At 46.9% G+C, this 115343-nt stretch carries 101 protein-coding genes and 6 pseudogenes (1 of these 107 running past the window's edge); 93 read left to right on the forward strand and 14 right to left on the reverse strand.

Going from position 1 to position 115343, the window contains the following annotated elements:
• The coding region (locus tag BMX45_RS19085; RefSeq protein WP_139212467.1) for an IS3 family transposase at positions 1–288 on the forward strand (288 nt) is incomplete at its 5' end.
• A gap of 266 nt (positions 289–554) precedes the next feature.
• Here BMX45_RS19085 and BMX45_RS19090 read toward each other — a convergent pair.
• Positions 555–1160, reverse strand: a complete 606-nt coding sequence (locus BMX45_RS19090) for a TetR family transcriptional regulator (protein ID WP_090911045.1) — start codon at positions 1158–1160, stop codon at positions 555–557.
• 168 nt (positions 1161–1328) lie between these two features.
• Between BMX45_RS19090 and BMX45_RS19095 the strand changes: the two genes are divergently transcribed.
• Both BMX45_RS19095 and BMX45_RS19100 read left to right on the forward strand, forming a co-directional pair.
• Entirely contained in the window at positions 1329–2165 is an 837-nt protein-coding gene (locus BMX45_RS19095) for an SDR family NAD(P)-dependent oxidoreductase (protein WP_302847924.1), read from the forward strand.
• Between the two features lie 426 nt (positions 2166–2591).
• Positions 2592–4013, forward strand: coding sequence for a hypothetical protein (locus BMX45_RS19100; RefSeq protein ID WP_090911046.1), 1422 nt, complete (start codon positions 2592–2594; stop codon positions 4011–4013).
• Here the strand turns inward: BMX45_RS19100 and BMX45_RS19105 are convergent.
• Positions 4003–4377, reverse strand: coding sequence for a winged helix-turn-helix transcriptional regulator (locus BMX45_RS19105; RefSeq protein ID WP_090911047.1), 375 nt, complete (start codon positions 4375–4377; stop codon positions 4003–4005). The two genes, BMX45_RS19100 and BMX45_RS19105, sit on opposite strands and share 11 nt — an antisense overlap.
• A gap of 121 nt (positions 4378–4498) precedes the next feature.
• Here BMX45_RS19105 and BMX45_RS19110 point away from each other — a divergent pair, with 121 nt between their 5' ends.
• From BMX45_RS19110 to BMX45_RS19125, 4 genes are all read left to right on the forward strand, one after another.
• A complete protein-coding gene (locus BMX45_RS19110; RefSeq protein WP_090911048.1) occupies positions 4499–6127 on the forward strand; it encodes an extracellular solute-binding protein in 1629 nt (542 codons plus the stop codon).
• Entirely contained in the window at positions 6124–7032 is a 909-nt protein-coding gene (locus BMX45_RS19115; protein ID WP_090911049.1) for an ABC transporter permease, read from the forward strand. The genes BMX45_RS19110 and BMX45_RS19115 overlap by 4 nt, the downstream gene beginning before the upstream one ends.
• Positions 7033–7044: 12 nt before the next feature.
• Entirely contained in the window at positions 7045–7914 is an 870-nt protein-coding gene (locus BMX45_RS19120) for a carbohydrate ABC transporter permease (protein ID WP_090911050.1), read from the forward strand.
• A 228-nt stretch (positions 7915–8142) separates the two neighbouring features.
• Positions 8143–9477: an O-acetylhomoserine aminocarboxypropyltransferase/cysteine synthase family protein gene (locus tag BMX45_RS19125; protein ID WP_217648129.1), complete on the forward strand. Its 1335-nt coding sequence runs from the start codon at positions 8143–8145 to the stop codon at positions 9475–9477.
• 256 nt (positions 9478–9733) lie between these two features.
• On the opposite strand, the gene BMX45_RS19130 is transcribed toward BMX45_RS19125, so the two are convergent.
• Positions 9734–11089 carry an LLM class flavin-dependent oxidoreductase gene (locus BMX45_RS19130; protein WP_090911052.1) on the reverse strand — a complete coding sequence of 452 codons (1356 nt, stop codon included), beginning with the start codon at positions 11087–11089 and terminating at the stop codon, positions 9734–9736.
• Positions 11090–11476: 387 nt separating this feature from the next.
• Between BMX45_RS19130 and BMX45_RS19135 the strand changes: the two genes are divergently transcribed.
• The 8 genes from BMX45_RS19135 to BMX45_RS19170 are packed head-to-tail and all read left to right on the forward strand — an operon-like array spanning position 11477 to position 19976.
• Positions 11477–13195: a CocE/NonD family hydrolase gene (locus BMX45_RS19135; RefSeq protein WP_090911053.1), complete on the forward strand. Its 1719-nt coding sequence runs from the start codon at positions 11477–11479 to the stop codon at positions 13193–13195.
• A gap of 19 nt (positions 13196–13214) precedes the next feature.
• Positions 13215–13928 carry an HAD family hydrolase gene (locus BMX45_RS19140; RefSeq protein WP_090911054.1) on the forward strand — a complete coding sequence of 238 codons (714 nt, stop codon included), beginning with the start codon at positions 13215–13217 and terminating at the stop codon, positions 13926–13928.
• Between the two features lie 24 nt (positions 13929–13952).
• Positions 13953–15578, forward strand: a complete 1626-nt coding sequence (locus tag BMX45_RS19145) for an ABC transporter substrate-binding protein (RefSeq protein WP_090911055.1) — start codon at positions 13953–13955, stop codon at positions 15576–15578.
• 18 nt (positions 15579–15596) lie between these two features.
• Positions 15597–16538 carry an ABC transporter permease gene (locus tag BMX45_RS19150; protein WP_090911056.1) on the forward strand — a complete coding sequence of 314 codons (942 nt, stop codon included), beginning with the start codon at positions 15597–15599 and terminating at the stop codon, positions 16536–16538.
• Positions 16539–16551: 13 nt separating this feature from the next.
• Positions 16552–17361 carry an ABC transporter permease gene (locus BMX45_RS19155; RefSeq protein WP_041622187.1) on the forward strand — a complete coding sequence of 270 codons (810 nt, stop codon included), beginning with the start codon at positions 16552–16554 and terminating at the stop codon, positions 17359–17361.
• 11 nt (positions 17362–17372) lie between these two features.
• Positions 17373–18386 carry an ABC transporter ATP-binding protein gene (locus tag BMX45_RS19160; RefSeq protein WP_090911285.1) on the forward strand — a complete coding sequence of 338 codons (1014 nt, stop codon included), beginning with the start codon at positions 17373–17375 and terminating at the stop codon, positions 18384–18386.
• Positions 18373–19386 carry an ABC transporter ATP-binding protein gene (locus BMX45_RS19165; protein WP_090911057.1) on the forward strand — a complete coding sequence of 338 codons (1014 nt, stop codon included), beginning with the start codon at positions 18373–18375 and terminating at the stop codon, positions 19384–19386. Before BMX45_RS19160 ends, BMX45_RS19165 begins: the two co-directional genes overlap by 14 nt.
• Positions 19383–19976, forward strand: a complete 594-nt coding sequence (locus BMX45_RS19170; RefSeq protein ID WP_368087170.1) for a GNAT family N-acetyltransferase — start codon at positions 19383–19385, stop codon at positions 19974–19976. Before BMX45_RS19165 ends, BMX45_RS19170 begins: the two co-directional genes overlap by 4 nt.
• Positions 19977–20182: 206 nt before the next feature.
• Here BMX45_RS19170 and BMX45_RS19180 read toward each other — a convergent pair whose 3' ends face one another.
• Positions 20183–20725: a GNAT family N-acetyltransferase gene (locus tag BMX45_RS19180; RefSeq protein ID WP_090911059.1), complete on the reverse strand. Its 543-nt coding sequence runs from the start codon at positions 20723–20725 to the stop codon at positions 20183–20185.
• A gap of 268 nt (positions 20726–20993) precedes the next feature.
• Here BMX45_RS19180 and BMX45_RS19185 point away from each other — a divergent pair, with 268 nt between their 5' ends.
• From BMX45_RS19185 to BMX45_RS19305, 26 genes and pseudogenes are all read left to right on the forward strand, one after another.
• The gene (locus BMX45_RS19185; RefSeq protein WP_090911060.1) at positions 20994–21872 is read left to right on the forward strand and encodes a LysR family transcriptional regulator; all 879 of its coding nucleotides are present in this window, start codon (positions 20994–20996) and stop codon (positions 21870–21872) included.
• A gap of 139 nt (positions 21873–22011) precedes the next feature.
• Positions 22012–22848: a transporter substrate-binding domain-containing protein gene (locus tag BMX45_RS19190; protein ID WP_090911061.1), complete on the forward strand. Its 837-nt coding sequence runs from the start codon at positions 22012–22014 to the stop codon at positions 22846–22848.
• A 33-nt stretch (positions 22849–22881) separates the two neighbouring features.
• Positions 22882–23667, forward strand: a complete 786-nt coding sequence (locus tag BMX45_RS19195) for an amino acid ABC transporter permease (RefSeq protein ID WP_090911062.1) — start codon at positions 22882–22884, stop codon at positions 23665–23667.
• Entirely contained in the window at positions 23664–24374 is a 711-nt protein-coding gene (locus tag BMX45_RS19200; protein WP_090911063.1) for an amino acid ABC transporter permease, read from the forward strand. The genes BMX45_RS19195 and BMX45_RS19200 overlap by 4 nt, the downstream gene beginning before the upstream one ends.
• Positions 24371–25123 carry an amino acid ABC transporter ATP-binding protein gene (locus BMX45_RS19205; protein ID WP_090911064.1) on the forward strand — a complete coding sequence of 251 codons (753 nt, stop codon included), beginning with the start codon at positions 24371–24373 and terminating at the stop codon, positions 25121–25123. Before BMX45_RS19200 ends, BMX45_RS19205 begins: the two co-directional genes overlap by 4 nt.
• A 12-nt stretch (positions 25124–25135) precedes the next feature.
• On the forward strand, positions 25136–26152 hold the full coding sequence (locus BMX45_RS19210) for an LLM class flavin-dependent oxidoreductase (protein ID WP_090911065.1): 1017 nt from the start codon (positions 25136–25138) through the stop codon (positions 26150–26152).
• 43 nt (positions 26153–26195) lie between these two features.
• On the forward strand, positions 26196–27371 hold the full coding sequence (locus BMX45_RS19215; RefSeq protein ID WP_090911066.1) for a M20 peptidase aminoacylase family protein: 1176 nt from the start codon (positions 26196–26198) through the stop codon (positions 27369–27371).
• A gap of 159 nt (positions 27372–27530) precedes the next feature.
• Positions 27531–27998, forward strand: a complete 468-nt coding sequence (locus BMX45_RS19220) for a DinB family protein (RefSeq protein ID WP_090911067.1) — start codon at positions 27531–27533, stop codon at positions 27996–27998.
• Positions 27999–28034: 36 nt separating this feature from the next.
• Positions 28035–29372 (forward strand): LLM class flavin-dependent oxidoreductase, encoded by a 1338-nt coding sequence (locus tag BMX45_RS19225; RefSeq protein ID WP_090911068.1) that lies wholly within the window; start codon positions 28035–28037, stop codon positions 29370–29372.
• A 3-nt stretch (positions 29373–29375) separates the two neighbouring features.
• The gene (locus BMX45_RS31385; RefSeq protein ID WP_175495147.1) at positions 29376–29789 is read left to right on the forward strand and encodes a hypothetical protein; all 414 of its coding nucleotides are present in this window, start codon (positions 29376–29378) and stop codon (positions 29787–29789) included.
• Positions 29790–29875: 86 nt separating this feature from the next.
• Positions 29876–29977, forward strand: a pseudogene (locus BMX45_RS32260) (hypothetical protein); the annotation flags it as partial.
• A 91-nt stretch (positions 29978–30068) separates the two neighbouring features.
• Positions 30069–30638, forward strand: coding sequence for an NADPH-dependent FMN reductase (gene ssuE, locus BMX45_RS19235; protein WP_090911069.1), 570 nt, complete (start codon positions 30069–30071; stop codon positions 30636–30638).
• Positions 30639–30914: 276 nt separating this feature from the next.
• The gene (locus BMX45_RS19240) at positions 30915–32255 is read left to right on the forward strand and encodes an LLM class flavin-dependent oxidoreductase (protein ID WP_090911070.1); all 1341 of its coding nucleotides are present in this window, start codon (positions 30915–30917) and stop codon (positions 32253–32255) included.
• A gap of 101 nt (positions 32256–32356) precedes the next feature.
• The gene (locus tag BMX45_RS19245; protein ID WP_090911071.1) at positions 32357–34009 is read left to right on the forward strand and encodes an ABC transporter substrate-binding protein; all 1653 of its coding nucleotides are present in this window, start codon (positions 32357–32359) and stop codon (positions 34007–34009) included.
• A gap of 22 nt (positions 34010–34031) precedes the next feature.
• The gene (locus BMX45_RS19250) at positions 34032–34958 is read left to right on the forward strand and encodes an ABC transporter permease (RefSeq protein WP_090911072.1); all 927 of its coding nucleotides are present in this window, start codon (positions 34032–34034) and stop codon (positions 34956–34958) included.
• A 16-nt stretch (positions 34959–34974) separates the two neighbouring features.
• A complete protein-coding gene (locus BMX45_RS19255) occupies positions 34975–35871 on the forward strand; it encodes an ABC transporter permease (RefSeq protein ID WP_090911073.1) in 897 nt (298 codons plus the stop codon).
• 10 nt (positions 35872–35881) lie between these two features.
• Positions 35882–37975: an ABC transporter ATP-binding protein gene (locus BMX45_RS19260; RefSeq protein WP_090911074.1), complete on the forward strand. Its 2094-nt coding sequence runs from the start codon at positions 35882–35884 to the stop codon at positions 37973–37975.
• Positions 37976–38012: 37 nt separating this feature from the next.
• Positions 38013–38195 carry a hypothetical protein gene (locus tag BMX45_RS19265; RefSeq protein ID WP_090911075.1) on the forward strand — a complete coding sequence of 61 codons (183 nt, stop codon included), beginning with the start codon at positions 38013–38015 and terminating at the stop codon, positions 38193–38195.
• A 576-nt stretch (positions 38196–38771) separates the two neighbouring features.
• Positions 38772–39740, forward strand: coding sequence for a LacI family DNA-binding transcriptional regulator (locus BMX45_RS19270; protein WP_090911076.1), 969 nt, complete (start codon positions 38772–38774; stop codon positions 39738–39740).
• A gap of 177 nt (positions 39741–39917) precedes the next feature.
• Positions 39918–40874: an ABC transporter permease gene (locus tag BMX45_RS19275; RefSeq protein WP_090911077.1), complete on the forward strand. Its 957-nt coding sequence runs from the start codon at positions 39918–39920 to the stop codon at positions 40872–40874.
• A 13-nt stretch (positions 40875–40887) separates the two neighbouring features.
• Positions 40888–41784 (forward strand): carbohydrate ABC transporter permease, encoded by an 897-nt coding sequence (locus BMX45_RS19280; RefSeq protein ID WP_090911078.1) that lies wholly within the window; start codon positions 40888–40890, stop codon positions 41782–41784.
• A 126-nt stretch (positions 41785–41910) separates the two neighbouring features.
• Positions 41911–43527, forward strand: coding sequence for an ABC transporter substrate-binding protein (locus BMX45_RS19285; protein ID WP_090911079.1), 1617 nt, complete (start codon positions 41911–41913; stop codon positions 43525–43527).
• Between the two features lie 28 nt (positions 43528–43555).
• The gene (locus tag BMX45_RS19290; RefSeq protein WP_090911080.1) at positions 43556–46021 is read left to right on the forward strand and encodes a PfkB family carbohydrate kinase; all 2466 of its coding nucleotides are present in this window, start codon (positions 43556–43558) and stop codon (positions 46019–46021) included.
• Positions 46018–48297, forward strand: a complete 2280-nt coding sequence (locus tag BMX45_RS19295) for a GH32 C-terminal domain-containing protein (protein ID WP_090911081.1) — start codon at positions 46018–46020, stop codon at positions 48295–48297. The genes BMX45_RS19290 and BMX45_RS19295 overlap by 4 nt, the downstream gene beginning before the upstream one ends.
• Positions 48298–48314: 17 nt before the next feature.
• Positions 48315–49970 carry a glycoside hydrolase family 172 protein gene (locus BMX45_RS19300; protein WP_090911082.1) on the forward strand — a complete coding sequence of 552 codons (1656 nt, stop codon included), beginning with the start codon at positions 48315–48317 and terminating at the stop codon, positions 49968–49970.
• A 2-nt stretch (positions 49971–49972) separates the two neighbouring features.
• On the forward strand, positions 49973–51397 hold the full coding sequence (locus BMX45_RS19305) for a glycoside hydrolase family 32 protein (protein WP_090911083.1): 1425 nt from the start codon (positions 49973–49975) through the stop codon (positions 51395–51397).
• Positions 51398–51971: 574 nt separating this feature from the next.
• On the opposite strand, the gene BMX45_RS19310 is transcribed toward BMX45_RS19305, so the two are convergent.
• Positions 51972–53333: a DJ-1/PfpI family protein gene (locus tag BMX45_RS19310; RefSeq protein WP_090911084.1), complete on the reverse strand. Its 1362-nt coding sequence runs from the start codon at positions 53331–53333 to the stop codon at positions 51972–51974.
• Positions 53334–53710: 377 nt separating this feature from the next.
• On the opposite strand from BMX45_RS19310, the gene BMX45_RS19315 reads away from it, so the two are divergent.
• From BMX45_RS19315 to BMX45_RS19330, 4 genes are all read left to right on the forward strand, one after another.
• Positions 53711–54646 (forward strand): LytTR family transcriptional regulator DNA-binding domain-containing protein, encoded by a 936-nt coding sequence (locus BMX45_RS19315; protein ID WP_090911085.1) that lies wholly within the window; start codon positions 53711–53713, stop codon positions 54644–54646.
• A 179-nt stretch (positions 54647–54825) separates the two neighbouring features.
• Complete coding sequence (locus BMX45_RS19320) at positions 54826–55671, forward strand: ABC transporter ATP-binding protein (protein WP_090911086.1); 846 nt, start codon at positions 54826–54828, stop codon at positions 55669–55671.
• Entirely contained in the window at positions 55668–56378 is a 711-nt protein-coding gene (locus BMX45_RS19325) for an ABC transporter permease (protein WP_090911087.1), read from the forward strand. The genes BMX45_RS19320 and BMX45_RS19325 overlap by 4 nt, the downstream gene beginning before the upstream one ends.
• A gap of 14 nt (positions 56379–56392) precedes the next feature.
• The gene (locus tag BMX45_RS19330; protein WP_090911088.1) at positions 56393–58687 is read left to right on the forward strand and encodes a preprotein translocase subunit SecA; all 2295 of its coding nucleotides are present in this window, start codon (positions 56393–56395) and stop codon (positions 58685–58687) included.
• 79 nt (positions 58688–58766) lie between these two features.
• On the opposite strand, the pseudogene BMX45_RS31865 reads toward BMX45_RS19330, so the two are convergent.
• A pseudogene (locus tag BMX45_RS31865) lies at positions 58767–58883 on the reverse strand (aldo/keto reductase); the annotation flags it as partial.
• A gap of 1256 nt (positions 58884–60139) precedes the next feature.
• Between BMX45_RS31865 and BMX45_RS19345 the strand changes: the two are divergent.
• From BMX45_RS19345 to BMX45_RS19400, 11 genes and pseudogenes are all read left to right on the forward strand, one after another.
• Positions 60140–60529 carry a VOC family protein gene (locus BMX45_RS19345; protein WP_090911286.1) on the forward strand — a complete coding sequence of 130 codons (390 nt, stop codon included), beginning with the start codon at positions 60140–60142 and terminating at the stop codon, positions 60527–60529.
• A gap of 288 nt (positions 60530–60817) precedes the next feature.
• Positions 60818–61061, forward strand: a pseudogene (locus tag BMX45_RS32265) (IS3 family transposase); the annotation flags it as partial.
• A 537-nt stretch (positions 61062–61598) separates the two neighbouring features.
• Entirely contained in the window at positions 61599–62579 is a 981-nt protein-coding gene (locus tag BMX45_RS19360; RefSeq protein ID WP_090911092.1) for an SDR family oxidoreductase, read from the forward strand.
• A gap of 695 nt (positions 62580–63274) precedes the next feature.
• Positions 63275–64051: an HAD family hydrolase gene (locus BMX45_RS19365; protein WP_090911093.1), complete on the forward strand. Its 777-nt coding sequence runs from the start codon at positions 63275–63277 to the stop codon at positions 64049–64051.
• 246 nt (positions 64052–64297) lie between these two features.
• Positions 64298–64867 (forward strand): GNAT family N-acetyltransferase, encoded by a 570-nt coding sequence (locus tag BMX45_RS19370; protein WP_090911094.1) that lies wholly within the window; start codon positions 64298–64300, stop codon positions 64865–64867.
• A gap of 169 nt (positions 64868–65036) precedes the next feature.
• A complete protein-coding gene (locus BMX45_RS19375; RefSeq protein ID WP_090911095.1) occupies positions 65037–65804 on the forward strand; it encodes a nucleotidyltransferase domain-containing protein in 768 nt (255 codons plus the stop codon).
• Positions 65805–66100: 296 nt separating this feature from the next.
• Positions 66101–66532 carry an NUDIX hydrolase gene (locus BMX45_RS19380; RefSeq protein WP_090911096.1) on the forward strand — a complete coding sequence of 144 codons (432 nt, stop codon included), beginning with the start codon at positions 66101–66103 and terminating at the stop codon, positions 66530–66532.
• A gap of 298 nt (positions 66533–66830) precedes the next feature.
• Positions 66831–67127 (forward strand): hypothetical protein, encoded by a 297-nt coding sequence (locus BMX45_RS19385; RefSeq protein WP_090911097.1) that lies wholly within the window; start codon positions 66831–66833, stop codon positions 67125–67127.
• A gap of 197 nt (positions 67128–67324) precedes the next feature.
• On the forward strand, positions 67325–67591 hold the full coding sequence (locus BMX45_RS19390) for a hypothetical protein (RefSeq protein ID WP_217648125.1): 267 nt from the start codon (positions 67325–67327) through the stop codon (positions 67589–67591).
• Positions 67592–67751: 160 nt separating this feature from the next.
• Complete coding sequence (locus tag BMX45_RS19395) at positions 67752–67928, forward strand: AAA family ATPase (protein WP_302847927.1); 177 nt, start codon at positions 67752–67754, stop codon at positions 67926–67928.
• Positions 67929–67955: 27 nt separating this feature from the next.
• On the forward strand, positions 67956–68297 hold the full coding sequence (locus BMX45_RS19400; RefSeq protein ID WP_090911099.1) for an MmcQ/YjbR family DNA-binding protein: 342 nt from the start codon (positions 67956–67958) through the stop codon (positions 68295–68297).
• A gap of 525 nt (positions 68298–68822) precedes the next feature.
• Here BMX45_RS19400 and BMX45_RS19405 read toward each other — a convergent pair.
• Positions 68823–69866, reverse strand: a complete 1044-nt coding sequence (locus BMX45_RS19405; protein WP_175495151.1) for a LacI family DNA-binding transcriptional regulator — start codon at positions 69864–69866, stop codon at positions 68823–68825.
• 121 nt (positions 69867–69987) lie between these two features.
• Between BMX45_RS19405 and BMX45_RS19410 the strand changes: the two genes are divergently transcribed.
• Positions 69988–71343 (forward strand): FAD-dependent oxidoreductase, encoded by a 1356-nt coding sequence (locus BMX45_RS19410; RefSeq protein WP_090911101.1) that lies wholly within the window; start codon positions 69988–69990, stop codon positions 71341–71343.
• 209 nt (positions 71344–71552) lie between these two features.
• Here BMX45_RS19410 and BMX45_RS19415 read toward each other — a convergent pair whose 3' ends face one another.
• Both BMX45_RS19415 and BMX45_RS19420 read right to left on the reverse strand, forming a co-directional pair.
• On the reverse strand, positions 71553–72431 hold the full coding sequence (locus tag BMX45_RS19415) for a carbohydrate ABC transporter permease (protein ID WP_090911102.1): 879 nt from the start codon (positions 72429–72431) through the stop codon (positions 71553–71555).
• 31 nt (positions 72432–72462) lie between these two features.
• Positions 72463–73350 carry an ABC transporter permease gene (locus BMX45_RS19420; protein ID WP_254778155.1) on the reverse strand — a complete coding sequence of 296 codons (888 nt, stop codon included), beginning with the start codon at positions 73348–73350 and terminating at the stop codon, positions 72463–72465.
• Between the two features lie 158 nt (positions 73351–73508).
• Here BMX45_RS19420 and BMX45_RS19425 point away from each other — a divergent pair, with 158 nt between their 5' ends.
• The 17 genes and pseudogenes from BMX45_RS19425 (at position 73509) to BMX45_RS19495 (ending at position 96827) form a co-directional block, all read left to right on the forward strand.
• A complete protein-coding gene (locus BMX45_RS19425) occupies positions 73509–75251 on the forward strand; it encodes a sensor histidine kinase (RefSeq protein WP_090911104.1) in 1743 nt (580 codons plus the stop codon).
• Positions 75248–75580 (forward strand): annotated as a pseudogene (locus BMX45_RS32270) (response regulator); the annotation flags it as partial. The gene BMX45_RS19425 and the pseudogene BMX45_RS32270, both read left to right, overlap by 4 nt.
• Positions 75581–76873 carry a helix-turn-helix transcriptional regulator gene (locus BMX45_RS19430; RefSeq protein WP_254778138.1) on the forward strand — a complete coding sequence of 431 codons (1293 nt, stop codon included), beginning with the start codon at positions 75581–75583 and terminating at the stop codon, positions 76871–76873.
• A gap of 105 nt (positions 76874–76978) precedes the next feature.
• Positions 76979–78658 carry a type 2 periplasmic-binding domain-containing protein gene (locus tag BMX45_RS19435; protein ID WP_090911106.1) on the forward strand — a complete coding sequence of 560 codons (1680 nt, stop codon included), beginning with the start codon at positions 76979–76981 and terminating at the stop codon, positions 78656–78658.
• A gap of 167 nt (positions 78659–78825) precedes the next feature.
• Complete coding sequence (locus BMX45_RS19440) at positions 78826–79908, forward strand: SurA N-terminal domain-containing protein (protein ID WP_090911107.1); 1083 nt, start codon at positions 78826–78828, stop codon at positions 79906–79908.
• A gap of 97 nt (positions 79909–80005) precedes the next feature.
• The gene (locus BMX45_RS19445; RefSeq protein ID WP_090911108.1) at positions 80006–82657 is read left to right on the forward strand and encodes a beta-xylosidase family glycoside hydrolase; all 2652 of its coding nucleotides are present in this window, start codon (positions 80006–80008) and stop codon (positions 82655–82657) included.
• Between the two features lie 399 nt (positions 82658–83056).
• Positions 83057–84814 (forward strand): cache domain-containing sensor histidine kinase, encoded by a 1758-nt coding sequence (locus BMX45_RS19450; RefSeq protein WP_175495153.1) that lies wholly within the window; start codon positions 83057–83059, stop codon positions 84812–84814.
• Positions 84802–86274 carry a response regulator transcription factor gene (locus BMX45_RS31395; RefSeq protein ID WP_175495154.1) on the forward strand — a complete coding sequence of 491 codons (1473 nt, stop codon included), beginning with the start codon at positions 84802–84804 and terminating at the stop codon, positions 86272–86274. Before BMX45_RS19450 ends, BMX45_RS31395 begins: the two co-directional genes overlap by 13 nt.
• Positions 86275–86425: 151 nt before the next feature.
• Positions 86426–87382: an ABC transporter permease gene (locus BMX45_RS19460; RefSeq protein ID WP_090911287.1), complete on the forward strand. Its 957-nt coding sequence runs from the start codon at positions 86426–86428 to the stop codon at positions 87380–87382.
• Positions 87376–88236: a carbohydrate ABC transporter permease gene (locus BMX45_RS19465; RefSeq protein WP_090911110.1), complete on the forward strand. Its 861-nt coding sequence runs from the start codon at positions 87376–87378 to the stop codon at positions 88234–88236. The genes BMX45_RS19460 and BMX45_RS19465 overlap by 7 nt, the downstream gene beginning before the upstream one ends.
• Positions 88237–88284: 48 nt before the next feature.
• Complete coding sequence (locus tag BMX45_RS19470; RefSeq protein ID WP_090911111.1) at positions 88285–89793, forward strand: extracellular solute-binding protein; 1509 nt, start codon at positions 88285–88287, stop codon at positions 89791–89793.
• Positions 89794–89835: 42 nt separating this feature from the next.
• Positions 89836–91653 carry an FAD-dependent oxidoreductase gene (locus BMX45_RS19475; RefSeq protein WP_302847928.1) on the forward strand — a complete coding sequence of 606 codons (1818 nt, stop codon included), beginning with the start codon at positions 89836–89838 and terminating at the stop codon, positions 91651–91653.
• A gap of 9 nt (positions 91654–91662) precedes the next feature.
• On the forward strand, positions 91663–93723 hold the full coding sequence (locus BMX45_RS19480; RefSeq protein ID WP_090911113.1) for a beta-galactosidase: 2061 nt from the start codon (positions 91663–91665) through the stop codon (positions 93721–93723).
• Positions 93724–93736: 13 nt separating this feature from the next.
• Positions 93737–93988: a hypothetical protein gene (locus BMX45_RS19485; RefSeq protein ID WP_090911114.1), complete on the forward strand. Its 252-nt coding sequence runs from the start codon at positions 93737–93739 to the stop codon at positions 93986–93988.
• Between the two features lie 365 nt (positions 93989–94353).
• Positions 94354–94692 carry an MFS transporter gene (locus BMX45_RS31050; RefSeq protein ID WP_139212469.1) on the forward strand — a complete coding sequence of 113 codons (339 nt, stop codon included), beginning with the start codon at positions 94354–94356 and terminating at the stop codon, positions 94690–94692.
• A gap of 304 nt (positions 94693–94996) precedes the next feature.
• Positions 94997–96013: a zinc-dependent alcohol dehydrogenase family protein gene (locus BMX45_RS19490; RefSeq protein WP_090911115.1), complete on the forward strand. Its 1017-nt coding sequence runs from the start codon at positions 94997–94999 to the stop codon at positions 96011–96013.
• Between the two features lie 340 nt (positions 96014–96353).
• The gene (locus BMX45_RS19495) at positions 96354–96827 is read left to right on the forward strand and encodes a nucleotidyltransferase domain-containing protein (RefSeq protein WP_090911116.1); all 474 of its coding nucleotides are present in this window, start codon (positions 96354–96356) and stop codon (positions 96825–96827) included.
• 289 nt (positions 96828–97116) lie between these two features.
• Here BMX45_RS19495 and BMX45_RS19500 read toward each other — a convergent pair whose 3' ends face one another.
• Positions 97117–97872, reverse strand: coding sequence for a class I SAM-dependent methyltransferase (locus tag BMX45_RS19500; RefSeq protein ID WP_175495155.1), 756 nt, complete (start codon positions 97870–97872; stop codon positions 97117–97119).
• Between the two features lie 151 nt (positions 97873–98023).
• Here BMX45_RS19500 and BMX45_RS19505 point away from each other — a divergent pair, with 151 nt between their 5' ends.
• The 5 genes from BMX45_RS19505 to BMX45_RS19525 are packed head-to-tail and all read left to right on the forward strand — an operon-like array spanning position 98024 to position 102933.
• Positions 98024–99619, forward strand: a complete 1596-nt coding sequence (locus BMX45_RS19505; protein ID WP_090911118.1) for an ABC transporter substrate-binding protein — start codon at positions 98024–98026, stop codon at positions 99617–99619.
• An 11-nt stretch (positions 99620–99630) separates the two neighbouring features.
• Positions 99631–100566, forward strand: coding sequence for an ABC transporter permease (locus BMX45_RS19510; RefSeq protein ID WP_175495156.1), 936 nt, complete (start codon positions 99631–99633; stop codon positions 100564–100566).
• Complete coding sequence (locus BMX45_RS19515; RefSeq protein WP_090911120.1) at positions 100563–101366, forward strand: ABC transporter permease; 804 nt, start codon at positions 100563–100565, stop codon at positions 101364–101366. The genes BMX45_RS19510 and BMX45_RS19515 overlap by 4 nt, the downstream gene beginning before the upstream one ends.
• Positions 101367–102170: an ABC transporter ATP-binding protein gene (locus BMX45_RS19520; RefSeq protein ID WP_090911121.1), complete on the forward strand. Its 804-nt coding sequence runs from the start codon at positions 101367–101369 to the stop codon at positions 102168–102170.
• The gene (locus BMX45_RS19525; protein WP_175495157.1) at positions 102163–102933 is read left to right on the forward strand and encodes an ABC transporter ATP-binding protein; all 771 of its coding nucleotides are present in this window, start codon (positions 102163–102165) and stop codon (positions 102931–102933) included. Before BMX45_RS19520 ends, BMX45_RS19525 begins: the two co-directional genes overlap by 8 nt.
• 366 nt (positions 102934–103299) lie before the next feature.
• Here BMX45_RS19525 and BMX45_RS19535 read toward each other — a convergent pair whose 3' ends face one another.
• Both BMX45_RS19535 and BMX45_RS31870 read right to left on the reverse strand, forming a co-directional pair.
• A complete protein-coding gene (locus BMX45_RS19535) occupies positions 103300–103782 on the reverse strand; it encodes an SRPBCC family protein (protein ID WP_090911124.1) in 483 nt (160 codons plus the stop codon).
• Positions 103783–103950: 168 nt separating this feature from the next.
• Positions 103951–104112: an ArsR/SmtB family transcription factor gene (locus BMX45_RS31870; protein WP_368087174.1), complete on the reverse strand. Its 162-nt coding sequence runs from the start codon at positions 104110–104112 to the stop codon at positions 103951–103953.
• Positions 104113–104275: 163 nt separating this feature from the next.
• Between BMX45_RS31870 and BMX45_RS31875 the strand changes: the two are divergent.
• A pseudogene (locus BMX45_RS31875) lies at positions 104276–104413 on the forward strand (recombinase family protein); the annotation flags it as partial.
• Between the two features lie 102 nt (positions 104414–104515).
• Here the strand turns inward: BMX45_RS31875 and BMX45_RS19550 are convergent.
• Positions 104516–104869, reverse strand: a complete 354-nt coding sequence (locus tag BMX45_RS19550; protein ID WP_090911125.1) for a winged helix-turn-helix transcriptional regulator — start codon at positions 104867–104869, stop codon at positions 104516–104518.
• Between the two features lie 248 nt (positions 104870–105117).
• Here BMX45_RS19550 and BMX45_RS31055 point away from each other — a divergent pair, with 248 nt between their 5' ends.
• The 13 genes and pseudogenes from BMX45_RS31055 (at position 105118) to BMX45_RS19615 (ending at position 114982) form a co-directional block, all read left to right on the forward strand.
• The gene (locus BMX45_RS31055) at positions 105118–105426 is read left to right on the forward strand and encodes a hypothetical protein (protein ID WP_175495158.1); all 309 of its coding nucleotides are present in this window, start codon (positions 105118–105120) and stop codon (positions 105424–105426) included.
• The gene (nfsA, locus tag BMX45_RS19560) at positions 105423–106163 is read left to right on the forward strand and encodes an oxygen-insensitive NADPH nitroreductase (protein WP_090911127.1); all 741 of its coding nucleotides are present in this window, start codon (positions 105423–105425) and stop codon (positions 106161–106163) included. The genes BMX45_RS31055 and nfsA overlap by 4 nt, the downstream gene beginning before the upstream one ends.
• 107 nt (positions 106164–106270) lie before the next feature.
• A complete protein-coding gene (locus BMX45_RS19565; protein WP_090911128.1) occupies positions 106271–106696 on the forward strand; it encodes a MarR family winged helix-turn-helix transcriptional regulator in 426 nt (141 codons plus the stop codon).
• Positions 106697–106876: 180 nt separating this feature from the next.
• The gene (locus BMX45_RS19570) at positions 106877–107608 is read left to right on the forward strand and encodes an NADPH-dependent F420 reductase (RefSeq protein ID WP_090911129.1); all 732 of its coding nucleotides are present in this window, start codon (positions 106877–106879) and stop codon (positions 107606–107608) included.
• A gap of 352 nt (positions 107609–107960) precedes the next feature.
• Positions 107961–108632: an SDR family NAD(P)-dependent oxidoreductase gene (locus BMX45_RS19575; protein ID WP_090911130.1), complete on the forward strand. Its 672-nt coding sequence runs from the start codon at positions 107961–107963 to the stop codon at positions 108630–108632.
• Positions 108633–109029: 397 nt separating this feature from the next.
• On the forward strand, positions 109030–109353 hold the full coding sequence (locus tag BMX45_RS19580) for an ArsR/SmtB family transcription factor (protein WP_090911131.1): 324 nt from the start codon (positions 109030–109032) through the stop codon (positions 109351–109353).
• Between the two features lie 96 nt (positions 109354–109449).
• Complete coding sequence (locus BMX45_RS19585; protein ID WP_090911132.1) at positions 109450–110451, forward strand: NADP-dependent oxidoreductase; 1002 nt, start codon at positions 109450–109452, stop codon at positions 110449–110451.
• A gap of 417 nt (positions 110452–110868) precedes the next feature.
• Positions 110869–111321, forward strand: a complete 453-nt coding sequence (locus BMX45_RS19590) for a hypothetical protein (RefSeq protein WP_090911133.1) — start codon at positions 110869–110871, stop codon at positions 111319–111321.
• Between the two features lie 891 nt (positions 111322–112212).
• Positions 112213–113172, forward strand: a complete 960-nt coding sequence (locus tag BMX45_RS19595) for an aldo/keto reductase (protein WP_090911134.1) — start codon at positions 112213–112215, stop codon at positions 113170–113172.
• A 147-nt stretch (positions 113173–113319) separates the two neighbouring features.
• Complete coding sequence (locus BMX45_RS19600; RefSeq protein WP_090911135.1) at positions 113320–113727, forward strand: MerR family transcriptional regulator; 408 nt, start codon at positions 113320–113322, stop codon at positions 113725–113727.
• 17 nt (positions 113728–113744) lie between these two features.
• Positions 113745–113861: a DUF6366 family protein gene (locus BMX45_RS31880; protein ID WP_254778157.1), complete on the forward strand. Its 117-nt coding sequence runs from the start codon at positions 113745–113747 to the stop codon at positions 113859–113861.
• A 553-nt stretch (positions 113862–114414) separates the two neighbouring features.
• Positions 114415–114566, forward strand: a pseudogene (locus BMX45_RS31885) (DNA modification methylase); the annotation flags it as partial.
• 206 nt (positions 114567–114772) lie between these two features.
• On the forward strand, positions 114773–114982 hold the full coding sequence (locus tag BMX45_RS19615) for a DUF6366 family protein (protein WP_090911137.1): 210 nt from the start codon (positions 114773–114775) through the stop codon (positions 114980–114982).
• A gap of 280 nt (positions 114983–115262) precedes the next feature.
• On the opposite strand, the gene BMX45_RS19620 is transcribed toward BMX45_RS19615, so the two are convergent.
• Positions 115263–115343, reverse strand: the 3' portion of a protein-coding gene (locus tag BMX45_RS19620; RefSeq protein ID WP_090911138.1) for an MFS transporter. It continues 1308 nt past the right edge of the window; 81 of the gene's 1389 nt are visible here — the last part of the coding sequence; its start codon lies off the right edge, out of view — the gene reads right to left on this strand; its stop codon occupies positions 115263–115265.

Below are 115343 nucleotides of genomic sequence, written 5' to 3' on the forward strand. Positions count from 1 at the left end.
CTCCACAGCGACCAAGGCTTCCAGTATACCCACAAGGAGTACCATGCCTTGTTGAAGCGCAAGAAAATGAAAGTGAGTATGTCGCGTAAGGGAAACTGTTGGGATAACGCCTGTATCGAGAGCTTCTTTGGACACCTGAAGTCGGAATGTTTTCGACTCGCCACGTTCTCGACCGAGGAAGAGCTTATTATGGCAATTGAACAATATATCCATTTTTACAACCACGAACGTTTTCAACAAAAACTAAACAACCTTAGTCCAATTGAGTACCGAACTAAGGTTGCTTAAGGCTGCTTTTTAAGGTTGTCTACTTGACAGGGTTAAGTTCAAAATAGCGGCTTTTTTGTTTTATCGGCACAAATTCTTGCCCCGATTCGAGGACAAGAACTTGTACCGATTGCCGAAAAGGACAAGAACATGAGCCGATTACCGATTAGATAAGTATCTAACTATGTTTCCATGCAAGCAGTTTAGTTGAAGATTAGTCACGGAGAACCATACCATACGCGCCGGCAAAAAATAGGGGTGTGGATAGACTTAAATATCCTTTTGGATTACCCCGATTCCTCTTGTGAGCCTTGCAGATTAAGCGTACGCAAGTTCGACATCAGGAAGGGCAGCACATGCTCGATGAATTGTTCCGCCGGCTCTTCCTGCCGTTGACTCCACTTCACAACCACCCCATAAATTGACCAACTGATCATCGTCGCGACCCATTCCATTCTTCGCTGCTCTTCCGCCGGGAGGTCTTTGACATGCGCCATGCAAGAGATGATGACATTGTACAGTTGTTGCTTGGCATTGTCCTCCATCGCCCGCGAAAGGGTTCGCCGTGCATTTAGCAGCTTCGTCGTTTCAATCTGCCACTCACAGACTGCCAGCATTAGATTGCGCAACAGCTCTGTACCCTGCATTTGCGTACCGGGAGGAATCCGTGTTGATAGAATCTCCGTAAATGCGCTGGTCATGGTTAACTCAAGCAATTCATATTTATCTTGATAATGGTTATAAAAGGTGGCTCGGTTCAGTTCAGCACGATCCATAATATCCTGAATCGAGAGGTCTTCGAAGTCCATTTCTACAAGCAAATCCGTAAATGCTTTCTGAATATATTTCCTCGTTCGCTTTGCGCGAGGATCATTCGGGTTCGCTAAACCCATCCCACACCATCTCCTTGTCTCGTGATCCGTAGCCGGGAAGGATACAATTTGGATCTATTGTTGTCTACACAACAGATCTGCTCTTTTGCTGATTGATTCGCATTGGAGATTACTATTAATATGGTAATTGACAACTGTTGTCTAGTCAACATTTATAGCTTAATTCATATGTGGGAGAGTGGGAAGGTGAAGGACTTATTCGTAGCAGGAGGTACTTCCGGGATGGGCAAAGGGATCGCCATTTATTATTTACGCCAGGGCAGCAGAGTGACGGTGACAGGCAGCAACCGTCTCCGGGGTAAGGAATTTCTAGACGAGGCTGCAAGACTTGGCGCCGCAGACCGGGCATCCTTTATTCAAGCTGATCTATTATCATTGTCTGAGAACCGCCGCGTCATTCAAGAAGTTCAACAACACCATATGTCGCTTGACGGACTGGTGCTTACAGCGATGCAACAATTTCCTAAACGGAAATTGACTCCAGATGGTTTTGAAAGCACTTTTGCGCTCTATTATGTCAGCCGATTTATTCTGAGTTATGGTTTAACGGAATTGTTGGAGAGGGGGACCAATCCGGTCATTGTAAGCATCGGAGGCACTGGAATGACGAAGGGAGTCGTTCACTACGATGACCTTACACTTCAACAGGGGTATGGTCTGTTGAAGGCGACTCTGCAGGGAGGACGGGCGAATGATTTGCTGGGGGTTGCGTATGCTGAGAACCACAAGACCGGGAAAACACGTTTCATACTAAACCATCCCGGATATACCCATAGCGGTACGAATCATTTGGCCCAGCCTTTCAAGGGAATATTGCGCGTAATGGGCAAGCTCTTCGCACAGCCGGTGGAGAGGAGTATTCAACCGATCATTAAGCTGATGGATAATCCTCCATCCCAGCCCCTCATTGCCTGGGACCGAACCAAGCCCGTTGATCTCGATCTCCCGACGCTTAGCAAGAAGGACGCACTAAAATTATATCAGTTGACCAAGCATATTCTTTAACATTTGGCCGAAATTGATGTTGGATAGGCCGCGATAGATATCTATTTGAAATACAAAGAATGAATGATGAATTGACAGGTGAATAATTGCAACAGTCAGACCTTGCATATTAGATCTGACTGTTTTTTGTCTGTGTAAAGTGAATAGCCGAAAAAGGTAATAATCCGAATGTCGAAGGACAAGAACATAGTCCGATTACCGATTAGATAAATATCTTATCGTTTTGCAATTATAGGATGGAATGATGATTGGCTTGTAAACCCGTGCACCCTAATTTATGGGTATCTTCTATCCTAATGTTAACTACGGTTTCCTTCATGAAACTAAGTCACTTCATTGAAATTGACATACCCAAAAGTGCGTACTTTTCAAGTATGTCAATTGAATTTATACTGAGTCAGAAATAACGAAAGGGGGAGAGATTAATTGGAATATCGGATCAAAATAGAGGATAGCAGTCTGCGACTTGGGTCGCGAATTGATATCGAGACTACGATGTTTCGTTCTGTAGACTCTAAAGAGAAATCGCATTGGGAACTCCCTGCTGGAGTGTACCGCGCAAAAGATATCGTCCGCGAAACAAGTGCATTACTCGAGGCGGTTTGCTTACAGCTTGGGGACTATGCTGCCGCTGAGTCGCTCTTAAGGAATCTCCAATCCAGCTTAGGAGTTTCCGGAAGAGAAGCCGTGCTGCCGTTGGCCTTAGTCGCCTCGGGAGATGAAACGAAACGCCCGTTCCTCGATCAGGCTCAAAAAATCGGAAACACGTTGTCTAGCTGGGCTCGAGAATATTATTTAGAGAAGTGGGCTTGGCTGATATACGGAGAGAAAGGCTTGCTCCAGCTTGTTCATCGAAGCCAGTGTGACAATCATCGATGGACGCCACAGGTGGTGAGCATTTTAATGGGGCCGAAGGGCAGCCCCGAAATCATGCAGTTGTTTAATGAGTATCTGCACCAACTTATCCTCCTGAGAGATGCGTTGATGCCTTTTGAGAACTGGGAGGAAGTTCCTATTATGATCGTGGAGGGGGATCAATCGAAGGGACTTCGTTTTATCGAGCCGGCGCGGAATCGTTTCCTCACAGAACTGATGGTCAAACAAATGCCTCACAGAGAGGTTGTACGCTTCGCGCAAAGTTTCCTAAGCCCTGAACTCTCCATGGTTGGATACGGATTTCAATATCGTCTCGGAATGGTGCTGCCTGCGGCAATTGGAAAACCGATTACGGCCGCAAAAAACTTACTCTGCTGGCATCCCGCTCATCTATTGCCGTATCAGAAGGACGGGCCGACAGACTCCGTTGTCTTCGATTATGCTGAGGGCGATTACTACGCAGCCACCCGCAGTTGGATCGGTTCCCGTACATCAGAGCAACAGAATAACAATGAAGCAAGTTTCCAAAACGAAATAGATATCGTACCCGAAGCAAAAGAACAAGGACGGGTTATATTAAATCTGAAATTGTCAGATGGAAATTACGAGTATCGTGTGGATGTTGGGCAAGCTATGCGAGGACACCGATATATGTATCGTCCTGAGCATATCCACGTATCCGCAGATCGTACAACCTGGCCGGAACGTTCTGAATGGATTGAACACACTGCTTCGGATATATTGGGGGTGACAGGACTCGCGGCGTTTGATGAAGATGGCGTTCACTACATTTCGGTTGGAGGCAATCCGCTCGTGGTGTGGGCACTGCTTGGCAAACTGTTTCCGCTAAACGTGGTTGTGATTATTGACGAACAAGCCGATGAGGTGGGGGCGCCGCATCTGGCAGGTAGTAAATTAAGAGGGTTAATTCTGTTGAATGGAAGCTATTCTCATCAAGTTGCTAACCGTTAACCTCATGTTCTTGTGTTGTGGATGGCAGTTCGTCGTCCGGAAATAACCGCATATAATCTGTCCCAAAGTCGCGAAGCTGGATTAATATAACCATGAGCGCCTCCCCCAATTGGGTTAGCGAATATTCGACCTTTGGCGGAACTACCGCATACACTTTCCGGGCGATTAATCCGTCGTTTTCCAAGTCTCTTAACTGCATCGTCAGCATTTTTTGCGTAGCTCCGGGCATCAACTTCTGAAGTTCGTTGAACCGGTAGGTTTGTTTCGATAAATGACTTAAAATCAAAGGCTTCCATTTTCCGCTTATTAATCCGAGAGTGATTTCAGAGGTACAAAGAAAAACGCTATTGCGGTATTCGATCATATTCAATACCCCTCTTTTTTTGTTATTAAAATCGACTAATCGTCCCTGTTTAATATGAATATTATCAAACCGAGCTCATCGTTTCAAGTATGAAACCCGTGCTCAAAAGGAGTAACCAAATATGTTGACCATTAAAAAAGTTGCCATTCTGCCGCTTGTGCTGGTGATATTGATCCTTATCTCGGCTTGCTCGGGACATAATGAAGTCTCCGATCAAATCACCGGATCGGCAAGCAGTTCTTCGAACGTTGAAACGGTAGACGGGCAGGCTGTCTACCCAATCCAAAATGGGTCCGAACTGACGTACTGGCTGCAAAGCCAGACGACGCTCAAACCGAGCGTTAACGATATTCCTTTTTATCAGGAATGGCAGCAACGGATCGGGGTACCGATTCGGTTTTCTGAGGTGTCTGCAACACAGGCAAAGGAATCGTTCAGCGTAATGCTTGCTTCAGGAAATTTACCCGACATTATCGAATATAATTGGCTGGATGGTGTGTCAGGTGGGCCTGAAAAGGCCTTGAAAGACGGATATATTTTAAAACTGAACGAACTCATCGACCGGCATGCGCCGAACTTGAAAAAGTATTTACAGGAGCATCCCGATATCGACAAATTGGTGAAAACGGACAACGGAGACTATTATGCATTTCCGTTTCTTAAAGAAGGCGGCATGACCACACAGTGGGCAGGTCCGGTGCTGCGCAAGGATTGGCTTCAGGAACTAAATTTGGATGTCCCCACAACGATCGACGAATGGCACCAAGTGTTGATCGCGTTCAAGGAGCGAAAAGGCGTACGTGCACCATTGACGTTTAGCAGCCAAACCCATGCGCTGCAAGGTTTTCTGGATGGAGCTTTTATCGGGGCATTCGGCGTGATCCGTGATTTTTATCACGAAGACGGGAAAGTGCTGTATGGTCCGCTGCAGCCCGGATATATGCAGTTTTTGAAAACAATGAATCAATGGTACGAAGAAGGATTGCTCGACCCGAACTTTACGCAGAACGACCGAAAAACGCAGGATGCGAATATGATGACAGGGGCTTCGGGAGCAACCGTCTCCTCGGGTGCCAATATCGACAAATGGGAGGCTGCTCTTAGGGATGGAGACCCGCAAGCGACTTTCGTGTTCGCGCCTTATCCCGTGCTGCAAAAAGGGGAAACTCCGAAGTTTGGACAGGAAGCGTGGATGTACGGGGCGGAAGCGTCTGCTGCGATATCCGCCAGCAGCAAGCATCCAGAGCTTGCCGTTCAAGTGCTTGATTATGCCTACGGAGAAGAGGGCTACCTGCTTTTCAATTATGGAATCGAAGGACAGTCATTCCATTGGAAAGACGGCAAACCGGAGCTGGCAGAATTAATCACGAGTAACCCAGACAAACTGTCCTACCTAGAAGCATTGACCCTCTACACCCATACCGTAAATCCAGGTCCGTACGTAGAATCTAAGGAGCTGATCGGTAAATTGGCCGTGACGAATGAGGATCACAATTACGACAACTGGAAAACGGACAACCTTAAGCACGTACTTCCGCCCGTGTCGATCACATCTGAGGAATCGAACGAATTTGCGCGCATTATGTCTGATGTCGACACGCTAGTCAACGAGATCACACTAAAGGTCATTCTGGGATCAGAACCGGCGGATGAAGCTTTTCGTGAGCTTACGGAAAAGCTGGAGTCTCTTGGTATCAGACGCGCGCTAGAAATTCAACAGGCTGCTTACGACCGTTTCCTGAACCGATGATCAGAAGAGTCGCCAAAGATTTCAAGCGTAACAAATGGCTCTATGTGCTCGCTATTCCAATCGTCGCTTATTATGTTTTATTTCAGTATTTGCCTATGTTCGGCGCGGTTATCGCATTTAAAGATTATTCACCGATTCAAGGGATTTGGGGAAGCGAATGGGTCGGATTGGAACATTTCAGATCTTTTATCGACAGCCACTATTTCTGGCGCTTGTTTCGGAACACCGTGCTGCTAAGTCTTTACTCCCTGGTATTCGATTTTACAGCTCCGATTGTATTGGCGCTTTTGATTCATGAAGTTCGCTCGCGATATGTCAAATCATTCGTACAGACGGTTTCGTTCATGCCTTATTTTATCTCGCTGATCGTCGTTTGCGGCTTGGTCAAGGATCTAACCCAGAGCGGCGGCATCGCGAATCTCGCCTTTACGTTTTTGACGGGGGGCGATGGACATGATTTGCTGCAGCAGCCAGGGCTGTTCCGCGGCATATACGTGATGTCCGAAATCTGGCAACGGGTCGGTTGGGAGTCGATTATTTATGCAGCAGCGCTATCGACGATCCCGCAGGCACAATACGAGGCAGCGCGTATAGATGGCGCAAGTCGCTTGCGGCAAATTCGAAGCATAACGCTGCCAGGGCTTCTACCGACGATTACAATCATGTTTATTTTGCGGATAGGTCATTTGATGGATGTAGGGTACGAAAAAATATTATTGCTTTATAATCCCGTGATCTATGAATCGGCGGATGTTATTTCCACGTTCGTCTATCGTAAAGGCTTACTCGACAATGACTGGAGTTTCAGTTCGGCCATTGGATTGTTTAACTCTGCAATCAATCTCCTGATGCTTGTTATCGCCAATGCGCTAACCCGAAAAACAAACCAAAACAGTTTGTGGTAAGGAGGGGAACCCATGCGTTTATCCGACCGTATACTTGACATTGCCGTGTACTTTCTGCTGACCACGCTGGTTGCTGTTACGCTTTATCCATTGATCTACGTCTTGTTCGCTTCGTTCAGCGATGGGGACCTGCTTATGGCTAGAAAGGGACTGCTGTGGAAACCAGCCGGTTTTAGTACACGGGCTTACGAGAGAGCGCTTGGCAATCCGGCGGTTTGGTCGGGCTACTGGAACACGCTTCGACTGGCTGGCGGAGGTCTCATTCTACATGTAACGATGGCGATTTTGGCGGCATACGTGCTATCGCGCCGCAATTTCATATGGAACAAGTTCCTAATGTTGTTTATTGTCGTAACCATGTTCTTTAATGCTGGGCTCATACCGTTCTATCTTGTAGTGAAAGATATGGGTATCATGAACACCATGTGGGCTCTGCTCCTTCCGTTTGCGGTAAATACGTTTCACCTGATTATTTTGCGAACCGCCTTTTTGTCGTTGCCTGTTGAACTTGAGGAGTCGGCCCAGATCGACGGTGCCAATCACTTGACCGTGCTTCTAAAAATAGTGATCCCGTTGTCCATGCCAGTCATTAGCGTAATTATGTTATACACGGCGGCAGACAAATGGAACATGTGGTTTATTCCATCGCTATTCATACAAGATCGTACATTGTATCCGCTACAATTGGTGTTGCGCGAGATTTTGATCAACAACGGGACGGATAACATTTCTTTTGGAGCAGGTGTAGGAGAAGCTCGAAACATCGGAGAAACGATCAAATATGCTACAATCGTGATTGCGACTATGCCCATTCTGTGTATTTATCCGTTTCTCCAGAAGTATTTTGTGAAGAGTGCTTTCTTAGGAGCGGTCAAGGGATAAGGATCATACTAAGAATGCCATGATAATCGATTAAGGATCCGCTGAACGCATCACATTGACACGTTGTACGGTTGGAAGTACAATATAACTACTATATAAGTAGGAATAATTGGATATAAGTGCTGTATACGGAGTTGACCAGAAATACTGGAGACTGAAGGGGTTCCCAAGGGACGATGCCTTCAGTCTCCTTTTGGTTTGTATAGGAGAAAAAGGAGATGAACCATGATGACAGATCAGCAGAACCTTTCAAAAAAATGGAGATTCGATACGTTGCAAGTGCACGCTGGGCAAGAGGCGGATCCGGTGACGGGCGCAAGAGCGGTACCTATTTACCAAAGCTCTTCCTTTGTATTCAAGAATACGGAGCACGCTCGTGCTGTGCTGAATTTTGAAGAGCCGGGGAACACCTATACCCGAATCAGCAATCCGACGAATGAGGTGCTGGAGCAGCGAATAGCTGCCTTGGAGGGTGGCTCTGGCGCGCTCGCTGTGGCCTCGGGTTCGACGGCCGTCACGTATTCCATATTTAATATTGCAGGGGCCGGCGATGAGATTGTAGCCGCGAACACCCTTTATGGCGGAACCTACAACTTGCTTGCCGTCACGCTGCCCAAGCTTGGCATCCGGACGACGTTTGTCAGCCCGGATGATCCCGAGAATTTCCGGCACGCCATCAACGAGCATACAAAAGCCCTTTTCATTGAATCGATTGGAAATCCGGGGCTCAACGTACCGGACCTCAGGCGCATTGCGGATATAGCCCATGAACATGGAATCCCGTTAATCGTAGACAACACCTTCGGAACACCGTATCTGATCAGACCGATTGAGCATGGCGCCGATATCGTTGTCCATTCGGCGACGAAATATATCGGGGGCCATGGCACCACCATCGGCGGCCTGATTGTGGACGGCGGCAGGTTTGATTGGGAGAGCGGCAAATTCCCGGGGCTTACGGAGCCTGATCCAAGCTATAACGGGATCCGGTACCTGGAGAAATTCGGCGAGACCGCTTATATTACGAAGCTGCGCGTTCAATTTCTGCGTGACATCGGGGCAGCCATCAGCCCGTTCAACTCCTTCTTGCTGCTGCAAGGACTCGAGACGCTGTCGCTGCGGCTGGAGAAGCATTTGTCCAATACGAATCGCATCGTGCAGTATCTGAACGAGCATCCCGAAGTGGCCTGGGTCAATTACCCGGGACTTGCATCAAGCCCTTACTATGAACTGGGTCAAATCTACTTCCCGAAAGGCGCAGGTTCTATCTTTACTTTCGGCTTAAAAGGCGGGTTTGAGGCAGCCAATCGATTTATTGACAGCCTGGAGCTGTTCTCCCATCTGGCCAATGTCGCGGATGCCAAGTCGTTGGTCATTCACCCTGCCAGTACGACCCATGCCCAGCTATCGCCGGAGCAGCAGCTCTCCGGCGGCATAACGCCGGATCTGATCCGACTGTCCGTTGGCATCGAGGATCCGCTGGATCTTATTGACGATTTGGAGCAGGCCTTGCAGAAAGCCGGAAGTTTAGCCGGGAAACCGGCAGGAACGCTGCAAGCATAAGAAGCTGATCGAGCCAGTCCGTAAGCTGACTGGCTTCTTTTTCACGAAGATGAAATTGGAACGTCAGAGGGGGCCGGTGTAGTCCGGCTATTCTGACGGAGTAGATGAAACGACCAACGATATCATCACGTTGGCCTGATACAAAGAAGCACCTCCCGTTTCACTACGGGTGGGCGCTTTAGCATGCGGGGCGATGACTCCTCCAACGTTCGGGGCATGGAGGTTATCTGTCGGTCCTATCGATCAACGCTAGCGCTTAACGCGTGGCAGCCTGCGCCTCAGACGCTGTACGGAAGCGGTTGGGAGGGATCGGCAGACCGAAATGCTCCCGTAACGTGCTTCCGGTATATTCCCGCCGGAACAGTCCCCGTTCCTGGAGGAGCGGGACAACCCCGTCCACAAAATCCTCGAGCCCATCGGGAAGGCCGGGAGCCATGAGCATGAAGCCATCCGCGGCGCCTTCCTTGAACCAATGTTCCAGCGTATTCGCGATTTTCTCCGGCGTACCGACCAAGTGGTCCCCGCTGAAGGAGCCGATAATGAGCGAATAGATTTCGCGCAGTGTAGGATTCTCCCTTGCGATGACGGGCTGATGTTTGGGATAGTCCGGATTCCTCGCCTGCAGGATGTCCAGTCCGGCTTCCTGAGCGGTGGTTTCAGGCGTGAAGCCGGTAAAATCGACATCCTTAAAATAATCCGCCAAAAAATCCAGAATCGTCTCATCCGTAAGCAGCTCCTCAAACTGCTTGCGCTTGCGCAGCGCATCGTCCTCTGTCGCGCCGATGACCGGCGAGATCCCAAGGACAATGGATACATCATCCGGATTTCTGCCGGAAGCCGCAATCTTCTGTTTGAAGGCTTGATAGTATTCCCGTGCATCTTCGAAATTGTATTTAATTGCAAAAATCACTTCGCCCACGTTTGCGGCAAACTGCTGACCGGCAGCGGAGTTGCCGGCTTGGACCAGAACCGGCTGCCCCTGCGGGGAGCGTGCGATGTTAAGCGGCCCCTCCACGGAGAAGAATTCGCCCCGATGTTGAAGGCGATGAAGCTTATCTGGCTCGAAGAAGCGTCCGGAAGACTTGTCGAAGACAAAGGCATCATCCTCCCACGAATCCCAGAGGCCGCGAACGACATCTACGAACTCGGCAGCTCTAAGGTAGCGATGCTCCAGCTCATAATGCTCTGCAGCGCCGAAGTTCCGTGCCGTATTGCCGGATAAGTCCCGGGTCGTGACGATGTTCCAGCCTACCCGCCCCTTGCTGATATGGTCTGCGGACATCAGCTGGCGCGCCAGGTTGAAGGGCTCCACATAAGAGGTGGAAGCCGTGGCGACCAGCCCGATGCGGGAGGTCGCGCCCGCCAGGGCGGAGATCAGTGTGATAGGCTCGAACCGGTTCAGGATGTTAGGATGGGACTCTTCGTTAATGGCCAGACTGTCGGCCAGAAACACCATGTCGAATTTGCCACGTTCCGCAGTTTGGGCAAGCGTTCGGTAATAATCGATGTTGATGCTTGCCCCGGGCATAGCATCGTCGCGCCGCCAAGAAGAGGCGTGCATGCCGGTGCCTACAAGGTAAGCCGATAATTTGATTTCTTTCTTCCGGGTCACGGTCTTCACTCCTTATGGATGAATAAAAAAAGACACTTTCCTCCAAAGGATCGGGGAAAAGTGTCTCCAGTTGACTGGTAGACTTAATCTTACATTATCAAGATCGGAATAATGGACTATATAAGCTTAACTGAATGTTAATAAGCAATGCCGCCGTTGTCAACCCGTAACTTACTCATTATATGAATCGCTGACTTGAGGAAACACGCCAGCGAAAATAGGTTATTGACGAGACGTACAAACTGCGATACGATATCACACAAATCCAATTGTCATTGTCGGAATAATGCCATTTACCAGTCAACTGGAGATGTCTGCTGCTAATCGGAAGATTAGCGCGGCATCTCTTTTTTTATCCTTATTTTCTGTCGGAAAGGTGAAATATCGATGTCCATTCAAGATTCAATCCGAACGGAACGGGGCATTCCCGTACCGATGCGGGACGGCGTCCGCCTGTATGCGGATGTTTACCGGCCGAATGATGACCAATCTTATCCAGTGCTGCTGCTGCGAACTCCGTACAACAGGCAGGATGCGCAGACGATGAATTACGCGCATCCGAGCTGGTATGCCCGGCACGGGTATGTAGTGGTCGTGCAGGATGCCAGAGGCCGATGGTCCTCGGAGGGAGCGTTTCATCCATACATTCATGAGGCCGAGGACGGCTATGACACCATTGAGTGGGCAGCCTCACTTCCGTACGCCATACCGAAGGTCGGCATGTACGGATTCTCGTACGCGGGTGCCATGCAGTGGCTGGCGGCCACCAGCAGACCGCCTCATCTGGCCTGCATCGCACCTGCCATGATCGGCTCCGACTCCTATCAGGGCAAAGCCTACCGAAACGGTGCCCTGAGCCTGGCCTTGCAGCAATCGTGGATGTTGTTCGCGGCCCAGGACACCGCGCTTCGCCGCGGACGCGGGGACTGGGCAGCCGAGCTGTCGGCGTTATACGGGGACGTGTTTTCCTTTTACAAGCGATTGCCGCTGAACGATCCGCCCGAGTCGGTTAAGGAGCTCGCACCTTACTATCTGGAATGGCTGAGGCATCCGTCCCGTGACGAGTATTGGCATGCTACTTCCTTGAAAGAAAAGTATGAATCGGTCGAGGTGCCTGCGCTTCATATTGGCGGGTGGTACGACATTTTTATTGACGGGACGATCGAGAACTTCACCGGGATCCGTAAGCGGGGGGCCACGGAGAACGCAAAGGCACACCAGTATTTGTACATAGAGCCGTGGTTTCACATGCCGTGGTCGAGATATGTCGGGGAGTTGGATTTCGGACCGGAAGCGGCCAACCGGGTAGATCAACTGCAGCTCCGGTTGTTTGACCGTTGGCTGAAAGGGAAGGAGCCGCTTCATGAACTGGCCCCGGTCACCTATTTTCGAATGGGAAGCAATACCTGGCACGAAGCGGAGCAGTGGCCACCAGCCGAAGCACAGGATACGGCTTACTATCTTCACAGCGCGTCGAGAGCGAACTCGATCCATGGTGACGGAACGCTGACCACGAGCGCGCCGGTTGAGGAGTATCCCGACACGTATGTGTACCATCCTTCGATCCCAGTGCCCGCACTCGGCGGCCGTTCCGGCGCCGTGCCCGATTTAACGCCGATGGGTCCTCGCAATCAGATACCGAATGAGGTTCGGAATGATGTGCTGGTCTATTCGACGGAGCCTCTCCAGGAGGAGCTGGTTCTTAGCGGGGAGGTGACGGTTGAGCTGTATGCATCCACTTCGGCCGAGGATACGGATTTTGTCGCAAAGCTTGTCGATGCGTACCCGGACGGGCGTTCCTATAATATCGCGGAGGGCATCGTGAGAGCGAGCTACCGACATGGTTTATCGGCTCCCGAGGCGGTTGTGCCGGGTGAAGTGCACCGATACGAAATATCGCTTGGGCCGACGGCAGCCGTGTTCCGCCCAGGCCACCGCATCCGCCTTCATGTCACAAGCTCGCTGTTTCCGACCTTTGACCGTAATCCGAACCGGGTGATGAATCCGGGGGAAGCGACGGAGGCCGACTTCGTGACGGCGACTCAGACGATATACCATGATGAGCTGCATCCATCGAAGCTTTGGCTGCCGATCATCCATGAATAAGACAGGGAGGTAAAGGAATTTGGCGATCAACTTCATTTGGTTTGATCTGGGATACACATTAGTGTATCAGGACAGGGAACAGGTTTACGTCCGCTACCTGGCGGAGCAAGGGGTGAGCATTCCGCAGGAGCGGATCGAAGAGGCGTACCATCTGGCGGATAAACATTTCATGAGGGATTACCCGGGGGTGCTGGCCAAGGAACGCGATACCTTTTTTCCATGGTACTTGGGCGTGCTCAATCATTCGCTGGGCTTGCATTTTGATCTGACGAAGCAATACCGGCGGATTTTGGAGGTTCAGCTGGAGCTGGAATGCGTCGGCTGGCGTTCGTTTCCATTCACCCGCCCCGTTCTGGAGAACTTGAAAGAACACTCCTACGGGGTGGGCCTTATCAGCAATTGGGATCATACCGCAAGGGATGTATTGGAGAGAAATGGCTTGCTGCCGCTCCTTGATGAGATCGTGATCTCTTCAGAAGTGGGAATCGAGAAGCCGGATCGGGCGATATTTCAGTTAGCGCTGGAGCGCGCCGGGATATCCCCCGAGGAAAGCCTGTACGTCGGTGATAACTATTACGATGACGTCATCGGGAGTGAGCGGGCGGGCATGCAGAGCTACCTGATCAACCGGTTCGGTACGCTGGGGATCGAGGAGCTGGATTCGGTCCAGCTGATTTCATCGATACAAGAGCTTCCGCAGCGATTATCCGTTTCATCCAAAATCATCTCTTAAATAAGAAAAGGAGGGGGCATACCTATGAGAAAAAATCGCAGATTGCGTCATGGCATGAGTATTTTAACGATGGCTTTATTGATTCTGTTTACGGCCGCTTGCGGCAATAACAACGCTGCTGCTCCAACCGGCAGTCCAGAGGGGGGAACCAATGGAGGCGGCGACGGCGTTGCCAATACGTCATCTGCGCCGGCACCGGAAATCAAGACGGAGCAATCCGCCGGAGCCAAGGTGCAGGGCGGCGACGTTGTCGTCATTATTTTGCAGGATCTTGACTTCCTCGATCCTCACCTGGCGGTGGCAGCCGGCACGAATGAAGTGCTGTTCAATGTGTTCGAGGGGCTGTTGAAGCCAAACGAGGAGGGCGAGCTTAATCCGGCTATTGCGGAATCTTACGAAGTTTCGGATGACGGTCTGATCTATACGTTCAAGCTGCGAAGCGGGGTGAAATTCCATAATGGGAACCCGGTAACCGCAGAGGATGTGGCGTATTCTTATTCCCGCTTGGCTGGGCTGGATACGGGAAAACCGCTGCAGTCGGCTTTCGAGGACGTTCAGTCGGTTGAGGCCAAGGACGATTCCACGATTGAGATCCAATTGAAGCAGAACAGCTCCTCCTTTTTGACGGCATTGACCTCTGCGGTCATTCCGAAGGGGTATGAAGACAGCAATAAGAACCCGATTGGCACAGGACCGTTCAAGTTTAAGGAATACTTGCCCGGGCAGCGGCTCGTTGTCGAGAAGTTCCCGGATTATTATGTGAAGGATGTGCCTTCGCTCGACAAGGTCGAATTCCGGATCATTACGGATGCGGAAGCAGGACTGCTGGCTTTGAAATCCGGAGAGGTGGATGTATTCCCGCGGATCGGGACGGAGCGGCTGGAGGAGATAGCCAACGACTATACCACCCTGAGCGCGCCGCAAAATCTGGTGCAGCTGGTTGCCTTCAATAACGCCAAGAAACCGTTCAGCGACATTAAAGTTCGCCAAGCCCTGAATTTCGCCATCAATAAGGATGAAATCATTCAAGGGGTTGCGCTCGGTTACGGTACGAAGATCGGTTCGAACCTGAGCCCCGTGCTTGCAAAATATTATCAGGAAGGTCTCGAAAATCAATATGACACCGATCTGGAGAAAGCCAAGTCTTTGCTTGCCGAAGCGGGTTATCCGAACGGGTTTGAGACGACGCTCTCCGTGCCTTCCAACTACCAGTTCCATGTGGATACGGCCCAAGTCGTTGCTGCGCAACTGGAGCAGATCGGCGTGAAAGTCAAAATCGAACCGGTGGAGTGGGCCGTATGGCTCGAACGGATCTATAAGGGCCGCGATTATGAGCTGACGATCATTGGCCTTGACGGCAAGCTGGATCCGTATCAGATTTTGAACAAATATATTTCCGATGCATCCAACAATTTCTTCAATTATAACAACCCTGAATTTGATACTGTCCTCAGTTCGGCGGTAACCGAAGTGGATGATGCGAAACGGGTGGAGCTGTATAAGAAAGCCCAACAAATTCTAGCCGAAGATGCTGCTGCGATTTACATCATGGACCCGAACTCCAATGTGGCGCTCAATAAGAAACTTGCGGGTTACAAGCAGTATCCGCTCTATGTCCAAGATCTGTCGAGTGTCTACTTCACGGAATAGGGGGCTGGAGGTGCCCGGATGAACTACTATGCAAGACGAACGCTCACGCTGCTGCTGACGATGCTGTTTATTGTGGTGCTGACATTCTCCGTGTTCCGCATCATTCCCGGCAATCCGGCGCTTACCATTCTTGGCGTAGAGGCCACGGATGAGCAAATTGCGATGCTGGAGGCGAAGCTCGGCACGGATCGCCCGCTTGGCGAGCAATTTATCGACTGGATTCAGGGCATTGCGATATTGGACTTCGGGGAATCCTTAAGGTTCTCCGAGCCGGTTCTGGATTTAATCGCAGCCCGTCTGCCGGTCACGTTTTCCCTGGCTGTGCTGGCTATGGCAATTACGGTATGCGTAGCCATACCGCTGGGCATACTGGCAGCCCGGACCAAGGGAAAGCTCGTGGATATGGTTGTATCGATAGGTACCCAGATCGGTCTAGCCGTTCCTTCGTTCTGGATGGGTATCATTCTGATTTTGGTCTTCGGCCTTACCCTCAAATGGGTGTCGGTCAGCACGTACGTCGGATGGTCGGAGAGTCCGCTATTCGCCCTGCGATCCTTGCTGCTTCCCGCCATCGCGCTCGCGATTCCGCAGATTGCTATCGTGGTGCGGTACTTGCGGACGACGATGCTGGAGCAGCTGAACCTGGATTATGTAAGGACTGCTCGAAGCAAAGGGCTGCCTGAGAAAGACGTTCATTACCGGCATGTGCTGAAGAATGCGCTGCTGCCCGTCATTACGATTATCGGCATTCATTTTGGCGAGCTGCTCGCCGGCAGCCTGGTCATTGAGCAGGTATTTACACTCCCGGGCTTCGGCAGCCTGCTCATAACGGCCATTGGAAACCGCGACTATCCGCTGGTGCAAGGGTTGGTACTGATCATAGCCTTTACCGTCATTACGATTAATTTCTTGGTTGATCTGTCCTACCGCTGGCTGGATCCGCAAATCCGATTAAAGTAGGAGCTAAGCTATGATGAATAGAAAATACAGCTTAAGTTTGGTGCTGGGGATGACGTTTGTATCGTTGCTGCTTGCAATCATGCTGATCAGCCTGTTTTATACCCCGCACGCCGTCAACGTCATGAAGATTGCGGATCGGCTGCAAGGGCCGAGCTGGAATCATTGGCTGGGAACCGACAACTTCGGAAGAGACGTGCTTAGCCGCGTCATGGTCGGAGCTCAGACCGCGTTTATGGTTGGAGCCGTATCCGTCGGAATCGGGTTGACCGGAGGATTGATCATCGGAACCTTGGCCGGTTACGCGGGCAAATGGCTGGATGAGCTCCTCATGAGGGGGACCGATGCATTGCTAGCATTCCCCGGCATACTCATCGCTTTGCTACTCGTCACGATTTACCAGCCCAGCATGTTCCAGACGATGCTGGCCATCGGAATATTATCCATTCCGTCGTTTGCGCGGGTCATTCGCAGCGGGGTGCTGCAGCATCGCGAAGCGGAATATGTGAAGGCTGCAAGAGGCATCGGCGCAGGTCACATGAACATTATTTTCATTCAGATTCTTCCCAATATAGCGTCCTCTATCGTCACTACGGCAGCTTTAAGCTTCTCGACCGCGATTCTGGTGGAGGCTGCGCTCAGTTATTTGGGACTAGGCGTGCAGCCGCCGGACCCAAGCTGGGGAAGAATGCTGAACGAATCGCAGAGCTTTCTGGGCAAGGCCCCATGGTTTACCCTCGCACCGGGGCTGGTAATCACGCTGACCGTGCTCGGTTTTAATCTCCTAAGCGACGGGGTCCGCGATGTCCGGGATAAGAGAGGATAGAGGTGATTGGCATGGAACTGGGAACCAAACAGGACGAACAGGTTCTTGATATCCGCAATTTGAGGATCGAATTGCAAACGTCCCGCAGGACGGCCGTGAATGTGCTGGAGGATGTGTCCCTTCAGATCGGAAAAGGAGAGATCGTGGGCGTTGTCGGCGAATCGGGCTGCGGCAAAAGCATACTGTCGCTTTCCGTGCTGGGTTTACTTCCTCCGGCCATGCGGATCAGCGGGGGTGAACTGTGGTACAAGGATGAGCTGCCGCTTCACGCCTATGACAACCGCAGGCTGCAAAGGGTTCGAGGGAAGGAAATATCGATGGTATTCCAGGACCCGATGAGTTCCTTAAACCATGGCTTGACGGTCGGTTTTCAGGTGACGGAGAGCCTGAGACTCCATCTGGGCTGTTCCAAGAGCGAGGCACGGGAGCGCGCAATTATGCTGTTTCGCAAGGTGGGACTTCCCCGGCCGGAGAAACTGCTGCACGAATATCCGTATCAGCTGTCGGGTGGCATGCGGCAGCGTGTCATGATCGCGATCGCCATTTCCTGCAACCCGGGTCTCTTGATTGCGGATGAGCCGACGACAGCGCTGGATGTTACAATCCAGGCCCAGATTCTTGACTTGATGCGCAGCATCCGCGAGGATGACGGTACGGCGATTCTGCTCATTTCCCATGATCTCGGCATGATCGCCGATATGTGCGATCGCATTATCGTCATGTACGCCGGCAAAGTGGTGGAGCATGGAACGGCATCGGAGATTTTTGATCACCCCCGCCATCCGTATACGATAGGGCTGCTCAACTCCATTCCGACTCCCGCGAAAAAGGGCAATCGACTGTACTCCATACCCGGCACCGTCCCGGCCCTCCATGAAAGAGGAGCCGGCTGCCGGTTCGCTTCCCGGTGCGAATACGCAGCCGACCGCTGCCGGCAGGAGCAGCCTCCGCTTATCCAAGTCGGGAAGCAGCATACGGCTGCTTGTTTCCTGCTCGAGGAGGTGAACGCTAATGCTGTCGTATGAAGCTCCGCTGTTAGAGCTTAGAAACATAGAGAAGTCCTACTCGCAGCAGTCCTGGCCCGGCAGCAAGAAGTTCCGGGCGGTTCGCGGAGTCTCGCTGTCCATCAGGAGGGGAGAGACGCTTGGACTTGTCGGCGAGAGCGGCTGCGGCAAGTCCACCGTTGGACGGATGACAGCACGCCTTCTTGAGCCGAGTGCCGGAGAGCTTCACTATAAAGGAAGTGATATCACAGATGCGGGGGGAAGGACACTACGACAGCTACGTCAGGAAATCCAGTATGTGTTTCAGGATCCGTACACTTCGCTGAATCCGAGATTTACCGTTGGGCGCTTATTGGAGGAGCCGCTGAAGTACAATCGGCTGGGCAACCGCTTGAAGCGTAAGCGCGATGTGCTGGAAATGCTGGACCGGATTGGCCTGAACGCCTCGTATAGGAACCGGTATCCCCATGAACTAAGCGGCGGCCAGCGTCAGAGGGTTGGCATTGCGCGAGCCCTCATGATGAATCCGGAATTTGTTGTGCTGGATGAGCCCGTGTCCGCCCTGGACGTTTCCGTTCAGGCTCAAATTTTGAATCTGCTGAAATCCCTTCAGCATGAATTGTCCTTAACCTACCTGTTTATTTCCCATGATCTGAACGTGGTTCATTATGTCAGTGACCGAGTCGCCGTGATGTATCTGGGGAACATTGTCGAGATTGCGGATGTGCACGATCTGTATGACAGGCCGCTCCATCCTTACACGCAAGCGCTGGTATCGTCAATCCCGGCGGAACGGGGCGCTGCCAAGCGGGAGCAGATCATTCTTAGCGGAGACTTGCCGGATCCAACGGCTCATATCAGCGGGTGCCCGTTCCGGTCGCGGTGCCTGCATGCTTTCGAACGCTGCGAGTCTGAAATGCCGGGGTGGTCCAGCGTCGGGGAAGGTCACGCCGTACGATGCCATTTGTGGGAGGGCAAATACGCAAGCCCGGAAGCCGCTCCTGTCGAAATATTATCATGAAAGAATGGAAGGGTGTATTTTCGATGAGCGATACCATACGGTTGGCAGCTGCGGAAGATGCTGCGACGGTAAGGGATATCCTTTTCCGTGCCTATGAACCGATTCGGAAGTTGGAACTGAAATGGCCTGCCGCCAACGCCACGGCGGAACTCGTTGCGTCCAATATCCAGCGCAATGAATGTTATGTCTTGGAGCAGGACGGTGAAATCGCGGCGACGCTCACCTATTCGCTGGAAGGAGAGGTCCGGGACGTGACGGCCCTGCCTTTTATAAAATGGTTTGCGGTAGATCCCTTGCTCCAAGCGAGGGGACTTGGGTCGAAGTTAATGGATTGGGTTGAACGGTCCGTCCTTCTCGGACAACATCGAGCACCTGCGGTAACTTTAGCGACAGCCGCGCGTCATCCCTGGCTGGCTGACATGTATCGGCGCAACGGTTATGCTTCAATACTGGACTTCGACCCCAAGAACGGCGACGGCGTAATGCATCTTATGCGAAAAATACTGGATCCCGCACTGTATGAGGTATACATCATGGAACATCCCGAGGATCTTGCTTCCATTCATGATCGAACCCGCCCGGTTTCTTGAGGGCGGGTCTTCTTATAAGCAAGGGATTAAAGAGTTTTCAGGGCTTTGAAGTAGGCATAATGAAGTCGTCACGAATTGGCCAAACTTTCGAGAAGGGTCTCAGGACGACTTCATACTTGGATAAGGGCGTTGCTGCACAACTATATATAATACAGATGAAGAATCTCATTTTACATAAGGAAGCAGAATATTAGGGCCTCTATTTTTCATAAGGCGCTTTGTAGCAGCAAGGATCCGGGAAGTTCGATCCGGTATCCTTTGACAAGTGTTTCATTGTTGATGATATCCGTGTCATACGCCCGCTCAAAGCCCAGCCGCTCATATAACTTCACCGCAGAGGCCATCATGTCGGAAGTATGGAGATTCAGCGTGGTTGCGCCAAGCTGGATCGATCTGCGGGCAGCCTCTTGAATCAGCAGCGTGGCGATCCCGCGTCCCCGGGAACCCGGAGATACGGCAAGAAGGCGGATAATAGGCGAGTGAATTCCCATCTCCGGTTTTCCGTAAGCGGCCTCGGAGGAGAGGAAGAGTTGGACGCTGCCAACGATTCCCCCGCAAAACTCGGCGACGATCCGGGCATAAGGCGCTTGGCTGTACGCCGAACTCCTAATGGAATTCCGATATTCCTCCCATCGCTCAGCAGACAGATCGAAGGCATACTGCTGATAGGATTCCAGCATCACAGCCGCAACAGCCTCGCGTTCCCACTCATGTGCATCCCGTACGATCACTTCTTGGATTGAATTCAACGCTACCACTCCTTTTTTCGGTCATTTAAACTTCAGAGGATACGGTCATATCCTGATAAGGTGAGATTAGTATAACAGTTTATTCCAATTAAACACATTGGAAAACAAATATATCAATGCTTTTATTAAAAAAATCTATAAGCATATTTGGATTGACAATAATTTTCCAACTGCCTAAGATAAGGATAATTTATAAGGAAACTGCGGTCTTAAAACCATCTATATTAATTGGAATAGTATGTATAATGATGATCCTGGAGGTGTTAGCTTGAACATCGAAAATATCGAGGCTTTTGTCTACATCAACCACTACGGCAGCTTCAACAAGGCGGCAGACGTTCTGTTTCTATCCCAGCCGACGGTGACTGCACGCATCCAGTCGCTCGAGAGGGAGCTCGACTGCAGGCTGTTTGACCGTTTGGGCAAACAGATTCATCTGACTGACAAAGGCAAACAATTCCTTCCCTATGCCCAGCAGATCCTCCAAACCTTCCAAAAAGGGAAACACCATCTTCAATCCAAACCGTCCATGCCCAATGAGCTCAGAATCGGAAGCACGGTTTCGGTGTCCAATTACTTAATGCCCTATCTACTTATGGTGCTCAACCGACGGTTTCCAGCGATGAACTTCAAGCTGACGACAGGCCCCACGGAAGAGCTGGCCGGCAAGCTCTCGTCCAAGGACATCGATCTGGCCTTCGTCCGCAAGCTGATGAATCCGGCGTTTCAATCCTATCCGTTCTTTGAAGACCCTATCCGCCTCTATGTATATAAGGATCATCCGCTTGCTGCTGCCGGGAGAGCCTCCATTCGGGATATCCGGCATGAGACACTGGTCTTCTTCGAATGTGGTTCGCTGGATTGGCTGAGGATTCACCGGGTATTCGAGAGTCTGGAACAGCCGCCTAATATCGTGTTTCAGGTCGATAATTCCGAGACGGCGAAGAAGCTTGTGCTGGGGCGGGCGGGCATCTGCTTTCTTCCGGGTCTATGCGCTCAGCAGGAGGTAGCCGATGGAAGCCTGATTCCCGTAGATATTGCCGAGACGGCAGGCATTTCCCTGCAGACCCATCTCATCTCCTTGAACGGGCACAACAATGAGTTTCTGGATTCCTTGCTGGAGCTCGGCCGTGAATTGTCCTATTGATGAATTGCATGGATGAATAGAAAAACTCTATTAGACGCGTTTCCCAAATCGCGGTAAAGTTAGTGACAACATAATTCTTACTAAAACTATAGGAATTATTAAATTACGAATCGGGACAAGATCGAAAGGGGATGAGGTCGTGAAGAAATCAATCGTGGCAGCCGTTGTAATCGCGTTGGCAGGGGTGATCGCCGGATGCGGAACAGGCACGAAGAGTGGAGAGGCGCAAAAAGATAGCACGGCGAACGCTGCAGAAGGAAAAGTAACGAAGATTGTTGTCGGCACGGGCACGGCCTTTCCTAGAATCTGCTTTATTGACGAGAACGGAAAGCTGACCGGCTTTGACGTTGAACTGGTACGGGAGATTGATCAACGATTGCCGGAGTATGAGTTCGAGCTGCAGACCCAGGAGTTTTCCAATCTGCTGCTTAGCCTGGAAACGAAGAAAATTGATTTTGTGGCCCACCAGATGGAGAAGAATCCGGAGCGGACGGAAAAGTACCTGTTCAATAAAGAGCCTTACGCCTACTGGCGGAATAAGATCATCGTCGCCAAGGAGAACGACTCCATTCAATCGTTAAATGATTTAAAGGGCAAAAAGGTACTCACCGGTGCAACCAGTGCGGCTGCTCAGATTCTGGAGAACTACAATAAGGACAATAACGATGCGATCAACATTGTCTATCAGAACGGCGCGGCGAATGATACCGTGAGCCAGATTACGACGGGCCGGGTGGATGCAACCGTCGGGGCGGACTTTACGCTGCCGCTGATCGACCCGCAAGGAAAGCTGAAAACAACGGGCGACCACCTGTCGGAGGCCGACATCCTGTTCGTATTCCGCAAGGATGACCCGGACAGCCAGAAGCTGTCGGATGCGGTTGACGATGCGATCAAGGAGCTGAAATCGGATGGAACGCTGACCAAGCTGAGCAAGGAATGGCTGGGCGACGACTTCACATCGTCGAATCCATGATGAGATAAACCTAGTAGAAGGGAGAAGGGGTCCATGGGTGCACCGTTCGATTACTCGTATATATTTAGCTTTCTGCCCAAGCTCTTGTCGACGTTAGGCGTCACGATGCTGATCGTGGCAGGCTCTCTGCTGGTGGGAATCGTCGTTGGATTTCTGGTTGCCCTTCCCCGCCTCTACCGGATCCCGGTGCTGAACGCGTTCTCCAAGGTGTACATTTCGTTCTTCAGGGGAACGCCGATTCTGATCCAGCTCTTCTTGTTCTATTATGGTCTGCCGGAGATGCTGAAATTGGTTCATATCGACCTGTCCCGGGCGCCTGTCATGGTATTCGTGATCCTGACTTACGGGCTTCATACCGGTGCCTTCATGTCGGAGATGATCCGGGCTTCGGTAACGGCGGTGGACAGAGGCCAGGTAGAAGCGGCGTACGCCATGGGGATGAAGGGACATCAAGCCTTCCTTCGGATCGTCCTCCCTCAAGCGCTCGCGATCGCGGTTCCGGTATTTTCGAATATGGTGATTGCCCTGCTGAAGGATACTTCCTTGGCGTTTACCCTCGGGCTCATGGAGATGACGGGAAAAGCGCAAACCCTGGGCAATATCACCCAGCATTTTATCGAAGCTTATCTGGCGCTGGCTTTCATCTATCTTGTCATCAGCTTTACGCTTGAGAAACTGCTGTTGCATGCGGAACGGCGCCTGATGCGCCATGAGGCTCCGGAGTCGGCGAAACGTGAAAGATTCCGTATGCAAAAGAAATGGTCCTACCGCCGTATCATCGCCGGAATGCGACCAGAAAAAGGAGGCGCGGAGCTGTGAAAATCGATCCATCCTTCATATGGACGGCGTTTGTAAACTTGCTGTCCGCGATCCCTACAACGCTGTTGATCACCGCGGTATCGGTCACGGCCGGATTTCTGATCGGGCTGGCCGCAGCGTTTGCCCGGATCTATAAAGTTCCGCTGCTCAGCCAGATTGCCACTGCCTACGTGACCTTTATCCGGGGCACTCCCATGCTGACGCATCTGCTGCTGATCTATTTCGGCCTGCCGGTGCTGGTGGATGCGCTGTCCGCCCAGATGGGCTGGGGCATTAAGTCATCCTCCATCCCGATGATCTGGTTTGCGTTCATATCATTCTCGATTACGGCAGGCGCGTATATGTCCGAAGTGATCCGTTCCGGCCTGCTCGCGGTCAACCGGGGGCAGCTGGAGGCAGCCTATTCGATCGGCATGACGACGTGGCAGGCGCTGCGCCGGATCGTGTTTCCCCAAGCCTTGGCGGTCAGCCTGCCGAACCTCTCGAATTCGGTGATCGGCATGCTTCATGGCTCGACCTTGGCATTTACCGTATCGGTTGTGGACATTAACGCGCAGGCGCAGATCGTGGCATCGACCAACTGGAAATTCTTCGAATCGTACTTGGCGGCGGCAGCTATTTTCTGGGGGCTTACGCTACTCATCGAGAGACTGACCGCGATCATCGAGAAACGGATCAATCTTTACAATCGGGGGGGCGTCGCATGATTCAACTGACCGATATTTCAAAGTCATATGGCAAGAACGCGGTGCTGAAATCCATTGATCTGACGGTAAACAAAGGGGAAGTGGTGGTCATCCTGGGGCCGAGCGGTTCCGGCAAAACCACGCTGCTGCGCTGCGTGAATTATCTCGAGAAGCCGAATGGCGGCGAGATTGCTATCGGCGATTACCGTGTCCAGTGCAAGCGCGCCACCAAGAAGGAGATTCATGAACTACGTCAGAGATCGGCCATGGTGTTTCAGCAGTACAATCTGTTCAAGCATAAGACGGCGATCGAGAACGTGATGGAAGGCCTGGTCGTCGTCAAAAAATTGCCGAAGGCCGAGGCAAGGCAGAAGAGCATCGCCTTGCTCGAAAAGGTGGGTCTGGCCGATAAGCTGGATGCCTACCCGAGTCAGCTCTCGGGCGGACAGCAGCAGCGGGTGGGCATTGCCAGGGCGCTCGCCCTGGAGCCGGAGGTGATCCTGTTCGATGAGCCGACGTCGGCGCTTGACCCGGAGCTTGTGGGCGAGGTGCTGGCGGTCATTCGCAAAATCGCGAAGGAAGGGATCACCATGATTGTGGTAACGCATGAGATGGGCTTTGCGAGGGATGTGGCGAACCACGTCGTGTTCATGGACGAAGGCGTGATCGTGGAGCAGGCCCCCCCGTCCGAGCTCTTCCACAATCCGCGGGAAGAACGGACCAAGCAGTTCCTGAAGCGGATCACGCCTGAGCTTAACTATAGCATTTAGGAGGCCAACCATATGGGGATTACGATAAGCGTGCTTGACCAAAGTCCAATATATCCCGGGGAAACGGCAGCGGAGGCGTTCGCGCACACCGTGCTGCTTGCCCAAAAGTCGGAGGAGCTCGGCTTCCGGCGCTTCTGGGTATCCGAGCATCACGATTCGGACCATGTGGCGGGGTCTTCGCCAGAGGTGCTCATCTCTTACCTGTTAGCCAAAACCCAAACCATCCGCGTGGGGTCCGGCGGCGTCATGCTTCAACATTACAGTCCTTACAAGGTGGCGGAGAATTTCAACGTGCTGGCCGCGCTCGCGCCGGGACGTGTGGATCTGGGAATCGGGCGCGCCCCGGGCGGTTTGCCGCGCAGTACGCAGGCGCTGCAGCGGGGCGTGCAGGAGGACGCGTCGTTAACGGATAAAATCGTCGAGCTCCGCCAATTTGTTCATAACACGCTGGAGGAGGATCATCCGCTCGCCGGGCTTCGCGCTGCTCCGCTGCCGGAGACCGCGCCTGAGCTGTACGTGCTGGGTGCTAGCGCAGGCAGCGCGGAAATTGCGGCCGGACTCGGACTGCCCTATGTGTTTTCCCTCTTCATCAACGGGGATGAATCCGCAGCGCTGGAGGCCATTCGCGTTTACCGGAGCACGTTTGACTACTCCCATGGCAGGGAGCCGGAGATTCTTGTCGCCCTGTCCGTGATCGTGGCCGATTCGGAAGAGGAAGCGGCGGAGCTGGCAGGATCGCTGAAGCTGGTGAAGATTCATCTGGCCAGCGGCCGGACGTTGACGCTGGGGACGAGGGAACAGGCCGAAGAATTCGGTCGCCAGGCAGGCGAGCCGTACACGATTGAGGAACAGGAGCCGTTCATCACCAAAGGGACGAAGGAAACCGTGCGTGAGCAGCTGCTCCGGCTTCAGCAGGCTTCGGGCGTCGACGAGATTATCGTCACCAGCAATATCCAGCCCTTTGCCAAGCGAATTCACTCATTCGAGCTGCTGAACGAGGCGTTGGCTGAGGTTCCTGCCGAGGCGTAATCGAGACGGCCATAGATCCGTGACTATTTAGGAGGTTTTACGAATGCCAGGCCAAGTCCTATCCACGAATATCGACATCCATCGATTTATTGAGATTCGGCGCCATCTGCACCGGTACCCGGAGCTGTCGAACGAGGAGTTCGAGACGACGCAGCTGATCAGGCGCTGGCTTGAGGAAGCCGGGATACGGGTCACGGAGTATCCGCTTGCGACAGGCGTAATCGCCGAAGTCGGCGGATTTCAAGAGGGGCCGATCATAGCGCTGCGAGCGGACATCGACGCTCTGCCGGTCCAGGAAGAGACGGGACTCCCGTACGCCTCGACGATTCCCGGCAAAATGCATGCCTGCGGGCATGATTTCCACACCGCTGCCCTGATCGGGACGGCCTATGCCCTGAAGCTGCGGGAGCAGGAGCTGAGAGGCACCGTCCGGTTGATCTTTCAGCCGGCCGAAGAGAAGGCCAAGGGCGCGAAGCAGGTGATCGACAGCGGGGCGCTCGAAGGCGTGGAGGCAATCTTCGGCATGCATAACAAGCCGGACCTGCCTGTCGGGACCATTGGCATTAAGGAAGGTCCACTGATGGCCGCCGCCGACGGCTTCGTGGTTGAAGTGGCGGGGAAGGGATCCCATGCGGCCGTGCCCGAAGCGGGCCTTGACCCAATCGTGACCGCGTCGCATATCATTACGGCCCTCCAGTCCATTGTAAGCCGGAATGTGAGCCCCTTGAAGAGTGCCGTCATCAGCGTGACGAAGCTGCATAGCGGAACCGCGTGGAACGTGATTCCGGATAAAGCGCTGCTGGAAGGAACCATCCGCATCTTTGACGACGACGTCAGGCATCAGGTGCTCGAACGATTTGGCCAAGTCGTCCAAGGCGTGGCGGCAGCTTTCGGAGCGAAGGCTGCCGTGCGCTGGATCGAAGGACCGCCGCCGGTCCATAACGACCGCAAGCTGGCGGAGCTCGGTTATGCCGCTGCTGACGAAGCAGGATATGAGGCGGTGATACCGGTTCCCTCGCCTGCCGGGGAGGATTTTGCGGTGTACCAGCGCGAGGTTCCCGGGTTGTTTGTCTTCATGGGAACGGCGGGCACGCAGGAGTGGCACCATCCGGCTTTTGATCTGGATGATCGGGCGATTCCGGTCAGCATCGATTTCTTCACGAGGCTGGCGGAGCTGGCGCTCCGGCATTACCATGCCGGCGGGGAGTCTTCGCGATAAGGGGTTCTTTTGTTACTGTTGATCGAATGGAAGCCTTGCTCCTGTTTCATGCTTCGCCATGAATAGGCCCTGAACACGGACCGTAGTGTTATGCGAAGGGCAGTTCCTTGTTATTTCTATCGGGCAGGTCATTATCGAGTTTGTATTGGAGGAGATCGAATGAGCAAATTCCCTATTGAAGCCTTTGTTAATACGCATGAACAACTGCTGGCCGCCGTCGCCGGCCTTAGCGAGGATCAGCTCCAATGGAAGCAGGCACCGCACATATGGAGCGTACAGGAGGTGCTCTCCCATCTGGTGGATCACAGCATCGTGATCTCGTTCCGAATCCGGGACATTCTGGCCGGGACGACGGCCCAGCTGCCCGCGTTTAATCAGGATGCCTGGGTCAGCGGCCAATATTCGAACGAAGGCAGAGCCGAGGATATTTTGGAAGCATTCCGGGCGCTGCTGCACTATAACAGCTTGTTGCTTCGTCGTTTGAGCGCGGCCGATGCGGCCAAAATTGGCATCAATTTCAAAGGGGAGACCGTCAGCGTCTCGGATATCGTCAACGGTTTTACCCGTCACGTACAGAATCATCTCGGGCAGATCGAACGCATTAAACTGGCTGCCGCTCCCGTGTAAGACGATGGCGCTAAGATCGATAAGGAGGAATGGAATATGGCAAAGCAAAGACAATTGAAATTGGGGGCGCTCCTGCACGGTGTGGGCGGAGGAACCTCCATGTGGCGGCATCCGGATGCGCAGCCCGACGCAAGCGTTAATTTTGATCTGTATAAGCAGTGGGTTCAGAAAGCCGAAGAGGGCAAGTTCGACCTGATCTTCATCGCGGACGGCTTGTATATCAACGAAAAATCGATACCGCATTTTCTGAACCGCTTTGAGCCGATCACCATTCTGAGCGCCCTGGCCGCCGTCAGCACCAACATCGGTCTTGTCGGTACGTTGTCCACCTCGTACAGCGAGCCGTTCACCGTGGCCCGGCAGTTCGCGTCGCTTGACAAGATCAGCGGCGGACGCGCAGGCTGGAATATCGTTACCTCTCCGCTGGAGGGTTCTGCCTTGAATTACGGCAAGAAGGAGCATCCGGAGCACGATAAGCGATACCGGATCGCAACGGAGTATTTGGAGGTTGCCCGGGGTCTGTGGGATTCATGGGAGGACGATGCCTTCGTGCGGAACAAGGAGACTGGCGTATTCTTCGATCCGGAGAAAATGCACGCGCTGAATCACGAAGGCGAGTTCTTCTCCGTGAAGGGGCCGCTGAACATCGCTCGTTCCAAGCAGGGGCAGCCGGTCATCTTTCAGGCGGGCTCGTCCGAGGTCGGCAAGAACTATGCCTCCAAGGAAGCCGACGCAGTATTCACCGGACATGAGTTTGTGGAGGATGCGGCAGCCTTTTATCAGGACGTGAAGGCGCGGGCGGCGGAATTCGGCCGGAATCCGGATGATGTGCTGATCTTTCCCGGCATCAGCCCGATCATCGGCAGCACGCCGGAGGAGGCCGAGCGCAAATATGAGGAGGTGGCCAGCCTGGTGACCATCGAGAATGCCCTGGATTATCTCGGCCGATTCTTCGAGCATCACGATTTCTCCCAGTATCCGCTGGATGAGCCGTTCCCTGAGCTGGGCGACCTGGGCAAGAACAGCTTCCAGAGCGGTACCGACAAAATCAAAAGGGATGCCAAGGAGAAGGGGCTTACTCTTCGGCAAGTGGCGCTGCAGTCGGCCACGCCGCGCGGCGGGTTTATCGGTACGCCGGAGCAGGTGGCAGACAAGATCCAGGCTTGGTTCAAAGCAGGGGCAGCCGACGGCTTCATAATTACCGCAGCAGTGCCGAACGGGCTGGAGGATTTTGTGGATCATGTCGTGCCGATTCTTCAGGAGAGAGGCATTTACAGAACCGAGTACGAGAGCGACACGCTGCGCGGCAATTTGGGATTGCCCGTGCCCGAGAACCGGTACAGCAAGGCTCAGACAGTCGCTGTCCGTTCCTAACAGATGACGCGAATGAAGGCTGCTGTAGAGCATGAAGAGATGATGGTTTTTGCGGGGGAGCTTCGGGTAGAGCTCTCCAGGATACGGAGAGACCTTCATCAGTATCCCCAGTTATTTTACGATGTCTTCCGCACCTCGAAGCTGGTTGCAGATCTCTTGGAGTCGTGGGGGATTGAGGTCAGGCGGCGGAATGTGGGCAGACATTTCGGGATGGGGGTGGTCGGCACGCTTCATGCAGGTAGCGCCATCAATGTCATCGCTGCTCACAGCGAGCTCACGGGAACCTTCCGGGCGTATCGGAAGGATATCGTGGCGACGATTACGGAAGGCCTAAGGCGTCTGGCCGCATCCATTGCGGACCAAGTAGGCGGCAGCTATAAGCTGGAGCTTCGAGAAGGGGATGGCTGTGGTCAATGACGGAGCCGCGCTGCGTCGTATGACGCAAGCCGAAGGTGCTGGGTGAGGAGCAAGTGCAGGGGCTCCATCCACCAAGCTTGGCGGGCGTGGATTTCGGTTGGTACCTGGATCAGCAGGTCCCTGGTGCCTTTGGATTCATCGGCTGCGGGAATCCGGATCGGGGAATCGTGCATGCGAAACACCAGCCCCGATTCGATCTGGATGAGGATGTCCTGGTGCATGGGATGCGAATATGGGTACGCTTAGCTGTAATGACGTTTACGAATAAGGAGGAAGACCATGACAAAAATTGCATTTATAGCAGGAAGCCCGAATCAAGGGTCCCGTTTGTTCGGACTGACGCAATACTTAGAGGACCGCCTGATCATTGCCGGCTACGAGATCGAATTCGTCTCGGCAGCGGATCTCCCGGCTGAGGATTTGCTGCGAGCCGATTTTAACAGTCCGGCCATCAAGCAGGCTATCGCAGCTGTTGAAGGAGCAGCTGCCGTAATCATTGCTAGCCCGGTGTATAAAGCTTCCTACTCGGGAGCGTTGAAGACGATTCTGGATCTCCTTCCCCAAAAAGGCCTGCAGGGCAAGGTAGTGCTCCCCCTCTTTATCGGAGGCTCGATCGCGCATTTGCTTGCCGTGGATTATGCCCTGAAGCCGGTGGTATCCGCACTCGGAGGGACCAACATTCTCAGCGGGGTGTTTGCCGTAGATCAGTGGGTCACCCGCCTAGAACTCGGCGGTTACGACATAACGGAACAGCTCAGAGAGCGCTTGGATGACGCGCTGAACGAACTGCAGGCAGAGCTGGCCCGATATTCGGCTGCACCGGCAGAGCGGCAGGGGCAGGTTGTCTGACGCATTGGCCCCCAAGAAACGTGATCTTGAAATGAGCCGCCACGATTCGAATCCGTGGATCGTGGTTTTTGCGCTGCCATGATCACCGCGGATTAAGGGCTCTAATAGAGAATCAAGAAGCGAGGATAGAACTTCTCTATATGATCTTGTAGGTGGGACAGCAGGATGATAGAGTTATCAACAACTTAATTCCGACTATATTCATTGGAAAAATGAATTCAGGGCATGGCCGGGGATCTTCCCGTCACGAAATCAACGCTAAAGGTGGAGTGGAATATGGGCAGGGATAGAAAGCTTCGATTGGGCGCTTCCATTCATGGAGTGGGCAGCAGCCACACCGCATGGAGGCATCCGCGGATTCCTTCGGACGCCAGCGTCAGTATTCCCTTTTATACGGGGCAGGCGCGGAAGGCCGAAGAAGGCAAGTTAGATTTTGTGTTTGTGGCAGACGGTCTGTATATCAACGAGAAATCCATACCGCATTTTCTGAACCGCTTCGAGCCGATTACGATCTTGTCCGCACTCGCCGCGGTCACTTCGAAGATTGGGCTTGTTGGAACCCTGTCGACCTCATATAGCGAGCCTTTCACAGTCGCCCGTCAGTTCGCCTCGATCGATCACATCAGCGGAGGAAGGGCCGGATGGAACGTGGTAACCTCGCCGCTGGAAGGAACCGCACTGAATTTCGGGCGCCTTGAGCATCCTTCGCACCCTGAGCGTTACCGGATTGCCGAAGAATACCTGGAAGTGGCGAAGGGGCTGTGGGATTCATGGGAGGACGATGCCTTTATCCGCGATAAGGAGAGCGGCGTATTCTTCGATCCCGCCAAGCTGCATCGGCTGAATCATGAAGGCGAATATTTCTCCGTGCAGGGACCGCTAAACATTGCGAGATCCAGGCAAGGTCAGCCGGTCGTTTTCCAAGCCGGATCATCCGACAGCGGACGAACGCTCGCAGCCAAAACGGCGGATGCCATCTTTACCGGTCCCGAATCGATCGAAGAGGCGAAGTCCTTCTACAAGGACGTGAAGTGGCGCGCCGCGGAATACGGCCGTTCCCCGGACGATATTCTGATCTTTCCGGGGATTGGGCCGATTGTGGGCGACACCGAGGAAGAGGCCGAGCGTAAATACCGCGAGATCGCCGAGCTGGTTACGCCGGAGAAGGCGCTGGAATACTTGGGGCGTTACTTTGAACACCATGATTTCTCCCAGTATCCGCTTGATGAGCCATTCCCGGAACTGGGCGACTTCGGTTCTAACAGCTTCCGCAGCACCACGGACCGCATCAAGCAGCGGGCAAAGGAGCAGAACCTTACGCTGCGCCAGGTGGCACTGCAAGAAGCTACGCCAAGAACCGCGTTCATCGGCACGCCGGAGAAGGTGGCGGATCTTCTGCAGCAGTGGTTCGAAGAGGAAGCGGCTGACGGGTTCATCGTCGGCGCAAGCGTACCGGGAGGCTTGGATGATTTTGTAGACCTGGTCGTGCCGATTCTGCGGGAACGCGGGTTGTTCCGATCCGAATACGAAGCGGATACGCTGCGGGGAAATCTCGGCATTCCCGTACCAGTCAATCGTTATACCCGGGTAAGGGAGAAAGCGGAGGCTCTGAAATAACGACGGGCTAGATGATATTGGCATTGTACGCAACAAATAAGAATCGCAAAGCTAGATATCATTCCCAAAATAAATCGGATTTGAAGGGGAGTGGGTTTTGAATGAGAAGCCATGCTCGAAAACAAAGAAAGTCGGTTGCCACTGCCGCTTTGGTTTTGATGCTGCTGCTGTCCGCATGCGGAGGGCAGCAAGCCTCCTCAGGGAGCACGACGGCCGCTGGGACGCTCGCCGCACAAGGCGTGACCGCTCAGGGAGGAGAACTCAGCTTTGCCCTTGCGACATCGCCTGACACACTGGATCCGCACCGCAGCGGGTTGGCGGTATCCGTTCGCGTCATTCGCACGATCCACGACAGCCTGGTGGTTCAGCTGCCTGACCATACGATCAAGCCATGGCTGGCAACGGAGTGGGAGATTTCGGAGGATGGACTCAGCTATACGTTCAAGCTGCGGGAGGATGTGAAGTTCCACGACGGTACTCCGTTTAATGCAGAAGCGGTGAAATATAACTTTGACCGGATTTTGGATCCCGCCACGAAAGCGTCCAACGCAGCAGCATTGCTGCAGCCGTATCGGTCTTCGGAAGTTCTGGATGAGTATACGGTCAAGCTGAATCTGGCCACGCCGTCCCGAGCTTTTCTCGGCAATCTGAGCCAGGCATTGCTGGGCATTGTGTCTCCGGCCGCCGCACAGAAATACGGCGATCAGCTGGGGCAGCATCCGGTCGGCACCGGGCCGTTCAAGTTCGTGAAATGGGAGGAGAACGCAGGGATTCAGGTAGAACGCAATCCCGACTACAAGTGGGCGCCGGAGCTGGTGACCAATCAGGGAGCGCCTTATTTGGACGGCATTGATTTCCGAATCGTGCCGGAGGAGGCCACGCGGATCGGAAGCGTTCAGAGCAAGCAAGTGCTTGCCGCCGAGACGGTGCCGCCCCAGCATATTTTGACGCTGGAGAAGGACCCGAACTTCCAGCTGCTCCAGACGAACACCGTCGGGTTGCCATACACGCTCTTTTTCAATAAGGATCGCGAACCGTGGAATGAATTGAAAGCCCGGCAGGCCGTACAGCTCGCGGTGGATGTGGATACGATCGTCAAGACGCTGTATTTAGGCACCTATGAGCGTGCCTGGTCTCCGCTAACGCCGGGAACATTCGGTTATGACGCATCGCTTGAGCAGTCGATCAAGCCGGATATCCCGAAGGCCAATCAGCTGCTGGATGAGCTGGGATGGGTGAGAGGCGAAGACGGAATTCGGACCAAGGACGGCAAGAAGCTTACGCTTCGTTATGTAGACGGCACCCCGAACCGGGAAAAGCGCAACGATATTGCGGTGATGATTCAGCAGCAACTGAAGCAGATCGGCATCGCCGTTGAGGTCGAGATCACAAAGGATATCCGCACGGTGGTGTATACCAACGGCGACTATGATTTGTATGGAAACAGCCAGGTGAACTCGGACCCGAACGCACTCTATTCGTTCTATCACTCCTATGATCCGAAAGGCCAGGCCAGCTTGTCCAGGCTGAACGATCCGGATGTAGATCAATGGCTTGAACAGGGGCGCGTGGAGAAGGACGACTCGAAACGTGCGGAGCTGTATAAGCAGGTCCAGCATTATATCATCGATCATGCCATCATCCTCCCAATTTATGTGTTTCCGTACACGGTGGCAGCATCGAATTCGGTTCAAGGCGTGCTGTTCGATTCGCTCGGCTACCCGTTATTCAATGATGTGTCTCTGCAAAAATAGAAGAAAGGGGGCCTGAAGGCGTATGGTTAGAACGTTGACCTGGCGAGTGTTGACCTCTTTGCTCGTCATCGTCGGTTCGCTTGTCCTGGTATTCTCCATTCTCTATGTCCTTCCGGGGGACCCGACGGATAATATGGTGGATCCCTCCATGGCAACGCCTGAAGTGATCGCGAATCTGCGGCACGAGCTTGGGGTTGACCAACCCTTTCATATTCAGTTCCTTCGTTATTTCGGCAGCATTCTTCAAGGCGATTTCGGCACATCGCTTATCAATTCCGATCCGGTGCTGCCGAAGATCGTGGAGAGTTTCCCGGCAACGCTCGCGCTGACGGCGGCTAGCTCGCTGGTCTCGATCATCGTTGGCATTCTCCTTGGGGTATTGTCCGCGATCCACCGGAACAAGGCAATTGACATCATCGCCCGTATTGTCGGTTTATTCGGCATATCGATGCCCACCTTCTGGTCGGGTATTCTGCTGATCTTGATCTTCTCCATCACGCTGGGCTGGTTCCCGGCCATGGGCTCGGATGGCTGGAAGACGCTGGTGCTGCCGGCACTGGCGCTTGGAACGGTGGGAGCAGGCTTCATTGTGCGCATGGTCCGTAACAGCATGCTCGATGTGATCAGTGAGCAGTTCATCGTGACCTTGCGTTCCAAAGGCCTTGCGGAGCGGGCGGTGATGTACCGCCATGCGCTGCGCAATGCGCTGATACCGGCCGTGACCATGATCGGGATGCTCGTCGGCGAGATGCTGGCGGGCACGGTGGTCATTGAGACCGTATTTTCCCGGCAAGGGATTGGCAGGATTATTGCGGACGCCATCATGGCCAAGGATCTGCCGGTCGTTCAAGGCGTGATTCTTTTTTCCGCCATCATCTACGTCATCGTGAACCTAATCGTGGATATTTCCTATGCACTGATTGATCCGCGCGTCAGACGTTCGGCTTAAAGAGGAGGGATTTCATATGAGAGAGGCGGTCTCCGCCAAAACGGTTTGGCGTCAAAGAAGGCTGACGTCCCCGGCCGCGCGCCGGAGCGGCCGGTTCTCGGCGAATGATTGGTTTTTGTACGCCGCTGGCTTGGTCGTGCTATTCATTGTGGTATGCGCCATCGTGCCGCAGTGGATCGCGCCTTATGCCCCGACGGATATGCTGACGGACCGTATCATGCAGGCACCGAGTGCGGCCCATCTATTCGGTACCGATTATTTTGGCAGGGATATTTTCAGCGTGGTCGTTCATGGCAGCCGGGATTCGCTCTTTATCGGCTTTGCCTCCGTCCTTGTAGGGGGGCTGATCGGCGGCGCGGTCGGAGCGATGTCCGGGTATGCAGGAGGCTGGGTGGATACTGTCCTGATGCGATTGAACGACATTCTGATGACCATACCGGGCATCCTGCTCGCACTGGCGATTGCCGGAGCCCTCGGACCGAGCCTGTCGAATGTCGTGCTTGCGGTGGCGGTTTCCGCTATACCGGGGTATGCCCGCGTGATGAGAGCCCAGATTATGAGCATCAAGAACCGGACGTTCGTCAAAGCGGCCGGATCCATCGGCGCTTCGCCGCTGCGTGTTTTTTGGAACCATGTGCTGCCGAACAGCCTGTCCCCCCTGCTGGTTATGGCAACCATCGGCATCGGAACTTCCATTCTGACGGGGTCGGGGCTGAGCTTTCTCGGCCTTGGCGTGCTCCGCGAAGTGCCGGATTGGGGGACGCTGCTCTCTCAAGGCAGAGGATACCTGACCGTCGCATGGTGGATGTGCACCTTTCCCGGTCTTGCCATTACGGCATTCGTGCTGTCCGTCAATATCATCGGCGACCGGCTGAGAGATCATCTCGATCCGAAGAAAATCACGCAGCGATAGGAGGACATGGATGAGTACTTTACTGGATATTCAGCAGCTGTCCGTTGATTTTAGGACCCAGCGGGGAACGATTCATGCGATCCGGGACGTGACGCTTTCGATAGGGGCAGGGGAAACGGTATGTCTGGTGGGCGAATCCGGGAGTGGCAAAACGGTGACGTCCAAAGCCATCATGCGCCTGATCGATCATGAGAACGGTCGGATCACGGGCGGAAGCCTGAGGCTTGGCGGGACGGATCTTGCCGGCTTGACGGAGACCGAACTAAGACGTTATCGCGGAAAAAAAATGGCGATGGTCTTCCAGGAGCCCATGGCTGCCTTCGATCCCGTCTTTACCATTGGGCGGCAGATCGAGGAAACAATTCTGCAGCATGAACGAGTATCCAAGCGGGAGGCGAGAGACCGCGCCGCCAGCCTGCTTGCGCGGGTTGGCATTCCCGAACCGGAGCTGCGCTTAAAGCAGTACCCGGGGGAATTGTCCGGTGGGATGCTGCAAAGGGCAATGATCGCCATGGCCTTATCCTGCGGGCCGGATCTTCTGATCGCTGACGAACCGACAACCGCGCTGGATGTTACGATACAAGCGCAGATTCTGCGCCTGCTGAAGGATCTGCAGCAGGAATTCGGCATGTCCATCCTGTTGATTACGCATGATCTGGGCATCGCCGCTGATATGGCGGACCGGATCGTGGTGATGTATGCGGGCGAGATTGTTGAAGAGGCACCGGCTGCAGAGCTATTTACACTTCCCCACCACCCTTATACGCGGGGGCTGCTTCGTTCCGTAGCCACGCTGGATACGGTTCGAGGGTCCAAGCTTCATTCGATAGAAGGGTCTATTCCGAATCTGGCTGCACTGCCGGACGGCTGCCGTTTTCATCCACGGTGCCCTTTTGTTAGCGAGCGCTGCAGGCAGGAGACGCCTTCCATGTCGGGAGATGAAAGCCGGAGAACGGCCTGCTGGCATTCGGAGGAGCTTGTGCAGAGAAAGGACTGGCTGGCGGAAGCCACCGAGGTTGATTCTGAGGTTGTTTCCGAGGCCATTCCAAGGGGGGCAATGGAAGCATTAGGGGCTGACGAAGGTATTGGCGTGGAAATGGATACGAATTTGAATCGCAGCGATAACTCGCCCGATCAGGAACCCGACGTGTTGTTTACTGTTGAGAATCTCCGGAAGTATTATCCTGTGCAGGGGGGAGGGTTCGGCGGGAAGAAGCTGATCCGGGCCGTGGATGACGTAACCTTCACGATTCGCAGAAAAGAAACATTCGGTTTGGTCGGTGAATCCGGTAGCGGGAAATCCACGCTGGGCCGCGTGCTGCTGCAGCTGGAGCGGGCAACGGAGGGAAGGGTTTTGTTCGAAGGTGAGGATCTGACGAAGCTCGGAGGCACAGCACTGCGCCGGGCACGACGCCATATGCAGACGATATTCCAGGATCCCTATGGGTCGCTTGATCCTCGCTGGAAGATCGGGGACAGCATTGCAGAACCGCTCTTGGTACACCGTCATCTGCCTGCATCGGCCGTGCAGGAGCGCGTTCATGAGCTGCTTGGCCTGGTCGGGCTTGACCCTTCGTGGGCGGAGCGGTATCCCCATGAATTCTCCGGGGGGCAGCGGCAGCGCATCGGCATTGCCAGGGCCATCGCGTTGAACCCGCGGTTTATCCTGGCGGATGAAGCGGTATCCGCCCTGGATGTATCGGTTCAGGCGCAGATTATGAATCTGCTGCAGGACTTGCAGCAGAAGCTTGGGCTTACCTATCTGTTCATTGCCCACGGCTTGCAGGTCGTTCGTCATCTATCCGATCGGATCGGCGTGATGTATCTAGGGAAGCTGGTGGAAATAGCGCCGAGCGAATCCCTGTTTCTGAGGCCGGCCCATCCCTATACGCGCGCGCTGATTGATTCCATACCACGGGGAGCCCCTGGGGGGAGCCAGCCGACAGGCGGTATAGAAGGAGAGATCCCGTCTCCGTCGAATCCGCCTTCCGGCTGTCGATTTCATACACGTTGCCCGCTGGCGACCTCACGATGCCGCGAAGAGGAGCCACAGCTGCTAATTCTGGAGAGCGGCCATTATGCAGCCTGTCATCATCCACTGTGAGAATTATGGCGGCACTCCTCCAATGGGAGGTTAAGACATGCTGTTAGATTTCTTCAAAGAAAAGAGTGAATGGAAATGGAACCGGTGCATACATGTGTCGAGGGAAAAGAAGATGCTCCCTTTGAAAGTCGCAATTAGCGGCTTTTTTGTTTTATTGGTACAAGTTCTTGTCTCGATTGCCGATAAGGACAAGAACATGAGCCGATTACCGATTAGATAAATATCTAACTAAGTTTCCATGCAATTTCATTAAACTAACGGGCAAAGGTGGAATAGACGCCACAGTTGTTGGAACAAAAGCCGGATAGCAATGTCATCCGGATTCCAGTGGAAGATTCATATTAATCTGAGTAGTAACCTACCTAACGCATGTAAAAATCGGACTTAACAAAAATAAAAGTACAGCAGCGTTACATCTTTTGAATAGGGCACGATAGTGTGAACACTCAACGGAGATGTTAATCCTGATAATATTACAATTACAGCTAAAAAACCATATATTTCATGCTGACCAAGCAATTCTGACTAGGAGTTTTCGGAAGATAGCAGGTAAGCCAAATATCAACTCTGTCGGGAGAACTTCTTCGACGGGATCGAGGGTTGCATCCAGATTCAGTCCCGTAATCAAATCATTGACAGGCTAGGCAACTCGGAGACGGTGGGTATACATCTACACTACCCGGTTGCTTGGTTTCGGTGACATTTTATTAAAAAAGCGATTTCAAAAAAATATTGAAACGTTTCCAATTTGGTGTTATGATGATTTCCATAAAAGAGAGAATAAGTGGGGGGTTAGATGTCTAGTATCAAAGATGTTGCCAATTTGGCTGGCGTAGCTGTGGGAACTGTGTCCCGCGTCATTAACAATTCGGGCGCCGTCAAACCCGCAACGCGTAGAAAAGTCGAGCAGGCCATACAAGAGTTGAATTATATTCCTAATGAAATTGCTCGTAATTTTAAAATGCGGAAGTCCAAGATGGTAGCCTTGTTGCTGCCGAGTATCTGGCATCCCTTTTTCTCCGAGCTTGCTTATTATATTGAAGATGAGTTGGATCGGGAAGGTTTTAAGCTCATGCTTTGCAATAGCGGCGGCAAACCCGAAAAGGAATTGTATTACCTTGATATGCTTCAGCAAAACAAAGTGGCAGGTATTGTCGGCATTACTTATAACGATATCGAAAATGACGTGAGTAATGACATCCCGATTGTCAGTATCGACAGGCACTTCAACAAGAAAATTACATGCGTTACTTCGGATAATTATGAAGGAGGGCGCCTGGCATTAAGGGAGCTTGTCAAGGCGGGTGCCCGTAAACCGGCTTTTATGGGAAGCGTCACTTCCGTTTTCAGTGAAACTATGAACCGGAGAGAAGGTTTTATTCATGAAGCCAAAGCCATGGGGGTCGACTATGTTATTTACGAAAAGCCAGACCCGGTTGTAGATGATGATGCCTATTATGGTGAGTTTCTTAATGAGTATCGGGACGTTGACGGCATTTTTGCCATTACGGATATGTTTGCTGCCAAGTATATCGAAAGAGCAGGTAGGCTGGGCATTCGTGTTCCGGAGGATGTAAAGGTCATCGGATATGACGGGATTCAGGATCATCCGTATTTCCATCCGATATTGTCAACGATCAGACAGCCTGTAGAAGAGATGGCACGTACGACGATCAGGCTGCTCTTCAAAAAGATCGATGGTGTAACATTGGACCGGGAAGTTTATCGTCTTCCGGTCATGTTCAGACAAGGTGAAACGACGTGATTGTTCGACAGAATTAAAAGCTGTACCCATTAATTTAGTATTGGAAAAACATCAACTGCCACGGCTGTTTTACCGGTGGATTCATCGGGTGACGTTTTTCTTATGTAAAATTGGAAACGTTTCAATTAAATTGGAAACGTTTCAATAGCATAAAATCATTTTACGAAAAAGGGGAGTATGACGGTGATTTCACGAGATTCCGGGGGGCAACAACCCCTCATCAAAGAAAATCGTAAAACTTGGAGTCGAGTCAAACGCAACTATGAGCTGTATCTGTTCCTGCTGCCGATTATTCTGGTTTATCTCCTTTTCAAGTACTATCCGATGTACGGGGTACAAATTGCATTTAAGGATTTTTCACCGAGCCAGGGTATTTGGGGCAGCGAATGGGTGGGTTTCCAGCACTTTATAGATTTTTTTAATTCTTATAACTTCTGGACCATCATGAAAAATACGCTAACACTCAGTTTTCTATCGCTTGTATTTAGTTTCCCTGCTCCGATTATTATCGCGATCATGCTGAATCAGATGCTGGGCAAACGATACAAGAAATTTATCCAGACCGTCATTTATGCGCCGCACTTTATTTCTACCGTTGTACTCGTCGGTATGCTCCATGTTTTTTTATCGCCAAACAGCGGACTCGTGAATCTCATCATTACCTGGTTCGGTGGTGAGCCCATTCTATTCATGGCTGACGAAGGATGGTTCCGTCCATTGTACATTTTGTCAGGCATATGGCAAGAGACTGGTTTTGCCACGATTATATACCTGGCTGCGCTCGCTGGGGTCAATCCCGAACTGCATGAAGCAGCGATTATGGATGGAGCAAGTAAATGGAAGCGGATATGGTACGTAGACATTCCGTCCATCTTGCCAACCATTGTTATTCTGTTAATTCTCGCGCTGGGGAACGTCATGAGCATCGGTTTCGAGAAAGCATTTCTTATGCAAAGCGATCTGAACTATGCGACTTCGAATATTATTCCGACCTATGTATATGAATTGGGGATTCAGAAGGCGCAGTACAGCTTTTCCACGGCCGTCGGGCTATTTAACTCCGTCATCAATATCATTCTAATTGTCACCGTCAACCGGATCGCCAAAAAATTAACGGAAACCAGTCTTTGGTAGGGGGGGATTCACTTTGAACCAGTTATTGAAGAGAAAAAGCAGAGGAGATGCATGGTTCGACGCCATCAACTATTTCTTCTTAACCGTAGTTATGCTGATCGTTTTATTTCCGCTGTATTTTGTGCTGATTGCCTCATTCAGTGATCCCAATCTTATCTATTCGGGGGAAGTATGGTTATTTCCGAAGGGCTTCACGCTTGATGGCTATGAACGAATATTCAACGACTCCTCCATTTGGATCGGGTATGCCAACTCCTTGTTATACGCGGGTGTTGGAACCTTGATCGGAGTAGCGGTTACCGTGTTTGCTGCGTATCCGTTAGCCCGTAAGGATCTGGTTGGAAGACCTGTTATCATGTGGTTTTTATTGATCACCATGTTTTTTAGCGGCGGGTTGATCCCTACGTACTTGCTAATCAAGGATCTTCACATGCTGAACACGATCTGGGCACTTGTGATCCCAGGTGCCGGCGGCATCATGAATGTCATAATCGTAAGGACCTTCTTCCAGTCATCCATTCCGGATGAAATGTGGGAAGCTGCTTCGATCGACGGTTGTTCCAACACCCGATTTTTCTGGAGCATTGTATTGCCTTTATCCAAGTCCATAATAGCCGTCATGGTGCTGTATCATGTCGTCGGTTTCTGGAACGGTTTCTTTGACGCTCTAATCTATTTAAATGACGAAAGTAAATATCCGCTGCAACTCGTCCTGCGCAACATTCTCGTTCAGAATCAGGTGAACTCCGGCATGATGGTGGACGTGGAGTCCTATGCCGCGAAGATGCGAGTTACGGAGCTGATTAAATACGGTGTCATCATCGTATCCAGTCTGCCGCTGCTGATTCTCTATCCTTTCTTGCAGAAGTACTTTGTCAAAGGCGTAATGATCGGCTCGATCAAGGGATGATGTGATCATGGTACTTGAAAGGGGGGATGTGCAGCAGAATCGATTAATCTGCATCCAGACCACTCCAGTAGAAGAACAAAGAAAGTTATCTAGTTTGTGTCACGATCTAAAGGGAGGTTATGTACGATGAAATCTATATTTAAAAAAGCGGGAATTCTTATGCTGGCCGGAGCGTTTGTGCTGAGTGGATGTTCAGGCGGCAGCAAAGACCAGTCAGAAAATCCCGATCAGGCTGCGAATTTCAACAAAACGGGTCTTCCCATTGTGAATGAACCGGTATCGTTAAGGATGGTATCCCCGAAAGCCGCATTGGCGCCGGAGTATTCGGAAATGGAAATTTTCAAGCGATTGGAAGCGGAAACGAATGTCAAGATCAAGTGGGAGAACATTCCGGACACCGACTTTGCAGAGAAGAAAAATTTGCTGCTGGCCAGCGGAAACTTACCGGATGCTTTTTACGGAGCTGGATTTTCCGATTACGAGCTGGTTAATTACGGTGAAGATGGTACCATCCTCCCACTGGAAGATTTAATTGATCAATATGCGCCTAATCTGAAAGCGCTCTTAGATCGCCGGCCTGACATCAAGTCCTCGATCACGGCACCGGACGGGCATATTTACGGGCTGCCTTCGTGGGAAGAGAACAACCTTGGAACGAATCCCTTCTTTCACGTTATCAATAAAAAGTGGCTCGACAACCTGGGGCTGAAAATGCCGCAGACGCTGGATGAATATACGGAAGCACTAGTTGCCTTTAAAACGCAGGATCCAAACGGCAACGGCAAGGCCGACGAAATTCCGTTGAGCTTTATGCACATGCAGTGGTGTATGGATATTGCTGGCATATTCGGAGCTTTTGGACTTCCGGATAACATGGAACATCGAATCGTGCGCGACGGAAAAGTGATCTTTACCGCTACGCAGCCTGAATACAAGGAAGCGTTAAAATATTTTCATGAAAAATGGTATAAGCAGGGCTTGATTGATCCTGAATCTTTCACCCAGGACGCGGCTCAGTATCTGGCCAAAGGGAAAACTACTGTCGAAACGCTCGGCTCCTATATCTGGTGGGAAGTGGATGAGGTGGTCGGACCGGAGCGAAGTGAGGATTATGCTTTGCTGTCTCCGCTTAAAGGACCGAACGGCGATCAATTAATCGGTCGCGGCAACGGTGGCGGTCCAGGACGCGGCGCTTTCGTGATTACAAAAGAGAACAAGAATCCGGAGATTACAATGCGTTGGATCGATCAGCAGTATGAGCCATACATGGCTGCTCAAATTCACTGGGGTCCGCTGGATATCGTATTTGAGAAAGACGAGAATGGGAAACTGGTGAATTTGCCGCTTCCTGAGGGTACTTCCGCAGGCGAATTCCGTCAAAAAGTGGCTCCGGGCGCAGGTGGACCTGGCGTCATTACGATCGAAGATTTGGGAAAAGTAGTTGATCTGGAGCCTAGAGCCCAGCAGCGCGTAAAAGACTTGGAGAAATATTATGATCCTTATATGGAAAAGGAAAACTATCCGAGTATCTTTTTTGAGCCGGAGGAACTGGACAAAATCAATAGAATTGAGCCCGAATTGATTAAATATGTCAATACCCAACGTGGAAAATTCATTGTTGATGGCGGCGTAGATGAACAGTGGGACAGCTATGTAAAGACGCTGGAGAAAATGGGTTTGAACGAATTGATGGAGATCTATCAAAATGGGCTGGATCGTTATTACGCAAATCTAAATAGATAAATAATCAAACGACAGGTGGGGAGAAACTGTGCTTGATGTAATAGCCATTGGGGAACTATTGATAGACTTTACTCCGGCAGGGCGTTCAGACGGTGGTAACGAGCAGTTAGAATGCAATCCCGGAGGGGCTCCAGCTAACGTCGCAGCCGCACTAGCCCGTTTAGGAGCCAAATCTGCTTTAATCAGCAAGGTTGGTAAGGATCACTTCGGTTCGTTGCTGCAAGGCGCGTTGCTCAGCTGCGGGGTCGACGTGAGTGCGCTTTCGTTTACGGATGAAGCCAAAACAACGCTGGCATTTGTCCATTTGGATGACAGCGGAGACCGATCGTTCAGCTTCTACAGGCAGCCGGGAGCGGATACTTTGTTGCGCTCGGAGGATGTCCCGTTTGACAGGATTAGGAACTGCCAGGTGCTGCACTATGGTTCATTGTCGATGACCCATGAGCCGGCACGCACAGCAACAAGAGCGGCAGTCGTTATGGCTCAGGAGGCTGGAGTTCTGCTTTCATTCGATCCAAACATCCGGTTTGCGTTATGGGAGAGTAAGGAGGAAGCGAAGCAGAATATCCTGTGGGGCATGAAGCATGCAGACATTTTGAAAATATCAGAAGAAGAGCTTTGCTTTATTACGGGTATAACCGATGTTGAAAAGGGATCACTCATGTTACAGCAACAATTCGGCATCGCCTTCATTGTCGTTACGATAGGTGAACAAGGCTGCTATTACCGGTTGGCTGCTCATGAAGGTTATGTCCCGGGTTTCCAAGTGAATACCGTCGATACGACGGGGGCCGGTGACGCTTTTCTAGGCTGTTTGCTATATAAAATACTTGAATTCGATATTTCTTTAAATAAACTAGAAAAACAGCAAATCATCAGCATGCTGACTTTTGCCAATGCTGGCGGAGCATTAGTGACAACACGGAAAGGGGCTCTTCAATCAATGCCGACGATAGATGAAATCAATAAGATCATGGAGTCACATAAACAGATGGATGAGAGATTTAGACCGGGATTTCATTTTTCGCCTCCTTCCCATTGGATGAACGATCCGAACGGATTAGTCTATTACGAGGGAGAATATCATCTGTTTTATCAGCACCATCCCTTTAGTAATCAATGGGGGCCGATGCACTGGGGCCATGCCATAAGCCAGGATCTGATTCACTGGCAGCATGAGCCTATCGCTCTGTTCCCGGACGAGCACGGAGCCATATTCTCCGGCTGCTGTGTAGTTGACTGGAATAACAGCAGTGGACTTTTCGCGGGCACCCATGGATTGATTGCGATTTTTACTCATGCGGACACATGTCCAGAGACCGGACAGCCCCGCCAGCGGCAAAGCTTGGCTTACAGCAGCGATAAAGGCAGAACCTGGAACAAGTATGAGGGAAACCCGGTTCTTGCTGATCCTGATTTGGTGGACTTCCGGGACCCGAAAGTGTTCTGGCATGCACAAAGTGAGCGGTGGGTAATGACCATTGTCGCCGGGGACCATGTTCGGTTTTATGGATCAGAAAACTTGCGTGATTGGTCGCTTACAGGGGAATTCGGCCATGAGGAAGGCTCGCATGATGGTGTTTGGGAGTGCCCGGATCTCTTTGAATTGCCGATTGATGACAGCGGACGTTATAAGTGGGTGCTTGTCATCAGCATTGGGGATAGCCCTTCCTGTCCGGAAGGATCACGCACGCAATATTTTATCGGCGAATTTGACGGAAATACATTCATTAACGACAATTCGCCTGATCATATCATGTGGCTGGACCATGGTCGGGACAATTATGCAGGGGTCACCTGGTCGGATATGCCTGAGCAAGACGGACGGCGCGTGATCATCGGATGGATGAGCAACTGGAAATATGCCAACGAGACGCCTACCGGTGCCTGGAGAGGCGCAATGACGCTGCCGCGCGTTTTGTCATTGACCCAACGGGATGAGGCCATCGTGTTAACGCAAATGCCTGTCCGGGAAACCGAGCAGCTTCGAAAAGAATCGAAGAACTGGAATAAACTCACGGTTGCACCTGAGTCACCTTACTTGCTGAAGACGAAGGATGACTTGCTGGAAATCGAAGCGGACATCGATATTCAATCCGCTGGGGAGGTTTATATCAAAATGCAATCGTCCGGGCAAAGTGAGACTTCAATCGGATATAATCCTGTACGCCAATGGCTATTCATCGACCGTTCCAAATCAGGCATGACGGATTTTCACGCGTCGTTTGCGTGTAAGCATGGCGCCAGATTGGTTCCGAATAACGGGAAAATCAGGCTGCGTATCTGGCTGGATCGCAATGCGGTTGAAGTGTATGCGAATGAAGGGCTGGTTGCTCTCACGGATCAAATTTTCCCGGATGCCCCGGTGAATGAGATTTCCATCAGTACGGAATCAGGGCAGGTTGTGCTGAACTCGCTCCATATCCATGCACTTCAGTCTATTCAAACTTCCAATAACAACATAGGAAAGACATCAGGGAGGGATGAAGCGTGAGCCAAACATCCGACAATCAGGGACTGATGATGTATTGGCCATTCGATGAAGGAACCGGAACCAATGCGGAGGAGAGCATATCTCAAGTACGGGATGAGATTCAGTATGTATTGAATCAAGCCGAGTTTACGGAATCCTTCGATCCGCAGTGGAGACGGGGAGTCATGGGCAACGGGCTGCTGTTCGATGGTTACTCGACCTACATTGCCCATCGATTTAAAGAGGGAGATGCGAACCGGAAGACCGAATATCGGTCAGCACTGAGCATCGGAGTATGGGTGGCTCCCCATTCCTATGAATGGGGCTTTGAAGGTAAGCTGTCAGCCATCGTGAACCGCTACAACATGGATCGCCGACAAGGTTATCTGCTGGGCATGTTTCGTCATGGCACCTGGTCCTTCCAAGTCGGGCTGGAAGGAGGAGACTGGAAAGAACTTTGGTCGCCGGACGGTCTTGAACTGCCCAAAAACCAATGGTCTTATATAAATGCTGTGTTCGATGGAAATCAGGGTGACATGAAATTGTATTTAAACGGCAGCGAAATCGCTTCGGTTGAGCTGCCCCGTCATTCCCGTTTGGCTGAAGCGGTGGACACGGAACTGCTCATTGGCAAAAATAACCACAGCAGCAAATGGGCAGGAGTGTTTAGTCTTCATATGTTTAGCGGTATCATGGATGAACTCAAGATTTATAATCGCGCTTTGAATGCGGAGGAGATTTCCGAAATTTATCAGCAAGTATTGAATGATGCCTGCGGAGGAGTCTATCCACAATTAGCATATGATGAGATCAAGCTGGATCGGACGCCCTTGCTTATGGATCGACACCGACCGCAGTATCATGCCAGCCCGCCTGCGCATTGGATGAACGAACCCCACGCGCCGATCTATTTTGATGGTCTTTACCACCTATTCTATCAACATAACCCACTCGGGCCATTTTTTTACCACATTCACTGGGGACATTGGGTAAGCGAGGACCTGGTGCATTGGCGTGATCTTCCTGTGGCATTAGCCCCTGAAAAGGATCAGCTCGCACCGGATGGGGTCTGGTCGGGAAGCGCGACCTATGATGCAGACGGCCATCCTGTCTTGTTCTTTACGGCGGGTAATGACAGTGCTTCGCCGAATCAGAGCGTGGCGCTTGCACGAAGCACCTATTCCCGGGATGGAGATCGGGATTTGGTTCATTGGGTCAAGCATCCGGTGCCGCTCATCGTACAGAAGAAGGGCATGGGCGCATTCGGGGATTTCCGGGATCCGTTCGTGTGGAAGGATGAGGACGGATGGTTTGCTTTGGTCGGGTCCGGCATCGAAGGCGAAGGTGGCGCAGCGTTGGCTTTTGCGTCTCAGGATATGCTGAATTGGACATACAAAGGGCCGTTGTTTCAAGCGGATATTCAAAAGTTTCCTTATCTTGGCCCCATCTGGGAGCTTCCCGTGCTTCTTCCGCTCGGCAGCGACAAGCAGGGCCTAGACAAACATCTTTTGCTGGTCAGCCCCGTGGGACAGGGAGCGGATGTCGAGGTATTCTATTGGATCGGGCAGCTTGACAAGCAAAATCTATCATTCATTCCGGATCAAGAGGAACCGCAATTGATTGACGTTGGTGATTTCCATTTTACCGGCCCGAGCGGAATGGTTGATCCGAAGACCGGCAGAAAAATCATATTTACGATTGCCCAAGGCGACCGGACGCTCGAACTGGAATATCAATCGGGTTGGGCTCATAACGCGGGTTTGCCGCTAAGCGTGTATTTAAGGGAAGATGATCGTTTGGGTATTGAGCCGATTCAGGAGCTTCAATCGCTGCGGGGCTCCAGAAGGCTATCACTCCGGGACAGATCATTGGCAGAGGCTAATGAACGGCTTCAGGCTGTTCAAGGCGATATGCTTGAGATCCAATTGGAAATGGAGCCGGGAAGCGCCAAACAATTCGGACTCAAGATCCGGCGCACGCCGGATGGAGTAGAAGAGACCCTGCTGTTCTATGATATGAACCACTCCACGTTCTCTGTCGATCGAACCAAAACCACACTTCACCCGCGAGAAAAGTGCGGAGGAATTCAGGGCGGCCAAGTGGATCTCCTTGGGGAGAATCTAAAACTTCACATTTATTTGGACCGCTCTATGGTCGAAGCCTATGTTAACGGATTGAAAAGCCTGACGACCCGGGTATATCCGAGCCGTAAGGATGCTTTGGGACTTGAGATTTGGGGAGACGGCAGTCTGACGGTCAAATCGATGGAAGTATGGGATATGAAGCCCATTTGGTAAGAGAGGAGACATTTGATATGAATCAAACGGTGCAGGCTTATACGTATCAAGACCTCGTGAAACGATTGTATGATCTTGAATCGCTTGCTGTACCGCCGCAGGCCGGCGAGAAATCGGGATGTTTCTCAAGCTTTGACCGGAGCTCCATTTATAATGCCGAGACGGGCTTATACGAGAATTGGAGCGCCAATGATGACGGAGGAGGTTTCATTCGTAAGGAAGGCGACAGCATCGTCGCCATGGAACTGGACGGCCCCGGTGTCATTTGGAGATTCTGGTCCGCGCTTCCCGAGGATGGACATATCCGGGTTTATATTGATCATGCCGATACCCCCGTGATTGATCAGCCTTTCCGGGATTATTTTGAAAAGTTCAATCAGGAAGGGCCGCCATCCAATTTTCCGAATCTGTCGCCAACATTGTCCCGCGGAAGAAACTGCTTCATCCCCATCCCGTTTCAAAAACACTGCAAGGTGCTGTTGGATCAAGGTTGGGGGGCTTACTATCACATAACCTACACCACCTTCCCTGCCGGAGTCCAACTGCCTTCCTTTAATGGCAGCATCGACAAGGAATCGGCTATTGCACTGGCTGAAGCAGACCGGGTTTTACAGCAAAGAGGAACGTACTCATTTATGAAAACGGAAGAGTCCTCTGCCGAGAGGGTTACGGTTTCCGTACCGGCAGGTGGTAAAGTGTTGCTTATGGATAAACAAGGAGCCGGTGCTATTTCCATGATCCGGATGAGGACAGACCTTGGGCGAAATAGCGAGGAACAGCAGCGCATCATGGCTAGGCAATTAGCTATCTTGATGAAATGGGACAATGAAGAAACACCTTCCGTATGGGCTCCGTTGGGCGATTTTTTTGGCAGTGCGCCCGGGATCAAGCCGTACCGCTCTCTGCCTCTCGGCATGAATGAACATGAAATGTACAGTTATTGGTACATGCCGTTCTCGGAAGGGGCGAGGATTGAAATTGAAAATGACGGGAGGGAGGCATGCGAGATTTCGGCGGAGATCTTGTATACTCCTCTATCCAAGTCTCATGCGGACAACCTCCTGCGTTTTCATTCCAAATGGCATCGGGATGATTATCTGGATCTGGATGCGGAGCGCTTCAAGGAAGGCGGAGACCGCTGGCCGGATTGGCCTTTGCTGCTGACGAGAGGCCTGGGAAGGTTCTGCGGCGTTCATCTGCATGTGTACAATAGCTGGGAGAAGCCGGATGAGGAAGCCGACGACTGGTGGTACGGGCTTTGGGATCGAAAAACGATTGACTGGTGGTGGGGAGAAGGGGACGAGAAGTTTTTCGTGGATGGCGAATCCTTTCCCTCAACGTTCGGAACGGGCAGCGAGGATTATATCGGCTATGCATGGGCGGCCGAGCCGCCCTTCCCGATGTTTGACAGTGCCTTCGCCAGCCAGCCTTTCATCGAACTCGATGCGAACGGTCATACCTCAGTCAATCGATTTCATATTTGCGACAATATTCCCTTCATGAACTCATTTGAGGGATTTATCGAGAAATATAAGGGGAATCATTGGGGCGCCAATAACCAATGTGTGTATGCCGCCACCGTTTACTGGTATCAGGAGCGGGGTACAAGCGATGCGTACATGCCCGTTTCCTTGTATGAACGATTAAGCCACTTAAACCATCGGGAGGGATGAAGATGAAGGAATTTTTCTATCGACCGGAGAACGCCTGGGTAGGGGACGTGATTCCCTATTATGAAGATGGGGAGTTTAAGCTGTTCTATCTGCACGGCTGGCGGGATAACTACCGGGAAGGCCTTGATCACGGCTGGTATCTTGTTGGAACGAAGGACTTCGTCAATTATCGGGAAGAAGGACCCTGTAAGATTGAAGGCGGCACCGGTCATATTCTGAAAGTGGACGGTATCTACCATATGTTCTATTGCATATTCCCACCGGGCAAGCAGCTGGTATGCCATGCGATCAGCAGCGACTTGAAGACCTGGGAGCCCATTCCCGAGGATACCTTTGCAGCTGACGACCGCATCTATGAGCTTTCCGATTGGCGCGATCCCTTCGTGTTCTGGAATGAAGAAGAAGGCCAATATTGGATGCTGCTTGCGGCGATGGCGAAAGGGCCGACCAATCGAAAAGGCTGCACCGCGCTGCTGTCATCCAAGGATCTGAAAACCTGGGAGTACCGCGAACCCCTGTACGCGCCGAATCTGCACGTGGGGGCTCACGAATGCCCCGATTTGTTCCGAATTGGGGATTGGTGGTATTTGATCTACTCCTCTTATACGGGAAGATTTGCAACATTTTACCGAATGAGCCGAAGCCTGAATGGCCCTTGGATTACCCCGATGGAGGATACTTTTGACGGAAGGGCCTTCTATGCGGCCAAATCCGTGGCTGACGGACAGAAGCGTTACCTGTTCGGTTGGAATCCGACAAAAAACGACGATTTATTCGGGTGGAATCCACCGAAGTCCCTTGGCAAGGATTACGACACTTGGGATTGGGGCGGGAATCTGATCGTGCATGAGATCGTGCAGCGTCCGGATGGCACCCTCGGAGTCAAAGTGCCGGAAACGGTCGATGCTGCATTCAAAGAACCGATGCCCGTGCGTTTTAACCTTGTTGAGGGAGCGTGGCACGATTCAGATGGCTCGCTCTCCTGCGAGGCACCGTATGGATTTGCCGGCTGCACGACCCGGGAGGATCTCCCGGATCAATGCAAGATATCCGCGCGTGTTTCATTCTCCGAGCATACACAAGGACTTGGGTTCATGCTTCGAACAGAAAACACCTTGGATACGGCCTATTATGTCACGCTCGAACCGCAACGGAATCGCCTTACCTTCCGGGGGCAGATTATGCAGTCGGAAGAGGGAGGAAAGACGTTTCCGTATGAGGTAGAGCTGGAACGTCCAATTGAGCTTATTTCCGATCGTTCCTACGAAATCAAAGTGTTTATGGATGGATCGATTTGCGAAATTTACGTGGATGAGAACATAGCGATGAGTGCCAGAATGTATGATATCCTTCGAGGAAAGCTTGGCTTGTTTGTCAGTCAGGGCAGTGCACAATTCAGCGATGTTAAAATCGAGACCAGAGGATAGTATAAAAAAAGCCGAGCAGGGGACCTCATCGTTCTCTGCTCGTGTCATGCAAATGTTCACAACAAGGCAACTTTTTATCGCACAATCCATAAAGAAGCAAGAAGTGTTGGGTGACAAAAACATAGTAACATTAGAAGCCGCTAATTATGCGGCTTTTTATATTTGTGTTATCAAGTTCTTGTCAAACACAATGACAAGAACTTGATAACATTCCCGACGGATGACAAGAACATGGTTACATTCCCGATATGATTTCATCGACGGCGGCAGACGCCCTTTTATTAAACTAACGGGCAGGGTAACGGAATGAACCATCGAATATCTTCTATCCAAGAATTCGAAATCTTATGGAGGAAAAACAATGATTCTGGGGACTGTGGTCACTACAATTTAATCTGGGTAGTGATGTCGGGGGACAAGAACAAGAGCCAATTACCGATTAGATAAGTACCTAACTATGTTTCCCTGCAAACTCATTAAGCTAAAGGGCAGGATAGTTTAATTAAAACAAATCTCTCTAACGCAAAAGAAGCATTCAGACCCGACGTCTTAAATGCTTCTTTTGCATCCCAATTTATGCGGAAAGTTTCTTTCTTCTTACAAAACGTCTGTCTGCTAAATAAAGAACGAACAGAGTCACCATGCCGACACCGATCGGTATGCCGAACGCTTCATATGAAAATGGCGCTCCTTCAAGTTTCAAGTGGCTCGTGGCACGGTACTCGAGCCGCTTAGCGGCGAATTCGGCGGTCCGGACATCTTCCTGCCTTGCCAGATCTTCAAACGCTGGTTCCATCGCGAACCGCTCGGGCGAATCGGTGTGCAGGTAAAGCTGTTCAGCCTCTCCACCGTCTTCGTTCCAGTTTCGAATATCGCCCGCAGCGACCGTCTTTACGTTCGGGCCTACGAAAATCATTCTGTCGAGCTTCGGAGCATCTGCAATTTGATATCGGGCGATGAGATCGAGACCATACCGGGTCACGACCGGTTCGCGTTTACTTGATACCGTTATTGTTGTCGTCGTTCCGGAAGCCCCATAAGTGTCAAAAGCTGAGGATAACATGAGTTCGTCGGCACCGTCATACAGTAGGATCCCGTCTTTTTTCTTGCTCCATTGAAAGGCGTTGTTCAGAATATATACGACATCGCTCAATCCGGCTGTGAAAGGCTTCATTTGCGGATGTTGAACAAAATGGTAGGAAGGGTAATTCATATCCTTCGCCACTTTCTCAGCAGTCGGCTCACCCATTTGCTGGGAGATGACGTACAGGGATGCATCGATCCCCGATGTCAACCCGGCAGACGAGACCAAATTGCTGTCAGCCACATAACGCTGGTCTCTCTTCCAAGTTACCTCGCTATATTTCTTTTCTAACCTGCCGATATCTCCCCAGTGCGTTGCTGCAGATTTTCCATCCAGCAGGCCGGTATCGGCCAAATTCTCGGCACCATTGCAGATGGACAGTAATGTCGTTTCTTTGCCCGAGTGCTTCCTTATCCAATCGCGGACAGGCTTGTATTTCGCTTCATCCAAAATCGGCATGAAAGGGATGACGATAATATCCGGACCTCTACTCGTCAATTGATCTAATTCATCAAAAGTATAATGGGGTACGATATCAAGTCCGCCTGTCAACGATTTGACGTTTTTGTCGGGCGCAGCCGCAAACACATTGTATGAGCCTGTCATGGAGAACATTTCGTAAGGTACAAGGAAATCGAACACCTCGGTCACTTCATTCGCCAACATCACGGCTACTGTGGGCTTTTTCGAATCATAGGCGGCAGCTTGGACGCTTTGTAAAGAAGTAGGAACCGGCTTATCGTAAACCGACATTGACTCCTGCATCGTACGCATGTAACCGACCGCTCCGGTTCCTCCTACTACGAGAATCGTCACGCATGCATATACAACGAAACGCCATACTTTTTTCATTTTCTCTCTCCTTTAATCAGTAAGTAAATATTTGTTATTAACTTTCCCGATTAAAGGGTATCAAGAAAAGAAAAATTGAAAAACCATCCGAAGACGGTTATTTTCCCCGACTTAGGTCCAGGCAGAGTTTATATCCGGGTAACGCATGTCGTTACATTATCATAATAGCTGACCAGACCTTTTCTGAATATTACTCAAAAGGGCTATTCAGCTGATCAATGTGATCGGCTGCTTTGATAATATTAGCTCTATATACTCTGATTCACGTCATGGTCAATTACTTCTTTCAGCTCTCTTTTAATAGAAACTGACAAAATAGTTTCTCAACCTTATAATTGTTATACATATCCTATTGAGACACTTACCGGGAGGACGGCATGCAATTTCAACCAATCTATGATGATGGAAAATTACTTCTACCGAAGATCAATATAAATATGACATTGAACCAATCGATTGGCATTATAACGGACTTGAAGCGAAAGCAGCTTTTAATGAATCAATTAAAAGATCATTCCCAATATTATTTATTTCGAGCAGGGCAAAACGAGTATATGCATTTGACGGTGGGAGAGCTGATCGCTTTTCTAATCAATGTGACGGAGAGGAATGATCGCGTCGCTTTGTTAATGGATTATTTTGCTTTAAAAGAAGAACGGAAGGTAAAAATCAAAGGTTTAAGTTCATCGAAAAGGATGTATGTGACATTGCTGCGTGTCTTTTTTGCACATCAGCCTACAATTGTGTTGGAGGAACCTTATTTTTATTTGGAAGAAGAAGAGCGTCGTCATTTTAAACGGATTTTGGATGAGCTTTCGAAAGAAAAGCAGATTTTAATTTTAACCTCGAATTTAGAGGATGCCATGATTTCCTGCGATGCCATTTATCGCTTGAACGAGCTCGGATTTCATCCCTTGGATATTCGGGACTCGGAAGAGGATAAGCAGGAAGCGCAGGAACAAGATCGGGCCAATATCACCCTGCAGAAGATTTATACGAAAAGAAATGACAAAGTGATTTTATTTGATCCGCCTGAAGTCGATTACATAGAAAGTGTAGACGGCTCGATCCTTGTACATGTAGCTGGAGAAAATTATGTCTGTGCATTGACGCTAACCGAACTCGAACAGAGATTGTTAAATTATGGATTTTATAGGTGCCATCGATCCTACATCGTTAATCTGCAAAAAGTAAGAGAGATTATTACATGGACAAAGAATAGCTACAGCTTGCGATTAAATACGGGCAAAGATGCCGTGGTTCCGTTATCCCGATCAAAATTGCAGGAATTAAAAGCGCTTCTTCAGATTTAATATGTTTGCGAAGCAAACATAACTTCGTAAGCCTATGCCATTTCCGGGGCAATATCGAACCCATCAAGCATTCCAGGGTACCATTCAGGCTAAAATAGCTACATTTCGGCGAGTTTTGATGGCTGAGAGCATGTGATATTTATATGCTTAAGGCAATCAACGCTAAGGAAGTGGTGTTCATGGATGTGATCCAAGTCGAGCATATTCGAAAGCGATTTGGAAACAAAGATGCTTTATCGGACGTGTCCTTTTCTATTCCGAAAGGGGAAATTTTTGGTTTCCTGGGTCCGAGCGGTTCGGGTAAAACGACATTAATCAAAATTTTAACGGCGCAATTAAACCCGACAAGCGGACAGGCCAGCGTATTTAACCAGCCGACGGAGATGATGCAGCAGTCTGCACTGAAGATGCGCTTTGGCATTTTGACGGATAACAGCGGTCTATACGAGAGATTATCGATTGAGGAAAATCTGGAGCTGTATCGTCAGTTATATGATCTTCCTAAATCTTCGATCGATAAGGTACTGCAGTTTGTGAACTTAAGCGGAGAGCGAAAAAAGAAAGTCAACCGCCTATCGAAAGGGATGCGCCAGCGTGTCTTGTTGGCATGCGCGGTGATCCATGAGCCGGAATTATTATTTTTGGATGAGCCTACTTCGGCTTTGGATCCAGTAAACTCGGCTCATATTTATAAGGGCTTACGCTGCTTAAACGAGAAAGGGACAACGATTTTTTTAACGACGCATGATATGGCTGAGGCGGAATTGCTATGTAACCGTGTAGCGATTCTGTATCAAGGACAAATCCAAACCATCGGCTTACCCAGGGAACTTAAAAAACAGCATCGGGAAAACGTAGTGTGCGTTGATTTAATTAATGGGGAAGCCTACGAGCTCCCGATCGATGAGGGGACGGCCGTTCAAATCGCCGATTGGATGAAACTAGGGTTAATTGAGCGAATAGAAACGAAAGAGCCAAGTCTAGGTGATATCTTTATTAAAATGACAGGAAGTGAGTTACTATGAGTATCTCATTAAAACGTGCTCGAGCGATATTTGTGAAGGATTACAAAGAGTTTTCACGCAATTATGCGATCTCCTTTAGTGTGATTGTTCCAATTCTTTTCGCGTTTCTTTTTCGAAGTGCAGGCCCGTCTTTGCCTGGAGCTATCGGATTTCTCCTAAATACTTCGTTTGTGTTATTGACGTGTTTAGTACAAGCATGCTTGATTGCGGAAGAAAAGGAGCGAAACACTTTACGATCCTTAATGATGACTCCTGCCACGACCATGGATGTGTTAATCGGTAAAAGCACTTTAGTCTTTATAGTGTCCGTTGTCGCTCTGGCTATTGGCGTGTATATATTGGGCTATGAACCAGCTAGTATATGGGCATTTGTAGCAGCCGTCATCTTTTCGATAATTTTGTACACAGCCGCCGGGACGATATGCGGTTTATTTTCCAAGACGCTGCTTGAAGCCTCATTATCGATAATACCTGTGGCGCTTGTATTCACTGGGGCACCATGGGGAGTGTTGCTGGCGGATGATTTTCCGATCTTCAAAGTGCTGGAGTATGCACCAAGCGTTCAACTTGTAAGATTGCTGGATATACAAAATATAGGCTTTACGATGGAAAATTTATTAAAACCTCTCCTCATTATTTTGGCATGGACAATAGTATTAACGATTGTGTCGGTTGCTTTGTATCAACGACGGTTAAAGGATGAGTAGGAGGGAGCAAATTGATGAATTTAGCCGTCAAGCTAATGCAAGTATTCAAAGACCGCGAAACCCGGCATAAGGTGAAAGGCTATCGGGAGAAAGCGGAGATCATCAGGAAACGGAATTTGGAAGCATGGGACGATAAGCAGCTGCAAGCGGAATCTCTTCGGCTAAAAAAGGAAGCAAAATCGGGTACGCCTTTGGGCGAGTTGCTTGTCGATGCCTATGCGCTAGTCTGCGAGGCAGCGAAGCGAACGCTCGGATTAAAGCCATACGATGTCCAGATCATGGCTGCCGTTGCTCTGCACGAGGGACTCTTGATCGAGCAGCATACCGGCGAAGGAAAAACGCTCTCTGCGGTTATGCCTGCTTATCTAAATGCACTAACCGGCGAAGGCGTTCACGTGCTGACGTTTAACGATTATTTGGCACATCGAGATGCGGAGTGGATGGGCCCAATCTATCGTTTCCTCGGGTTAACGGTAAAATCCGTTCAAGCGGGCATGAGTCTGTCAGAGAAACGGGAAGCGTACGCCGCGGACATAACCTATGTTACGGCCAAAGAGGCGGGATTCGATTATTTGCGCGACACGATCGCACTGGACCCAGCCGATACCGTGCATCGTCCTTTCCACTACGTCATCGTCGACGAAGCGGATTCACTGCTTCTAGACGAAGCGCGGGTGCCGCTGGTCATCGCCGGCGATCCGGAATCTTCCAAGAACAATGGCATTCGTTTCGCAGAAGTGGCTAGGCAGCTTGAGCAAGATAAACATTACGACTTCGACGAGTTCAAGCGGAATGTTTATTTGAATGAAGCGGGCTCTGCGAAAGCGGAATCACTACTGGGATGCGGCAATTTGTACGAAAGCCATAATAGTCATTTGTTATCGTCATTAAATTGCGCCCTGCATGCGGAATCGTTATTAATAAAAGACGTCGATTATATCGTCAAGGACGGTAAAATCGAGCTGATCGACGAATATACCGGCCGCGTGGCGGAGAACAGGCATTTGCCGGACGGACTGCAATCCGCGCTTGCGGCCAAAGAAGGGCTGCAGTCCTTAACCGGCGGGAAAATTCTCAGTACGATTACCCTTCAACACTTCCTTAGCTTATATCCGAAGATTTGCGGAATGACGGCTACCGCGCACGCTTCCGCAATGGAATTCGAAAATATTTATGCGCTGCAGGTCACGCAAATTCCGCCGAACCGGCCAAACATACGGATCGACCATCCGCACCGGATTTATACACATAAAGAAGCCAAACTTAAGGCACTTGTACAAGAAATATCGTCCGCCCATAGGGCGGGACGCCCAATTCTCATTGGTACGTCGAGCGTTAGGGAGTCTGACATGCTGGCGAAGGCACTAGCGGCTGCCGTCGTACCTTGCCATGTTCTGAATGCGAAAAACGATGCAAAAGAAGCTGAGATCATCGCCAAAGCTGGAGAAATCGGTGCCGTAACGGTGTCTACGAATATGGCAGGACGCGGCGTAGACATTCGGCTCGGCGGCGGCAATCCTACGCAAGCAGAAGTTGTCGCCAAGTTAGGCGGGTTGTACGTGATTGGTACGCATTTGCACGAAAGCGTGCGGATCGACAACCAACTGCGTGGACGATCCGGCCGCCAAGGCGACCCGGGAGCTTCCGTATTTTTCGTAAGCTTGGAGGACGATTTAATCCTTCAGTTCGGCATCGATAAAGCGATTCCGCCTAAATATCGCGGTCTTAGGCAGGAAGAAGCACTCGAAGAGTCGGTGCTCTACAGCAAAATTACGCATATTCAGCGCGTTATGATGGGCCAAAACTTCCATATCCGCCAGGAACTGAACGGTTATTCGGATATGGTGGAGGAACAGAGGCGTATTTTATACGAGGAACGTCTCCGAATTTTGAAAGGCGAGACAAAGATGAGCCCTTCGGAGCAGCGGGTACGGCTTTATTATATCGACAAGTTCTGGGCTGAGCATCTGGCATACGTTTCTTACATTCGCGAAAGCATCCATTTGACAAAACTTGCTAACCGTAATCCAATCGACGAATTTCATGCGCAAATCATCCAGGCCTACGAGCAAATTCCCGCTAAAATAAATAGAGCGTCGGCCAAAATGCTCGTAAAGCTCGAAGGCTCGAATGATCCTGCGAAGTGGGAAGAGTTTGGGCTGAAGAGCCCTACTTCCACTTGGACTTATATTATCAACGATCAATACATGGAATACTTGCAGAATCGCGGTTCATGGAACCCAGGGACGATCATCGCTTATTGGATTCGCAAGATGCTGAGGCCGGTATTTGGGTGGTCAAAATTTTGATCGAGTTGAGGGTACATAGAATATAATAAGAGTGGAGAATTGGGTTCTATATTAAATAGGCATTGTTGGAGTCAGTGCACACCGATATTGGAGTGACAACGACTCCATGCTGAACAAACCAGCGCAACACGACCTGGGCGAAGGACCTGTTGTGCTTTTCTGAGATTGAGACCAGGACCTCGTTACCGAACATGTTTTTGAGTCATTTCAGCAAACTGACACAATCCATAAAAGCTTTAGTTTAAAAATGTCGGGTGACAAAAACATAGTAACATTAGAAGCTGCATAATCAGCGGCTTTTTATATTTATGTTATCAAGCTCTTGTCAAAACACTATGACAAGAACTTGATAACATTCCCGACTGATGACAAGAACATGGTCTGAGTGAAAGTCGCTATTTTAACGACTTCCATACTACCAAGAAGAGCTTTTCATTAGGAGTTTTGGTTTAATGATTCTAAAGAAATTTGGATTTTGGTTACCGCTTTTTAGTTTATTAGTGTGCATATATAATGCTACAGGAGAGGATGACAAGAACCTACTACTGTATTTTACTAGTCCACATTTAATGTTTATTGAAAATTATACCTCGATTGGCCGTCAATTAGATGGAATATTGGTACTTTATATAATCAATATAGTTGGTTGGTTAGTAATAGGCATAATTATCGATTCAATTGTTTTTGCGGTCAAGCGAAAATAACTTAATTGAAGTTTAAACTAACGGGAAACGATAGCTCAATGAAGACATATAGAGGCAGCCGGCTTTTTGATCGTCTGCTTCTTCACAACTAACGTGCAGGATAGTTTCAAAAGTTTAGAGAATACCCTACATATGGAATTATTTACGAAGTAGTGATTAAGACGTTATACGACAGTCTCTAAAATACATAGAAAAACATAGAAAGAAATTATTGAATGATCATTAGGACTGTTTCATTGTGTCTAATTCGATGAGGCGATCAAATATTAGTTGAAGAAGCATATGATAAAGCCGTAAACAAGATTTTTTATCGACCGGTTGTTGGAACGGTTGAGTATGGAGAGAATAGTAAAGAGACAATAATTCGAGAAGTAAAAGAAGAATTAATCGATACAAGTTCTTGTCCTTAGAACAAATTAGGCGGCCAGTGGACGTAAATTAACAAGGCTGGTCATGTCTATCTGATTAAAAGTATTACTTACTAAGTTGTGCGCAATAACTACGTGGAAGAGGGCAATGTCGCCAGCAATGAATTCAGCCCCAGCATGGCTCATAATAATATGAATAGTTGTCTTCTTTCTTCGCGGAAATCGCAGAATGTAGTGTCAAAGTCAGATGTTCGGTCAGAAAATTTATTTTTAGAATGAACAGGTTCGCAATTGATAAGAATCTTATTCCTTCTATAGAATGTATAATTTATTCATTGCAGTTAGAAGTCAAATTAGAAGGAAAGGAAGGGAATGGGGACATGATTATTAAAGCAGCCCAACTTACGATTCTAGTGAAAGATCAGGAGGAAGCCAAACAATTTTACACGGAAAGACTTGGTTTTGAGGTATGCTCGGATATGGAATTTGGACAGGGATCGCGATATCTGACGGTCGCTCCGAGAGAGGAGAATGAAACCTTATTTGAGCTGGTAAAGGCGGACACACCGGAGCAAATCGCTCTGATAGGTAAACAGAGTGCTGAACAAGTCCTAATCATGTTTGAAACAGATGACATCGAAAGAGACTATAATGAAATGAAAGAAGGCGGCGTCGTGTTTAACGGAGAACCAGTTCCAGTTCCAGGAGGAAAAGGAGTCGGTTTTGAGGATTTGTATGGTAATCAATTTGACTTGTTTCAACCTGAGTAATGGACACAGTTAAATGATATGTGTCAATATAGTAACATTAGAGGCCGCAGATTTGGTATTATCCCCTTTTAGTAGACAAGAGAAAAAAGGCATCTGTTAAGATGGACTTAATCTTGCCTAACGAAGGGGATTTTTTTCATGGCTAAAAAAGGACAAACCTACCGGTGGTACTCCTTAGAGTTAAAATTGGAGGCGGCCCGGCTGGTCAATGAAGAACATATGAGTATACGTGAAGTAGCGAAACGTTTGGGTATTCAAATTAAATCTCAAGTACAAGTATGTAACCGTAAACTGAAACAACTCGGCATGTTAGGCAGTTACTCTAGACGAGGAAATTGCCTGGACAATGCCTGTATCGAGTCGTTCTTCTCCCATTTAAAGACCGAGAAAATATACTTGAACGAGGCAGCAAACAAAGCGGAGGTTGAACAAGCAAGTGAATGAATACATTCTGTTCTATAACCAGAACCGATTCCAGAATAAATTAAACGACCGTTCCCCGGTAGAATACCGGGAAACGGTCGCAGCTTAAATCATGTCTTTTTTGTACTGTCTACTTGACAGGGTTATGACCAAATTAGCGGTTTTTTAGTTTTAAGGGAACAAGATCTTGTCACAAACTGAGAACACCTTTAGAAAGAAGAACTAAAGCGTTTGTCAATCTTTCCTCTGAATAACTCATAATGTAAAACGAGGCGTTACGAGGAATCTTTAATCACATTGCCGACAGAAAATAACTGTAGCCTTTCTTAAATGGATTCTGAAGTTGTAAGGCTACTACTCAACTAACGGGAAACGTTAGTTTAAATCAGTATTGGAGCAGTTTGCCGTATCTATAAAGAATAAGATTCCGGGGAGGTCAAAATATATTACGAGGCGGCGGATACGCTGGAATGTCTGGCAACGGCAGATGTACACGATTTAGTGCAGCTATGTCTTGAAGGCAAATAACCAGACGAGAGAAGAGTGTGGACAACATTAATCAACTTTTTTCACGCTATTATTACTTTATTTGTAGTGATCAACATAAACATTCTATAGAAGAAAATTGTTTCTACAGGAGGTTTCCATGGATCAAAACGACCAAAGTCGTCAACTAGACCAAATAAAGCAAATGCAACAAATGTTTAAGGCGAATATGATAACTCAACCTTATCCTATGTACCCTAACTATGGGAAAATCACGCGCTACGAAGAAATTCCGATAAGTTTGCCTGAACAGCGCCAGCTCCGCCATCCCGGCGTGGAAAAATTAATGGTACCCCTTCCAATTATCGAAAATCCGAATTATAAGGGGAGCGGAAAGCTAACAGGAAAAGTTGCACTTATTACAGGAGGTGACAGTGGGATTGGTGCAGCAGTTGCGATTGCGTTTGCTAAAGAAGGTGCAGATGTTGCTATTTCATACTTAGATGAACATGAGGATGCAAATAGAACAAAAATGAGGATTGAACAACTCGGACAACGTTGTATTCTAATGCCCGGTGACTTGCGAGACAAACAACAGTGTATCTCCATTGTAGAACAAACAGTAAATACGTTTGGACGTCTCGATATTCTTTGTAACCACGTGGGTATTCAATTCCAACAGCTAAGTCTGCTTGACATTACCGATGAGCAATTCGATGACACCTTCAAAGTAAATATATACTCTCATTTTTACACAACAAGAGCAGCGCTTCCTCATTTAAAACCAGGCAGCTCAATCATAGGCACTTCTTCAGTAGTGACGTATGTGGGTGAGCAGCAAATGATTGATTATACGGCCACAAAAGGCGCAATCGTTGGTTGGACACGTGCTCTGGCAAAAAATGTCGTGAAACAAGGAATCCGAGTCAATGCCGTCGCCCCCGGCCGAATTTGGACTCCACTTATTTCCGCAAGTTTCTCGTCAGATCAAGTCGCTGTGTATGGAGCATTTAATCCAATGGAACGAGTTGCCCATCCATTTGAACTCGCACCAACCTTTGTCTATCTTGCTTCTGATGATTCTCGTTTTGTTACTGGTCAAGTTCTTCATGTTGATGGGGGAGAATCCACACATTCCTAATGGAAGGGGGTTACCATTTTGAGATATGAGTTTAATCCAGAAGTAAAGCTATTGCTTGTAAACCATTCAAATGAAAAAGTAAAGATGGTCTATATAGAGAATTCCTGGCCCATGTCAAAAATAGGACTGAGACCACCATACTATTGCTACCCAAGGTACGAGCTGAATTATCCAATAATCTAAATCATATCAGACAAAAAGACTTAGATTTCACCCCATTTGAAGGAAATTATGATTAAAAATTACGGAGGGTACACTTTTATGGATTTGACATAAAGATTGATCGAAAGTCCACCTGAATCCCCATGTTTATCGCAAATTAAAAGAATCCATTTTGAAAAAGATTAATCAAACTGGATTCTTTTCTTGTGATTTACTATACAGTTTTCATAGACTTGACGTCTGTCGGGAGACAAAAACATAGTCCCATTGAAAGTCGCTAATTTAGCGGCTTTTTTGTTTTATCGGTACAAGTTCTTGTTCCCGAGTCGAGGACAAGAACTTGTACCTATTGCCGTATAGGACAAGAATATGAACCGATTGCCGTTGATAAGCTTTGAACTATTAATTAAATTTATTAAGCTAACAGGCAGGGGAGTTTATAGATTTCGCGAATACTCTGCATATGAAGTTATTTACGAAGTTCCTAGATAAAACGTTAGGTGAAATGACCAGAAGCTTGAAAGGAGAAATCAATGAAGTATTCAACAATTGTATTAGATCTAGATGGAACTTTTCTAGATTCTGAAAAGAGAGTATCGGAAAGAAATTTTAGAGCTGTTGTGAAATGCCACCAGCTAGGAATGAAAATAATCTTTGCCACGGCACGACCTCCTAGATCTGTAAATCAGTTTATACCAGAAGACCTAAGAAGTATAGGCTCCTTCATTTACTACAATGGAGCTCTTATTACATGCCCACTAACAGGTATAAATCATCATGAGCCGATTAATTCAATGCTTACTGCAGAACTATTAGACTACTGCTTAAGTTGTAATCCAGGGCTGGATATAAATCTAGAAGTGAAAGATAAGTGGATGAGCTTAAAGGAATACGAGTATTCATCGATTACTAAGGTTAAAGAGCTTCCAGAAATTAAATCATTGAATGAACTTAAAAATCAAGAAGCTACTAAAGTTCTTTTTTTCGGGAAGATAGATATTGAATCTTTGAAAGAAAGGTATTCAAATAAATTGAATATTGTGATCACTGATAATGGAGAACTTGTTCAGATAACTTCAGATAAGGCCTCCAAAGAAAAAGCAGTAACGTTATTATGTGGGAGTCTAGGAGTGCCTCTCGAGAAGGTAATTGTATTTGGTGACGATTATAATGATACTGGGTTATTTAGAATCTGTGGTTGGTCTGTCGCAATGGGTAATGCTGTAGGCCATCTAAAAGAGATGTCAAAAGAAATCACAGATACAAATGATAATGATGGGGTTGCTAAAGTACTGGAAAGAATTTTGTGAGCAACTCAAGGTCACATCACCTAACAAAGTATTCACGCTGCGTCGCTATCGCTCCTAGGTCCGGCCGAAACAGGAAGAAGAGGTTTCGAAGAAGATGATTCAGTAGCAATGAAGCTTATTCACCCGGACAACCTTTCACTGCCTAATCGCGTCGCGGCCACTCCCGATGGTCGTTTAAGGCAGTGAAAGGTTCGTGAATACAAGAACGTTAGCTGAAATACGATGTTCTATGATTGGGGAGGATCAATGAAGGAAGGCCATGAAAACATCAAAATTGATGTGTATCAGGCAACTGAGGCTGATAGTCATATTATACTTGATCTTTGGAAAGGGTCTGCAAGATGGATCCAATCTAAAGGGATTAATCAATGGAATCCTTCTCATTTTAATATTAATCAAGTCTATGAATGCTTCAATAACGGAATTGAATTTTATTTAGCACAGTTGAACGAAGAAGTTGTAGGAACATTATATATCTGTTGGTCTAATCCAGTTCCATGGGGAGAACTCGATAATAATGAATCGGGATACATACATAGGTTTGCAGTAAGTAGAAATCATACTGGAAATGGAATAGGTAAACAATTATTAAATTGGGCTGAAAAATATATTAAGGATAAAGGTAAAACCTTTATAAGACTCGATTGTATGGCCGAAAATGCAAGATTAAATCAATATTATCTTGAAGTAGGATATAAACATATAAGATTCTTAAATTGGAGTAATGGGTGGAAGATTAATTTATATGAGAAGAGCAAATGTGAGGGTATTTCAAGTACACTTCAGCTAACATCATTTCCACGCATCGGAGCCTGACTGCTCCTCGGTCCGCCCGAAGTGGAATGGCAGGGAAGTGGAATCAGGCGGACACATTCGCACAGACTAACCGCATCGCGGTCGGCTCCTGACGGAGCCTTAAGTCGGTAGGACGTCGTAGATACAGCAACGTTAGCCGAAAGAAGTTCTTAGTTTGGGAGGAGTCTATATGATATTAGAAAAAGTTATAAATAGAATTGCAATACAAAGTGAATATAAGGATTTTGTTGATAAGTATATAAATCATATACTTACCGAATTTAAAGGTAAGATTCATAGCATTTATATGTGTGGCTCGATTCCAAAAGGAACTGCTAAACCTTTTAAGTCAGATGCAGACTTTACTATTGTATGTGTAAATCCCAAAGATATTGATTACGAAAGATTGTCAAATATTAAAGACAGGCTTTTGGAAGAATATCCAATAGTAACTAAGATTGATACGATAATTTGCTCGATTGACGATGTATTAAGTAAACCGAATGAGTGGGGTTTTTGGGTTAAGATCATTTGTGTTTGCATGTATGGTCATGACATTGGTGAAAAAGTACCACCGATCATGATTTCTCCAGAGTTCATTCTAGACTTAAATACAGAGACCAAGGAAGAAGTAGATCGTGTACATCGTTCACTTTCTACTGCTAGTGATCACACGATGAAAATTAGATATATTAAAGGGTATTCGAAGAGATTAATTCGTGCATTATACTCTTTGGTTTTAACAGATACAGGTGTATGGCAAGATGACATTATTGAGATGAAGAATGCCATAATAAACTATTGTGAGATTGACTCCGCTTTAGTTGAGTATCTGTATGCTTGTTACTTGGATAGTGATGTACTTGTTGAAGAGTTTCTGGGAATTGCAAATGAAGTATATAGCTATTTTGAGAACGCCTTAAATACAATGGCTGCTTCCAGAACTTCCCTCGGCTAACACCATATTAACGCTCGGGGCCACTCTCTAGAAGCGAGTGACCCCATCCAGCCGCCTAAGCCCGTCGGGACGTCACTGCATTAGGTGTTCGGCAAGCCTCACAACTATAAGCAGCGACTACGACCTGTCTTTGAAGATTTGCCAAATGGAAAGTCAAACATACTTAGAGTCTAAAACACTATACCGCTGAACTAACACTTGAAGTTAAAAGTAATTTACTTTAGTGGACCACCACAAATATAGGTAATCATCGTCTAAAATATGGAACTATTTCAAAAAATAAAAGGGGATACGAAATGTCAAAAAAACCAGTCGGAGCTGCTGCTGTAATTATGGATTCAGAAGGGCGAATTCTTCTAGTAAAACATAATTACGGAAAATACAATTGGGAACTACCAGGTGGGTTATCAGAGCTTAATGAGTCCGCAGAGGATACTGCAAAGCGAGAAGTGTTTGAAGAAACTGGTCTTGAAGTTACCGTAGGTCGTTTAACTGGCGTGTATTATGAACTCACTCACGATATGCATCATTTTGCATTCATATGTAAGGTAGTCGATAATCAAATACCACAGCCTGATGCTGCGGAGGTAACAGAATGTAAATATTACAACGTAGATGATTTGCCTAGACCGATTAGTGACTTCACAATAGCACGTATACAGGAAGCTTTGAATACTGACAGTAATCAATTATTCCACATCATCGGACCAAGGCAGTGGTTTGAATAATCTGGGCGCTATTGCGAGGAGAACAACTCATGAAGAAACCTATATAATTGTCGGGGATAAGAATATAGTTCCATTAGAAGTCGCAATTTTAGCGGCTTTTTATTTTATCGGTACAAGTTCTTGTCACGAGCCATAGACAAGAACTTGTACCGATTCCCAATTAGACAGAAATATTATTTAAATTCGTTAGCTTGACCTTAAAAGAAAACATTATGTCACGATAAAAAACCAAACTTTATTTGATACCATGTGTTTCTATATTTAAATACTTAAAAAAATCTTAGTTGGAGGAGAAGCAATGCAGGAAAAAAGCAAATCAACTATTTTGATTGGGATCTTAATTTGTCTTATTATAATTGCTCTTAAGCCAACCCCCTCATTTAATAACAACGATCCTGATTTTCCATCTTACGAAGGCGAATCCGTTGTACAACTATCAGAGAACAGAATAGCTATAGTGGATACAAAAGTTAATTCTGGGCTTAGGGGAGAAGTAATGGTTTTGGAGTTCAATGAGGATAGGAGGACCTTTGTTCCTATTGGAAGATATAACTATATGGACTTTTTTTATAATCCGGAAAAATACAATTTCTAAAATTGAATTTCTATATAAACTCGTTGATATTTTAATTTCCAACAGGTTTTTATTTTTTGCTACATAAGGTGAAAGTGCGCAAGTTACTGCAATGGGTACACAAGTTCTTGTCCCGAGTCGAGGACAAGAACTTGTACCGATTACCGATTAGATTAATGTATAATAATGGAGAAATAGCGAAGAGCTTTAGGCGCAGTTTGGCAACAATGGGTTTTACCCAAAAGCAAACCACCCGTTGGACGGGTGGTCAGGAAGCGGAGCATGATCATGCCTTTGCAGGACAACCTGAACAATTATTCCAATCTTTAAAGGGTTCCAAAACATATATGAAATTTACTGCGGAAGATTCTGCTGAAGAACATTGCCATTTTGGAGCATTGAGATTGACTAACCGTCGCATGTTTACCTGGTTAGATCAAGTTTTGAATAAAAATTCAGTTTCTTTTAAAGAATACCGAAGCTAGGTGAAGATTACATCACCACTTAAGTGCCTTTCCCCAACACAGGTAAAAGGCGTTTGTGTTTTCTGAAGTTCTTAGAGCTGCATGTTCCATATGTTCTATTTTTTTAGCAAAAGGAACCAAGTTCTTATCCTCAGATGGGAACAATAGCCTGATTCCTTAAATAGGGTATCAGTATGCCCATGACACAGAAGAAAAGCTAACAAAAATGCAGACCATGCCAGACTCCCTGATTGGACGCGAATATTACCATCCGACAACACAGGGATCTGAATCTAAAATTAAACAAAGGATGGAAGAAATTGCAGCATGGCACAAGCAGAACAACAATCAAAAATAATATCATTGTAAATAGGAGAAAATCAAAATGAAACTAGAAGAAATCGTAGAATACTGTTTGTCTTATCCAGCCTCATATGAGGATCATCCTTTTGGAGAGGGTTGGACAGCCATACGCCACAAAGGAAACGAGAAGATCTTTGCGTTAATATTTGAAAAAGATGGTCATCATTGCGTTAACTTGAAATGTGATCCTGATCGATCTGATTTCCTTCGAAACGCATTCGAAGAAGTTAAGCCCGGATATCATATGAGTAAAGAACATTGGAATACGATCATCTTAGATGGAAACCTTCCGGAGGATGATCTTCATGATATGGTAAAACATAGTTTTGACCTAACGAAACCTAAACGTAAAGTAAAAAAATAACTTATTAGGAACAATGAAATGGGTGTTTATCTAGGTGGGCGATCAAACAAATTGATCCGTAATCCCCGAGGTTTTAATGTTTTCGATGTTACTAGGTGGAATTCCATCAGAAGATGGGTGTATATAAGTGACTAACCCAAACAAAAATGGTGGTATGTTATTGTATATTGCCCTTGAGGAGCAGGGTTTTTAGCATAATGAGAATGAAAGAAATGCGTTTTGGTTGAATGAAATTCCGATATAACCCCCCTATGGAACTCAGTTGTACTCAATCCAACCAACTGGTGTCGTGTGACAAAAATAATGTAACATTAGGAGCCGCTAAATTAGCGGCTTTTTTTTGTTTTAACGTTACAAGTTCTTGTCCCGAGCCGAGGACAAGAACTTGTACTGAATACCAGAAAGGACAAAAACATGTTCCGATTACCGATTAGATAAATATCTAACTGTTTTTCCAATTTCATTAAGCTAACGAGCTGGAGCTTGGGACAATTAACGGATTTCTTTGTTTGAAGTGATTTCTTTTTAGTCTCCGGCGATATCCAATACGGTTCCTCCTTCATAAAAGCCTCCTTGTAGCCGGATATGCTCATATGGAAGACTCGGATTGGATAGTCTCCATAACATTCGGTCAGCTCCGCGCACGCCTACTTCCTTGATTGGCAGCTTCGGCCGGGTCAGATCAGGGATACGCTCGTTAGGGGAATGCTCCAGGCCGATAAGTGAGTAATCGATCGGGATCTTCCGGCCAAGCAAACTGCATGCATAATACACCCAGGCCAGATCGTGCTCGATTCCTGCGAGGATGGCAGTAGGCTTCTCCTGCGTGAGAATATCCGTCAGCATTTGGATATACGTATCCTTCGTACCCATACGGGTTAGATGCTGTTCCTCATTTACGGATATCCCGGCATTAAACATCGCTTCTTGAAATGCCTGCCAGCGTAATCGAAACCCCCGGTGCAGACGAATGTCTCCTATATATAATATCCGCCGATGCCCTTTGGCGGTGAGGTGACGTACGGATTGATGGACCGCTGAAGAGACATCCCAGATGACACTGTCTACGCTGGCTACCGGCGGGGGGTAATTAAGCAATATTTTAGGGATCGGTAAATGGATCAGCTGTTCTTCCGTTCCTGGAGAGATCATCGGGGCTAGGAACAGACCATCCGTAAAGAATAGGTCATGCTTGTCTGCCCACTCGTCGAATTCCGAATCGGATGCGGCTTCTCTCGGGGCAAACAACATCTCCAGTTTATGACCAAATTCCGAGAGTCTTGATTGGATTCCTTCGTATAATGATTGGTGAATAGACACAAGCCCGGTATTCGGAACAATGAATGCAAACCTTCGGGACTTCGAGGAATAAATCGGAATCTGTTCAACAGCCATAACCCGCTCTTGCTCTTTGGTTCTATATCCCATTTGTGTGGCCAACTCAATGACCTGACTGCGTGTCTGTTCGGACATTCCCGGCAACCCGCGCAGCGCCTTGGATACCGTATGAACCGTCAAACCGAGCTGATCGGCGATCGTTTTTAACGTGATTTTCTTCTTAATCGGCATATAGACCACCTCGAATGTACATATATTAGATTTTATCATAAGGATAATGAAACAAAAATGAAACTAAAATTAAAGGAGAAATGAATCTACAATGAAATAAATCCATTGGAGGTGGTTATGAATGGTTGATACAGTACTCACAATTCAAATACCGGAACGCGACATACCTATCTACGCTGAAGTAGACGTAGTGGTGGCAGGAGGGGGACCGTCAGGGGTCGCAGCAGCACTCGCAGCAGCAAGAAACGGGGCATCCGTCTTGCTGATTGAGCAAAGAGGATACTTGGGAGGCATGGCGACGGTCTCACAAGTTCCCGCATTTTGTCCTTATACTGATCATATCAAGCCGGTAATCCGGGGAATTGGACTTGAAATTCTAAACGATATGAAGAGTAATATGGAGGAGACGTTTCAGAACGAATGGAGGGAACAGCTTGATTGGGTTCCGATCGATGCGGAAATTTTAAAGCGTTTATTGGACGAAAAAATGGAAGAGGCCGGGGTTAAGGTGCTTTATCATACGTTCGTCGGACATGTTCTTCAACAGAGTGGCATCATTGAAGCGGTTGTCATACACAACAAAAGTGGAACACAAGCGGTGAAAGGAAATATTTATATCGATGCGACTAGTGACGCAGATCTCACTTATCTTGCGGGCGGGGAGCTCGTCAAAGGCGGAGATGACGGAGAACTCCAGCCGGGTACAATGTGCTTTGTACTTAACAATCTGGACAGAAAAAAATTCCTCTCTAGTGTCGAGATTCATGGTCGAGATTTGAAGCATGCGATCAGCAAGGCGAAAAGTGAAGGACGATTACGTGTGGCGAGAGAATGGGCCGGTATTTCCTGGCTGAACGATCACACGGCAGGCTTTAATTTTGGGCATGTTTTTGGCATTGACGGTTCTAATGCGGATGATTTGACCCGTGGAGCGATTGAAGGGCGCGCACTTGTTGAACACATTACCGGGTGGCTGCGGGAATCGATTCCCGGATTCGAGAATGCTTTCCTGACCTTGACGGGAGAACAGATCGGTATTCGGGAAACCCGCCGGATCATCGGGGATTACATCGTTACAACGGATGATTTTCTAAAGTGCCGTTCGTTCCCGGACGACATTGCACGAAATGCGTATTTTATTGATATTCATATGACTAAGCCCACCAGCGGAATGACGATGATTCATCTCGCACCCGGAGAGTCGCACGGTATTCCGTATCGAGCATTACTTCCAGTCGGAATTGAGAATGTAATCGTGGCCGGGAGAGCGATATCAACAGATAGAGCGACTCAAGGCTCTGCACGGGTCATGCCGAACTGCTTCGCGATGGGAGAAGCCGCCGGTACGGCTGCAGCAATACTGGCCGAGAAGGGCTCCCGTCGAACGCGCAGTATCGAAATTCCGTCCCTGCAGAGCAGGCTTGTTCATCAAGGCGCATGGTTAGGCGATCTGATCAATGAGCAATACAAGGAATAAATGAGCAGTATAAGGAAGGTGGAGAAACGATCAGGGAGGAATAAAACGAGATTTGTATTGTCTGGAAATTGGGCTGGCCGGCCTTCGCTTTACTGGCGAGCAGGTTGCTAATGTAGGAGCGACCAACATCAGAACTAGCGGTGCAGGAATGTCCTTCCTTGCACCACCTGTTCTTTGTCTTCATGTATCTATATAAGGTAAAGCTTCCTCTACTCCTTAACTGCACCCAATACAATTCCTTTTACGAAATACCGTTGAAGGAACGGATAGACCACCAGGACCGGCAGCATGGCAATAAAGATTTGCGCCGCCTTTACGCTCCGGTTCGACAGCATCTCCAATTGCTCAGGATTAATACCAGTCTTGCTGAAATCCTGTACCACGACGATGGTTTGCAGAAGCGTAGCCAAAGGCCATTGGTCCGAGCTTCTTAAATACAACATACCGTCAAACCAACTGTTCCAATGGCCAACGAGGGTAAATAAGGAAAGAGTTGCAATCGCTGGCAAGGAAATGGGCAAATATATCGAGATAAAAATTTTGAAGTAAGACGCTCCATCCACGATAGCCGCCTCATCCAAATCTTTGGGAATTGCCCGAAAAAAATTCATCATGAGTATCATATTCCATACATTGACCAAATTCGGCAGAATGAGCACCCAGAAGGAATTCACCAAACCAAGTTTTTGGTTCAGCATATAGTGGGGTACAAGCCCTGCGTCGAAGATCATAATGATCAGAAAAAACCAAACATAAAATGTGCGGGCTTTGAATTCAATGCTATTTCTAGACAGGGAAAAAGCAGCAAGCATAGTTACGATCATACCCATAATCGTACCAGTTAAACTTCGGATAACCGAAACCCATATCGAGGATATGAAATTAGCATTTTCAAAGGTTTTTGCATAGCTTTCTAACGAAAAGTCAATAGGAATTAGTGAGACCAAATTGGAATCGGCAGCGGATTTTCCGCTCAAAGAAACGGCAAATATATGGACCATCGGCAAAATGCAAAGGATGGAAACCAGCATAAGAAGCGCTAGGTTGCAGTAGTAAAATATCCGATATGACGGATTTTTATAATACATGGATTTGTCCTCCGTTAGTCGTTGTCAAAAGTTAAAAAATACGGTAATTCGCTACTCGGTATGCAAAATAGTAACCACCACTAATCAGAACAAAACCGACCAGTGATTTAAAGATGCCTACTGCGGTTGCCAGACTGTATTGCCCTCCCTGGAAGGTACGGTATACGTACGTATCGATAATATCGCCTTTCTCCAGAACCAGTGGATTAATCAAATTGAAGATCTGATCGAAGTTGGCGTTCAGCACATTTCCTAAGGATAAGGTAAATACGACAATGATGATCGGAAGTAATGAAGGCAAGGTAATATATAGGGTTTGCTGGTATCTGCCAGCGCCGTCGATTTCGGCAGCTTCATACAGAGCCGGATTGATGCCTGATAATGCGGCAAGGAACACAATGGCTGAGAAGCCGAACTCTTTCCACAAATCGCTGATAATAACGGTGGCACGGAACCAGTTGCCGTCACCCAGAAACATGATCGGCTCCCAATGAAGGGAGGTGATTAACCGATTAAGTATGCCCTCAAGAGAAAGTAAATCTAGCAGTATACCTCCCAATATGACCCAGGACATAAAATGGGGCAGGTATACCAAGGTTTGAATCGAGCGTTTCAGGCCAATATTGCGGACTTCATTCAGCAGCAGCGCGAATGTGACTGGTATGACCAGACCAAAAATGATTTTCAAAACGGAAATGGTAATCGTATTCCATATAACCTGTACGGAATCGTGCATGGAAAACATGAGATTGAAATTGTCCCAGCCAATCCAGGAAGATCCGGATATGCCGAGCCACGGTTTAAAATCTTGGAATGCCATGATGATTCCGGGCATCGGGGCGTATTTGAAGATGAGAGCAACCAGTATCGCTGGTAATAGCATGAGATGCAGCCTCCAAGTTAAGCGGAAAGGGCGTATATGTTTCGCTGTAAATGATGACTTAGGCGAAGATTTAATTTCCAATCAGACTCCTCCTCTATGGTTGTTTAACGACTAAATATATTCTATTCTGGAAGGATTTTATTGTATAGAATACATATTTAATGTCGCTGTCAAAATATTAAGGGGGTTGTTTAATGAAACGGCACAAGCCGATATACCTTAAAATGATAGGGGTTATTCTCATTCTTCTGATTCCGGCTATCCTTCTGTACACCTACTTTAGCAGAGCCAGTATCCAGGTCATAAATACACAGATGACGGATTACAATGATAGCCAGCTCATGTTTCTGAAGAATCAGATCGAAGCGAATATCGAACGGCTTTCTCTATCTTCCAGCGTCTTGGTACAGGATTCATCTATCTTAAATCTGCAACTAAGTATTCTAACTAAAGACTATTACCGGATGCTGGATTTTCAGACACATGTTAAGGAAAAGCTGAATCTGCAAAGCCTTTCAAGTAATTGGTCCAATCACCTGTCCGTATACTTGCCGACTATCCAAACCAGGGTTTCGACGGATCTGAGTGAAAGTTATGATCAAAAAATCCTGGATGAAGCCAGTAACGGAAAATGGCGATTTCATCCGGGAGACTCTCGGAGTACCGCTTACTACCAGCTATTTTTGTGGGATCCGTTCTTATCGAAATTCGATTCCCAATCGATCAATGCGATCTTTGAAATCCGCTTCGGGTTGGATAATATCCGTAAAATGTTGCAGCATTACAAAATGGAAAGTCCAGGATTCTGCTTTTTACTGACGGCAGACGGCAGGGCATTCTCAAACACGGATTCTAATGATGAGGAACATGAAAGATTCGGTGCGGATCTGCTAAACCAAGGATTAAGCGGAAGCGGGCATAAAAACGTGCAATTTAATGGCCAGAAAATTTTTCTGAGTTACGCGTATCTTCCGGAGCTGGATGCTTTTTTGATTGATTACGTCCCAACCCACATGTTTCACGAACCGATTATCAAAAGCAGAAATTTGTTTTATTACAGTATGGGATTGTTGATCCTTCTTGGGTTTGCCGCGTCATATGTGCTTTATTTGAATGTGCAAAAGCCGGTGGCGATGATCATGAAAGGATTGAAGCATTTTGAAATGGGGAACTATTCCTTCCGGATCGATCAGCGATTCAATAATGAATTCGATTACATGATGCAGCGCTTTAATGATATGGGAACGAGAATTCAACATTTGATTCAAAATGTATATGAAGAACAAAATCGATCACGGCTTGCCACCCTCAAGCAGTTGCAGTCCCAGATCAATCCTCATTTTTTGTACAATTGCCTGTTCTTTATTGCAGGATGTGCGAAGGTTGGCCTCACGGAAACCATTAAAGATATGGCTTATCATCTGGGTGGCTATTACCGCTATATAACACGAGTCGAAAATCAAATGCCATTATTGAAAGAAGAAGTAGAGTTGGTTACCCATTATCTCAAGATCTACTCGTATCGGCTGGAACGTTTGGAGTACCAAATTAATATTCCGCAAGAAATGTTGAATGAACCGGTAATGAGGTTAGTAGTACAGCCCGTCGTGGAAAATGCCATTGTGCATGGAATTGAACCGAAAACAGGACATGGAACCGTTTTGATTACCGGCTACAGAGAAGTAGGATGGAACATTTTGCTCATTGAGGATAGCGGTGAGGGAATGACGAAGCAGGAGATCCAAGAATCCACGTTACGTCTGGATCAGCCTATGAACAACAAAACAGGATGCGGTCTTTGGAATGTTCACCAGAGGTTAATGCATCGTTATGGGCAAGATGCGGGGATCATCATGAAATCTTCGGAACGGTTGTCGGGGTTATGCGTGATGCTTCGTTGGAAAAGAGAGCAGGATTCGGAAGGAGGGAACGTATGATAAGTCTGCTATTAGCCGACGATGAGCCGGTATTGTTGAAAAGTATGGTAGCCAATGATTGGGAACGTATCGGTGTCGAATATGTATTTCAGGCTGCGTCCGGATTGGAGGCGGTGAAAATTCTGAAGCAAATATCTATCGATATCGTCGTTACGGATATTCGGATGCCGGGAATGGACGGGCTTCAGCTATGCAAACATATACAGGATTATTATCCGAGGACCAAATGTATTCTGCTGTCAGGATATGGGGAGTTCGAGTATGCCAGGGATGCCATCCGATACGGTACGGTAAATTACCTGCTAAAGCCTATCAAGGATGAAGAGTTAATGAATGAAGTTGCCCGTGTGAAATGTCTCATAGAGCAGAAATGGGAAGAGATTGGTTCACTCGAACGGGCCAGACAGACCCTTCTTGCTCATATGCCCTTATTAAGATCGAATCTACTTACTGATCTTTTAACAGGTACAGTATTACCTTCTTCCATGTTAGCCGAGAGAATGAGCGAGTATATGTTGCCGTTTGAGTTGGGTAAGGAGTGTGCTTTGCTGATGCTGAGGATGGACGGAACTTTCAAAGAGTCCAAAGAAGACTCCTTGTTGTATGAATTTGCCGTTCATAATATCGTCTCTGAGATACTGGATGCGGATTATTATGTGTGGTCAAGCAAGGATCCCTTTGGATATTTGTGTTTTTTGGTTCAGCCCAAAATTGGCGCTCGTTCAGGCTCCGGTGAGCGTTTAAATGATAAATCCTTGGAAAAGGCCGCCCAAGAGTTGCAATCCAAAGTTTCCGGATTTCTTAAGGGACGAGTCTCCATTCTAATCAGTGAGAGCAGCCAATTCCCTGAGGATGTTGCCGAACGATACCGCAAATCCTTGAATACCTTCCGCAAATTGCCCCGAAGCGAACGCGGAATCATTATCGGCGCCCAAGAGTCTCATTCCCTATCCAACACGCTTCATTCCTTATACACTCCACCCAGCTTTCAACAACTGCTGGAAGCCGGACGATGGGAGGATGCTCGTGCAAAACTAAGAGACATATTTGAGGAAATGAAGGACAAGAGGTTGGATACCGAGGAGCATATGCTGGAAATTGTCTGTTCTTTGACGAATTCCTTTCTGTATATTGCCCACTTGCAAAGCAAGACACTGATGGAAGTATCGGAACGAGATGCGGACATTGCGGCGGACCCCCGGAAGTTAAGCCAATCTGGCCGGGTCATGGAATGGGGCGAGAAGATGTTGGAAAGTCTTGAACTCGGAAGCATTCGCGAATTTAATCACACCAAAAACCAACTGATCATAAAAATTCACCGCTTTATTGAAAATCGGAATGCCGAGGATGTATCGTTGCAGACGATTGCCGATCATGTCAATCTTCACCCAGTGTATTTGTCATCGCTGTATAAACAGGAAATGAAAGAGAACCTCAGTGACTTCATTATGAGGTACCGTATGGAAAAGTCAGGATTACTGCTTCGGACTACGAATATCAAGATTTATGAACTGGCAAGCCAGTTGGGGTTCCAGAACCCTCCTTACTTCAGCAAGTTATTCAAAAACTATTATGGAGTCTCCCCGCAGGAATATAGAGACCGATACCAGACGAAATCTTAAGATCTTCGTATATCATCTTAAAACTTTGTCTCTTACTCGGTTGTAAGCGCTGTAATAAGATGAAATTGCAACTTACTTTACCGAAAGGGGATTCAGGTTAAAAACATGATTAGAAAATTTCTTTCGCTTTCGTTGATTATGATGATCGCCTTTGTAACAGCTTGTTCCGGAAACAACAATACAGGCAGCGAGGCGGAACCGTCACCAACTAACAGGGAATCGGAGGATTCCAATGCTGAAGCGATTCAAAAAGGGACTTACAAATTCGATACACCTGTAACAATTACAACAGTAAAAGCGACGGACACCACCATGAAGTTCAAGAATGGGGAGACAGTGGAGAATAATGTGCACACCCAATGGGCTCGTGAGCAACTGGGAATCAATATTAAATATTTATGGCAGGTGCCTGGCGATCAATTCGCCACGAAAATGAGATTAATGCTGACATCTAACGAAGATTTGCCTGACGTGCTGATGACCGAAGATATGACTTTGCTTAACGAACTGATTCAGTCCGGTAAGTATAAGGATATCTCGGAAGATTATGATAAATATGCTTCTCAGACCATCAAGGACATTTATAGCTCCCATCCGTTAATGTGGAGTCAGGTTACATTTGACGGCAAAAAAATGGCATTTCCCAACTTTGCCCACGCCGGTAATGATAACGGCGTTATGTGGATCAGGCAGGATTGGCTTGATGAATTGGACATGAAAGCCCCAGCAACCGTAGAAGAATTGGAAGCTCTTATGCAAGCCATTCTGGATAAGAAACCGGGCGGATCCGATAATATGATTCCTCTTGGAGTTAGTCTTGGAGCCGGTGGTTCCAACCCTTACGTCTTCGGTGGTTGGCTTGGAGAGAGCACCTGGGTGTTTGGGCCTTCAGGAACCGTTCCTAACCAGTGGCTTGAAAAGGATGGAAAATTAGTTCACGGCTCAACGCTGCCGGAAATGAAAGAAGGCCTGGCTAGGTTGAGAGCCTGGTATGAAAAAGGTTATATCTCGAAAGAAGCAGGTCTGCATGACGAAAACAAACTGGCAGAGTTGATCGGACAGGGAAGGGTGGGCATTGTCGTTGCGCCTTATTGGATGGCTGGCTGGCCGACCCCGGACCTGGAGAAGAATGTGCCAGGTGCAACAATGAATCCTTATCCGCTGCCTACACTAAACGGTAAAGCGGCTGCCCGAGATACGAACTTCCTTCGAGGAGGGATGATTGTCAAGAAGGATTTTAAACACACCGACGCGCTGTTCCTCTACCTGAACCGTATTTTTGAAAAGGGGAAGGTAGGAAGCGAGTTTGAAAATGGATGGTATCAAGATTATGACTATACCATCAAAGCGGATAAAACCATCTCTGTGGATGAAAACGATATCCCGGGTGGAAAGGTGGGACCGGCCAAATACTTACTGATGGAACCAAAGAATCCCTTCACTAATCTGAAAAGATTGGCGAAAATGAGCCGTGGAGAGGAACCGAGCAATGTAGAAGAGGAGAGAACTAAGAGGACGTCGTCACCTAATCACTTGAAAGCGGCTGAAATCGTAGATAATGGTTGGAATGACAATACGTATATCCCAAACGCGTTCACAGGTTCTCCTACAAAAACGATGCAATCCAAAAACGGCATTCTGGCCAAATTAGAAGGCGAGACGTTCCTAGGCATCATCTATGGTAAAAAGCCGTTGAACGATTTCGATAATTTCGTCCATGAATGGTATAAAATTGGCGGCGAACAAGTCACAAATGAAGCGAATGAATGGTTCCAATCACAATAACTCCAGGATATAGTTAGGTGCAATGCATAAGAGAGTAGGCAGCGAAGGGAGTTGATCGCTAGTGGCCAATTGGTATTTTAACGATAATCCTTTCCTGCCTAAGGCTTTTAATATTGTGAAATTAGATTTTGTAAGCGCTGTACATAGATCGTTGAGGGGGGATGATATTGAGGCAGAAACGGTTGGTGATTGCTGTTCTGACGATCGTGTTCATTGTCAGTGTTTCCATCTACTCATTATGCATCAGCGCATTGACGGAAGAGGAGTTTGTTGCAGAGGTAAACGGTAGCCCGGTTACGGTGATGGAATTTAAGCGGGAATTGGAACGACAAAGGGCTTCTGTTATCGACTACTTCCACCGGACCTATGGCGCGGATTATAGCAAGGATTTCTGGAAGACTGATTTCAACGGGGAGAAACCTGTAGCTATATTAAAGCAGCGTGCTCTGGAGGAACTTGCTAAAGTTAAAGTAGAGCTGGAACTTGCTAAAAGCAAAGGTCTGATTCGGGGAACGGGCTACGATGATCTCATGCAGGAAATGGATAAAGAGAATAAGCGAAGAATGGCTGCAGTCAAGTCGCATATTCCAGTATATGGACCTGTCCAATTGGATGAAAATACATTTATGAGTTACTACTTAAGTAATTTGCGGAACGAGTTGAAAGACAAACTGGCTGAGCATGAACTAAAACCAACGGATAACAAGCTACAGCAGCATTATGAGATGGTTAAGGATGAAATTCTTTTTGATGAGGACATTGTCCGATTCGAAAAAATATCCGTTTCCTACAAGAATGGTAGCAGTGACACGACTCGCGAGCAAAAGCAGACGGCGGCTAACCTGATGGAGTCCGCACAATTGCTCTTGGAGCAAGGAATGGAGATGTTTGAAGCAGCGAGAGTCCTTCAGATCAGTCACGAAGGATCCTTGATTCGTTATACAGAAGTAGAATTGAACGATAAGACGGCCAGTACCTATTTTAAATCCCAGCCTGTTCTTTATTCCCTTCTACAAGGAGATTTGAAGACCGGGAAGATCAGTACGGTGATCGATGAACCTGCGCAAGGTGAATATGGCCTAGTCAGGATTACGGGGAGAGAAGCACGCGATTATAAAAGCTACGAAGAAAACAGAGACCTTGTTCTGAACAGTTATATAGCCACGGCCTATACCGAGTTTATTCATCGGCTCACTGCCGATGCTCAAGTCAAAGTGATGGATAACCAGTACGACCATATTGAGTTGTAATCCTGTTCAAGGTGATCTTGAAAGCGGTTACTTCATTGAAGATGATCTTGGCCGCATTTAAGATAAATAACAATGACCGAGGAGGGAATTAAAGTTGATGAAGAAGAAGTCGTACAGGTTTTTCAGTTTGTTTGTGGCTGTGGCTATCATGGTTTCATGCTTCATGCCGATGAACGAACCGATTGTTGTTCAGGCTGCAGACAGTGGGAATGTGTATTATGTGGATTCGGAGGAGGGAGATGACGTCAACACCGGTACCGCTCCGGGATCAGCTTGGAAGACGCTGAACAAAGTAAATGCTACTGAATTCCAGCCAGGCGATGTGATTCTGTTTAAGGCAGGCGGCGTATGGACCGGTACGCTCTCCCCTAAAGGTTCGGGTGTGGAGGGCAGCCCAATCCAGATTGACAAGTACGGTGAAGGCAGCAAACCTCTAATCGCCGGAGCAGGAGCCGAGGCGGCGGTCTATTTCTACAATCAGGAGCAATGGGAAGTCCGCAATCTGGAAATTACCAATGACGCAGAGGCGAAGGCGGTCCGCAGAGGCATTCATGTGGACGGCAGCAGCGGCACCTGGACGAATCCGAGGGTGTACAAGCACTTTCTCTTTGAAAATTTGGACATTCATAATGTGAAGGGAACTACCGACACGGATTATGTTCATAATGGCGGGATCATCGTCTGGGGAAAGACGTGGGACTATCACGTATCGGACGTAGTGGTCAATAATTGCAAAATCTATTCCCTCGACAGTGTAGGCATCTATTTGAACGGGGCACAAACAAAATATTCGTCGGGTTTCAAAGTAAGCAATAGCCTCATTTATGATGTAGCGGCAGACGGTGCTTTATTGTTGAATACAACGAATGGCATGATTGAAAATAATGTGGTCCATGATACGCACGTGCGCGCCAGCGGCTATCATGTGCCGTTGTGGGTCTTCTCGGCCAAAGATAATGTAATACAGTTTAATGAGGTTTATAATACAGCTCCGGGCGGGGACGCCATGGCGTATGATGCGGATTACAACAGCGATGGGACCATTATCCAATATAACTATAGCCATCACAATGCCGGTGGCGGCTTCCTAGTGGTTAACAACGGAACGAATGCCACTAACTTCAATCGGAATTCGGTCATTCGGTACAATATCAGCCAGAATGACAGCGGAGCCGTGTTTAATTTCAGCGGAACGCCGAACACCACTTATATCTATAACAACACTGTCTATCTACCCAAAACCTCTAATACGAAGGTAGTGGATTACTTGGATTGGGGCGGTTATGCCCAGAATACGTACTTCTATAATAATATCATCTATAATCTTGGTTCCGGAGGCTACAACTTTGCCGGAAGTACGAACAATGTGTTTGAGAATAACTTGTTCTATGGATCTCATCCGAGCAGCGAACCCGCAGATCCCCATAAGATTACTGAAGACCCGCAGCTGGCATCCCCCGGTTCAGGCGGCATAGGTAAGGATACGCTGGTTGGGTACCAACTGTTGAATAGCTCGCCGGCGATCGGAGCAGGCAAGCTGATCGAGAACAACGGAGGGCGCGATTACTTCGGTAATCCGGTTCCGGCTGATGTCTCTCCAAATATTGGAGCTTACCAGGGTCCGGGATTGGATCCCAACAATCTGCCCCCGCTTCCGGAGGCGCCTTCTGAGGAGAATCTGCTGAAAAACCCTGGATTTGAAACGGGTGACTTCACCGATTGGCCGACCCATTATAACGGAATCAGTATTGAAAGCAATGACCCCCATTCCGGGAACTATGCAGTCAAGCTGACGGGAAGCACCACGGGCGCGGAGCAGATTGTCGGCGGATTACATCCGAATACCATGTACAAATTGTACGGATGGGGCAAAAGTGTCGGTGGTGGCAGTGCGGTAATCGGTGTGAAGAACTATGGTGGAGCACTTAAAGATGTCCATGTGAGTTCAACCGGTTATACCCGGAAGGAGCTTACCTTTACAACCGGGAGTACCAACACAAGTGCGGTCATTTATTTGTACAAAGCCGGCGGAAGCGGCGATGTATATTTCGATGACCTGGAATTGATCCAGTACAGCGCAGCGCCGGGTCAGGGGGAACCTCCGGTTGAGTATCCAGAAGGCTCGAATGACGAGTTTAACTCGACGCAATTGAACGAGCAGTGGCGATGGGTCCGGGAAAATCCGGCGAATTGGTCGCTTAGTGCCAATTCTGGATATATGAGAATTGTTAGCGAACAAGGCGATATTTCGGGCAGCACCGGTGATGCGAAGAACATTCTGCTCACAGGAGCCCCTTCGGGAGACTGGGCTATCGAAACAAAGCTGGATGGCAAACCGACTAGTAGATGGTCGCAGGGCGGCTTGGCTGCGTATGTGGACGATAACACATATATCCGGATGACACGATTGTACGGGGAAGGAAATCAGTTCCAGTTTGACGTCAAAATTGATGGGGTCCGAAACCATGTTGAGGTTCCGGATACGATTGATTCAGCAGTATCCTATCTGCGCCTTGCAAAGCGGGGAAATACTTACGCCGGGTATTACTCGGCAGATGGAATTAATTATACCCAGGTAGGAGAGCCTCAGTCCGCTGATCTGGAAGAACCGAAAATCGGCCTGATCGTATGTGCAGGGACGGGACTTGTGGCGAATTTTGATTATTTCCATATCGTAGGCGGCGGAGATACGATCCCAGTGAACGCTATTTCAGTTGAGGGTTCGCGGATATCCTTCTCGACGCACTGAAGATGATTAAGGGTGAAGCAGCAAATGGATAGGTAATCCGGGGGCTGTCCCGAAAGGCTATGGTCTTTGGGACAGCCCCTGTTAATTGTTTAAGTTGTCAATATGAATACATAGGAGTTGGTGAATGGCGAAGGCGGGAAATCAAATATAAATTCCATTTTTTCACTCAGTTTATTATAGGAAGTAGTACGTACAGTATGAGCTTGAAAACGAAACCAAAATGGCACTAGCCTTCTGTTCTTTCTTAGAATACGATTAACTAAGTTTTGGAGTGGCGAACGAATGTGAAGAAGATAGTAGCAACTAAACATACGGAAGGACTGTGAACAGTGAAATGGTTTGGAAAAAGTTAGTTTTACCTTTGTGACTGGAGGCAGAAGGATGAAGGTGTTAAGGAGAATGAAACCCAAATCACTACGGTATAAGCTGTTTATTACTTTTGTTCTGCTTATACTGGTACCCTATGCACTAATTCAGATTACCTATTTCCATAAAACGAGGGAGGTGATCGAGGAACAAGTCAGCCATTTAAACCGTGATCAATTGATTAATGTAAAGGACGATTTCAACAAGGTAAGTATTGGTGCATTGAAAAACATGATTCAACTTGATCAAAATTCTGAGATGGAGCGGTTTCTTGAGAATCCTGAACATCACAGTACAGAAGAGCGGGAGATAGGAATACAGAACTTCGTAGCGCAGATAAAACAGCAAAATATGAACAGTCAGTTTCTGAATTATATTTTACTGGATACGAGCGGGAATTATTATTTATCTTTTCCTGAACCATCCCATCGACTTAAACTGGATGAATTTAGAGATATTTATATGTGCGAGGAGAATTCGACGCTGAATTGGAGGCTTCATGAGGGCGGGTCGCTTTTTTCCAATACATCGTCAAGTAAGCGTTTTTATTCGTTGTGTGACGTTAAACAAAATGATGAAGGAGAAGAATACTTTTTAGCGATAAGCCTTGATATCGAAGAATGGCTGAAATCAGAAGTGAAACTGGCATGGACTAGAAGCAACTATTACATTGTGAATACTGAGGGTGAACTTATTGCCGGAACAAACAGCAACTATCGGATCCCTTATAAAATACGGACTCAAGTAATCGGAGAACAGGGTCAGAGCAATGGGTATTTGGATGAAAAGAATTCAATTTTGTTCAACAGCACGTATCTGCCATCGAGCGGGTGGTATATTGTTAGCCGCTTTCCGCTTGATATGTTTTTAGGTGATATTCGAAGCGAAGAACATAGATCGCTTATTATGATACTCTCCATTACCATTTTGTTTATTGTGCTTACCTATGTTTTGCTTAGCAATTTAACGCAGCCTCTTAAGCAATTAAGCAGAAAAATGTCCGAAATGGTTCGTCAGAACCTCAGATATCGTATTACTGAAGATAAGCATGAGGGTGAATTTCTGGAGTTAGCCCAGTCATTCAATAAAATGGTAGACGAAATCGAAATGATGATCGCCAATTTGAAACAGGAAGAGAAGCAGAAGCAAGCAATCCAATATCAGATGCTGATATCCCAAATGAACCCGCACTTTCTTCTGAATACATTAAATACGATGAAGTGGAATGCCCGCAAGCACGGTGATGAGGGAACGGTTGAAATCAGCAAGTCACTTGGCATAATTTTGGAGGCGTCACTGGATATGGAGGCAGATCTGGTTCATTTACGCAGCGAACTGAATATTGCAAAGGCTTATCTTTACATTCAGTCGTTCCGTTATCAGCATAGCTTTCAAACCATTGTTGAAATTGAAGAAGAACGGCTAAATTTTGCTCTGGTTCCTAAAATGATGTTGCAGCCGTTGATTGAAAACGCTATTTACCATGGCTTGGTTCATACAAAGGAGGGAAAGGGCATTATTACGATCCGCGTCTATCCACGAGGAGATGAGCTGTACCTTGAAGTAGAAGACAATGGGGTGGGACTCGAGTATGCTAAGCAGCATAAAGACAGCACCAGGCGTGGGGGGATCGGGCTCAATAATTTGAGGGAGCGACTAAGATTGTTATTTGGAGATCAAACTGGCTTGAATTTGATGGACTTGAAGGAAGGTACACGTGTACAGATTAAAATTCCATTTTTACTATCGGTCCCCTATAAAAGCAGGGAGGGAGTACCATGTGGAAAGTAGTGTTGGTGGAGGATGAGATTTTTGTACGTGAAGAGATTCGGGATGCCGTACAGTGGGAGCAGGAAGACTTCGTCGTTATTGGTGAAGCTTCAAATGGGGTAGAGGCGATGAAGCTGATTGAAGAACAGGAGCCGGATCTGGTCATCACGGATATTCGAATGCCCTTTATGAACGGAATTGAGTTGTTGCAAGCCGTTCGGGAGGGAGGTCGCAAAATAAGATTCGTGATGCTTACCTGTATGAATGAATTCGAATATGTCCGGCAAGCACTTGTCGGGGGGGCGTCCGATTATATCCTGAAATTGTCTATGTCTGAAGAGGATATGCACCGCATCTTGCATAAAATTAGACGCGAGTTGGAGGAAGAACAAGTATTCCAGCTGGAAAAGGCATCCGAAACGTGCAAGTATTGGCTTCAAGCGGGATGGAAACAGCTGCTTGAGGAAGCAGAAGGGCCGCTTCGTACACTTGGCGGTAGAGGCTTCCACCCGGTTTGGCAGCGGTACTTTTCTACAGTTACAGTGTGTGTCTTGCTACAGGATCTGGAGGAGGCAGAGTGTAGGGTACGAAATAAACTCATGGAGAACAAGACATCTCGTTGGCTTATTTCCTCCTTCACTCGATTGGGGATTGTCACGATCCTGATCTGGAGCGATCAAAAAGCGGATTGGATAGGTGAGGTAGCAGCGTCAGGCCAATTTCATCGAACCCTCTGGCTGGATGATTCCACAGACCTGAATCAGGATTTGGTTAAAGCATGGAAAGAAGGGATACAGCGTTTGGAACAAGATTGGTATAGCCCGTCAACAGCCAGCCTGCCATCCTGCAATCGACTTCATATTGCAAAAATCTCTTGGGATGAAGAAAGCGAGATACTTCGAGCCTTCGAACAGTTTCGCTCTTCAGACTGTCTTCAAATGGTAAAGAGAGTGTGGAATGCTATGGAAAACGAAGGTTTCTCAGTTCCTAGCGTCAAAGCAACAGCATTACGACTAAATGAAGCATTCGCCCGTATTTCACAGCAGGAACCCCAAGATATCGATAAATTGATTTCATCCCCCAAACATGCTGAGTTGTTGAACATACTGAACGAAACGCTTCAGAAGTATTTGACCTCCTCACATCGAATAAACCGGATCCGTTCCGATCACCCCGAGATTAACAGGCTATTGGACTATATCTATCATCACTATAACCAGAATATTACGCTAAAAGAAATGGCTGCATTGACTCACATGGACGAGCAGTATTTGAGCGGTTTGTTCAAAAAGAAAATCGGGGAGTCTCCCATCCGCTTTGTACAAAGCGTCAGAGTGAAGCAGGCAGAGTTCTATTTGCGTCAGACTAATCTGACAGTGAGTGAAATAGGGAAGAAGGTTGGCTTTGCCAATGACAATTATTTCTTCCGGATTTTCAAACGTTGGACCGGAGTTACACCGAATGATTTCCGGAATAAATGAAGATAAGGCGGATTTCAAAGAACGTTCTCTGAAATCCGCCTTTTTGTTGCAGGAACAGAAAAGTGTTCATTCGTTATGTGAAAACTGTTCCTTATGGTTCTCTTATGAAGCAGCTAAGATGATACTAAAGAAACCGAAAGGAATTGATATCATGCAACGGGGATTAGAACAGTCTATGAACGCTATCAGACCCCCAAAGACGAGGCCACTCTACAAGATGTGGCAGCATAAAGTTTTTTACCTTATGCTGCTACCATGTTTGGTTTGGTACATCATCTTCAAGTATGTACCCATGTATGGAGTGGTCATTGCTTTCAAGGATTATAATCTGGTGGAAGGAGTGTTAAAGAGCCCATGGGCAGATCCGTGGTATACCCATTTTAAGTACTTTTTTAATTCGCCTTACTTCTCTCAGCTCCTGACCAATACCTTGCTGATCAGTTTGTATAAATTGATTTTTGGTATAGTGCCGCCGATCATCTTGGCCATTCTATTTTTTGAATGCCGGATCGTTTGGGTAAAGCGCTGGGTGCAAACGATCAGCTACATGCCCCATTTTCTGTCATATGTCATTATTTACGGCATTGCCATTGCTCTGTTGTCGGAATCCTCAGGTTTGTTTAATCGGTGGATCGTTGAGGGTGGAGGCCAGGCTATTCCCTTCTTGAATTCAGAAAGCTGGTTCCGGAGTGTGCTGGTGACCACGGATATATGGAAGGATATGGGTTGGGGGGCGATTATCTACTTGGCCACCATGAGCGGCATCGATCCTACCTTGTATGAGGCTTCCAGAGTAGATGGGGCTAGCAGGCTGCGCTGCATCTGGCATATCACGCTTCCAGGTATCCGCAATGTATTCATTTTACTGCTAATTCTTCGGCTTGGTGGAATACTGGATGCGGGTTTTGACCAAATCTTTATCTTCTACAATGTCCGGGTGCTTCCAGTTGCCGACATTATCGATACCTGGGTGTATCGAACAGGTGTGGAACAAATCAATTTCAGTCTGGCCACAGCCGTCGGCTTGTTCAAATCCGTCATCGGCTTCGGATTAGTGCTTGCTTCGAACCAATTAGCCAAACGCTGGGGAGGAGGGGGGATATGGTAAAAGGAACCAATGACCGTTTTTTTAACTCGATTGTTTATGTACTATTGGCGATTGTTGCGGTCTCTTGTCTATTTCCGATCCTGTATGTCGTATCCGTCTCCCTGACGCCGTATAGTGAAGTGATTAAGAACGGCGGTTTTCAGGTAATTCCGCAGAAACTGACCTTTGATGCCTATCGTAGTCTGCTTATTGAGCGAACGCTTCCTAAATCGATGGGGGTCAGCGTAGTGATTACAATATTAGGCACGGCACTTAGCCTATTGCTTACGCTGCTAGGCGCATACCCGCTCAGCCGCAAGAATCTTCCGGGAAGAACACCGATTTTGCTATTTATTGTATTCACTATGCTGTTTAGCGGCGGTCTCATACCAACTTATCTCGTGGTTAAGGATCTCGGATTAACCAATACCATCTGGGCAATGATTGTCCCGAATGCATTGGCCACGTTCAATATGTTGATTATGAAAACCTTCTTTGAAAGTTTGCCAGAGGAACTGTTCGAATCTGCCCGAATCGACGGAGCACGGGAATTCCGCATTCTATGGAAAATCGCAATTCCGTTGTCTATTCCTTCTCTTATGACGATCGGCTTGTTTTACATGGTTGCACAATGGAACACGTTTTTCTCGGCCATCATATATATCACCAATCGTGAACTGCATCCATTGCAAGTCGTGGTTAGAAATATGCTGACAATGAGCCAATCTACAGAGATGGCTGCTGAGGCGATCATGCCCACGATGACCTTGCAGATGGCCGCTGTTGTTCTTGCAAGTTTACCGATTATTCTGGTCTATCCGTTTATACAGAAGCATTTAACAAAAGGGATGATGATCGGAGCCATCAAGGGTTAACACAGGGATAACAACTTAAAAAATTATTTATTGAAGGTGGGAATTAGAATGAAACGCAAAACAATGAAACGGTTTGTAGTCGTCCTATTGGTGATCTCCATGTTGGCAATAGCTGGATGCGGATCGAAATCTACAAACACTGAACCTGGAAACCATAACGTGGGAGAACCGGTCAAAATTGAAATTATGGCGAACAATTATGGGACGAATCCACCTCAAAATGATTTCGTGAAAAAAGCTTTGGATGAAGCACTCGATACGGATATAACCCTCACTTTGGGAAGTGCAGACTATGCTACTCAGCTTGGGACTCGTATAGCAAGTGGTGACTTTCCGGATATGTTCATGTTGGGTAGCGAGGAACTTCGCAAATATTCAAAAATGGGTGTTCTGCTGGATATGACACCATATATGGATCAATTATCCGGTTATAAAGAGATGGTAGATGCAGATACGATCAAACTGGGATTGATAGATGGCAAGCAGTATTCTCTTCCGAAACCGATTGCGAGAAAACCAGCCGGAATATTGTGGATTAGAAAGGATTGGTTGGACACTCTGGGACTGAAGGTGCCAACAACTACGGATGAGCTACTGAAGGTGTTGAAGGCGTTTACTGAAAATGATCCTGACGGTAACAAAAAGAAAGATACTTATGGCTTCACAGGCAATGATCTGACCGCATTCAATGCGTTATTTGGTGCTTATGGTCTGACGAACGGCGGAGCTCAATTTATTTCGCGGGATGGAAAGGCTATCAATGTGCTGGATCAGCCCGAAATGAAGGATGCATTAGAACTGATCAAACAGTACATATCCTCTGGTGTCGTAGATCCAGATGTGATGAGTAATACTGTCTCCCAGCTTTTTGAAAAAGCGTCTCAGGGAAAAGCGGGTGTGATATATACCGATTGGACCAACATTATGAAAGATGATAAAGTTGCTATTTGGAAAAATGCCAACCCCCAAGCAGATTGGATTGCACTTAATCCTGTAGCTGGTCCTACCGGTGTTGCCTACGATGGACACTCTGATATTGGAGCGCCCTCGGAAATGTTTGCTATCTCCAAAAATGTAGAGAAAGATCCGGAAAAGCTGAATAAGATCATTGAAATGTTGAACTATGTTTCAACCGGAGAGGGAGCGCAACTTGTTCAATTCGGGATCAAAGACACACACTTTACTGAAACGGACGGCAAAATCACGATCACAGATCTGGGACAACAAGAGACGAATTACACCTTTTTGTATCAATTTACAGGACGTCCGAATCTAGAATATTTGAAAGTGAAATTTCCAAATCAGGTGCAGTATATTGAAGAAACATTCCGAAGAGAATTTATTGAAGCCTTGGATGGGTTTATTGTTCCTCCGGACGGTTTTAATAAGGCGGACTCGGACCGTTATATCACGGAGGAATTTATCAAGTTCATCTACAATAAGCGTCCGATTTCAGAATATAACGACTTCTTGAAGACGTTGGATTCTACTTTTAACTATAAACTATATAAAGAATCTGCATTTGAACAGCTTGCAAAACTTGGATACCGTCAGTAATACCAACAAAGGAAGGTGTGTTTCGTTGTGGTCATAGAACAAGTGCGCACTGAAGTACTAATTGCTGGAGGAGGCATGGCCGGTGTTGTTGCGGCCCTAGCAGCCGCACGAAACGGTGCAAAAGTGATCCTCTGTCAGGACCGGTCGGTACTTGGGGGGAATGCATCTTCAGAAATCCGCATGCATATTGTTGGTGCGGCACATTCCAAACGTGGAAAGACTTTAGAGACGGAAGCCAGAGAAGGCGGCATTGTCGAAGAAATCTTGCTGGAGTGCGCTATTCGGAATCCGCAACGCAGTGCCTCCATGTTCGACCTGATTTTATATGAGAAATGCAGGGCGGAGCCGAACCTGACGCTAATGTTAAACACGACGGTGATCGATGCCAACAAGAGCGCCAACCGTATTGTGTCGGTAATAGCTGCCAGGGAGAGCACAGAGCATCGCTTTGAAATTTTTGCGAATATCTTTATTGATTGCACTGGCGACGGACGTCTAGGTAAAGAAGCAGGGGCTTACTATGTCACGGGAAGGGAAGCCTCGAACCAATACGAAGAATCTCTTGCAGGAGAAGAGGCAGACACGTATCGGTTGGGTTCCTCCCTCCTATTCACTACCAGAGATATGGGGAAGCCTATGAAATTTATTCCGCCCTCCTGGACGAGGCATTTCTCGGAAGATGATTTGAAATTCAGGGGGCATTCCTCCTGGGAGTACGGTTATTGGTGGGTGGAATTCGGAGGTACAATGGATACGATCGCCGATAATGAGACCATACGCGACGAATTGCTTGCCATCATGCTTGGTGTTTGGGATCATATCAAGAACAGCGGACAACATCCGGAGTCCGAGAATTGGGCACTCGACTGGTTCGGATTTGTGCCTGGAAAGCGGGAATCACGCAGATTTATCGGACAACACGTTTTGACTCAATCGGATTTGGAAGAAGCGGTACACTTTGTGGATGTGATCGCATTCGGAGGGTGGCCGATGGATACGCATCCACCGCAAGGCATTGATGCGGCAGATCGCGACCCTGCCAGACAGCCTCACACCAACTATGTCTATGGTATCCCATTAAGGGCACTGGTAAGCGCTAATGTGGACAATCTGATGTTTGCGGGGCGCAACATTTCGGCTACTCATATTGCTTTTTCGAGCACGAGGGTGATGGCTACCTGCGGTGTAATGGGTCAAGGGGCTGGTACTTTTGCGGCTGTTGCGGTGAAGGAGGGTCTGCCCCTGGAACAGGCTGTTCATGACCGAGAAATCATTTCGCAAACGCAGCAGCGGTTGATCCGTCAGGATGCCTATCTTCCCGGTATTACCGCTAACGGAAATTTGGCGAAGAGCGCTGTTGTCCGCGCTTCTTCGGAACAGCCGGAAGGTGCGGCATCCTTTGTCCTCAATGGCCACACACGTTCCATGCACGGTCCGAGAGGTATCCGGCCGGATTTGGCAGAAAAGGGCACTCATCGCTGGATGTCGCGACCTGACGACGATAGCCCCTGGATCGAACTGGAGTGGACGACGCCGATATCGCTGCGCGAGATTGTTGTCGTGCTCGATACCGGCATGCATCGAAGATTGACGCTAACACATGAAGATTATTTGTACAAACAGCTTGTTTGGGGACCCCAGCCGGAGACTTTGAAAGAATTTCGAATCATAGCCTATAGTGCGGAATCGAAGGAAGATGGCCAAGAGGTGCTGTATGTAGCTAATAACTATCAACGGCTAATAACCTGCCAAGTTGATCTTAAGCAGGTAAATCGCCTTCGTCTTGAAGTAATCGCAACGAACGGTCTGGATCATGCCAGGGTATTCGAGATCGGATGTTATGAATCGCTAAAGGAGTGAACGTCAAGAATGTCAGGCCAACAAGGGCTTTTCAAGGGTGTAGAGGGTTTGCTTCACGGTGCGGACTATAATCCGGAGCAATGGATTGATGCACCGGGAGTCTGGGACGAGGATATACGGCTCATGCGCCTTGCAAGTTGCAATGTTATGGCCATCGGAATGTTCTCGTGGTCCAAACTGGAACCAAGTGAAGGACAATACGAATTCGGCTGGATGGATGAAATCATAGACAAACTATATAACGGCGGCATACGCATCATATTGGGCACGCCAAGCGGAGCCCGCCCGGCCTGGCTTGCTCGGAAATATCCGGAGGTGCTACGCGTCAGACCAGATCGTATACGGAATTTGTACGGTCATCGGCATAATCATTGCTATACATCGCCGGTATATCGTGAGAAAATCAGACAGATTAATACACTGCTCGCGGAACGATACGGCCAGCATCCTGGTCTGCTTCTATGGCACATTTCCAATGAATATAACGGTGAATGTCATTGTGACTTGTGTCAGGAAGCATTCCGTATCTGGTTACGAAGGAAATATGACAATAATTTGGAACGTTTGAACGAGCGGTGGTACACCACTTTCTGGAGTCACACTTATTCCGAATGGGAAGAGATTGAATCTCCATCGCCGATCGGGGAAAACAAGCTACATGGTTTGAAGCTCGACTGGAACCGATTCGTCACTGAACAGAGCATTGAGTTTATGAAAGAAGAGATCGAACCTTTACGGCAATTTTCGCCAAATGTACCGGTGACCACTAATTTTCTGGGTGGATGCAATATCAATTATGAACAAATGGCGGAGCATGTTGATATCGTTTCATGGGACAGCTATCCGAGTTGGCATAGCCCACAGCCGGACTGGCAGACGGCTTGCCATAACGCATTTGTGCATGACCGTTACCGTTCATTCAAGAATGGAAAACCGTTTCTATTAATGGAAAGCACACCTAGTGTTGCTAATTGGCAGATGGTCAGCAAGCTGAAGCGTCCTGGAGCACACAGCCTTTCCTCCATCCAGGCAGTAGCTCACGGTTCCGATTCCGTGCAATATTTTCAGTGGCGAAAGAGCCGCGGAGGCTCTGAGAAGTTTCACGGTGCTGTTGTCGATCACGGAGGGCATGAGAATACCCGAGTATTCAGAGACGTGGCAGAACTGGGTGCTACCCTAGAGCGAATGGATTCTGTTGCAGGAACGACGGTACCGGCCGCAATCGGGTTGCTTTATGATACAGAGAACAAATGGGCGGTAGAAGGCGCGGACGGTCCACGCAATCCGAATCTTGGATATGACGGTGAGGTGCTGCGTCATTATGAACCGTTCTGGAAGCGGGGCATTCCGGTTGATGTCATTTCGATGGATCGTTCTATGGATGATTATAAGCTCGTGGTAGCTCCCATGCTGTATATGTTGAAGCCGGGAACAGCAGAGCGTCTCGAAACGTTCGTCAGCCGAGGGGGGACGCTTGTGCTGACATATTGGAGTGGGATTGTTGATGAGCATGATCTTTGCTTCCTTGGCGGGTTCCCAGGCCCTCTTCGTAAGCTTGCCGGGGTATGTTCGGAAGAGATTGATTCGCTATATCCTGAGGATTACAACTCGCTCATCATGAAGGACGGTGGATTGGAAGGTTTGACTGGAGTGTATAAGGTGTCTCTGTTGTGTGATTTGATTCATGCCGAGACGGCTGAAGTGCTTGCGGAGTACGGTGACGATTTCTATCGGGGACGTCCCGCACTGACAGTTAATCAATTTGGAAGTGGAGAGGTTTATTATATAGCAGCGCGGTCCGAGTCTGCGTTCTTAGACGACTTCTATGCAGCAATAGCCTCCAGGTGTGGTCTGAAAAGTGCATTGCAAGGGGAATGGGGAGAAGGCGTTAATGTTGCAGTGCGTAGCGATGGCATGACCGACTATATTTTCCTGCACAATTTTACAGATCATGAGCAGTTGGTGACGTGTAAGGAGCCTCTTTTCGATTGGGAAGGGAAGTCGGTGGGCGAACATATTCGACTGCCCGCTTACGGATTCCGCGTGATGTGGAGGTCGGTCAGCCGTTAAGGCTGTCAATTTCATGGAAAAATCTTTCTCTGTCGTATCACCGGGCATGCCGTGCACTACAGGAGAGGCCATTTATGGAAGTGAAATTTTAATTCCTTACCTGGACGTGAATAACAGTGAGCTGCCGATCTATTTTGATTCCGAATTTGAGAAACAGCCTGAGATTGCGATCCATACGGATTACTACGCAGACATTGAGGCATTGATCGAAGCCTATGGGCGAAAAGAGTTGCCGGCCGTATTGATCTGTATCGAGAAAATGTAAGAAGATAGAAATAATGTGGAAGGACTACAACATGATCCCGATGAAAGTCGCTATTTTAGCGGCTTTTTTGTTTTATTGGTACAAGACCTTGTCTCGATTGCATAAAGGACAAGAACCCGAGCCGATTACCGATTGATAAATATCTTACTATATTTCTTGCGATTTCATTAAACTGGTAAATGGGGGCCAGCGAATCCAAAGTAGGTTTAGTGATGGGGTATTTGCGCTCTCCGCAGTCTTACTTCGACCGATTGTTGGCGGTTTACTAGATCGTTACAGCAGAAGGCTGTTTATCATGTTGGGCCTATTGTTATTTACAATAGCGATGCTTATGTATAATTGGGTGTGGGGAGTAGTTGCTCTTATTGGGGTGGAATTATTTATGGCTTGAGTTGGGCATTCTCCACCACATCTATGATAACCGTCGTGGTGAGGGGATGGGATGGTACAGCTCAGCAACGACTATTGCAATGGCTTTAGGTCCAGTTATGGGTATCTGGGTTACTGATAGTTATTCGTATAATACACTATGCTTATTCGCTATCCTTCTCTCTATAGCAGCTCTAATTTTTGCTTCTAGTGTAAAAACACCGTACCAAAACAAAACTAAACAAGAAATAAGAAAATTAAACTTAAATTCAGGTTTATTCTTTTTGGTATTAGCAGCATCTCTTGCGTTAAGCCGTCCCTTATCCGGAAAATGATCTGATCGCTACGGATTAAAGATTGTTATCATTCCCTCACTACTGATATTAATTTGCTCTTTAATTGTTTTAAGCATTTCTAATAGTATTGCAAACCGTTTAGGTAGTACGAAAACGGCCCGAGTGAAGAGTAATCAAAAAGAGTTCAACACAAGCTGTCGGCAACCTTCGCATGTTAATACATGAATCAATGGACTCGTTAGTTGAACGGCTTTATCATTTGTAGTAATTTTAGATCTTTAGAAAGTGTTTTAGAAGGTCTTAATAGCTTTTGTTTTGATGAAGCAGGCGAATTCAGTAAGGAGTGAGATGCATTACAAAGTTTATTTCTCTACAATATAAAAAGTTCGGACATCCACTTGAAGTGTTGGAATTAGAACAACAGAGTGAGGATATACAACTTCAACACGATGACATCATGGTTCGAATGATTCTTAGTCCAATCAATCCTTCAGACTTAATTCCAATATATGGTGCATATAAACACCGAATTCAGTTGCCGGCTATACCAGGGTACGAAGGGGTTGGTGTTGTTGAAGCTGTGGGTTCATCCATAACAACATCACTTATAGGTAAGAGGGTATTGCCTCTACGTGGGGAGGGGACTTGGCAACAGTATGTGAAAACAAAGGCCAATTTTGCAGTTCCTGTCCCCAAAGAAATGGATGACGAAACAGCAAGCCAAATGTACATTAATCCTATGACAGCATGGCTTATTTGTACGGAAGAATTGCGGTTGAATTCTGAGGATGTGCTGGTTGTAAATGCCTGTGGTTCCGCAATAGGACGTTTATTCGCACAGTTGGCAAAAGTATTTGGATATAGATTAATTGCAGTCGTAAGAAACGATATTCATATCGATGAATTGAAATCACTTGGTGCTTGGGCTGTAATTGATACGTCTAAAGAATCACTTATTCATAGCGTAATGGAATTGACCAGTGGATTGGGAGCGACGGCGGGTATTGACAGCATTGGAGGACAAGAAGGGCACGACTTGATTGAATGTATTCGTCCAGATGGTGCAGTTACCATTATTGGACTACTTTCAGGGAACCAAATGAATTGGTCTCATATACATGAAAGACATCCCAATATTAGGGTGAAACCATATTGGCTTAAAAGATGGGTAGATGGTATTTCCAATGATCGATGGCATGAAAATTTTAGTGATTTATTTGAACTGGTCAAAGAAGGTACATTGACTATTCAGACACCAAGAACACGTATTAGTATACACGAGTATAAGAAAGCAATTGAAAAAGCTCTAGCAAGTGGTCACATAGGTAAAGTACTTTTGGAACCATTTCTCTCATGTTGACGAGAGCTACTTGCTTATGCAGGTACAGCTCTTCTAATTAGAATTTAAAAGAGCTCATTAAAGTGAAAAGAATTGATGTAGCATATGCATTAATTACAGACCAAACAAATTCCAAAGGGATGACAGAATTTCCTTTTCGGATAAGCTGAAAAATATACGGAAGTTGAGATCTTATCTCGCCAGAATAGACCGAGGATGCCACAAGTTGCCGGTACTGAAGAGTTATAATAGACGATCAAAAAGTAAGCTAAATAACAGCCGGCGTTAAGCTAACAAGCAGGATTCCTTAATAAACAAGTGGAATATTTTAAGATCATGTGCTCAGTTAAGGGGGCGACAATTGATTAAACCAACTTTTATAGAAGTACTGAAACTTTTAGAGGATGAATTATCCAAGACGGAAGTTAATTGGGCTTTGACAGGGAGTACAAGCTTTGCCCTGCAAGGAATGCAGTACGAGCCAGATGACATAGATATTCAAACAGATCAAGAAGGGGCATATGAGATTCAGTCCTTATTTAAGGAGCACATTAGGAGAGAGGTTTCATTCTCAACAAAAAATAATATACGATCTTATTTTGGTGAACTAAACATAAATGGTGTGTCAGTTGAGATAATCGGGGATATTCAAAAGTTTGATGGAACCGAGTGGGAAAGAACACCTAACCTTCACGAAATAAAACACTACATCAACGTGTTTAACCTGAAGTTACCAGTTTTAACTTTAGAATACGAAGTTGAAGCTTATCGAAGGATAGGTAGAATTGAAAAGGCTGAAGCCTTAGCAAGGTTTATTACAGAGTCATTAACCTAACGGAGAACGATAGCGCAACAACCAACGAAGGAAGCCGTCAGAAAGATCGGCTTCTTTCGTTGCACTAACGGGCATAATAGTAAAATAGAAACAAACGTAACTACAAACGGCTGCAGTTTTAGCAGCCGTTTTTTAATTGAGCGGCCGGAAGCAGCCCAATAAACAAATGTAAGATGACAAGAACATACGAATATATATGATTAACCGTGGTTGATAAGGATTACCGAGTCCGTAAAGCTGATGCCCGCATAAACGGAGTTACAACGTGTTCGAGGCTGCGAATGTTGAGTTATTTATTGGCAACGATCGCAAACATAGGTCTGTGTCGATTCAGAATTTGTTCACCTATATGATACAGTTCCACATCGAATCCTTGATGAATTTGGATTTGGGCAAAGCCAATTGAACGAAGCATTTCGCTGTCCCATTCAGGTCTTCTTACATAGCTCAATGGCAAAGTAAGTGCCAGTTGGTCTCCTTCTTCGACATCCTTCTCTGGGCGGTACGGCACGTACCCTTTTACGGCAGCCTCCTCCTTGTCTTTTTGAAAAAGCTCTGCCTCCTTCGGATCAGTTAAAAATAAATTCCAATTCGCATCAAAAATAATAACCTGGCCACCGTCATTAAGCATGCCATGCCAATTTTGATATGCAGCTACAGGATTGTACAGGAACCAGGTCACGTTTCGTGAAATGATGATATCATATTTTTCTTCTGTCTTATATTCTATAATATCTGTCTCCATAACTTGGATATTGCAATTATATTTATGGGCGTTTTGATTAGCCTTAGCCACCATCTCCGGAGAAGAATCAATAGCAGTAACCTGATGCCCCATCTGGCTGAGCAGAACCGCGAAGAAACCAGGCCCCGTACCTACATCGAGCACTTTTAAATTACTTTTACCGGACAAAAAATGACTCAGAATTCCCTTCCATTGATCATATCGGTTGGACGTAAATTCGGCATCCACAATTTCATCATAGACAGCGGCTCCTTTGTCCCAATAATCCCGATATTGTTGTACAAGTTTATGCTTACTCACTAACATCGACTCCTTGTTATATAAAAAAATTACTTGCTAAACGTAATGATTACGATTAATAATATACAAAGATTGTTCATTTAGCAAGTATTCATGAGAATAACAGCTATGCAATCATAAACAGCTTAAAAGAGGAATAGGAGGAGTAGGGATGTTTGGAAGATCTGGATTTGGAGTAATCGCTGTTGTCTTATTGTTGTTCATTATGGGGTGTTCACCACATGTGAGCTCACCCTCTGCAGCAGAAGTTGACAAGAAGATTGTGGTCGCAGTCACACAGGATACTGAAGCAGACAAGCTTGACGCCATGACTTACAATGGTTCCAGACATACGCATGCGGCTATATATGATGCCCTTGTAGACTATAAAGGAAAAGGTGAATTTGCGCCCAGCCTGGCGGAGTCATGGGAGATATCCGATGATGGCAGGACTTACATTTTACATCTGCAAAATCAGGTCAAGTTCTCGGATGGCAGTCCACTGAATTCAGCAGCCGTGAAGTTTTCTTTGGAAAGAGCGGTAAGCAGGGAAGAGAATGCTTCGCTTGAAATATCCCGTTTATTGCAAAAAGTTGAAGCACCCGATGATCAAACAGTCGTACTTTCCTTTAAGGATACAGCAACGCAGGTGTTGTACGAGCTTAGTCAGGCAAGACCATATCGAATTATGAGTCCGAACTCGGTAACCCCTAAGGGAGATGTGAATGGTACTTTTCAAAAAGCGATCGGAACGGGTGCCTGGAAAATAGGAGAGTACCAACAAGGGATTCAGACTGTTCTAATCCCGAATGAGCATTATTGGTTAGAACAACCATCCGACTATTCACTTGTTTTCAAAGTCATTACGGATCCTCAGGCGAGGGTAATGGCATTGCAATCTGGAGAGGTGGATCTTGCGGGCGGGGAACTTGGTAATATCCCCATGGAAAGTCTCCCTGTATTTCAGAACAACGACAACTACGTAATTGAAACCGGAAGCAGTACAATGTCCTACTTTATGGTTATCAACCAACACAATACTTCTCTAGCTGATAAGAATATCCGCCAAGCTATCAATTATGGCAATGATACGAGCAAGTATGCTGGTGGTAGCGGGGACCCTGTCAGAGGATTGTTCCAAGAGAAGGTTGCATTTATATCCGACAGTAATCAGCCTTCCTATCCGTATAATCCCGAAAAAGCCAAACAGCTGATTGAAGCGTCGGGCTACCAATGGAATAAGAACAAGCAGCTCTATGAAAAAGATGGACAAGTACTGCAACTTCGTCTGGTCATTCAATCAGAGGAATATCCGGAATGGAAAGAGATGGCTGAAATTTTTCAAGACAACATGAAACAGATCGGCATTCAAATCCATATTGTGAATCAGGAACGGGCAGCTTACTACGATACCCTGTGGAGCACGAAGGAATATGATCTGCTTATGTATCGGACATACACTGATGCTCAATTACCTTATCGATTCCTGTCCTCCTTATTCTATGATTCGCCATCCTCACCGGGAGTTGCGTATCAGGACAAGCCTTTATCCGATTTGCTGGATCAAATCGCGGCCACGGTTTCCACTCAGCAGCAGCAAGAGCTGTTCAATCAGGTGTTCCTCCGTATGCATGAGGAAGCCATGTCTGTTCCGATATACTACGCCAAGCAAACCTTTGTTCATTCAAGCCAAGTGGTTGATTTTAGGTTCAATGCTATTGAGGACAACCCGTTGAAGTGGCATTACCTGAAGAAAGAAGCGAAGTAATGCTCCGCTCTATGATTCATCGTCTGTTCATGTTGGTAGTCACGTTTGTTTTATTTTCCTTGTTTGTTTTTACATTAATGCGTTTGGCGCCGGGTGATCCGGCGTCGATGCTGCTGCTGGAAATCGGAGCCGTACCGGAGCAATCCATCGTAGCTGATTTACAGAAACAATGGGGACTGGATCAATCGTTCATTCAGCAATATTTAGCATGGGCAAATCACGTATTTCAAGGAGAGTTAGGGCATTCCTTTTCTTCCGGAGAACCCGTATTAAGTGAAATGATTGAACGTTTAGGCTCAACGTCGAAACTCATTGCAAGCTCTTTTTTATTAACCCTCTTCATATCCATACCGATTGGAATCTGGATGGGATTGAATGAAGGCACAATGGCAGATCGAGTGGTTTATTCAATGACCATTTTGGGGTTGTCGATCCCTTTATATTGGCTTGCTATTCTTCTTATGTATGCCTTAGGCGTGATATGGCCCGTCCTGCCTGTTGTAGGCAGTTCGACCACACGGCATTATATTTTGCCGGTTACTGCCATGACGCTGGTGCAAAGTGTTTACTTTATTCGGATGGTTCGATCCTATACGATCCAGTACAGCAAGTTCTCGTACATTGAGGCTGCAAAAGCTAGGGGATTGCGGCCGAGCATCTTTTATCCGTCTTATTTACTACGCTCCATGTTCATCCCAATTCTGACATTAATCACGACGAGTCTACCCAGCTTTTTTGGGGCTTCGATTATCACCGAGACGATTTTCAGTTTTCCGGGATTCAGTAAATACATGCTTGAAGCTATTTTTCGCCGTGATTTTCCAGTCATTCAAGGGAGCGCACTCTTCGTGGCAGCATTTATATTTGTTTTTAATTTTATGACCGACCTGTTGTACTTCCTTGCGGACCCGCGTGTTCATCTTGACAAACAGAGGTGGGAAGTTTGATCAGTATCATCCGAGCGAATAAACTGCCAACGGCAGCGTTGTTATATATCATCCTACTTATTATTACAGGACTTGCGGCTCCGTGGATTTCACCTTATGATCCGTTCCATACGAATCATCAACAGAAGCTTCTTCCTCCCAGCGTTGCTCATCCATTTGGAACGGATTATTTGGGAAGAGACCTGTTAAGCCGGGTCATACACGGGATTAGTGAATCGGTATTTCCTGTTTTTATTGTACTTAGTGTTGTGATGTTGATTGGTCTTCTGGTGGGGACTTGGAGTGCTTTTTTGGGGAACAAGCTGGACATGCTTATGATGAGCCTAACCGACATTTTCACAGCATTACCGAGTATGCTACTTACCATTGTGGTCGTTGGCTTCCTTGGATTTGGCATGGAAAATGTATATTTTGCGGTGATCCTCTCCTGGTGGGCCAAGTACGTACGAATCATAAGAGGGCTAATTCATGATGTGAAAAAGGAACCTTATATTACCGCCAGCAGGGTAAGCGGGGCATTTGGACTTAGAATCATAACCAGACATATGATTCCGAATATCATGCCTCAGATTGGAACGATGCTCATTCTGGACGTGAGTAAGGTGATCCTGACTTTATCCGGTTTATCCTTTTTGGGTATTGGTGCACAGCCTCCTTCTCCAGAATGGGGTGTCATGCTATTGGACGGAAAAAATTATTTGCAGGTCGCCCCATGGATGGGCTTCTTTCCAGGCTTTATGATATTTCTGACTGCTGCTTCGTTCCAAATTATAGGCGAGCGACTGAGGAGGGAACGCTAAATGACGACCTTGCTCGAAGTCAAAAATCTAAATATCAGAAATAAGGAAGGACAATCGCTTGTGCATAATAGCAGCTTTTCTCTGGAGACTGGGAAAACATATGCATTGATTGGAGAAAGTGGCAGCGGTAAAACGCTGACAAGTAAGGCTATCTTGGATATGCTGCCTGCTCATCTGCAGATGTCAGGTGACATCGTGTTACAGGGTGAACATCTGCAGCAATTATCAAGGAAGCGCTGGCGCAGCATCAGAGGGGGCCAGATCGGTGCCATCTTCCAGCATCCGGAACAGGCCTTGCATCCGTCGATTCCGATTGGTAGGCAATTCGTTGATCTGATGCGCAGTCACTTGCCTGTTTCAAGATATGAGGCTGAGAAGCAAGCAAAAAAAATGTTGTCCCAAGTTCTCTTAAAGGACACGTCCCATGTGATGAGCAGTTATGCTCATGAGTTAAGCGGTGGAATGAATCAACGTGTCATGATTGCGATGGCGCTTCTGTTAAAGCCGAAAATCCTGATAGCCGACGAGCCAACAAGTGCACTTGATGTCAAAACACAGGCTGAGATCATATTCCTTCTGAAAGAGCTCATTCTGGACACGGAGATGAGCATGTTGTTTATTACCCACGACTTACTTATATCGGGCTATCTTGCGGACACGATTGGTGTTATGCGGGAAGGGAAAATAATAGAGCAGGGCAGTAAGGAGAACATTATAAGCGCACCTGAACATGAATACACCCAAGAGTTATGCAGGCATTGCTCTCAAAGATTTCTTGGAAAAGGAGAGATACCTTATGCTTGAAATCCAGCGACTGTATAAGGAAATTCACGGAAGACCCATTCTGCAAGATATTCATTTTGGAATAGAAGATGGAGAATCTCTGGCTATTGTGGGGGAGAGTGGTAGTGGTAAATCCACGCTTGCCCAGCTTATCATGGCTTTAAAACAACCAACCTCCGGCCATATTTTCTTTGACGGGCGGCCCTTGCCCAGCAAAGGAATATCATCGTATAGAGAATGGTATCGCGATATACAGATTGTTTTTCAGAATACGGGCTCCACATTAAATCCCGCAATGAGCTTGTTTCAGTGTCTGGAAGAACCTTTAATTCATTTTACCCGTTATAATCGAGCCGAGCGCAAGCATAAAGTCCTTGAATATTGGGGAAAAGTAGGCCTGAATGAGAACCTTCTTCGAAATCGCCCCGGAAAACTGAGTGGTGGGCAGTATCAAAGAGCTTGTCTCGCCAAAGCTTTGTTAACTCGTCCCAAACTGTTAATCTGTGACGAAATGGTCTCCAACCTCGACGTCTTATTACAACAGCAGATGATTGAGCTGCTCATATCCATTCAGAAGGAACAAGGCTTAACTCTTCTGTTCATTACTCATGACCTCACGCTGTTACCAGGACTATGTTCGAATATTATGGTTTTGAAAGAGGGAAAACAGGTTGAACTTTTCAGTACTTCTGCGCTCTATGACGAAGCAGAGAGGGATCCATATACCGTTTCGTTATTAAACTCAAGTAAGATGTTTGAAACAGCATGGAACCAATTGACATAAAATTCAGCCGGATTAAATTAAGTAACTTACCAATTTTGGGGATTTTTTTTTTTTATCTGCAAGAAGGTGTTGAGAATCAAACGGTACCTTATCTGATAAGATTCAACTTCTTCAGCAAGGGCATCGATCTGACTTTGCAGGTGGGAATGATGCTCTTGATATTGAAGAAGTAAGTCAATGAATAGTGCTAAGCTAATTAGATCGCTACTAAAACTCACTTTTGGAAATGGATTATTTGCTATAGCAACCACGATACCTTGAAGAAACTTCGCCAAATGTCATATTGTTTTCCAACTGTGAAACAGTGAGACTACTATTTAATCTAAAAAAGACGTTCAGTATAGTTCATGCTTCTATTTTGATTAGTTATTTTTGGGGGATATTTCTGTTCGATAAATGTTTAACTAAAACATCAAACATGTTGTTCCATCCCTGTTCAGAACCATCTCTAAATTCACGATGCGCCTTTTTAATGTCTTCTGTGGTCCATCCTTCTTCATGAGGAACCACTATTTCTTGTGTGAAAGTCATTTCGCAGCCATCATCTATGGGTTCTAGTAATACGGTTATTCGGTCTATCGTTTCGCTATATTTTGGGATTTGAAATGTAAATACTAATTTAAAAGGTCTATCGATTTCAAGATATTTCCCAATAGCTTCTCCTTCTTTGGGGTCCCTAATCCTATAAGACCCTCCGACACAAAAATCATTCTCTACAATATTAGCTTTTTCTTCTGGATTGAATAGCCATTTACTCATCATTTCTGGGTTTACCCACGCATCAAACACTCTTTCCGCAGTGAATTCAAAACGACGTGTCATTGTTAGGGTAGTTGTTGAAGTGATCATCTCAATCATCCTATTCATAATAATTTTATCGTCATAAGTTTATTGCAAATACCTTAATGTTCCTCCTTTTTAGCGTTACTAAGCTCACGTTCAAGAGCGTCAAACTGTCTGTTCCAAAAATGTTCGTAAAAGCGCAACCAATCCGTTGCAGATGATAAGGATTCGGGATTAAGGCGACAAGTATGTGTGTGTTCTACCTTTTACACTCCTATCAAGAATGCCTGCCCGTTCTAAGACTCTAATATGCTTAGAAATAGCTGCTAAAGACATATCAAAAGGTGCAGCCAATTCCGATACTGTACGTTCTTGAGAAGCAATAAGACGAACAATTTCTCTTCGGGTTGGATCAGCTAAGGCGTGGAAAACACTATCTAGATTATTATTTTATTCAACCATATGGTTAAATATAGTGGATATATAATAATAAGTCAACCACTCAGTTAAATATTCTATTCTTTATAACACTAGAGTTTTAATCATTTTTGTTACGGGATTAACAGGAGCGAAAAGAGACAGACCGGAATTAAATCATTTGCTTGAATATCTTTGACCCGAAGATGCCGTGGTCGTGACCGATTTAACACGACTATCCCGTTCTACCAAAGATATTATTGAAATCACGGAACTCATTTAAATAAGGGCGCTCATTTAAAGAGTCAGGTGAACGGTTGATGTCGTTGCGCTAACGTGCAGGTTAGCGAGCTGTGAAAAAAAAAGGAAAATATGGTTTGGATTAATTCTTGCTGCCGAATTCCTTACCGAAGTCTTCCATCTTTTCAAGGATCGGTAGTAATTTTTTTCCCTTATCTGTTAACGAATACTCTACTCGCGGAGGGACTTCCGGGTAAACATCACGTTGAATAACCCCATCGCTTTCCAGTTCTTTAAGCTGCTTTGTGAGGGAGCCTTGTGATAAACCACCAAGGAAATTTTTAATATCTGTATAGCGACGTGTTTCTCCTTTTAAATACCATAATATAAAGTATTTCCAACGTCCTGAAAGAACATTTTGTGTAAATGCTATCGCGTACATATCCCTTTTTTCATCCATAAACTCTTGATCAAATCCTTCATTACAAACCCTCATTATTATCACTCCTAATCCAAAAGTACAACAAGCTGTACTATGTTCATTTATATTGCCCTCTTTGCAGATCCAGCAAAAGAATTTATGATTATGTCAATGCCACTGAGCAGAACAACAATAATCAACATTTATTTAGCAGGCTAAGTATTATTGTAACACAGAGAAGAGTTATTTATCTCTAAGCCTATACAGAATGAAGGACTGCAGTTGGCGGGGAAATACGCTTCGGGTGTCTATGTTAATCCTTGATGTCCATTGGTGATATTCTTGCCCATGGTGTCATTAATTATCACCCGGTCGTTGCAGGTATCCCGGTACAAGTTGCTGACTTCTTCGAAGAATGGTTTTTGGCTGATGCACGTGATGGATTCTCGGTTGTACCGGATATCGCCCTTGATGGAGTTGAAGACTTTGTAAACCAAGTTATTCCCATCCTGCAGGATCGGAGTTTGTTCCATAGAGAGTATGAAGGAAAAACACTCCTCGAGAATATGGGCGTTCATTACCAATATGGTTTACGAAATTGTTTAAAAAGTAGGGGAGAGGGATTTAAATGAATGACACGCTTAAATTACTTCATAGTCATACATCCGAGCGTTCTTATAGCAATCAACCTATAACGGAGGAACAACGAGAGGCAATCTTTAAAGCAGCCAGTCAAACATCCTCTTTCAGTCTCCTTCAAGCCGTTTCTATTATTCGAATTACTAATCCGGATCTTCGAAAAAAAGTAATGCACCTCAGTGTGGATCAACCCTACATCGAGGAAGCAGCTGAGTTTTGGATTTTTTGTGCAGACTTCAACCGAAATCATCAAATTGCCCCAGATGTGGACTTAGAATACATTGAATTTCTCTTGATCGGTTCATTCGATGCTGGGCTGATGGCCCAGAATGCGTTAACAGCGGCCGAATCCATGGGACTTGGCGGTGTATTTATTGGTGGTGTCAGAGCAAATATTAGCGAATTATCTGACCTTTTGAAATTACCGAAGTATGTGATACCTTTGGTGGGATTATGCTTAGGTGTTCCTGCTGCAGATAAACCTGAACTTAAGCCGAGGTTACCCCGATCCATGGTGCTGTTGGAAAATCAGTATCAAGCACTAAACCATGAAAAATTAGCCGTCTATGATGAAACCATGTTGAAGTATTATGAGAATCGTCCGGTTAAGGCTCCATTCACAGTGAAGAAAGTAAAAGGATGGAGTGATCATATCCAGGATCATCTCCAGAGAAGTATTCTGCCTGAAATGATGGATTATTTGAACAAGCAAGGATTCGCAAAAAAATAAGTTCTTGCTCCTGACATTTTGTGGGCCCTTCTGTAAATTGACACCTATATTTCACCATGATAAATTTAGTATGCTAAAAATATTCGAATGGTAGGAGGTTAGTCCTCATGACAGATACAGTGGATTGCGATATACGTCAGTCGTTAGATCGTATCTCCTCCCAAATGCGTCGAAATTATGGGGAATCTCTAAGGGAACTTAACCTTTATGTCGGGCAAGATAATTTACTGTATCGTTTGTGGTTAGGCGATGGGGTTACACAAATGCAATTATGTGAACACTTAAAATGTGAACCCCCAACCGTAACGAATATGGTTAAATCACTGGAGCAGAACGGATTTATATACCGTAAACGAGATGAGCAAGATGCAAGGGTAATGCGAATTTTTCTTACGGACAAAGGCAAAGAATTAGAAAAACCGGTTGGGATCAAATGGAGGGAGCAGCAAGATAAATTACTTCAATCTATATCTACGGAAAATCGGTTGATATTAAAACAATTAATGCAACAAATGGAGAGAAATATATTTTAGCTCTTCATGTCTTCAGAATATATTTAGCATGCTAAATAATATGCTGGGGAACTGTTCTTAGTCGATACCATTGATGTTTTAACCAGTATTAAAACAAACTAAACCATAGTTCAATTAACATAACGGCAGCCAACCAGGCGATCGCTGAGGTAAAATAACCTTAGAATAGGAGAATTGATAATGAGATTTGGAATAATAGGTGCAGGACCAATCGCGTCAAATATTTCAAAAAAAATAGTTAAGAATGGACATGATCTTAAAATTGCAGATGCTCGCGGGATTGAACGGCTAGAAGGAAAGGAACTTGCAGGAACACCCGTAAGTGTAGAGGATGTAATTAAAAATATTGATGTTCTAATAATATCTATCCCTTTCCACGCACTGCCAAGCATTCGTAATGTTGTAAATAAGGTTGGGGAGGAAGTAGTAGTTGTAGACACATCAAATTATTATCCTCAGATAAGCAATAAAATAGAAGAAATTGAGAACAGGATGGTTGAAAGTGTTTGGGTTTCAAATCAATTAGGCAGACCTATTATTAAAGCTTTCAACAATTTATTAGCGTATACTTTAGAACATCAAGGAACTCCCGAAGGAACTAGCGGACGCATTGCCATAGCGATTGCTGGTAATAACCAGTCGCATAAACAAATAATCATGAATCTAGCAAATGAGTTAGGCTTCGATGCAGTAGATAGTGGATCTTTAAGTGATTCCTGGAGACAACAGCCAGGAACTCCCGCATACTGCACGGAACTAACAAAAGACGAACTAACTGAAGCATTAAAAAAAGCTAATAAAGAAAAAGCCCCATTTCTACGGGATAAAGTGATAGAGAAACTATCTGCGGCTACTGGTGGATATTCGCATCAAGAAATTGTTCAACTAAATAGAGAAATATATAATTCCTGAGTTAGGAATTATAATGGCTTCAAACAGAGGAGCAGTAGACTAGGACATGATTAAGGTCTAGACTGCTGATTGTTTAAAAGTACTAGCAAAAAATGCCAAGGACAAGAACATGAGCCGATTACCGATTAGATGAGTATCTAACCCATACCATAAGTAGGGCGAAAATCAATTTATAGAAATCAGAAGCCACGTCTGATATTTCGCGGGCATTGCGCAGCGGTCCCGGTCAGCCCGCTTGGGTAGCGCACGCACACCAAACCCACACTGAGCTGGCTGCCAATCTCGCCAAGGCGAAACGGATTATCTTGAAGTGAGTTCGCTAAGAGGGAGGACAGATTGTTGAAGACAAAGTATATTTGGCGCTGGGCCTGGTCTTGGTTTTTCATTGGCCAAAACGTTTGGCAGGCATGGATTCTGCATTGCTATGGTTTTAAGAACACAAGAGAAGCTGGATCAATATGCTGTGGAGTTAAGTGAGTTGGGTATTGAAGCTAGAGGGTTTGCTAATGATATTACAAACAAAATGGAGCTTACAAGAGCTGTTCAACAAATGAAGAACATCTACGGTACAATTGACGTTGTAGAGTTTAGCCCACATAGCGGAAGTGTTTCTGTGACATCTGTTCTTGATACGACAGAGGAAGCCGTCCTTCCCATTTTTAATAATGTGGTAATTGGAGCCATTAATACTGCAAGACTAATCATTCCAGATATGATGGAACGAGGCGAAGGGGCACTTCTGTTTGCAAGTGATCTCTCCGCTATGAGCCCCACGCCCATGTCTGGGAATTCGGGCATCATTATGTCGGGATTGCGAAACTATATCCTTAATCTACACCAAAGTCTGCATCCTCATGGGGTATTTGTTGGACATTTATCCATTAGTCCTCTGATCAAGAGAGGTACAGGATTTGATCCAGATCAAGTGGCGGAAGCTTGGTATCATCTATATGTGCAAAGAGAAGCGGTAGAAGACACTTATCCTCCGAGGGAAAAGAACATATTCCGATTATCGATTAGATGATTATCTAAATAAGAAGCATATGTAGTTAAAACCTCAATAACACCATGATACATGTTGTTCTACATTTAGAGGAAGAAAAAAGAATCCTTGGCAGCGACGATGATTCAATGTTGTGATAAACTTCATAAGAATACAACTTAGTATTTCAAGCGAGGAGAACAACTCATTAAGAAACCTATATATTGTGGTTTTGCCGGCCACACGTTGTCGGGTGACAAAAACATAGTAGCATTAGAAGCCGCTGATTATACGGCTTAAAATATTTATAGCCTACAACTAGAACCGTAAACGGAAGTTTGTTAAGGACAGTCAATCTTATCTTACGCTTGATTTTATTTAGCAGATAATTATAATTATGTTTAAGTGATTAAACTAATCAACGGAAAGGATGGATCGCATGAGCCAAAGAACCGAGCAAGTTCTGCAACAATTCAAAGAGTCCATCCCGCTGTTGGAAGTACTGACCGATGAAAACCGTCAAGCTATTATTATGGTGCTAGCACAAAACAAATCGGGACTTAATGTTAATGCGATAGCAGGCCACATCAACTTATCTAGACCAGCTGTCTCCCATCATTTGAAGGTGCTGAAACAGTCTGGTTTTATCCAATCCGAGAAAAAGGGCGTAGAAAACTATTATATATTGACTGTCCGCAAACCGCTCGAACAACTCAAAACCTTGATTACTGCCATTGAAGCAGAGTGCACTTGGCCTCAGTGAGTACAAAAGACTTAAAATGGAATTACTGTAGAGCAGAATGTTTTCGCTCTATTAGTTTATTTGTTTAAACCAATAATCCTAATGGGAGTGATATAAATGAAGGCAATAACCATTGAGAAATACGGTAAAAATGTTCCCTTAGTGTTGACAGAACAACCAGTGCCTCATATCGGAGAACATGATGTGTTAGTGGAAATTCATGCAGCCAGCTTAAATCCAATCGATTATAAAATTAAGGAAGGGAAAGTAAAACTCCTGTTGAGTTACAAGTTCCCTCTAATCTTAGGCAATGATTTCTCCGGCATTATCGTTAAGGTTGGCGAACGGGTGAGTGCATTTAAACCTGGTGATGAAGTTTATGGCAGACCGCGCAAGAGCCGTATCGGTACATTGGCGGAATACATTGCTGTACATGAAGAAGATATTTGGTTAAAGCCGCAAAATCTAAGCTTTGAAGAAGCTGCATCTATTCCACTGGTCGGACTTACGACTTACCAAGCCTTTACCGATTTTTTGCATCTCCAAAAGGGTCAAAAAATTCTGATTCATGCTGGTTCAGGAGGTGTGGGGACGTTTGCCATTCAACTGGCCAAATTGATGGGAGCTTTTGTTGCAACAACAGCAAGCGAAAAAGGGTATGAGCTGGTCAAATCGATGGGCGCCGATCTGATCATAAATTATAAAAAAGAGAATTTTGAAGAAGTGCTTACTGGATATGACGCTGTTTTTGATACGCTAGGAGGAGCGGCACTGGAAAAATCGTTCCGTGTCCTGAAGCCAGGCGGGCAAATCGTTTCCATCTCTGGCTTGCCAAACGCAAGATTTGGAAAAGAAGCAAAGTTGGGTTGGATGAAAACAGCCATTTTGTCCATCGCGAGCCGTAAGATCGCATCGCTTGAGAAGAAGTACCATACAAGATATCATTTTCTTTTTATGAAATCGAGTGGAGCACAATTAAAGGTTTTACAAGAGTATATTGAAGGTGGCCAAATTAAGCCAGTTATCGATAAAGTGTATCATTTGGAAGAGACTGCGCAAGCATTCTCGTACCTGCAAGGCGGAAGTGCAAAAGGAAAGGTAGTCATTAGAATAAAGTAACTCCTATGCTTTGTGGCTATGTATACGAACATTATAACCATCTATGATTCGAGAAAATGTAGGTATTAATGAAAAGTGAGTTCTGGAATAAATAATCAGGGTTGACCGAGACAAACCATCAAATACAAGCTGGTGACTGGGCTATTGGATTAGTCCCCATACGATTTCGTCACATCATTAAAAATGTTGTTGATTCTTATAACAATGAAGCTAAGCTAAAAGACTTTTTAGCGTCAGATCTAGATAATTTAAGGCACTATGTAATAAATCAAATCAAGGAACCGTCATTAAACTAACGGGCAGGATAATCCAAAAATTTAGAGAATAGCCTACGTATGAACTTGATTTACGAAGTACTTGAATAAGGCGTTATAAGAAACTCGTGAAATTCATCAATACAAAAAGAGGGGTAAGCAGATGAATGCTTTTACATTAAGCGCTGCTAATGAATATGCTCTGGCCAATGATATTGAAACTTGGGTTCATCTTTTTTTAAATGGAGAAGGCGATAATATAGTCATGTCAGAAGACTTAAAAAAGAAAAAACGATATTGGCTAGGACCTATTGAGATTGACATAAAATATCTGGAAAGAATAGTTGGACCAGAAGAACATTTGGAATATGTAGAGGATACTAAATGGTGGAACTATAACATTGATCAAATTTGCAGTAGATTTGAATCTGGGTGGGACATGCCTCCATTAATTGCAACAATTGAAAATGGGAATTTTAGATTACATGATGGTAATCATCGACTCGGTGCATTACAGAAATTAAACAGGGAAAAATATTATCTTATTATTTGGGACGATCATTCATATGGACACATGATAAATCATTTAAAGAATTGTGGTATTGATATGAAATGATAGCGAAAAACTGATTTCAATGGGGAAGGATGTGAAAGCGCTTTGGTTAGTAACGAAATCCTTACGCAAGCAAGTAGAGCTTTCGAATTTGATATTCATTTCATACAGTTTGTAAGTAACCCCACTAACGAAGTCTTCAAAGGAGTTCCTGGAAAGTTCTTTGATCGTGAACCAGAGTTATGGTAGCGTATTATGTTAGTCGTTCAACAAACGGGATCCGATAATTTAAGTTAGCATGGAGTAGTTTGCCGTTGGCAACTGCTCCATTTTTCGTTGCTAATGCGATACCAGACTAAACAAAAGGGCTAATGAAGACAGTAAGGATTAGTTCTTGTTGCACGAACAAGAAACGATTGTTCAAAACAACACCACAGCAGCCGACAAGTAACTGAGGCAGCGAGCCGTTGCAACAGGCAACTACCCGCTGCTTTCGATTATGGTTAGGATAAACCTTTCACGTGAAACATGTAACCTTGCAGCCGCCGACCAATCCATAGCTGAAGATCATGATTTATACCGGTTCAAAGGTTACGGCTGCCCGTTGCAACGTTCTATGGCCACCCAGACTTTTAAGAACAGTTCGGAAAACCGTATTTTATAGAGAAGCTAGTTTCTTGAGCTAACGTGGAACGATATTGGATTAAAAACAAGAAGACACCCAATTTGAGACTGGTCAAGACCCCATTTAGTGGACATTGAAAAAACACCTTCAAGAGAAGCACTCATGTCGTAAGATATGGAGACTATTTTGGAGGTGTTTTTGCATTGTTTAAGAATAGAGAAGATATTTGATTAGTAGTATTGACTTAGAGTGCGCTTAAACTCGTATACTGGTGGCGTACGATGCAAGTAAGCGGAAGTTAATTCAGTTTGTTAAAAGGAGGAAATAGTGTGAAGCATGTTCCGTTGGGGAATACAGGGATGCTGGTAAGTGCTTATTCTTTGGGTTGTCTGAATTTTGGATCGCGAACCAACAAAAAAACCTCTTTCCAACTGCTTGATCATTTTTTTGAAGCAGGGGGAAACTTTCTGGATACAGCCAATAATTATGCGATATGGAACGAAGGCTGTGTTGGCGGAGAAAGCGAGTCTTTGCTTGGCGAATGGATGAAAGAAAGAAAAAACAGACATCAAATCATCTTGGCCACCAAAGTGGGAGCGAAACCGGTAGTGCCGAAAAGTGAAAAATTGGAAGGTTTAAGTCGCCAAGCGATTGAGAAGGAAATTGACGAAAGTTTGATTAGGCTAGGAACAGATTATGTAGACTTATATTATGCTCATGTAGACGATATTGAAACTGAACTCGAGGAAACCTTGGAGACCTTTGATTCCTTGATCAAAGCCGGCAAAGTAAGGGCTATAGGCTGCAGTAATTATCGGCTTTCCAGGATCCTTGAGGCCAAGGCGATCAGTATGTCAAAAGGATGGGAGTCCTATTGCTGCATCCAGCAGCGATATACGTATTTGCAGCCTAGAGTGGATGCGAATTTCGGACTGCAGGTCAGTGCGGATGAGGATTTACTTGCTTACTGCAGTCAAAACGATGATTTTACGCTCATGGCTTATTCACCCCTCCTTGGAGGCATATACAACAGAAAGGATGCTGTCATACCTGATGCATATCGGAGAGAGGATCAGATGACTCGATTGCATACGCTAAGGAAGGTTGCTGGAGAGCTGGGAGCGACACCGAATCAGCTTATCCTTGCTTGGATGCTGCAAAATCATCCGAGAGCTCTTCCAATTATTGCTGCAAGTGATCTAACGCAATTGGAAGAAAATTTGGGGGCACTTAAGCTCCGGATTAACTCTGATCAGCTTGATCAATTGAACGGCGCCTTCCTCACTTAATCCACTTATGACATACCTTCGCTAAAGGTATTTTCATACGACGCATCGAAACATAAGTATAGTTATAAGCGAAATTACACAAGAACCACTCGGAGTGTATCGGTGCTCACCAGCTTATAAACGGATGTTAAAAGGAGGGGACTCGTTATGAGCGGGAAAGAGCTGACCATTCAGCAGGCAGCTGAGTTGACGGGGTTAAGCGTACACACCCTTCGTTATTACGAAAGGATCGGTCTGATGGACCCTATACCTCGTGCCCAAAATGGTCATCGTGTATATCGGGAACACGATTTTGAATGGATTGTATTACTCGCAAAGCTTAAGACTACAGGAATGCCGATCGCACTTATGCAACAGTTCGCTGATATGATGCGATTGGGGAATGATGGCATTCCCCAACGCAGAAAACTTCTAGAAGAGCATGAGCGGAAATTAATCGAGCAGGTTCAGACGATTCATCAAACTTTGGATATTCTGCGGGATAAAATTGATTACTACCGTTCTTGGGAAGATGACACCAGACGAGAGGAAGCAAGTTTGGAGCCAGCTCGATGACCAGTTCATCTAATTGAATTTTTTTACTTAGTAGTCTAGTCGATTTAGTAAGCAGTTTAGGTTGGAAAGGCACTTTATTGTTATTCATTGTTATTATTGTTGGTCTTATACAAAATGATATACGAATTTCTTAAGGAAGCACCCTATATTGGGTGCTTTTTCTTTTGTTCTCCAAATGACGAAATTTAAGTCGTTTTAAGGCGATTAATTGATTGCGGACGAATAGAGGAACGATTCAGGAAATCAGCAGAGAAGAGGCATAACGTTGGCGTATTTATATTAGAAACCAACTCAAATCAAGGAGTTCTCGTTGCATCGTTGTTGGACTTCAACGAAGCCGGGTTAGTCATGGCTTCTTCTTCTAAAAAAATTGGAGATAATAATGATCACGATTCCAACAACCATCATAATCATACTTATTGTCTTGTATGAAGTTAATTCTTCAATAATCATGAAGGTTAGGCCTACAGCAAATATCACTATTCCAAGGAATATAAGCCATTTCCTTATTGATGACATGCTCATAATTCTCAACACCTCCTATTTGATTCAACGGATTATTGTTTTTTTACAGTATATCCCACGATCGATGCTTAGATAAAGTTAGTTGCATGACCAAATCAAACAATCGGAATGAAGTGCGGTTTAGTTGTGGTGAAACTTAAATTCATGTTTGAGGTGATAGCAATGAACATCAGAGTTATCTCGATAGAACAAATCAATGCAGCAGCCTACAACCCGAGAGTGGATTTACCGCCTGGAGATCCGGAAAATGAAAAGCAAAACGTAGCATTGAAAAATTCGGCTATGTTGAGCCGATCGTTTGGAATAAGCGTACCGACATGTCGAGGGACAAGAACTTGTACCGATTGCCGTAAAGGACAAGAAGATTGTCCGATTACCGATCAGATAAGTATTCTAACTAAGTTTACATGCATTTTCACAATTTAATTCCATTAAATAACATAATAATGTTATAATTATATTAATTCACCAATATAGTTATTGGATATCTAATTAAACTTTTTTATCTAGGGGGTAAATAATGAACAATGATTATGAAACTCCTGAAAGAACAAGAGAAAGACTAAGACATGAGGAATTGAAAAATAATCCATTTGGTCATATGAATGACGGAATTAATAGGGCACAGCATGGTAGTTTAGTCGATTTAGTAGGTAATTTAGGTTGGAAAGGCACTTTAGTATTAATCATTGTTATTATTGTTGTTCTTATAGTTGCCCAAAATTTTTAAGTAAGAGAATTTTTATTAATGGTTTTAGTTTTTTGAGAAAGCCTGTCTATGAATACTCATCATAATGGGATCGAGTCATCGGCGGTACCGGAGCACAGTATTCAAAGAAAAAGCAATTCGGATTTAAGCCGAATTGCTTTTTTACGGCAAGAAAGGGAACTTGACATGTTCTCATTTACAATTAGGTATATATCTAATTAGAATTCTGCTTAGCCGATTCTCACGATCAGCTGCCGCTTTCTGTTGAGGTAACGAAGGATAATTTACATCTGTCAGATAACTAGGACTCATGCAACTGCCCGTACTCCTTGTGCCGCCAATTCATGATTACCAATGACAATGCAATTAACGTGAGGATCAT

Origin of the sequence: Paenibacillus sp. cl141a (genome assembly GCF_900109305.1) — a bacterium.
Taxonomy (GTDB): Bacteria; Bacillota; Bacilli; order Paenibacillales; family Paenibacillaceae; genus Paenibacillus_AQ; species Paenibacillus_AQ lautus_A.

What these genes read in the sequence shown, in the direction of transcription:
- BMX45_RS19090 (WP_090911045.1), bottom strand. Translation starts at nt 1,160, where the DNA reads ATGGGTTTAGCGAACCCGAATGATCCTCGCGCAAAGCGAACGAGGAAA.
- BMX45_RS19095 (WP_302847924.1), top strand. Translation starts at nt 1,329, where the DNA reads ATGTGGGAGAGTGGGAAGGTGAAGGACTTATTCGTAGCAGGAGGTACT.
- BMX45_RS19105 (WP_090911047.1), bottom strand. Translation starts at nt 4,377, where the DNA reads ATGATCGAATACCGCAATAGCGTTTTTCTTTGTACCTCTGAAATCACT.
- BMX45_RS19110 (WP_090911048.1), top strand. Translation starts at nt 4,499, where the DNA reads ATGTTGACCATTAAAAAAGTTGCCATTCTGCCGCTTGTGCTGGTGATA.
- BMX45_RS19115 (WP_090911049.1), top strand. Translation starts at nt 6,124, where the DNA reads ATGATCAGAAGAGTCGCCAAAGATTTCAAGCGTAACAAATGGCTCTAT.
- BMX45_RS19120 (WP_090911050.1), top strand. Translation starts at nt 7,045, where the DNA reads ATGCGTTTATCCGACCGTATACTTGACATTGCCGTGTACTTTCTGCTG.
- BMX45_RS19125 (WP_217648129.1), top strand. Translation starts at nt 8,143, where the DNA reads ATGACAGATCAGCAGAACCTTTCAAAAAAATGGAGATTCGATACGTTG.
- BMX45_RS19135 (WP_090911053.1), top strand. Translation starts at nt 11,477, where the DNA reads ATGTCCATTCAAGATTCAATCCGAACGGAACGGGGCATTCCCGTACCG.
- BMX45_RS19145 (WP_090911055.1), top strand. Translation starts at nt 13,953, where the DNA reads ATGAGAAAAAATCGCAGATTGCGTCATGGCATGAGTATTTTAACGATG.
- BMX45_RS19150 (WP_090911056.1), top strand. Translation starts at nt 15,597, where the DNA reads ATGAACTACTATGCAAGACGAACGCTCACGCTGCTGCTGACGATGCTG.
- BMX45_RS19155 (WP_041622187.1), top strand. Translation starts at nt 16,552, where the DNA reads ATGAATAGAAAATACAGCTTAAGTTTGGTGCTGGGGATGACGTTTGTA.
- BMX45_RS19160 (WP_090911285.1), top strand. Translation starts at nt 17,373, where the DNA reads ATGGAACTGGGAACCAAACAGGACGAACAGGTTCTTGATATCCGCAAT.
- BMX45_RS19165 (WP_090911057.1), top strand. Translation starts at nt 18,373, where the DNA reads ATGCTGTCGTATGAAGCTCCGCTGTTAGAGCTTAGAAACATAGAGAAG.
- BMX45_RS19170 (WP_368087170.1), top strand. Translation starts at nt 19,383, where the DNA reads ATGAAAGAATGGAAGGGTGTATTTTCGATGAGCGATACCATACGGTTG.
- BMX45_RS19195 (WP_090911062.1), top strand. Translation starts at nt 22,882, where the DNA reads ATGGGTGCACCGTTCGATTACTCGTATATATTTAGCTTTCTGCCCAAG.
- BMX45_RS19205 (WP_090911064.1), top strand. Translation starts at nt 24,371, where the DNA reads ATGATTCAACTGACCGATATTTCAAAGTCATATGGCAAGAACGCGGTG.
- BMX45_RS19210 (WP_090911065.1), top strand. Translation starts at nt 25,136, where the DNA reads ATGGGGATTACGATAAGCGTGCTTGACCAAAGTCCAATATATCCCGGG.
- BMX45_RS19215 (WP_090911066.1), top strand. Translation starts at nt 26,196, where the DNA reads ATGCCAGGCCAAGTCCTATCCACGAATATCGACATCCATCGATTTATT.
- BMX45_RS19220 (WP_090911067.1), top strand. Translation starts at nt 27,531, where the DNA reads ATGAGCAAATTCCCTATTGAAGCCTTTGTTAATACGCATGAACAACTG.
- BMX45_RS19225 (WP_090911068.1), top strand. Translation starts at nt 28,035, where the DNA reads ATGGCAAAGCAAAGACAATTGAAATTGGGGGCGCTCCTGCACGGTGTG.
- BMX45_RS31385 (WP_175495147.1), top strand. Translation starts at nt 29,376, where the DNA reads ATGACGCGAATGAAGGCTGCTGTAGAGCATGAAGAGATGATGGTTTTT.
- ssuE (WP_090911069.1), top strand. Translation starts at nt 30,069, where the DNA reads ATGACAAAAATTGCATTTATAGCAGGAAGCCCGAATCAAGGGTCCCGT.
- BMX45_RS19240 (WP_090911070.1), top strand. Translation starts at nt 30,915, where the DNA reads ATGGGCAGGGATAGAAAGCTTCGATTGGGCGCTTCCATTCATGGAGTG.
- BMX45_RS19245 (WP_090911071.1), top strand. Translation starts at nt 32,357, where the DNA reads ATGAGAAGCCATGCTCGAAAACAAAGAAAGTCGGTTGCCACTGCCGCT.
- BMX45_RS19250 (WP_090911072.1), top strand. Translation starts at nt 34,032, where the DNA reads ATGGTTAGAACGTTGACCTGGCGAGTGTTGACCTCTTTGCTCGTCATC.
- BMX45_RS19255 (WP_090911073.1), top strand. Translation starts at nt 34,975, where the DNA reads ATGAGAGAGGCGGTCTCCGCCAAAACGGTTTGGCGTCAAAGAAGGCTG.
- BMX45_RS19260 (WP_090911074.1), top strand. Translation starts at nt 35,882, where the DNA reads ATGAGTACTTTACTGGATATTCAGCAGCTGTCCGTTGATTTTAGGACC.
- BMX45_RS19265 (WP_090911075.1), top strand. Translation starts at nt 38,013, where the DNA reads ATGCTGTTAGATTTCTTCAAAGAAAAGAGTGAATGGAAATGGAACCGG.
- BMX45_RS19270 (WP_090911076.1), top strand. Translation starts at nt 38,772, where the DNA reads ATGTCTAGTATCAAAGATGTTGCCAATTTGGCTGGCGTAGCTGTGGGA.
- BMX45_RS19275 (WP_090911077.1), top strand. Translation starts at nt 39,918, where the DNA reads ATGACGGTGATTTCACGAGATTCCGGGGGGCAACAACCCCTCATCAAA.
- BMX45_RS19285 (WP_090911079.1), top strand. Translation starts at nt 41,911, where the DNA reads ATGAAATCTATATTTAAAAAAGCGGGAATTCTTATGCTGGCCGGAGCG.
- BMX45_RS19300 (WP_090911082.1), top strand. Translation starts at nt 48,315, where the DNA reads ATGAATCAAACGGTGCAGGCTTATACGTATCAAGACCTCGTGAAACGA.
- BMX45_RS19305 (WP_090911083.1), top strand. Translation starts at nt 49,973, where the DNA reads ATGAAGGAATTTTTCTATCGACCGGAGAACGCCTGGGTAGGGGACGTG.
- BMX45_RS19310 (WP_090911084.1), bottom strand. Translation starts at nt 53,333, where the DNA reads ATGAAAAAAGTATGGCGTTTCGTTGTATATGCATGCGTGACGATTCTC.
- BMX45_RS19315 (WP_090911085.1), top strand. Translation starts at nt 53,711, where the DNA reads ATGCAATTTCAACCAATCTATGATGATGGAAAATTACTTCTACCGAAG.
- BMX45_RS19320 (WP_090911086.1), top strand. Translation starts at nt 54,826, where the DNA reads ATGGATGTGATCCAAGTCGAGCATATTCGAAAGCGATTTGGAAACAAA.
- BMX45_RS19325 (WP_090911087.1), top strand. Translation starts at nt 55,668, where the DNA reads ATGAGTATCTCATTAAAACGTGCTCGAGCGATATTTGTGAAGGATTAC.
- BMX45_RS19330 (WP_090911088.1), top strand. Translation starts at nt 56,393, where the DNA reads ATGAATTTAGCCGTCAAGCTAATGCAAGTATTCAAAGACCGCGAAACC.
- BMX45_RS19345 (WP_090911286.1), top strand. Translation starts at nt 60,140, where the DNA reads ATGATTATTAAAGCAGCCCAACTTACGATTCTAGTGAAAGATCAGGAG.
- BMX45_RS19360 (WP_090911092.1), top strand. Translation starts at nt 61,599, where the DNA reads ATGGATCAAAACGACCAAAGTCGTCAACTAGACCAAATAAAGCAAATG.
- BMX45_RS19365 (WP_090911093.1), top strand. Translation starts at nt 63,275, where the DNA reads ATGAAGTATTCAACAATTGTATTAGATCTAGATGGAACTTTTCTAGAT.
- BMX45_RS19370 (WP_090911094.1), top strand. Translation starts at nt 64,298, where the DNA reads ATGAAGGAAGGCCATGAAAACATCAAAATTGATGTGTATCAGGCAACT.
- BMX45_RS19375 (WP_090911095.1), top strand. Translation starts at nt 65,037, where the DNA reads ATGATATTAGAAAAAGTTATAAATAGAATTGCAATACAAAGTGAATAT.
- BMX45_RS19380 (WP_090911096.1), top strand. Translation starts at nt 66,101, where the DNA reads ATGTCAAAAAAACCAGTCGGAGCTGCTGCTGTAATTATGGATTCAGAA.
- BMX45_RS19385 (WP_090911097.1), top strand. Translation starts at nt 66,831, where the DNA reads ATGCAGGAAAAAAGCAAATCAACTATTTTGATTGGGATCTTAATTTGT.
- BMX45_RS19400 (WP_090911099.1), top strand. Translation starts at nt 67,956, where the DNA reads ATGAAACTAGAAGAAATCGTAGAATACTGTTTGTCTTATCCAGCCTCA.
- BMX45_RS19405 (WP_175495151.1), bottom strand. Translation starts at nt 69,866, where the DNA reads ATGCCGATTAAGAAGAAAATCACGTTAAAAACGATCGCCGATCAGCTC.
- BMX45_RS19410 (WP_090911101.1), top strand. Translation starts at nt 69,988, where the DNA reads ATGGTTGATACAGTACTCACAATTCAAATACCGGAACGCGACATACCT.
- BMX45_RS19415 (WP_090911102.1), bottom strand. Translation starts at nt 72,431, where the DNA reads ATGTATTATAAAAATCCGTCATATCGGATATTTTACTACTGCAACCTA.
- BMX45_RS19425 (WP_090911104.1), top strand. Translation starts at nt 73,509, where the DNA reads ATGAAACGGCACAAGCCGATATACCTTAAAATGATAGGGGTTATTCTC.
- BMX45_RS19430 (WP_254778138.1), top strand. Translation starts at nt 75,581, where the DNA reads ATGAATGAAGTTGCCCGTGTGAAATGTCTCATAGAGCAGAAATGGGAA.
- BMX45_RS19435 (WP_090911106.1), top strand. Translation starts at nt 76,979, where the DNA reads ATGATTAGAAAATTTCTTTCGCTTTCGTTGATTATGATGATCGCCTTT.
- BMX45_RS19445 (WP_090911108.1), top strand. Translation starts at nt 80,006, where the DNA reads ATGAAGAAGAAGTCGTACAGGTTTTTCAGTTTGTTTGTGGCTGTGGCT.
- BMX45_RS19450 (WP_175495153.1), top strand. Translation starts at nt 83,057, where the DNA reads ATGAAACCCAAATCACTACGGTATAAGCTGTTTATTACTTTTGTTCTG.
- BMX45_RS31395 (WP_175495154.1), top strand. Translation starts at nt 84,802, where the DNA reads ATGTGGAAAGTAGTGTTGGTGGAGGATGAGATTTTTGTACGTGAAGAG.
- BMX45_RS19460 (WP_090911287.1), top strand. Translation starts at nt 86,426, where the DNA reads ATGCAACGGGGATTAGAACAGTCTATGAACGCTATCAGACCCCCAAAG.
- BMX45_RS19465 (WP_090911110.1), top strand. Translation starts at nt 87,376, where the DNA reads ATGGTAAAAGGAACCAATGACCGTTTTTTTAACTCGATTGTTTATGTA.
- BMX45_RS19470 (WP_090911111.1), top strand. Translation starts at nt 88,285, where the DNA reads ATGAAACGCAAAACAATGAAACGGTTTGTAGTCGTCCTATTGGTGATC.
- BMX45_RS19480 (WP_090911113.1), top strand. Translation starts at nt 91,663, where the DNA reads ATGTCAGGCCAACAAGGGCTTTTCAAGGGTGTAGAGGGTTTGCTTCAC.
- BMX45_RS19485 (WP_090911114.1), top strand. Translation starts at nt 93,737, where the DNA reads ATGGAAAAATCTTTCTCTGTCGTATCACCGGGCATGCCGTGCACTACA.
- BMX45_RS19505 (WP_090911118.1), top strand. Translation starts at nt 98,024, where the DNA reads ATGTTTGGAAGATCTGGATTTGGAGTAATCGCTGTTGTCTTATTGTTG.
- BMX45_RS19510 (WP_175495156.1), top strand. Translation starts at nt 99,631, where the DNA reads ATGATTCATCGTCTGTTCATGTTGGTAGTCACGTTTGTTTTATTTTCC.
- BMX45_RS19520 (WP_090911121.1), top strand. Translation starts at nt 101,367, where the DNA reads ATGACGACCTTGCTCGAAGTCAAAAATCTAAATATCAGAAATAAGGAA.
- BMX45_RS19525 (WP_175495157.1), top strand. Translation starts at nt 102,163, where the DNA reads ATGCTTGAAATCCAGCGACTGTATAAGGAAATTCACGGAAGACCCATT.
- BMX45_RS19535 (WP_090911124.1), bottom strand. Translation starts at nt 103,782, where the DNA reads ATGATCACTTCAACAACTACCCTAACAATGACACGTCGTTTTGAATTC.
- BMX45_RS19550 (WP_090911125.1), bottom strand. Translation starts at nt 104,869, where the DNA reads ATGAGGGTTTGTAATGAAGGATTTGATCAAGAGTTTATGGATGAAAAA.
- BMX45_RS31055 (WP_175495158.1), top strand. Translation starts at nt 105,118, where the DNA reads ATGTCCATTGGTGATATTCTTGCCCATGGTGTCATTAATTATCACCCG.
- nfsA (WP_090911127.1), top strand. Translation starts at nt 105,423, where the DNA reads ATGAATGACACGCTTAAATTACTTCATAGTCATACATCCGAGCGTTCT.
- BMX45_RS19565 (WP_090911128.1), top strand. Translation starts at nt 106,271, where the DNA reads ATGACAGATACAGTGGATTGCGATATACGTCAGTCGTTAGATCGTATC.
- BMX45_RS19570 (WP_090911129.1), top strand. Translation starts at nt 106,877, where the DNA reads ATGAGATTTGGAATAATAGGTGCAGGACCAATCGCGTCAAATATTTCA.
- BMX45_RS19580 (WP_090911131.1), top strand. Translation starts at nt 109,030, where the DNA reads ATGAGCCAAAGAACCGAGCAAGTTCTGCAACAATTCAAAGAGTCCATC.
- BMX45_RS19585 (WP_090911132.1), top strand. Translation starts at nt 109,450, where the DNA reads ATGAAGGCAATAACCATTGAGAAATACGGTAAAAATGTTCCCTTAGTG.
- BMX45_RS19590 (WP_090911133.1), top strand. Translation starts at nt 110,869, where the DNA reads ATGAATGCTTTTACATTAAGCGCTGCTAATGAATATGCTCTGGCCAAT.
- BMX45_RS19600 (WP_090911135.1), top strand. Translation starts at nt 113,320, where the DNA reads ATGAGCGGGAAAGAGCTGACCATTCAGCAGGCAGCTGAGTTGACGGGG.
- BMX45_RS19615 (WP_090911137.1), top strand. Translation starts at nt 114,773, where the DNA reads ATGAACAATGATTATGAAACTCCTGAAAGAACAAGAGAAAGACTAAGA.